Below are 113445 nucleotides of genomic sequence, written 5' to 3' on the forward strand. Positions count from 1 at the left end.
CGGCGCTGGCACGGGCGGCGCTGGCACGGGCGGCGCTGGCACGGGCGGCGCTGGCACGGGCGGCGCTGGCACGGGCGGCGCTGGCACGGGCGGCGCTGGCACGGGCGGCGTCGGCGGGGCGGGTAGCGGCGATGCTGGGAACGGCGCTGCGGATGGGGGGCCGGCGGTCGCGGGTGCCCTGGGCACCCGCACCCGGGAGGTGGGTGCTGCGGCTAATGCCAGCGCAGGCGCGGTGAGTACCGACGGGGCCGGTGGTGACGGCGCGGAGTATCGGGAGGCCGCTTCGGTCGTGCAGGTCGTGGCGCCGCGTCAGGCCTCGGACGACGACAACTCCCGGCAGGCGCGCGGCGTCCTCCAGGCGGCCCAGGACGAGGCCGCCGAGATCCTCGCCCGCGCCCGCCGCCGCGCCGAGCGGGAAGCAGAAGACCTCCTCGCCGACGCCCGACGCAGCGCCGAACGCGACGCCGCCGGCCTCAAAGCCGACGCAACCGCCCGCCGCGACGAGGCACAACGCCGCGAGGCCCGGGTCGCCGAACGCGAGGAACGTGCGAACCAGACCGAGGGTCGACTCGCCGAGCGCGAAACCGAACTCGCTGCCCTCGCCGACGAGCTCACCGAACGAAAGACAGCACTCAAGACAGCAGAAAAAGACCGCCGCGCCGAACTCGAACGCATCGCCGGACTCTCCGCCGAGGCTGCCAAGGCCGAACTCGTCAAAGAAGTCGAAACCCAGGCGAAGCGCGAGGCCGCGATCCTGGTCCGCGACATCGAAGCAGAGGCCCGCGCAAAGGGTGAAGAACGGGCCAAACGCATCGTCGTCGACGCGATCCAGCGCGTCTCCGGCGAGCAGACCGCCGAGAGCGTCGTCAGCGTCCTGCACCTGCCCGGCGACGACATGAAAGGCCGCATCATCGGCCGCGAAGGCCGCAACATCCGCGCGTTCGAAGCGGTCACCGGTGTCAACGTCATCATCGACGACACCCCCGAGGCAGTGCTGCTCTCCTGCTTCGACCCGGTCCGCCGCGAAGTGGGCCGCCTGACGCTCGAGAAACTCGTCCTCGACGGGCGAATCCACCCGCAACGCATCGAAGAGGTCTACGAGCGCAGCAGGGAACAGGTCGAGCAGCTCTGCGTGCGGGCCGGCGAGGAAGCCCTGGTCCAGGTCGGGATCGCCGACATGCACCCCGATCTGATCGCGACGCTCGGCCGCCTCCGCTACCGCACGAGCTACGGCCAGAACGTGCTCAAGCACCTCATCGAGACCGCCCACATCGCCAGCCACATGGCCGCCGAGCTGCGGCTGGACGTCGCGCTCGTCAAGCGCTCCGCGTTCCTGCACGACATCGGCAAGGCGCTGACCCACGAGGTCGAGGGCAGCCACGCGCTGATCGGTGCCGACCTCGCCCGCCGGCTCGGCGAGAGCGACGAGGTCGTGCACGCGATCGAAGCCCACCACGACGAGGTGGCGCCGCGCACGCTCGAGGCGGTGCTCACCCAGGCCTCCGACGCGTGCTCCGGCGGACGCCCCGGGGCGCGCCGCGAGAGCCTGGAGACCTACGTCAAGCGCCTCGAGCGCATCGAGGAGATCGCCGCCGGGATGCCGGGGGTCGAGAAGGTGTTCGCGATGCAGGCGGGGCGCGAGGTTCGCGTGATGGTCGCGCCGGACCAGGTCGACGACCTGACCGCCCAGATGCTGGCCCGTGACGTCGCCAAGCAGATCGAAGACGAGCTGACCTACCCGGGCCAGATCCGCATCACGGTCGTCCGTGAATCCCGGGCCACCGGAGTGGCCCGCTGAGCCCTGCACGCTTTGGCGGCCCATAGGCCACCAAAGCGTGCAAGCCCCAAATCAAGCCTCAGATCGCGGCCGCCCCGCCGCTCTGGCCCAGATCCTGCCGCGCGTCCATCGTCGGCGCGGCCGTCCGCGAGCCGCGCCGCGACAGGCGTCGCTCCAACCACGTCGCGAACCACGACAGCAACAGACACGTCGCGACGTAGATCGCCCCACCCACGATCACCAGCGGGATCAACGGGTACTCGAACTGCGGCGCGGTGGCCAGCTGCTTGAGCTGCTTGAGCAACTCGTCGTACGTCACCAGGAACCCGAGCGCGGTGTCCTTCAGCAGCACCACGAGCTGGCTGATGATCGCCGGCAGCATCGCCCGCACGGCCTGCGGCACGAGCACCGACGTCATGACCTGGGTCTTGCGCAGACCCAGCGCGTACCCGGCCTCCGACTGCCCGCGCGGCACCGAGGCGATACCCGCCCGGAACAGCTCGGCGAACACCGATCCGTTGTAGAGCGTCAGACCGAGCACGACGGCCCACAGCGGCGAGACACGCAGGCCCAGCGACGGCGTCCCGTAGTAGAACAGGAACATCAGCAGGACCAGCGGAACCGCGCGGAACACCTCGACGAACCAGAACGAGGGAACCCGCAGCCACGCGTGGTCCGAGACCCGGGCGGACGCGAGAGCCACGCCCAGGGCCAGCGCCAGCACCGCCGCGATTCCCGCCGCCTTCAGCGTGTTGAGGAAGCCCTCGAGGATCGTGATCTGCGGCTGCTTGTACTCGAAGATCTCCCACTTCGTCCCGGAGAACTGCCCGGTCTTGTTGAAGCGGTAGATCACGTACGCCAGCGCCCCGAGGATCACGACGGACCCGACGAGGCCGATCAGCAGGTTCCGGCGCCGAGCCCGCGGCCCCGGCACGTCGAACAGCACCGACGTGGTCGGGGTACGCGGCTTGCGTCGGGCAGGAGCAACAAGAGTCATCGCGCCACGCTCCAACGCCGCTCGAGATTGCGCTGCGCCGCGGAGAGCGGCAGCACCAGGATCAGGAAGCCGACGACGACCCACAGCAGGCCGCCCAACGCCGGATAGCCCAGCTCCGACAGGTTGGCCCGGATGGACCCGGCCTCGGCGACGCTGAACCCGGCGGCGATCGTCGTGTTCTTCAACAGTGCGATCAGGATCGACGCCAGCGGCGGCACCACCGCCCGGAACGCCTGCGGCAGGATCACGAACCGCAGCGTCTGGGCGAACGTCAGCCCCACTGCGCGGGCGGCCTCGGCCTGGCCGGCCGGCACGGTGTTGATACCGGAGCGCACCGCCTCGCACACGAACGCCGAGGTGTAGACCGACAACGCGATCACGGCGAACGTCGTGAACGAGAAGTTGATCTCCAGGTAGGGGAACCCGAACGCGACGAAGAAGAACACCAGCGTCAGCGGGGTGTTGCGCAGCAAATTCACGTAGCCGGTGCCGAACCAGCGCAGCGCGGGCACCGGCGAGACGCGGAACGCCCCGAGGACCGTGCCGACGATCAGGGCAAAGATTCCGGACAGGACGAACAGGAGCACGGTGTTCCGGAACGCGTTGCCGAACAGCGACCAGTTGTCGGTCAGCGTGGGCAGGAAGTCACTCATCGGTCTCCCGGTAACGAGCAGGGGGCCGCCCCTTCAGGGGCGGCCCCGCGAAAGGAAACTCAGTACCGCTCGAGCGCCGGCTGCTTGGCCGTCGAACCCGACTTACCGAGAGTGGCGTCGTAGATCTTCTGCCACTCGCCGTCCTTACCGGACGCCTCGATGATGTCGTTGATCTTGTCGCGCAGGGCCTTGTCGTCCTTGTTCAGGCCGACGCCGTACTTCTCCTCGGAGAACGGCTTGCCCACGACCTTCAGCTTCTCCGGCTGCTGCGCCGCGTAGCCGAGCAGGATCGCGTCGTCGGTGGTCACCGCGTCGGCCTGCTTGTTGAGCACGGCGTCGACGCACTGCGAGTACTTCTCGAACTCGACGGTCTTCGCGTCCTTGTGCTCGTCCTTGATCCGCTGGATCGAGGTCGAACCGGTGGCCGAGCAGACCGTCTTGCCCTTGAGGGTGTCCGGACCGGTGATCGTCGCGTCGTCCTTGCGCACGAGCAGGTCCTGGCCGGCGATGTAGTACGGGCCGGCGAAGGAGATCTGCGTCTTGCGCTTGTCGGTGATCGAGTATGTACCGACGTAGTAGTCGATGTCGCCGTTCACGATCGCCTGCTCGCGGTTCGCGGACGGGATCGCCTTGAACGTGACCTTGTCCGCGCCGTAGCCGAGCTTGGCGGCGATCAGCTTCGCCATCGAGATGTCGAAGCCGGAGTACTCGTTGGTCGTCGGGTCCTTGTAGCCGAGGTTCGGCTGGTCTTCCTTGACTCCGATGACCACGGAGCCGCGGGCCTTGATCGCGTCGAAGGTCTTGGAGCCGGACACCGCGACGGCACTTTCGACCGCCGAGGTGGGCTCGTCACTGCCGCTGTCGCCTTCTTTGCCGCACGCGCTGGTGCTCAGCGCGAGGGCACCGGCGATCGCCAGTACGGCGAGCTTCCGGAGCTTCATGTGATGTCCTCCAGGGGATCCGTCGGGTAGGCGGGTCAGTGCGTGAGGATTTTGGAGAGGAAGTCCTTCGCCCGGTCCGAAGTCGGGTTGGTGAAGAACGTGTCCGGTTCGGCCGCTTCGACGATCTGACCGTCGGCCATGAAGACGACGCGATCGGCAGCGCGGCGCGCGAAGCCCATCTCGTGCGTGACGACGACCATCGTCATGCCGTCGCGGGCCAGTGAGGTCATGACGTCGAGCACCTCGTTGACCATCTCGGGGTCGAGCGCGGAGGTGGGCTCGTCGAACAGCATCACCTTCGGCCGCATCGCGAGCGCGCGGGCGATCGCGACGCGCTGCTGCTGGCCACCGGAAAGCTGCGCGGGGTACTTGTCGGCCTGGCTGGCGATGCCGACCCGCTCCAGCAGCTCCATCGCGTGTGCGCGCGCGTCGGAACCGGACTCCTTGCGCACCTTGATCGGGCCGAGCGTGACGTTCTCGACGATCGTCTTGTGCGCGAACAGGTTGAACGACTGGAACACCATGCCGACGTCGGCGCGCAGCTTGGCCAGTTCCTTGCCCTCGGCGGGCAGTGGCGTGCCGTCGATACGGATTTCGCCGTCTTCGATCGGTTCGAGCCGGTTGATCGCGCGGCAGAGCGTCGACTTCCCGGAACCGGACGGCCCGACGACGACCACGACCTCGCCCCGACCGATGTTCAGGTTGATGTCCCGCAGTACGTGCAGGTCGCCGAAGTACTTGTTGACGCCCTCGACGGCTACCAGGGGAGTATCGGTGGTCGGTTGATCCGGCATCGGGCTCCTCAAGTCAGCGCATGGGGATCCTGCGTAGTGCCGAACCCTATTCGACCCAACAACCCGGTTTGAGTACCGAGCGATCACGGACGAGTAACGAGCAACGCCCAGGCCGTAGTCTGTGACGTGTTATGAGCGCCCCGACTGAAGAGGCAGCGCGCACCTACTCGGTGCGCACCTTCGGCTGCCAGATGAACGTCCACGACTCCGAGCGCCTCTCCGGCCTGCTGGAGTCGTCCGGATACCGCCCGGCCGAGCCCGGCACCGACCCCGACGTCGTCGTGCTGAACACCTGCGCCGTGCGGGAGAACGCCGACAACAAGCTCTACGGCAACCTGGGTCATCTGGCCTCGGTCAAACGCCAGAAAGAGGGCATGCAGATCGCCGTCGGCGGCTGCCTCGCCCAGAAGGACCGGGGCACGATCGTCGAGAAGGCCCCCTGGGTCGACGTCGTCTTCGGCACCCACAACATCGGTTCGCTGCCCGCTCTGCTCGAGCGCGCCCGGCACAACGCCGAGGCGCAGGTCGAGATCAAGGAGTCGCTGGAGACGTTCCCGTCGGCGCTGCCGGCGCGGCGCGACTCGGCGTACTCCGGATGGGTTTCGATCTCCGTGGGCTGCAACAACACGTGCACGTTCTGCATCGTGCCGTCGTTGCGCGGTAAGGAGACCGACCGTCCGCCTGCCGACATCCTGGCCGAGGTCCGTGCGTTGGTGGCCGAGGGCGTGCTGGAGGTGACGCTGCTCGGGCAGAACGTCAACGCGTACGGCGTCGAGCTCGGCGACCGCTCCGCGTTCGCGAACCTGCTCCGCGCCTGCGGCGAGATCGACGGGCTCGAGCGCGTCCGATTCACGTCCCCGCATCCGAAGGACTTCACCGACGACGTCATCGACGCGATGGCCACCACGTCGAACGTCTGCCACCAACTGCACATGCCACTGCAGAGCGGCTCCGACGCCGTGCTGAAGGCGATGCGCCGCTCCTACCGTTCGGAGCGGTACCTGGGCATCCTCGATCGGGTCCGCACCGCGATGCCCGACGCCGCGATCACCACCGACATCATCGTCGGCTTCCCGGGCGAGACCGAGGAGGACTTCCAGGCGACGCTCGACGTGGTGGCCGCCGCGCGGTTCTCCCAGGCGTTCACGTTCCAGTACTCCCAGCGCCCCGGTACGCCCGCCGCCACCATGCCGAACCAGCTGCCCAAGCAGGTCGTCCAGGAGCGGTACGAGCGGCTGATCGCGCTGCAGGAGCAGATCTCCTGGGACGAGAACAAGAAGCTCGTCGGACGCGAGGTGGAGCTGCTCGTCGCCACCGGTGAGGGCCGCAAGGACTCCGGCACCGGTCGGATGAGCGGGCGTGCCCGCGACGGCCGGCTGGTGCACTTCGCGGGCGACGCGAGCGTCATCCGCCCGGGCGACATCGTGACGACGACCGTCACGTATGCCGCTCCTCACCACGCAATCGCCGAAGGCCCGATCCACACCCACCGCCGCACCCGCGCCGGCGACAACGTCGAAGCGGGCCGCAAGCCGAAAACGAGCGGCGTCGGCCTGGGCATGCCGACGATCGGAGCCCCAGCATCCCCCCACAAAGACGCCCAGTCCGCCCCGGTCTGCGGATAACGCGATGCGCGTCCTGTTGATCGAAGACGACGACCGCGTCGCGGGAGCGCTCTCCGTCAACCTCACCCGGCAGCAGATGGACGTCGACCGGGTGGGGAGCGCGCAGCGGGCGCTGGAGCGGTTACGCACCGGCGCCCGGCACGACGTCGTCCTTCTCGATCTGGGGTTACCCGACCTGGACGGGCTCGCGCTCTGCAAGCGCATCCGGGAGCTGTGCGACGTCCCGGTCATCATGGTGACCGCCCGCACCGACATGTCGACGCGGCTGCACGGCCTGCACGTCGGCGCGGACGACTACGTCACCAAACCGTTCGACCCGCGGGAGCTCGTCGCCCGCATCCACGCGGTCACCCGCCGCGCCGCCAGGGCGACCCCGCCGGAGTTGTCGCTGGAGGAAGCCCCCGCCTCACCGGCGCCGACGACGGCGATCGCCGGCCCGGGTGGCGTCCGGCTGGACGTCGAACGGCGGGAAGTGACGGTGAACGGGGAACCGGTCGCGCTGACCCGCAAGGAATTCAACCTGCTCGCGATGCTGGCGCGGCAGCCCGGCATCGTCTTCACCCGCTCGCGGATCCTCGCCGAGGTCTGGGATTCGGCCTGGATCGGCAACCAGCGCACGCTCGAGGTGCACGTGGCGGCGGTCCGGGCGAAGCTCGGGGTCGCCGGGATCATCGAGACCGTGCGCGGGGTCGGCTACCGCTACCCGGCCGGCTGACCCATGCGGGCCCGTCTGTTCGCGCTCCTGTTGACGCTGATCGCGCTGGTCGTCGTCGCGTTGCTGACGCCGCTGGCGATGAACTACGCGACGAACGCGCAGCGTCAGGTCTACATCGACCGGCTGCAGGACACGAACCGGTTCGCGCTGCTGCTCCGCGACGGTACGGGCACGTCGGAGCTGTCCGCGCTGCGTGACGAGCTCGGGCGCTACCACGACGTCTACGGCATCCCGGCGGTCGTGCTGGACGGCCACCGCAACGTGATGCTCAGCTCGGGCCCGGTCGACACCGACGACCCGACGGTCAGCGACCGCATCGACACGGCCCTCTCCGGACGCAGCACCGAGGAGATGTCGATCTGGCCCTGGCAGGACCGTCCGCTGGTGGTGGCCGTGCCGTTCCTGGCGGGAGAAGGCGCCGGGGTCGCCGGGGTCGTGGTCACGGTGTCGCCGACCAGCGCGCTGCGCACCCGGGTCGGCACGGTCTGGATCGTGCTCGCCGCGCTCAGCCTCGGTGCGGTGGCGCTGTTCGTCGCTGTCGCCGACGCGATGGCCACGTGGGTGCTGCGGCCGGTGAGCAGCCTCGACGCCGCCGCGCACGCGATCACGTCGGGTGACCTCGCCTCGCGTGCCCCGGTGGGCACGGGGCCCCCGGAGTTACGCCGGTTGGCCCGCTCCTTCAACGAGATGGCGGCCACCGTCAGCGGCGCGCTCGACGCCCAGCGCGCGTTCGTCGCCGAGGCCTCCCACCAGATGCGCAACCCGCTGACCGCGCTGCTCCTGCGGGTGGGCAACCTCGCCGACGCGGTCGCCGACGAGCACGCGGGCGAACTGCCCGAACGCGCCCGCGCCGAGCACGACGAGGCCGTCCGCGAAGGGCAGCGGCTGCAGCGCGTCCTCGAGGAGCTGCTCGCGCTCGCGCGCGCCGAGCGTCACCTGGGTGCGGTGCGCCGCGTCGACGTCGGTCAGGTCCTCGACGAGCGACTCTCGGCCTGGCGGGTCCGGGCCGACCTGCGGGGCCAGATGCTGGTGCGGTCCGGCGTCGCGAGCGCGGAGGCGGTCGTCGACCCCGAGTCGCTCGGGCGCGTGCTCGACGAGCTGCTCGACAACGCCAGCCGCTACGCCGGGGACGACGGCGTGATCGTCGCCGCGCTGCGTGCCGGGGTGGGCTCGCCGGGCGTCGTCCGGCTGTCGATCTCCGACGACGGCGACGGCCTGCCGATCACCGAGCTCGACAAGGTCACCGGCCGGTTCTGGCGCAGCCCCAGCCACGCGAACGTCCCGGGGACCGGGCTGGGCCTGAGCATCGTCACGTCGCTGCTCCAGACGTTCGGCGGCCGCCTGGAGGTCAGTACCGGCCCGCAGGGCGGTCTGTCGGTCACCTGCGTGCTGCCCAATCCGCCGCTGCCCGTTCAGAAACAATCCACTGGCGACGCCACGGAGCCGGCCGAGGTGGGCGTCGCTCAGGGCTTGACCGAGCGGTAGTAGCGCATCGCCCCGGGGTGCAGAGGGATCGACGCGGTGCTGATCGCCGAGCGCACGTCGAGCACCCGGCCGCTCGGCACCGCCTCGGAGATCCGCTGCCGGTGCGTGAACAGCGACGACGTCATCCGGAAGACCAGGTCGTCGTCGAGGCGGAGGCTGGCGAGCAGGTAGCTGGGCACCGCCGCGGTGCGGGTGTCGCCGACCCCCGCGTACGTACCCGCCGGCACGGTCGCGAGCTGGTAGAACGAGCCGTACTGGCGGTGCAGCGTCTCGACGTACTGCTCGAGCGGCAGCAACCGGATCGGCAGCGCGCTGGCCAGCTCGGCGACGGCCTCGGTGGGCAGCCCGCCGACCCAGAAGAACGCGTCCAGCGTGCCGTTCGCGAGTTGCCGCGCCGATTCCTTGACGCTGTAGCTGCGGCGCAGGATGTCCTTCTCGTTGCCCATCCCGGCGGCGTCGAGCAGCCGCTGGGCGGTGATTTCGACCGACGAGCCCTCCGACCCCATCGACACCCGCTTGCCGCGCAGGTCCGAGAGCGCCTGCAGCGTCGAATCGCGTCGCACGACGACCTGGACGTACTCGTCGTAGACCCGGGCGATCGCGCGGATCCGCCCGGCCGGGGCACCGGCCTGCTGCTCGAGCGTCGGCACCTTGAACGCAGTGTCGGCCGAGATGAACGCGAGGTCGGCGCGGCCGGCCGCGAGCCGGCCCAGGTTGTCGACCGAACCGCTGCTGTTGTCGACGTGGACGGTCAGGTCGGGCAACTCGTCGTGGAAGACGTCCTCGAGAGCCTGACCGTAGGCCTCGTAGACGCCGTCGACGCCGCCGGTGCTGATCCGGATTCCGCCGGGCGGATAGTGGACCGGATCACACACCGGCTCGCGACAACCACGTAACGCGACCATGCCGACCGCAGCGATGGCCAGTGCCACCACGGTGACCAGCAGGACCCAGCGTCGTCGCCGGGTCAGGAGGGGCAGGACTTACCCCGCTTGCTCGGCGAGGTCGAGGAACTGGCGCTTGGACGCCAGCGCCTTCTCGGCCTCGGCGATCCGACGCTGGTCGCCCTGCGTCTTGGCGCGCTCGAGCTGCTTCTCGGCCTTGGCGACCTGCTCGCGCATCTGCGCGAGCAGCGGGTTGCTCTGGACGCTGCCGCGGCGCCACTCGACATCGGTGGCCACCTTGACCCGATCCTCGATCGCACGCAGGCGACGGTCGAGCTGTGCGACGGCCTCGCGCGGCACCCGGCCGATGTCTTCCCAGCGCGCCTGGACGTCACGCATCGCGGACTGAGCCGCTCGCAGGTCGCTGTCCGGGTCGATGCGCTCGGCCTCGGCGAGCAGCTCTTCCTTCTTGGTCTGGTTGGCCTTGAGCTCGGCGTCGCGCTCGGAGAACGTGGCCGAGCGGTGCGCGAAGAACGTGTCCTGGGCGGCGCGGAACCGCTTCCAGAGCTGGTCCTCGGCCTCGCGCGGGGCGCGGCCGGCGGCCTTCCAGTCGTTCATGAGCTGCTTGAGCCGGTTGGCGGTGGACTGCCAGTCGGTCGACTCGGCGAGCGACTCGGCTTCGGTGACCAGCTGCTCCTTGATGCCCTGGACCTGCTTGCGCTGCTGGTCGAGGCCCGCGAAGTGGCTGCCCCGGCGGCGGCTGAAGCCGTCGCGGGCCGCGGCGTAGCGTCGCCAGAGCTCGGTGTCGGTCTTGCGGTCGACGCCGCGGATCGTCTTCCACTCGGTGAGGATGTCGCGCAGGCGATCGCCGGCGACCTTCCACTGCGTGGAGTTGTTCGCGATGTCCTCTGCCTCGGCGACCAGCGTCTGCTTGCGCGTGGTGGCCTCCTCGCGGGCGCGGGCCTTGGCGACCTTCTGCTCGTCGGCCTTCGCGGACGACGCCTCGATCAGCGCGTCGAGGCGGGTGGCCAGGGCGTCGAGGTTGCCGATCACGTGCGCGTCGGCGAGGGATTCGCGCAGCCGGGCCGCGGAGGACTTGGTGTGTGCGGCGTCGCTCATGCCGCCCTGGAGGCGAGCCTCGAGGAGCTCGATCTCGGTGACCAGGTCGTCGTAGCGGCGCTGGAAGTGGTGGAGGCCTTCTTCGGCGGTGCCGGCCTGCCACGACCCGATCGCGCGCTCACCCGCGGCGGTGCGGACGTACACGTTCCCCTCGGCGTCGATCCGCCCGTACTCACTGGCCGAGGTTCCCCCACCCGCGCCAGCCGCCGCCGGACCAGGCACAGCCGCACCCGGCACCGCATCCGCCGGGCTGGGCACCGCAGCAGCCGGCACCGCGTCCGCCGGGGTCGGGGTTGCTGCTGCTGGCGCGGCGGGCGTCGGCGCGGCCGCGGCCGGCTCGGCCGGGAGCACGTCCGCCGGGGTCGGCGTCGCAGCAGCCGTCGAGGCCGACTCGGTCGAGGCCACGTCTGCCGGAGTCGGCGCCGTCGGAGTCGGCGAATCGACCGGGCTGACGGACGTCGGCGCGGGCGTTTGCGCAGCTAGGGCGGCCGGGCTGGGGACGGGCGGGGCCGGGGTGGGGGCTGTGGCGGCCGGAGTGATGGCTGCGGCGATCACGGCGGGCGTCACGGCGGGCGGAGCCGGGGTGCTCGAGGGTTCCGGCGTGTCGTCCACCGGCGTGTCTACGGAGGTGCCCGCAGGCGTCGTGGCCGCCGCGCTAACCTCCGCGGCCGCCTCGGCCGACGGCGTGTCGGCGGCCGAGACCTCGGCCTGCCGCACGTCCGCGGACTCCGTGGGTGACGACTCCGCAGGAGTTCCCGCGGGCGTGGCCGCGGTGCTGTCGCTGCCGGAAGTGTCCATGACCATCCTCGTTCCCGTTCCGGTGGCGGGTATATTCACCACCGCATCTGCTGCGCCACCCTGCGTGAGCCGGATGCGGCCGTCAGGTGGCCGCAGACCGGTTTTCGGGCTGCCTGACGAGCATTGTCACAGGTTCTGGCGAACTACTTCGCACCGATGCGGTGATCGGTGGTGCATCTGCTGCTAGATCATCGTTCAACCAGGTCACGAACAGCACATTTCACGTAGCTGTCGGATAGCTGGCTGACACGGCGCCGGAGCCCACCCTAGTGCCGGTTACCCTTCCGGGGTGCTGCTCGCCGCCACTGTCTGTCCCCATCCGCCGCTGCTCGTCCCGTCGCTGACCGGCGCCACCGGTCCTGCCGAGCTCCGGGAGACGTGCGTGGCCGCAGTCCGCGACCTGCTCGCCGCGGGGGAGTCGTCCGGTGACGATCTCGACGTCGTGGTGATCGGTACCGGCCCGACGCCGGGCAGCGCGGCGCCGGACGCGGTCGGCTCACTCGCGGGCTACGGAGCGGACGTGACAGTGGGGTTGACCCGGGTCGTGCCCGACACGGACCCCACCGGAACCCCGACGCTGCCCCTCTCGGTGACCGTCGGTACCTGGCTGCTGCGCGAAGCCGGCTGGACCGGGCCGGTGCGCGCGCGGGTCGTCACCGAGCACGCCACCCCGGCCGAGTGCGCCGACCTGGGCGCACGGCTGGCCGGTTTTCCAGCGCCCACCGTGCTGCTGGTGATGGGCGACGGCTCGGCGAGTCGGGACGAGAAAGCACCCGGCGCGCTCGACCCCCGCGCCGTCCCGTTCGACACCGCTGTCGCCGACGCGCTGTCGTCCGTCAACACGGCAGCGCTGGCCGCGCTCGACCCCGCGCTGGCCCGCGAACTGCTCGCGGCCGGCCGCGCGCCCTGGCAGATCCTCGCCGGTGCCGTGGAGGCCGACGGGCGCCCCTGGAAGGGCGAACTCCGCTCCGCCGAGGCGCCCTACGGCGTCGGCTACCTGATAGCCGCCTGGTCCCCGGCGTGACGAACCCGGCCGCTCCGGATGGCCGCACGGCCGCGGATGGCCCGGCCGCTCGGGAGCGCACGGGTGCGGCGGCTGCCACGGGCGCGGCGGCCGAGCCGGGGCCGCCGGTGATCGCGGTGGTCGGGCCTACGGCTACGGGGAAGTCCGGGCTGGGGGTGGCGCTGGCGCAGGAGCTCGGCGGTGAGGTGGTCAACGCCGACTCGATGCAGCTCTACCGAGGCATGGACATCGGCACGGCCAAGCTCACCCCCGCCGAGCAGGACGGCGTCGCGCACCACCTGCTCGACGTCTGGCCGGTGACCGAGACGGCGTCGGTCGCCGAATACCAGCGGCTCGCCCGTGCCGCGGTCGACGCGCTGCGCGACGCCGGCACGGTGCCCGTGCTCGTCGGCGGCTCGGGGCTCTACGTCGACGCGGTCCTCGACCGCATGGAGTTCCCGGGCACCGACCCCCACGTTCGTGCCGCACTCGAGGCCGAACTGGCCGAGGGCGGCCCGGCACCGCTGTACGCCCGGCTCACCGAGGCCGACCCCGCAGCCGCAGCCGCGATCCTGCCCAGCAACGGGCGCCGGATCGTCCGCGCGCTCGAAGTGATCACGCTGACCGGTTCGTTCGCCGCCGAACTGCCCAAAGAACCACAGCCCCACTACGACGCCGTGCGCATCGGCCTCGACCGCCCCCTGGAGCAACTCGACGCCCGGGTCGAGGAACGCGTCCGGGTGATGTGGGACGCCGGTTTCGTCGACGAGGTTCGGACGCTGGAATCTCTCGGACTCCGGGAAGGCCGGACGGCGTCCCGAGCGTTGGGATACGCACAGATCCTGCGGATGTTCGACGGCGAACTGGACGAGGTGGGTGCGATCACCGCTACGCAGGGTGCAACGAGGCGGTTCGTCCGCAGGCAGCGGTCGTGGTTCCGCCGGGACGACCGGGTCCGTTGGCTCGATCCGACCGACGGGACCCGGGCGCTGGAGGAGGCGTTGAAATTGATACCTCATGAGTCACACCGGCTCACCCCGGAATCACGCGACAGCACTCGTAGGATCTGAAGCTGTGAGTGATTCCGCGCCACCCCCCGGCACCCCAGTGAGCGGGCCGGTGCCGTTCGCCAAGGGCCACGGCACCGAGAACGATTTTGTCATCGTGCCCGACCCGGATGGCGTCCTGGAGATCCCGCCTCAGCTCGTGCGGGCCCTGTGTGACCGTCGCTCCGGCATCGGTGCCGACGGGTTGCTGCGTGTCGTGCGCTCCACCCGCATCCCGGAGGGCCTCGGGCTCGACGGTGAGTGGTTCATGGACTACCGCAACGGTGACGGATCCATCGCCGAGATGTGCGGCAACGGCATCCGGGTGTTTGCCCGGTATCTCGTCGAGGCGGGGCTGGCGAAGCCCGGGACGATGCGGATCTCGACCCGCGCGGGTACCAAACTGGTCGTCGTGCCGGACGGGCAGAGCGACATCACAGTCGACATGGGGCCGGCAGTGATCGGCTCGGAGGCCGTCGTGGAGGTCGGTGGCCGTTCGTTCGCCGGGATCTCGGTCTCGATGGGGAACCCGCACCTGGTGTGCGGCACGGTGCTGCCGGTCGCCGACCTCGACCTGACGTCGCCGCCGGAGTTCGACCCCGCGGCGTTCCCGACCGGCGTGAACGTCGAGATCGTGAACGTGCTGGCGGGGGATGCCCGGACGACGCCCGGCGTGCCGGCGCCGGACGGGTACGACCTGCGCGTGCGGATGCGGGTGTACGAGCGCGGCTCGGGGGAGACGCAGTCGTGCGGCACCGGTGCCTGCGCTGTCGGTGCGGTCGCACTGCGATCGGCGGGGAAGACGACCGGCCGGGTGGCCGTGGACGTGCCCGGCGGACGCGTGGCGGTCACCGTGACCACAGCGACGACGCTGCTCGAAGGGCCCGCCGTGCTGGTGGCCGGTGGTCAGCTGTCACCGGAGTGGCTCGCGAACGCCGCGGCCCGGCCCGCGGTGGCCCAGGCACCGTCCGAGCCCGAGGCTCCCCGCGCCCTCCTGGGCGAGGTCATCGACGCGACCCCCGACCCACCCCCACCCCCCGCCCACGCTGCCCCCAAGCACCCACCCCGTCCGGTCGCGGCCGAGGCTCCGCCGGTGGACGTCACGCCGGTGGACGCCGTGCGGGTGGACGCCGTGCGAGTCGACGTCGCGCCGGTGGTGGAGCCGATCGTCGAGTGGGTCCCCGAGGAGTCGGTGCAGGGCTGGGACCGCCCGCCCGCGGCCCACCGGCCGCAGCCGGTCGAGCAGGAGACCGCCGCGCGGGGGTGGGATCCCTCGTGGGAGCGGGTGCAGCACGGCCCGGCCCGGAGTGCGAAGGCCCCGGCGCGGTCCGTGGCGCCGTCGGGCCCGGTGCCCGGCGTCGAGCCGGTGTCACCGGCCGCCCCGGTCCGCCCCACCAGCCCGGCACCCCCGGTACGCCCGCTCGGGTCCCGGCGCCGCGGCGAGACCACCGGTTCCTGGGGAACCACCACACCGTCATCCGAAACGACCGGAGCCTGGAGCACCGTGCCGCAGACCGACACAACACAGGCCTGGAGGGGCGTCGATCCTGGCGTCGTCACCGGGGAACCAGTGGTCACGCCAGGACTCGGCGCACTGCTCAAGGCCGTGACCGCGCCGGTCGTCGAGGCGATCGCCGAGGAATCGGCCGACGAACAGCCCCCGGTCGGACCGCGCGCGTGAGCCTCGACACCGCGCAGCTGCGCGAACTGGCCGGCATCGCCGCCGAGGTCCTCGACGACGCCACCCCGTACTTCGTCAGCGAGATCGGCGCCAAGGAAGAGGTCGTCAAGGGCGTCGGCGACTGGGCCACCGCCGCCGACCTCGCCCTCGAACGTCAGATCACCGCCGCGCTCACCGAGCGAACCGGTCTGCCGATGCACGGCGAGGAGTTCGGCGGCCCCGACCTCCATACCGGCGTCACCTGGGTGCTCGACCCGATCGACGGCACCGCGAACTACAGCGCGCGCATCCCGCTCACCGGCATCGCGCTGGCGCTGGTCGAGGAGGGCCGCCCGGTACTCGGCCAGATCCGGCTCCCGCTGTTCGGCGAGTCCTACCAGGCGATCGACGGGGGGCCGCTCGAGCGCAACGGCGAGGCGATGCCCGAGCTGGCTCCCGGCCGGCTGGAAGACGTCACGATCGCGCTGGGCAACGTCGCACCGAAGGGAACGCACGGCGGGCCGACCCCGCGGTACCCGTTCCGCTTCCGGATGGCGCTGGCCAATGCTGTCGCGCACCAGGCGATGCGGGTGCGGATGTTCGGTTCGTCGGCGGTCGAACTCGCGTGGGCGTCCGCCGGAGCGGTCGGTGCTTCGCTGAACTTCGGCAACCACGCCTGGGACAACGCGGCCGGTGCATTGATGGTGCGGCAGGCCGGCGGGGAACTCCGCGACCTCGAGGGCGGCGAGTGGAGCCTGCGGAGCCGCTCGATCCTGGTCGGCCGACGGGGCGTCGTCGGCGAGCTCGCCGAGTTGATCGACGCGCTGGGGGATCCCGCCTCGTTCGCGTGAACCTCTTGCCCGGGTTGCGGGGGAGGTTCACCGTAGGGGCATGGAGATCTGGACGATCGAGGTTCTCGACGGCCGGTTCTCGGCGGACGTGTGGTCCGCGTCGCACCGCGAGCACCTGGTGGAGGCGGCGGTAACCCACGGAGCCAAGGACTGGCGCTGGGTGCGACGCGACTGGGGGCTGGTCCTCGAAGTCGAGTTCGACGACGTGGACGACTGGTTGCGGTTCCGGGCGACGCCCGCGGTGAAGGCCGCGCTGGACGCGGTGCCCGATCCCGTGAACGGGCTGTTCATCTACCTGGGGCCGGGCGGCAGCGCGGGCAAGCGCGCCCGCCGCCGCCCCAAACCCCGCCCCGCCGCCGGCGCCGCGGAGATCCCGGTGCCGACGCCACCGCTCATCCGCGCGACACCGACCCCCCACCTCCGCCCACCCGCGAACGCGCGGCTCATGGCGTCGGCATGACGCGGTAGCAGTGAAAGCGCCGCCAGGCGCGCCTTAGTCCTGACCTGGAGCCCGCTGAGGGCAGCGCTGACGCACGAGCGCGCCTGCGGGTCATGAGGAGGCGCGCTCGCGCGTCAGCGTTGTTCTCAGCGGGCCGCTTCCCGGCGGGCGGCTTCGGTTACTGCGGCGGCGACCGCGGGGGCGACCGACGGGTCGAAGACCGAGGGAACGATGACGCTCGGGTTGACCTTGTCGGCGCCGACCGTGTTCGCGATGGCCTCGGCGGCGGCCAGCGCCATCGGCAGCGTGAACTCACGCGCCTGAGCGTCGAGCAGGCCCCGGAACACACCGGGGAACGCGAGCACGTTGTTGATCTGGTTCGGCTCGTCGGAGCGACCGGTGGCCACGACCGCGGCGTGCTCGCGGGCTTCGCGGGGGTCGACCTCGGGGTCGGGGTTCGCCAGCGCGAAGACGATCGACTTGTCCGCCATCGTCGCGATGTCGTCACCGGTGAGCAGGTTCGGTGCGGAGACGCCGATGAACACGTCCGCGCCCCGGATCGCACCGGCCAGCGAACCGGAGTAGCCCTCGCGGTTCGTGTGCTCGGCCAGCCACTGCATGCTCGGGTTCAGCCCCTGCGACCCGACGTGCAGCGCACCGTCCCGGTCGCACGCGATGATGTCGCCGACGCCCTCGGCCAGCAGCAGTTTCATGATCGCGGTACCGGCCGCACCCGCCCCGGACACGACCACCCGCACGTTCTTCAGATCCTTGCCGACGACACGCAGCGCGTTGGTGAGCGCGGCGAGCACGACGATCGCGGTGCCGTGCTGGTCGTCGTGGAAGACCGGGATGTCGAGTTCTTCCTTGAGCCGCGCCTCGATCTCGAAGCAGCGCGGCGCCGCGATGTCCTCCAGGTTGATGCCGCCGTACACCGGTGCCAGCGCGCGAACGATCGACACGATCTCGTCGCTGTCGGTCGTGTCGAGGCAGACCGGCCACGCGTCGACACCGGCGAACCGCTTGAACAGCGCGGCCTTGCCCTCCATCACCGGCAGCGCGGCGGCCGGCCCGAGGTTGCCCAGTCCCAGCACCGCGGTGCCGTCGGTGACGACCGCGACCGTGTTCCGCTTGATCGTGAGGCGGCGGGCGTCCTCGGGGTTCTCCGCGATCGCCAGGCAGACGCGCGCCACCCCCGGGGTGTACGCGCGGGACAGCTCGTCACGGGTACGCAGGTTCACCTTCGGGGTGACCTCGATCTTGCCGCCGAGGTGCAGCAGGAACGTCCGGTCGGACACCTTGCGCACGTCGACGTCGTCCAGGGCGCGCAGCGCCGCGACGACGCTGTCCGCGTGCGGACCGTCGGAGGTGTCGCAGGTGAGGTCGACGACCACCCGGTCGGCGTCCGAGTCGACGACGTCCAGCGCCCGGACGACACCGCCGGCGGTGCCCACCGCGGTGGTGAGCGTTCCGACGCCGGTGGGGTCTGCGGGAGCGGCGATCCGGATGGTGATCGAGAAACCGGCACTGGGCATCGGCGTGGACACGGGTTTCCTCCGTCTGGCCGGCCCGTGCGGGGGCCGGGGATCGTCTGGTTCGGCGGGACTGGCGTCGGAATCCTTCCAGAACCCGCCTCGGCGGTGCGCTGAGGCATGGACGGCTCGGATTCGGGGAATCCGAGGGGGCCGGGTCTCGTTACCAACCGTAGACCCGGAGTTATAACGGGTGCCTTGGGCGCCGTGTTCGTGTCACCATGCGTTGCATCCGTCCCCCCACGAGAGGACCCCGCACTGACTACTGATGGAGTTGATCTGCCGATGAGCCCGACCCCCGATGCCGGACGTCGAGCCGGCTCACTCGGAGACAGCGCCATCCGGCTCCGCCCCGAGTTGTCCCCGGAGCTGCCGGACGACGGTGACCAGTTCGACCTCGAAGAGCGCAACGCACTGCGCCGGGTCGTCGGTCTCTCCACCGAGCTCGCCGACGTCACCGAGGTCGAGTACCGGCAGCTGCGCCTGGAGCGCGTCGTCCTGGTCGGTGTCTGGACCGAGGGCAGCGCGGAGGACGCCGAGAACTCCCTCGCCGAGCTGGCGGCGCTGGCCGAGACAGCCGGTTCCGAGGTCCTCGAGGGCCTGATGCAGCGGCGTGACCGGCCCGACCCGGCCACCTACATCGGTTCCGGCAAGGCGGCCGAACTCCGCGAGGTCGTGCTCTCGAGCGGCGCCGACACCGTCATCTGCGACGGTGAGCTCTCGCCCGCCCAGCTGAACGCGCTGGAGAAGGTCGTCAAGGTCAAGGTGATCGACCGGACGGCGCTGATCCTCGACATCTTCGCCCAGCACGCGCACACCCGTGAGGGTCGCGCGCAGGTCTCGCTGGCCCAGATGGAGTACATGCTTCCCCGCCTTCGTGGTTGGGGTGAGTCGATGTCCCGTCAGGCCGGTGGCGCCGGTGGTGGTGCCGGCGGCGGCGTGGGAACGCGTGGTCCCGGTGAAACGAAGATCGAGACCGACCGGCGGCGCATCCGCGAGCGGATGGCCAAGCTGCGGCGCGAGATCAAGGGCATGAAGCAGGCGCGGGACACGAAGCGGTCCCAGCGCCGGCGTCACGAGGTGCCGAGCGTCGCCATCGCGGGCTACACGAACGCGGGCAAGTCCAGCCTGCTCAACCGGCTCACGGGCGCCGGTGTCCTGGTGGAGAACGCCCTGTTCGCCACGCTCGACCCGACCACCCGGCGCGCCGAGGCGGCGGACGGACGCGAGTACACGCTGTCCGACACCGTGGGTTTCGTCCGGCACCTGCCGCACCAGCTCGTCGAGGCGTTCCGCTCGACGCTGGAGGAGGTCGCCGACGCGGACCTGCTGGTGCACGTCGTCGACGGTTCGCACCCGGATCCGATCGCCCAGGTCAACGCCGTGCGGGCCGTGCTCGCCGACGTCGACGCCGCGAAGGTTCCCGAGCTGATCGTCGTCAACAAGGCCGACGCCGCGTCGCCGGAGGCACTGCTGCAGCTGCGTCAGGCGTTGCCCGGTGCGCTGGTGGTCTCGGCGCACACCGGTCTCGGCATGGACGAGCTGCGGACGACGATCGAGGATCGGCTTCCGCGTCCGGCGCTGGAGCTGCACGTCCGGCTGCCGTACGACCAGGGCGGCCTGGTCTCGCGAGTGCACGCGGAGGGCGAGGTGCTCTCCAGCAAGCACACGGAGGACGGCACCGAGCTCCACGTCCGGGTGCACCCGGGGTTGGCGGCGGCACTTCAGCCCTATGCCGGTACCGCGCAGCACGCCTGACGGATTCCGGTTGAGTAACGACGATTCTCGCGATTTGTCGCTTACTGTGAGTGAGTGAACACCACAAACGGCGGGTCGATCAACTGGTCGGCCCGCCGTTCTGTCGTCCGAATAGTTGGTCGTTTTGCCTGAAAGGGCCAGCCCGTGAGGCGCCTCTCCGGGCGTCCTTCGTAACGCCACCGATAGGCCTTCGTTCGTCTGCAAGACTGGGGGCGTGACACGGTGTGGACGGATTCTGGCGGTGCTTCTGCTCGGGGTGGGCTTCAGCCTGCTTCCGGGCGGGTCGGCCGCGTGGGCCGCGCCGGAGAACGCCTGCACGGTCAACGACCCGAAGCTGTCCACGATCACCGGTCTCGTAGCGGTGGACGACGGCTATGCGGTGGTAACCGAAGGTGACGATTCGGGGTCGCCGGCTCAGATCTTCCAGCTCGACAAGGGCTGCGCAATTACCAACACTTTGACGTCGAGCAACGGCCGACGCGCTCCGGAGGACCTGGCGCGGACGTCGGACGGCTCGTTCTGGGTGGCTGACATCGGTGACAGCGACTCCGCGCCCGAGCGCGAGACGATCGCCGTCCACCTGTTCCCCACGTCGGGCGATCCGACGATCCAGCGGATGCGCTATCCCGACGGGGCGAAGAACGCCGAGGCGATGCTCGTCCAGAACGACAACGTGCCGGTGATCGTCACGAAGTCGACGACCGGCCAGGCCAAGGTCTACCAGGCCAGCCAGGGGCTGAGCGGGCCGTCGAAGTCCGCCGAGCAGGCCGTTCCGCTGACGCTGGTCGGCACGCTGACGCTGGGCGGCACCGAGCAGGTCACCGGTGGCGCGATGTCGCCCGACGGCAAGAAGGTCGCGCTCCGCACGTACAACTCGATCTACGAGTGGGACGTCGCCGGTGGTGACGTGGCCAAGACGTTGATCTCCGCGAAGTCGCGAAAGTCGGCGCTGACCGGCCAGCAGGGGGAGAAGACGGGCGAGGCGGTCGCGTACGCCGCCGACGGCAAGTCGTTCCTGACCGTCTCGAAGTCCGCGAACGCGGCGATCCAGCGCTTCGCGATCGGGGGCAAGTCGGCCGACACGGCGGCGGCCGACCCGGGTGGCGCCGACGCCGACTCCGGCGGCGGGTTCCTCTCGAGCATCAGCTTCTCGCAGATCACGACGCTGGTCGCCGTGGTCGGGGTGATCGGGTTGGCGTTGCTGGCGGTCGGCATCGTCGGGATCGTGCGGTTCCGGAAGCGGGCGGCGCTCGAGTCGATCAGCGGGCCGCCGCGGTCGGGTCCCCGGATGGGGATGGGGCCGCAGTTCGGTGGGCCGGATCCGGATGCGCCGGAATCGTCGTCGGAGACGATGAATCTGCCGCGCGTCACCGGTGCGGTGTACGGCGGGCGGCCCGAGCCGGCACGCGGAGGCGCGGCGGTTCCGCCGGCGCCACGGGGTGCGGCGCGGCCGGTGGGGCCCGGGAACCGGGTCGAGGCCGGGTTCCGCTCGGAGGGCCCGGCGTCCGGGGCCGCGTCGGTGTCCGGGGCCGCGTCGGTGTCGGGGGCGGCGTCGGTGTCGGGGGCGGCGTCGGTGTCGGGAGCCGCGTCGGTGTCCGGGCCCGCGTCGGGTGCGGCGCCGGTGTCGGGGCCGTCCGGGCGCGGCACGGTGTACGGAGCCGGCGGTGGATCGGGGCCCGGCCGCGGAAGTGGCTACGACGCCGAGTCGACCGGCGGCGGTCGCCGCTTCGACGGCGAGTCGACGGGCGGTGGCAGGCGTTTCGACGGCGAGTCCACGGGCGGCGGTCGGCGTTACGATGGCGAGTCGACCGGTGGCGGCAGGCGTTTCGACGGTGAGTCGACCGGTGGCGGTCGGCGTTTCGACGGTGAGTCGACCGGTAGTGGGCGGGTGCGGCGCCCGCAGGGGCCGCCGCCGGCGCGGCCGGCGCCCGGCGACCCGACGACGACCGGTGGTGGACGCGTACGGCGCGAGGCCCTGCCCCGCGATCCGGAGACGACCGGCAGCGGCCGGGTGAGTGGCGCGGCACGACCGGGCGGCAACCGCGGTGCGGCGCGGCCTGGTTCGGCACCGCCGCCCCCGGTGGACCGGTCCGCTCCGACCCGGGCCCGACGCGCGTCGCCACCCCCTCCTCCGGGCACGACGTACGGCGGCGGCGGGGGCGGCCGCAACCGTGACCGCGACTGGTCGGAGACCACCGGCGGCCGCGGCGGCCGGGACGGCGAGTGGTCCGAGACGAGCGGTGGCCGGCGCGGTGGCCGGGGCGACGGCGAGTGGTCCGAGACCAGCGGTGGCCGCGGCGGACGCGGCGACGGCGAGTGGGAGACGACCGGCAGCGGGCGGGCCCGCCCCCAGGGCGACCGCATGCGCCCGCCCCCGCCCCCCGGCGGCGATCGCGGCCGACCCCGGCGCGACGACGACGGTCGACCCCCGCCCCCGCCGGGAGCGGGACGACGCCCGCCGCTACCTCCGGACCGCGGCGCGGACTACTGAGTTCCGAACGTACGAAGGCCCGGCCCCCGCGAATCACATCGGGGCCGGGCCTTCGTACGTTCGCTGGCGAGCGCTCAGAGGCGGCGAAGCACCGTCACGACCCGACCGAGAATCGTGGCCTCGCCACCCGGGATCGGCTCATACGCGGCGTTGTGTGGCACCAGCCACACCTCACCGTCCCGCCGGCGCAGCCGCTTCACGGTGGCCTCGCCGTCGAGCATCGCGGCCACGATGTCACCGCTGTCGGCGTCGGGCTGCTGGCGCACGACCACCCAGTCACCGTCGCAGATCGCGGCCTCGACCATCGAGTCACCGACGACCTTCAGCAGGAAGAGGTTTCCGTCACCGACGATCTCGCGCGGCAGCGGGAACACGTCCTCCACGGCCTGCTCGGCGAGGATCGGGCCACCGGCGGCGATCCGGCCCAGGACGGGCACGTTCACCGGAGCCGGCCGACCGTCGATCTCGGCCGTCGGGTCCGAAGCCGCGCCGACCCCGCCGCCGATCTCGACGACCGTGTCGCGGCCGCTGCCTCCCGGCGTGCGGATGTCGACGGCGCGCGGCCGATTCGGGTCGCGCCGGAGCAGACCCTTCTCCTGCAGCGCCTGCAACTGGTACGCGACGCTGGACGGCGAGGTGAGACCGACCGCTTCACCGATCTCGCGGACGCTCGGCGGGTAACCACGCTTCTCGACCGAGTCGCGGATCACCTCGAGGATGCGGCGCTGGCGCGGACTCAGCGGCGTACCGGCGGTGGTGGTGCTGCGGCGCCCTCGGCGGCGAGGGGCGGCATCACCGGCGGGCTTGCCGCCGGCCGGTGTCGGAGTGGAGACGGCCTCGACCTGGCCGGCACCGGCGGTCGGCGCGGCGGTCACGCCACCGTCTCCATCCGTCGAGCTGCGGCCTTGTCGCGTCACGGTTACCTCCTCGTCTGACGGCACCGCCGCCGTCACCTCACCCGTTGACCGTAGACACTGTGGACGCGGATTTCAAACACACGTACGACATCGGCGCGTCGGAAGTGGGGCCGTGAGGGGGTGCGGGGGTGGTTCGTCGGCTGGTGTTGTCGGCTGGGCGCGCGGCCGAGGAGGTGTCGCGCAACCGGATCGAACATACGGTCGAACAATTGGCGTGGCAAGCCTGGTATCGAACTCCGGAACGTGGTAGAGATCGTACACGCGTTCGTTCGAACGCCCGTACGTGTACGGCTTTCCCCGGGGGTGCGTGTGGTCACGCTCAAGCTGGTGCCGACGCTGTCCGATGCTGACCAGCTCGATCCGTTCGAGCAGGCGATCCGAGCCGGTGCCGGTCGGTCGGCGCACGCGCTGGCCGCCAGCCGCGCGGCCCACCCCGCCGGCAAGGGCCGCGCCCGCCGTGCCGCCACCCTGCGCGCGGTACCGCCGACCGGGGCCGCGCGCCTGCCGCAGCAGCGAACGGCACGACCGGGCCCGGCTCGGTCCCGCGTGGTGCCGGCCGCCCCTCCGCGGGCGCGCGTGGAGGAAGAGCGGGGGCCGCTCGAAGACACTCGGCCGCGGGCCGAGGAGGAACGCTCCGGCGATCGCCGGCTCCCGCGGCGTGGCCCCGCCGCGGGGTCGGCGGCCGGAGCGGTACCGGCCGGACCGGTCGGCGCCCGCCCGGCCGGCACCGGATCGAAGCCGCTGCGGCTGACGAAGCGCGGGCGGGCGCTGATCCGCAGCGTGGTGCTGCTCGGCTTCGTGCTCGCGACCGTGTCGCTGACCGTCGCCACCCGCGCGGACGACGTCACGCCGGTGTCGTCGCGCAGCATGGTGGTCACCGAGCACGACACCCTCTGGACGATCGCCGAGGAGGTGGCGCCCGATCGGCCGCGCAGCGAGACGATGGACGAGATCCGCGACCTCAACGACATGACCGACGCCACTGTGCACGTCGGCCAGCGCCTGCTGGTTCCCGCGCCTCGGTAGGGTGGGTCCCCGGCGCGGACGGGCGCCGGAGCGGAGCGTGCACATGCGGGTGGCCCTGGTCTACGTCGGGCAGCCGGAGAGCGAGCTCCGCCCGGTCATGAGCCCACCGATCGGCCCGCAGCTGCTCGGCTCGCTCCTCCTCGAGCACGGCGCCGACGTCGAACTGTTCGACTCCCGCCTCCAGCCGGCCGACCGCCTGGTGTCCGCGCTGGACGACTTCGACCCCCGGCTGGTGGGGTTCAGCTACCTCTCCCCGAACGCCGACGAGGCGGTCGCGCTGGCCCGTGCGGTCCGCGGCCCCGGGCGCGTGCTGATCGCCGGGGGAGTGCACGCCAGCATCCACACCGACGCCACGGTGGCCACCGGCGCGTTCGACTGCGTGGTCCGGCGCGAAGGCGAGTCCGCGATCCTCGACCTCTACGACCGGGTCGTGGCCGGTGAGACGCTCCCTGCCATCGTGGAGGGCGCTCCCTGCGCCGACGTCGACGCGCTGCCGCCGTACGCCGACTTCGACTGCTACCGGGGCGTCTACGCGGAGTCCGACGCCTACCGGCCGGTCTACCTGCAGCTCGGGCGCGGCTGTCCGATGCAGTGCACGTTCTGCGAGCTGCCCAACCGGTCGGTGTTCGAGCCACCGCGGCGGCGGTTCCGCACCGTCGACACGGTGATGGCCGAGCTGCACGAGTACGTCCGGCGCTGGGGCGTGGACTTCGTGACGATCGCCGATCCGATCGCCACGCTCAACCTTCCGCTGCTGATGGGCGTCGTCCGCCGCATGGACGCCGAGCTGCCGGACGTCGGATTGATGTTCAACGGGCACGTGAACCGCTTCAGCCGGGCCCTCGCCGAATGTCTGGGCGAAGCCCAGGCCGGGCGCGACCGCGAGGGACAGCGGATCACCGTGTGGTTCGGGTTCGAGAGCGGCTCCCAGCGGCTGCTGGAGTTCATGCGCAAGCGCACGACGGTGGCCGACGGCGTGGCGGTGGCCGAGCTCTGCCGGGAGCACGACGTGCAGGTCGGTGCGAACCTGCTGCTCGGCGTCCCGACCGAGACCGACGAGGACTACGCGGCCCACCACGCGTTCATGGACACGATCAAGCCGACGTTTCCGAACCCCAACATCCTCAACCCGCTCCCGGGCACCGAGATGTACGACTACTGCGCCGCCCGGGGGCTCCTGCGCGACCCGGGCGACTACTCGATCTGGCGCGACACGGACATCGCCGCGCGGGGCGAGGGACCGGTGCTCGGCATCGACTACGAGCGGGTGCTGGCCACCTACCGGCAGTACCGCGGCGAGCCGGAGCCCGATCCCGAACCACGCTACCGGTCGTGGGCATCCGACGACTGAACCACAACAGGTTGTGGATAACTCCGCTTCCAGCGACACGCTGTGTCGCGAGTGACCCACCGGTTGTAGAAGTTGTCCGTGTTATGGGATGAACCCCGCGCGTCGGCTTGCGGTCGTGGGGCTGCAGGCCTACGGTTGCCACTAGATCTAGTGCTTACGAGCGTGTAACTCACCTACAGGTTGCGTCAGAGATTGGAGCACGCCGTGAAGTGCCCGTACTGCCGGCACCCGGACTCGCGGGTGGTTGATTCCCGCGAAGCCGAGGACGGGCAGGTCACTCGGCGGCGGCGCTCCTGCACGCGATGCTCCAAGCGATTCACCACGGTCGAGGAAGCAGTGCTGGCCGTCGTGAAGCGCAGCGGGGTCAGCGAGCCGTTCAGCCGCGCCAAGGTCGTCGCGGGCGTGCGCAAGGCCTGCCAGGGAAGGCCTGTCGACGCGGACGCGCTGGCGGTGCTGGCGCAGAAGGTCGAAGACGCCATTCGGTCGCGGGGCGCGGCCGAAGTGCCGTCGCACGAGGTCGGCCTCGCCATCCTCGGCCCGCTGCGGGAACTCGACGAGGTGGCCTACATCCGGTTCGCCAGCGTCTACCGCTCGTTCTCCTCGCTGGAGGACTTCGAGGCGGAGATCGCGACGCTCCGGGAGAGCCACTCGGTCGATATCCCTCGGCCGGTGGTCGATGTCACCGCGTCCCCGCCGGTACCGGCGGGCGACAGCGAGCTGGTCGACGCCAGTCCGTAGCAGTACTTGGCACGACACACGTGCGGTGGTTCGGCTCGGGGCGGATCCGAAACACCGAGTTTCTTCATGCAACAACGCGAGCGCGTCGAAGGCGTGCGCTTCGCCATGCCCGCGTGCGGGCTTCATAGATTGATCACGAGGGACAGGGGACGCCGATGACAGAGACAGTTGGCTCATCAACAAACGGAGCAGCGCCGGCTCCGCGCGGTCGCAAGGCCGCGTCCAAGCCGGTGGGCCTGACTGTCGAGCGGGTGTTCACCACGGCGGGCGTCCACCCGTACGACGAGGTGACCTGGGAGCGTCGCGACGTCGTCATGACGAACTGGCGCGACGGCAAGGTCAACTTCGAGCAGCGCGGCGTCGAATTCCCTGACTTCTGGTCGCTGAACTCGACGAACATCGTCACCACCCGGTACTTCCGGGGTGCGCTCGGCACGCCGCAGCGCGAGAACAGCCTCCGCCACCTGATCGACCGGGTCGTCCGCGTCTACCGCAAGGCCGGTGTGGACCACGGCTACTTCGCGACGCCGGAGGACGCCGAGATCTTCGAGCACGAGCTCGCCTGGATGCTGCTGCACCAGGTGTTCAGCTTCAACTCGCCGGTCTGGTTCAACGTCGGTACGTCGGCCCCGCAGCAGGTCAGCGCCTGCTTCATCCTCTCGGTCGACGACGAGATGGACTCGATCCTGAACTGGTACCGCGAGGAGGGCCTGATTTTCAAGGGCGGCTCCGGTGCCGGCCTGAACCTCTCCCGCATCCGCTCGTCCAAGGAGCTCCTGGCCAGCGGTGGCACCGCGTCCGGCCCGGTCAGCTTCATGCGTGGCGCCGACGCGAGCGCCGGGACGATCAAGTCCGGTGGCGCCACCCGCCGGGCCGCGAAGATGGTCGTTCTCGACGTCGACCACCCCGACATCGAGGAGTTCATCGACACCAAGGCGCGCGAGGAAGACAAGATCCGCGCGCTGCGCGACGCCGGGTTCGACATGGACCTCGGTGGCCGGGACATCAACAGCGTCCAGTACCAGAACGCCAACAACTCCGTCCGCGTCTCGGACGAGTTCATGAAGGCCGTCGAGGACAAGGGCGAGTTCCACCTGCGGGCCCGCCTGGACGGCTCGGTGATCGACACCGTCGACGCCCAGGGTCTGTTCCGCAAGATCGCCAAGGCCGCGTGGGAGTGCGCCGACCCGGGCATCCAGTACGACGACACGATCAACGACTGGCACACGACGCCGGAGTCGGGTCGCATCACCGCGTCGAACCCGTGCTCGGAGTACATGCACCTGGACAACTCGTCCTGCAACCTGGCGTCGCTGAACCTGATGCGGTTCCTGCGCGCCGACGGCACGTTCGACGGGCCGACGTTCGTCAAGGCCGTCGAGCTGGTCATCACCGCGATGGACATCTCGATCTGCTTCGCGGACTTCCCGACCGAGCCGATCGCCGACACCACGCGGAAGTTCCGCCAGCTGGGCATCGGCTACGCCAACATCGGCGCGCTGCTGATGGCCACCGCGCACGCCTACGACTCCGACGGCGGCCGCTCGCTGGCCGGCGCGATCACGTCGCTGATGACCGGTACCGCCTACCGTCGCTCGGCCGAGCTGGCCGGCATCGTCGGTGCGTACGAGGGCTACGCCCGCAACGAAGAGGGCCACAAGCGGGTCATGCGCAAGCACGCCGCGGCCAACGACGCGGTGCGCCCGGTCGGTGCGGACTCCGGCCGGATCCTCGAGCTGGCCACCGCCGAGTGGCAGAGCGGGCTGAAGATCGGCGAGAAGAACGGCTGGCGCAACGCGCAGGCCTCGGTGCTGGCCCCGACCGGCACCATCGGCCTGATGATGGACTGCGACACCACCGGCATCGAGCCCGACCTGGCCCTGGTCAAGTTCAAGAAGCTCGACGGCGGCGGCTCGATGCAGATCGTCAACCAGACGGTTCCGCAGGCGCTGCGCACGCTCGGCTACCAGGAAGAGCAGATCGAGGCGATCGTCGAGCACATCTCGCAGCACGGCCACGTCGTCGACGCTCCCGGCCTGCGCCGCGAGCACTACGAGGTGTTCGATTGCGCGATGGGCGAGCGCTCGATCCGCCCGATGGGCCACGTCCGGATGATGGCCGCGGTGCAGCCGTTCATCTCCGGTGCGATCTCCAAGACCGTCAACCTGCCGGAGTCGGCGACGATCGAGGACATCGAGAAGGTCTACGCCGAGGGCTGGCGTCTGGGCCTCAAGGCCCTCGCCGTCTACCGCGACAACTGCAAGGTCGGCCAGCCGCTGTCGGTCGGTGGCAAGAAGGCGGACGCGGCGCGTGCCGCCGCTGCCACCACCACTGCTCCGGAGCCGGTCATCGAGTACCGGCCGGTGCGCAAGCGCCTGCCCAAGACCCGTCCGAGCACGACGACGTCGTTCTCCGTGGCCGGCGCCGAGGGTTACCTGACCGCGTCGCGGTACCCCGACGACGGTGTCGGCGAGGTCTTCCTCAAGCTCGGCAAGCAGGGTTCGACGCTGGCCGGGATCATGGACGCGTTCTCGGTGGCCATCTCGGTGGCGCTGCAGTACGGCGTCCCGCTGGAGCAGTACGTCGAGAAATTCCGCAACATGCGGTTCGAGCCGGCCGGTATGACCGACGACCCGGACATCCGGATCGCCAGCTCGGTGATCGACTACATCTTCCGGCGGCTGGCGCTCGACCACCTGCCGAAGGAGACCCGCGCCGAGATGGGGATCCTGACGAACGCCGAGCGGGCCGCTGAGCTCGACGGGCCGGCGAGCGAAGACGTGGACATCGCCGGCATGGCGGTGTCGGCTCCGCGTGAGCACGACCCGGCGCCGAACCCGGCACCGGCTCCGGCGCCCGCGCAGCGGGACGTCACCACCGCGCACTCGTCCACCGAGCTGCTCGAGCTGGTGCAGGGGATGGCCGCGGACGCGCCGCTGTGCCTGACCTGCGGTACGAAGATGCGGCCGGCTGGTTCGTGCTTCGTGTGTGAGGGCTGCGGCAGCACGTCCGGCTGCAGCTGAGTGATCTGAACGCGGCTCCGGGGGTGTTTTCCGCCCCCGGAGCCGTTTTCTTGCTCCCAGTAGCAACACTGGGCACATGCCTCTGACGTACGTGTCACACCAAGTGCCCGCGCTGGCGGCGAAGCTGGCGCGGCCGGACTGGTTCGACGGCACCGCGCTGGCGTTGGGTTCGATGTCGCCGGACTGGCCGTTCGCGCTGGCCGGAACGCGGTGGGAGGTCAACGCGCACAACACGCGCGGTGTGCTGCTGCTGTGCGTGCCGGCGTCGGTCGTCGCTGCGGTGGCCGCTCGGCGCCTGGCGTTCGCGGCGTCGTACCTGCCGGAGTTCCCGGGGATGCCGTTGCGTCGGCTCGCGTTGCTGGACTCGCGTCGGCCGTCGCCGGTGGTGACCGTGCTGAGTGCGCTCGCTGGGGCGTGGAGTCACGTGGCCTGGGATTCGTTCACCCATGACGGGCGGTGGGGTGCGCGGCACGTGCCGTGGCTCGCCGGGCGGCACCACGTGGGTGGGCGGCCGGTGAGCGGGGCGGTGCTGGCTCAGCACACCAGCACGGTGGTGGGTGGCGTCGTCGGGCTCGTGTTGTTGTCGCGGGTGCTGCGAGAGGTACCCGACTGGGTCGACACCAAGCCACCGGGCTGGTCCCGCCAGCGTCCGGCTGCCGCCGCGACCGCGACCGCGGGTGCGGCTCGCGCGACCGCGGGTACGGTCCGCGCTGCGCCGACCACGGCCGAGCTGGCGCGTGCCGCGCGGGCGGCGGTGGAGCCGGGGGAGGGCGTGCCGCCCGGGCAGAAGCGGTTCTGGGCGTCGGTCGCCGCGGGCACCGCCGCCGGCGCCGTCTGGGGCTCCCGGGGTGGCTGGGACGGTCGCTTCAACCTCGCGGTCCTCGTCATCCGTACCAGTTTCGGAACGGCTGCCGGAGCGGTCGCCGGTGCGCTGGTCGCGCGCCGTAAGCTGCGCGGAGCAACCAGCGTTTGACCGTCGGGTGAGGACCTCGCGGCGTCACGGTGAGAGGTGCTCCATGAAGAAGATCTTGCTCGCGGCGTCCACGGTGGCGGTTCTGCTCACCGGCACCGGCTGCGGCGAGATCAGCGTGGTCAGCCCGACCGCGACGGGAACCGCCGACACCTCCGTCGTCGCCGATCCGGGCAGCGTCGCGGACCCGTCGGCCGCGTCGATCTCACAGGCCCGCAGCACGTTAGGGAAACTGCGGGTCACGACGATCCCCGGCAAGGACGCGAGCTACGAGCGCGACAAGTTCGGCGACGCGTGGAGCGACGCGGCGAAGGGCGTGAAGTTCGGCGGCAACGGCTGCGACACCCGCAACGACATCCTCCGCCGGGACGCCAAGCCCGGCACCGTGCGCACGAAATCGGGCACCACGGGCTGCAAGGTGACGGGCGGCACCTGGGTCTCCCCGTACAACGGCGGCACGTACAAGAGCACCAAGAAGATTCAGATCGACCACATCGTCCCGCTGGCACGCGCCTGGGCGTCCGGAGCGAAGAGGTGGTCGGCGGCGCGCCGGTTGGCGTTCGCGAACGACCCCGACAACCTCGTCGCCGTCGACGGATCCTCGAACCAGTCGAAGAGCGACAAGGGACCGTCGGCGTGGCGTCCGGCCAAGCAGTACCAGTGCGTCTACGCGGTGCGGTACGTCAAGTCGCTGTCGAAGTACGAGCTGCCGATCACGTCCACCGACAAGTCGGCGCTCAAGTCCATGCTGGACGGCTGTTAGCTCTCGGCCGCCAGCACGAACGGATACACGGCCTCGGCGCCGGCCCGACGCAGGGCCCGCGCCGCCACCGTGAGCGTCCAGCCGGTGTTGACCCGGTCGTCGACCAGCAGGACCGTGCGGCCCGCGACCGCTGACGCGTCGTCCAGCACGTACCGGTCGGCGACCGCCCGGAGACGCTGCGCGGAGTTCATCGCGCCTTCGCCGGTGCCGGCCGGACCCACGATGTCGAACCGCGTCAGCACGGGGATCTTCGCGTACCGCGACAGCCCGTTGGCGATGTGCGCGACGAGCGTCGGGTGGCTCAGGGAATCCAGGTACACGATCCCGTCGGGACGCGTCCCGAACCGCCATGCGTCGAAGACCTGCACCAGCGCATGCCGCAGCGGCACCGGCAGCTCGCCGTCGGGCGTCTCGGGTCGGAACAGTTCCCGCAGCTGGTTGCCCCAGCCGAGGTCGGTGAGCCGGGCGATCGAACGGCCCGGCTCGGCCTGCTCCTCCTTGGCGATCTTGCCCTTCAGCTCGACGCCCATCGACCCCATGCCAGTGGGCCACATGCGCCGCGTCTCCACCGGGACGCCCGGCCGCTGCAGCCGGTCGGTGGCCGCGGCGAGGCTCGCCTGATCGGTGGCCGCGGAGAGCTTCAGGCCGCCGCAGTTGTCGCACCGCCCGCACGGCTCGGCGTCCGCGTCGTCGAGTGCGCGCCGCAGGTACCGCATCCGGCATTCGTCGGTGGTGAGGTAGTCGAGCATCGCCTGCTGCTCGGTGCGGCGGGTGGCGCTCACCCGCGCGTACCGCTCGGCGTCGTAGCTCCAGTCCTGGCCCGTCGACGTCCAGCCGCCCTTCACCCGGCGGACGGCACCGTCGACGTCGAGGACCTTGAGCATCATCTCCAACCGCGTCCGGCGCAGCGGCACGAACGTCTCCAGTACCGCGGTGGACAGCGGACGGTCCTGCTCGGCGAGCACCCGCAGGGTTTCGCGCACCTCGTGCTCGGGCGGGAACGCCAGCGAGCCGAAGTAGTCCCAGACGTCACGGTCCTCCCGGCCGGGGAGCAGCACGACGGTGGCCCGATCGGTGGCGCGCCCGGCACGTCCGACCTGCTGGTAGTACGCGATCGGCGACGCCGGCGCACCGAGGTTCACGACCCAGCCCAGATCGCCCTTGTCGAAGCCCATGCCGAGCGCCGACGTCGCGACCAGCGCCTTGACCCGGTTGTGCAGGAGGTCGTCCTCGGCGGCAAGGCGTTCGGTCTGCTCGGTCTGGCCGGAGTAGGCGGCCACCGGGTAGCCGCGGTCCCGCAAGTAGTCGGCGACGTCCTGAGTGGCCGCCACCGTGAGGCAGTAGATGATGCCGGAACCCTCGAGCTCCTCGAGGTGATCGGCGAGCCACGCCAGCCGCGACGCCTGGTCGGGCAGCGCGACGACACCGAGGTGCAGCGACGACCGGTCGAGGGTGCCCCGGAGGACCAGCACGTCCTCGAGCGTGCGTTCCCCGGTGACCGACAGCTGCTCCGCGACGTCCCGGGTGACCCGCTCGTTCGCGGTGGCGGTGGTGGCCAGGACCGGGATGCCGGCGGGCAGATCGGCCAGCATCGTCCGGATCCGGCGGTAGTCGGGGCGGAAGTCGTGGCCCCAGTCGGAAATGCAGTGCGCCTCGTCGATGACCAGCAGACCGGCACCGGCGGCGAGCTGGGGGAGCACCTCGTCGCGGAACTCCGGATTGTTCAGCCGCTCCGGGGAGACCAGCAGGACGTCGACCTCGCCGTTCGCGATCGACGCGTAGATCTGCTTCCAGTCGTCCGCGTTCGTCGAATTGACCGTCGTCGCCTTCACGCCCGCCCTGGCCGCCGCGGCGATCTGGTTGCGCATCAGCGCGAGGAGCGGCGAGACGATCACCGTGGGGCCGGCGCCGTCGGCACGCAGCAGCGCGGTGGCGACGAAGTACACCGCCGACTTGCCCCACCCCGTCCGTTGGACGACCAGCGCACGCCGCCGATCGGCGACCAGGGCCTCGATCGCGGTCCACTGGTCGTCGCGCAGGGTGGCGTCGGGGCTGCCGACGAGGGCCTGGAGGTGCTGTTCGGCGCGGGCGCGGAGGTCGGACATCTATTCGGCCGAGACGCTGTTCGCCGGCCGGTCGTCCCGGATGTAGACGAGAAGGTCGCCGGTCTCGAGCTTGTTGGTCTCCGGCTCGGCCAGCGGCACCACCCGGCCACGCCGCACCACCGCGATCACGACGTCGTCGAACGTCCGCGGCGACTTGCCCACCTCGTCGCGCACCACCGACCGGCACGCGAACGCCATGCCGTGGCCCGGCGTCAGCAGGTCTTCGACCACGTCGATGACCGGCGGGTCGGTGGTCGCCAGGCCGAGCAACCGCCCCGCCGTCGCCGACGACACGACGACCTGGTGGGCGCCGCTCTGCCGCAGCAGCGGCGCGTTCTCGGCCTCCCTGGCCGTCGTGACGATGCGCACCTGGCCGTTCGTCAGCTGGCGCGCGGTCAGCGTCGTCAGGACCGCCGCGTCGTCCGCGTCGGGGGCGACGATGATCGCGGTGGCCCGGTCGACGTGTGCCTGCGCGAGTACCGCCGACCTGCCGGACGACCCCTCGACGACCGCGAGGCCCGCGTTGACGGCCTGCTGCGCGACCCGGTGGTCACGCTCGACGATGACGATCTTGTCCCGCGGGACACCGTTCTCCAGCAGCGCGTCGACCGCGCTCCGGCCCTTGGTGCCGTACCCGCACACTACGTAGTGGTCCTTCACGTGCTTCCTCCACCGCTCCCGCTGGAATTGTCCGCGGTACTGCTCGGTCAGCACCTCGAGAGTGGTACCGACCAGGATGATCAGGAACAGGACCCGCGCCGGAGTGATGAACAGCACGTTCACCAATCGCGCGGAGGGTGATGCGGGAGCGATGTCGCCGTAGCCGGTCGTCGAGAGCGTCACCACCGAGTAGTACGCCGCGTCGAGCAGGCTCAACGGGCTGCCGGTGTTGTCGTGGTAACCGTCGCGGTCGAGGTAGACCATGGCCACCGTGAGCAGCACCAACGACAAGGCCGCCAGCATTCGGAGCCCCAGCGCGCGCAGCGGCGAGGACCGGCGTTGGGGTAGCCAGACCGAGGCCCGCGGCAGTGCGGTCGGGGTGGGTCGCGTCACGATCTCCAGACGGTACTGGCAAGCGGCAACGGTGGCATCGCGGACTCGCTACCTGTGGATAAAGCAAAGGCCGCCCCTGGTGGGGGACGGCCTTTGAGTAGTGCGCCGACCCGCCGGGTCGCCTCTCGGCGGAAGGTCGCTCGCAGCGACTTAGTTGGGACCGGGGGCCTGGATCGGACCGGCGCACTGAACACCAGGGTACAAGGTCGCCCGGGATTCCAGTTGCCGTCGGATCGTCCAGAGGTGCCGCGTGTCGGCCCGGTCGTGCTTACGCTGGAAGACGATTGTTGAGTTCAGGAGGCCGCCTTCGTGTCCGAACCGCCCCGTCACCATCGCCCGATCGTCGCCGCCGACCTGGAGCGGCTCGTCGCCGGCTCGATCGCGAACGAGCCGTCCGCCCGGATGGAGCTGGCGCACGCCACCGCCGCGGCGCTGGTCTCGGTCGGTCGTGACACGGCGGACGACGACGAGCCCACGGACCGGCTGGTGCGCCTGGCCGACACCGTCGGGCTGGACACCCTGGCCGAGCTCTGGCGCGGTGCACCGCCGGACTCGCTGCCCGGCGCGCTCTGGGCGCTGTACCTGCTGCGTACGTGGTGCACGGAGAACGGGTCCGAGGTGGCGCGCCTCTACCGCACCGGGCGGTCGCTCGCGCCGGTCGACGAGGTCGTCGCGGGGGTCCGTGACGACGCGGACCCCAACGCGATCGCGACCGTGGCCGACGACGTGCTGAACGGGCTCTACCAGGGCGATCTGGGCGTCGCGCTCGAACGCGGCGCCGCGTTCTTCCGGGTGGTCGCCGCCGGGCGGGACTTCCTCGCGGCCGAGGGTCCGGAGGGCGACGCCGAACGGGACCGGGCGGGGCGCAACCGTGCCTGCGCCGACGGTCTCGGCCGCGCCGCCGACGCCTGGCGGGCCGGCGCGCTCCCGTAGCGAACCGGTCGGGCGCGTGCCGCTGTCCCCAGCGGCCGGGGTTGTCCCCAGGCGCCCGCGGAGGCCGTGGTGGGGCGCCGGCCCGGCCGCGAGGCTGCTCGTCCATGACGACGACACAGCCCACGGTGCGGTTGACCACCCCGCCGGAGATCGTCCGCGCGATCCCCTCGCTGCTCGGGTTCCACCCGCGGTCCAGCCTGGTCGTGCTCGGCCTCGCGGGCCGGCGTCTGCGCCTGCGGATGACCATGCGGGTCGATCTGCCCCCGCCCGGTCTGGAGGCCGTGGTCGCGGAGCAGGTCGCTGCCCGGCTGAGCGCCGAGGACGTGTGCGCCTGCGTCGTGGTGCTGTTCACCGCCGATTTCGACGTCAGTCAGGACGTCGAGCCCGCCCGTGCCCGTGGGCACCTCCCCGGAGCGGCAGCGGCGTACGCGGCCCAGAAGGCGCTACGCGGAGCCGGGCTCGAGGTGCGCGAACTGCTGCGTGCCGAGAGCGGGCGCTGGTGGTCCTACTCGTGCGACGGGCCGTGCTGTCCGCCCGACGGGTTGGGGGTGGAGGAGGGCCCCGCGACGCTGCTGGACGTGCTGCGGGTGGCGTCGGGGCGCCCGGTCTTCGCCGACCGGTCGCAGCTGGTGGCGTCGGTCGAGCGGGATCCGGACGAGCCCACCGAGGCGTTGCTGGTCGCGATCCGGGAACGGGAGTACGCGCTGGCGGGTGTGCCGCCCGGTCGGCGGGCGGCCCGCGACCTCACCGATCTGCACACGCTGCTGCGCCGCGGGTCCGAAGTGGCCCCCGCTGATTCGACGCCAGCCGATTCGACGCCAGCTGATTCGACGCCGGACGATTCGGCGCGGGCGTACAGCGATCGGACGATCGCGTTCGTCGCCGTGGCGCTCACCCACCTGGCCGTGCGGGACGCGTCGTTCGCCTGGACCAGCGGTCCGCTCGCGGACACCGCCGTCTCGCTCTGGGGTCAAATCGTGCGGCGGGTGCCCGCGCCGTACGCCGCCGGCCCGGCCACGTTGCTTGCGGTGAGCGCCTATCGTCGGGGCGACGGAGCCCTCGCCGACGCGTGCTTACGGCGGGCACTGGACGACGATCCCGACTACCGGATGGCCGGTCTCGTGCTCACCAGTCTGAAGAGCGGCTTCCGGCCGACGGACGTGGAGTCGGCGCTCGGCCTGGACGGTGCGGGTTCCGGGTCGGCACGTTCCGCCCCGAGCCCGGACGGCGGTGCGGATGCGCGATGATGGCCGCCGAACGAGCGCGGGGTCGTGCGCCCGCGCAGGTAGGAGCCGGAGGATTGTGCCAATGCGTCCCCGTAGTGCCGGGCGTCTCCGTAAGGCCGGGCGTCCCCGTGGTGCTGGGCGTCCCCGTGGTGCTGGGCGTCCCCGTACGACCGGGCAGCCCCGGACCGATCGGAGGCTCGTCCGGGTCGCCGGCCTCGTTCTGGCGCTCGGCGGGCTGCTGACGTCGGCGGCCTGCAGCGGCGACAAGGACGGGGGCGAGCCGTCGTCGGCCAAGTCCGAGGCGTCAGCTCCGAGCGTGTCCGAGCCCACTGCGGCCTCTCCCTCGGCGTCCCCCTCGCCGTCGGTTCCGCCGCCGAGTCTGCCGCCGGCGGCCGCAGCCGGAGGCCTGTGCGAGTCGGTGACGTTCACCGAGGTCCGCCAGGCGCTCGGGCTCACGTTCCAGATCGCGGCCGCGAGCGGGAAGTCCGGCTCGGCCCGCACGTGCGTGCTGACGCCGCTGGAGGCCGCGCTGCCCGACCTGACGTTCGTCGCCACGCCGCTGGGCGACGACGAGGTGAGCGCGGAGGACTACGGAAAGGACTTCGTGCCCGACAACACCAGCGAGCTCGAGGGCCTCGGCCGCGCCGCGTACCAGCAGCTGGTCGCCGCGACCGGCTCGGCGGGCCCGGTGGCGAAGATCGGCTGGCTCGGCGACGAGAACGTGTACACGCTCTCGCTGGCCACCGAGCAGGGCACCGGCAGCACCGAGGCGAAGGGGTATCTCCCGAAGCTCCAGGCGCTGGCTCCCAAGATCATCCCCAGCTGATGCGCGAGTGGCGTATGTGAGCTCCGGCGCTGGGTATGTCGGCGGTTCCAACGCCGTCGAACAGGGGCTTTCGCCATGCCGGACAACGAGCTACGCACGGACGACCTCGACGACACCGTCGAGGTCGACCCGGACAACCAGGCCGACGTCGCCGAGGAGTACGCGGAGAACGCCGGCATCGACCCGACCCCGCACGAGGTCGAGGAGTACGTGGCCCTCCAGGACTCCGAGCCCTCCTGAACACGACGAAGCCCCCGGCCACCGGCCGGGGGCTTCGCGACGAACGGAGCTCAGGAGGAAGAGACGAAAACCAGGTTGGCCAGGCTGCGGGGGATCTTCACGGTGGTGTCGCCGTGGGTCAGCGTCACATCGCGGTCGGACCGGTCGACCATGACCGAGACGCCGGGCTCGACGCCCGCCGAGTGCAGGTCGTGGATCAGGTTCGTGTCGCTCTGCAACTGCTCCGAGAGCCGCTCGATCACGACCTCGTCACCCGTCGGCGCCGACGCCAGCGTGACCTCGCCCGTGGGGGCGAGCGGGGTGTCGACGATGTTGGTGTCGAGCTCGGCGAGCCCGGGGATGCGGTTGCCGTACGGGGAGACGCGCGGGCGGCCGAGCAGCTGGTAGACCTTCTGCTCCACCTCGGCGCTCATGACGTGCTCCCACCGACAGGCTTCGGAGTGCGCAGCCTCGTACTCCAGCCCGATCACGTTGACGAGCAACAGCTCGGCCAACCGGTGCTTGCGCATCACGGACACGGCGCGGTGCCGGCCGAGATCGGTCAATTCCAGGTGCCGGTCGCCCTGCACCGTGAGGAGGCCGTCACGCTCCATCCGCGCGACAGTCTGGCTCACCGTCGGCCCGCTCTGGTGCAGGCGTTCAGCGATGCGCGCGCGCAGCGGCGTGATCCCTTCCTCCTCCAACTCGAGGATGGTGCGCAGGTACATCTCCGTGGTGTCGATCAGGTCACTCACGTCCGCCGCCTCGCTTCTTTCACCGCTGCCCAGGTACCGAGGAGCTCACCGGTACGGGCCGGCAAGGCATGGGCTTCACTATGCCGAAAGCATACCCTGCTCTGCCATTTTCTTGAACCATTCAAGATTTGGTGGAAGACGCCGGGTTGTGGACAGCCCGTCCGCCCGCACGCCGCGCGTGATGAGATGGGAAGCGTGACGTCGGACCACCAGATCAACGCGCAGACTCAGGCCGCTCCGGTCACCGTGCTGTGGGATCCGGCGGTGGCCTCCTACAACTTCGGAGACCATCCGCTCGACCCGGTGCGGGTGGAGCTGACGATCGCGCTCGCCCGCGATCTCGGCGTCCTCGACCGCCCGAACGTGTCGGTGATCGCCGCGCCCCCGGCCGATCGAGACACGCTGCGCCTGGTCCACCAGGACGCGTACCTCCACGCCGTCCAGGCCGCGCCGCACGACCCGTTCTTCCGCGGGTGGGGGCTGAACACGTCCGACAATCCGCTGTTCGAGGGCATGCACGAGGCGGCGGCGCTGATCACCGGCATGAGCGTGCGCGCGGCCGAGGCGGTGTGGCGGGGGGAGGCCCTGCACGCGATCAACGTGTCCGGCGGCCTGCACCACGCGATGCCCGATCGGGCGAGCGGCTTCTGCGTCTACAACGACCCGGCCATCGCGATCGCGCGGATGCTCGAGCTCGGCGCCGAGCGCGTGGCCTACGTCGACATCGACGTGCACCACGGCGACGGCGTGCAGGCGGTCTTCTGGAACGACCCGCGCGTGCTCACCGTGAGCCTGCACGAGTCGCCGGTGTCGCTGTTCCCGGGCACCGGCTTCCCCACCGAGGTCGGCGGGCCCGGCGCAGAAGGTGCCGCGGTGAACGTCGCGCTCCCGGCCGGCACCGGTGACGCGGGCTGGCTGCGGGCGTTCCACGCGGTCGTGCCGTCGGTCGTGCGCGCGTTCCGGCCGCAGGTGCTGGTGAGCCAGTGCGGGTGCGATTCGCACTACCGCGACCCGCTCGCGAACCTCATGCTCTCGGTCGAGGGGCAGCGCGCGGCACAGCTGGAGATGCGGCGGCTCGCGCACGAACTCACCGGCGGGCGCTGGGTGGTGTTCGGTGGCGGCGGCTACGGCCTGGTCGACGTCGTTCCGCGCACCTGGTCGCACCTGCTGGCGAGCGCCACGGGTGAGCCGATGAGCACGGCGCGGGCCACGCCCGACACGTGGCGGGGCTTCGCCTCGTCGAAGCGTCCGGCCGCGAAGGTCCCCACCGTGATGGGCGACGGCGCCGACGCGTCGTTCCAGCCATGGGATCCGGGGTCGCGCACCGACCCGGTCGACCGCGCGATCCTGGCCACCCGCCGGGCGGTGTTCCCCCTGCACGGTCTCGACCCCGACGACCCGCGCGACTGACGTGTCCGCCGACCCGCCCGACGGCGCGCCGCAGCCCGCTGAGCAGAGCACCGTGGCGCACGATGAGGCGGTGGACAAGCCCTATCCGGAGCACCGGCAGGCCGACGTCGTGCTGTCGGACGGCGGCACCGTGCACATCCGGCCGATCCGGCCGGAGGACGCCGACGGGATCGTGGCGCTGCACTCGCGGTTCTCCGACCGCACGCGCTACCTGCGCTACTTCTCGCCGTATCCGCGCATTCCGCCGCGTGACCTGAAGCGCTTCACCGAGGTCGACCACGCCGGCCGCGAGGCACTCGTCGCCGTGCTCGGCAGCGACCTCATCGCGGTCGGCCGCTACGAGCAACTGTCCGAACCCGACACCGCCGAGGTCGCGTTCGTCGTCGAGGACGCCCATCAGGGCCGAGGCATCGCCTCGGTGATGCTCGAGCACCTCGCCGAAGCCGCCCGCGAAGAGGGCATCACGCGGTTCGTCGCCGAGATCCTGCCGCAGAACGGCGCGATGATCCGCGTGTTCACCGACGCCGGCTACGACGTCGACCGCAGCTTCGCCGACGGGGTCGTCCACCTGACGTTCGACACTCGCGAGACGCCGCAGGTCCTCGAGGTGCTGCACGACCGCGAGCGCCGCACCGAGGCCCGCTCGATCCGCCGCCTGATGAACCCGTCGGCGGTCGCGGTGATCGGTGTGAGTCGCACGGACGGCGGAATGGGCCGCGCGGTCTTCGACAACATCCGCGAGGCAGGCTTCACCGGCCAGTTGCACCCGGTCAACCCGAGTGCGCCCGAGATCGACGGTGTCCCGTCGTTCGCGTCGGTCCGCGACATCCCCGGCCAGGTCGACCTCGCGGTCATCGCCGTGCCGGCCGCGAGCGTCCAGGCCGTCGTCGAGGACTGTGCCGCCAGGCAGGTCGCCGGCCTGGTCATCCTCACCAGTGGATTCGCCGAGACCGGCGAGGAAGGGGCCCGCGCGCAGGCCCGTCTCGTCGAGATGGCGCGGATCAACGGCATGCGGGTGATCGGCCCGAACTGCTTCGGGCTGGCCAACACCGATCCGGCGGTGTCGCTCAACGCCACGCTCGCCCCGCACGTCCCGGGCCGGGGCCGGGTCGGGTTCTTCACCCAGTCCGGGGCGCTCGGCATCGCGCTGCTCGCCGAGGTCGACCGCCGCGGCCTGGGCATCTCGACGTTCGCGTCGGCAGGCAACCGCGCCGACGTGTCCGGCAACGACCTGCTCCAGTACTGGCGCGACGACCCGGCGACCGACGTCGTCATGATGTACCTGGAGACCTTCGGGAACCCCCGCAAGTTCACCCGGGTGGCGCGCGGGCTGGCCCGGCGCAAGCCGGTCGTCGTGCTCAAGAGCCGTGGCGTGACGCCGGGGCTCACCGGCGGGCCGGGGGAGCGCGGGCTGCAGGCGCTGTACCGGGCGTCCGGCGTCATCCGGGCCGAGGCGCTGGGCGAGATGTTCAACATCGGCCAGCTGCTGGCGTACCAGCCGCTGCCCACCGGCCGCCGTACCGCGGTGATCGGGAACTCCGCGGTGCTGGTCGCGCTGGCCACGGACGCGTGCGAGGCGAACCGCCTCGAGGTTCCGCTCGACTGGCGCGTCGACGTCGGCCCGAACGTCACGCCCGACGAACTGCGCGACGCCCTGCGCTCCGCGGTCGCCGCGACCGGGATCGACGCGGTGCTCGTCGTGTTCGTGCCCGCGCTGGCAGTGCCCGAGTCGGCATACGCCGACGTCCTGCGTGAGGTCGGCGCCGATGCGCGGATCCCGGTGATCGCGTCGTTCCTCGCCGCCAACGGCATGCCCGAACGTCTGCGTCGGGTGGACCCCGAGCAAGCCGCGATCGCGCGGGGCTCAGTGCCGTCGTACGCGACGCCGGAGGCCGCGGCACGCACGCTCGGCAAGGTCGCGACGTACGCGGAGTGGCGCAGCACGCCGGCGGGTCTGCTGCCGTCGCTGGCCGACGTCGACCCCGGACGTGCCCGGACGATCGTCGGGCGCACGCTCGACAAGCACCCCGAGGGCGTCGACCTGGAGGACAACGAGGCGGCGGAGCTGCTCGCCGCGTACGGCGTCACGGTGTGGCCGAGCCACCGGGTGGTCGGGGCCGACGCGGTGGTGGCCGCCGCGTCCGAGCTCGGGTACCCGGTCGCGGTGAAGGCCGCCGACGAGACGCTGCGGCACCGTGCGGATCTCGGCACGGTCCGGCTCGACGTGGACTCGCCCCGGGACGCCCGGGCGGCGTACCACGGCATCGCGGCGGCGTCGGGAAACCCGAACCCCACGGTGCTGGTGCAGCGGATGGCGCGGGGCGGTGTGGTGTGTGTCGCCGAGGTCGTGCAGGACACGGCGTTCGGGCCGGTCGTCGGGTTCGGCCTGGGCGGTATCGCCACCGAGCTGATCGGCGACCGCGCGTGGCGGGCCGCACCGCTCACCGACCGGGACGCCGCCGACCTGCTCCGTGAGCCGCTCGCGTCGCCGATGCTGTTCGGCTACCGGGGTGCGCGGCCGGTGGACGCGGCGGCCTGCGAGGACCTGCTGCTGCGGGTCGGCGCACTCGCCGACGAACTGCCGGCCCTCCGCGCGCTGACGCTCAACCCGGTCCTCGCCTCGCCGGAGGGCATCACCGTCCTGCACGCCACCGTGCGCATCGAACGCCCCGCCGCCCCCCGCCTCGACGAGGGCGCCCGCCGCCTCCGCTGACGCGCCGAGCCGACTCGGCACGCGTCAGCACGAAAGCGGCCGGCCCCCGAGGGGACCGGCCGCCGATGGTGGGAAAGCGTCAGCTGACGTAGGCGCGCAGGGGCTCCGCCCGCAGGGGGTCGCGGAGCTTCGCCATCGTGCCCTTCTCGATCTGGCGGATGCGCTCACGCGAGAGGCCGAAGTCGCGGCCGATCTCGTCGAGCGTGCGCTGGCGGCCGTCGTCGAGGCCGAAGCGCAGGCGGATGACCTCGCGCTCGCGGTCGGACAGCGTCGCCAGGACCTTGTTGACCTCGGCCTTGAGCAGCCCGTACGAGACGTTGTCGACGGGGCTCATCGGGTCGGTGTCCGCGATGAAGTCGCCCAGCTGGCTCTCGCCGTCGTCGCCGACGGTCTGGTCCAGGCTGACCGGCTCGCGGTCGTAGCCGAGGAGCTCGACGACGCGGAACGGCTCGATGCCCAGCTCGGTGGCCAGTTCGGCCGGCGAAGGCTCGCGGCCCAGCTGGATCGAGAGGTCACGGCGGGCCCGCACCAGCCGGTTGATCTGCTCCACGAGGTGAACGGGGAGGCGGATCGTGCGGGACTGGTCGGCCATCGCCCGGGTGATCGCCTGGCGGATCCACCAGGTGGCGTAGGTCGAGAACTTGAAGCCCTTGGTGTAGTCGAACTTCTCGACCGCCCGGATGAGCCCCAGGTTGCCTTCCTGGATCAGGTCCAGCAGCGACATGCCCCGGCCGGTGTAGCGCTTGGCCACGCTGACCACGAGGCGGAGGTTCGCCTCCAGCAGGTGGTTCTTCGCGGCGACGCCGTCCCGGGCGACCTCGTCCAAATCGCGGCGGTAGTCGTCGTCGAGAGAGGCGTCAGCCAGCGCCTGGCCGGCGAAGAGACCCGCCTCGATGCGCTTCGCGAGGTCGACCTCCTCGACCGCGGTCAGCAGCTTGGTCTTGCCGATCCCGTTGAGGTAGGCCCGGACCAGGTCGGCAGAGACCCCACGTCCGGACTCGTCCCCGCGACCGCGCGGCTTCCGCGGGGTCTCGGGCTCGTCCTCGGTCCCGTCGATGCGGGATTGCGAGACAGCGTCGTCGCTACGGGGGACATCGGCGTTGTCGGCGTCGACATCACCAGGCACGAGGTACACGTCGAACGCTTCCTCGAACATGAGCGGAACGGACACCCGGCTCGCCTCCTTGTGCCGCGGGAGAGGTGGACGCCCCCGCGTACCGTCTGTCGTGGAAACCAGAGTCCCGCCCGCGCCGTGAAGGCGATGTAAGGCAGATGTGAGATCCGTGTGAGGTGGACGCTTCCGCAGGCCAGGGCAACTGCGATGACCTGCCGCTACATGTGTGAACGCCCCGCCACGCCCCGGGTCGACGATTACTGTCGGCTACCCGACACCGATTGCGGGAACTCACCTGAGCCACCGGACAGAGCGGTCCGTTCGGACGATTCCTCGTTCGCTTTCTACATTCCGTAGACTGGAGGTCGCGTCCGTCGCGGCGGAAGGAGAACCCCCCATGGCCCGGTTGGGCGAGCTCGAGCGTGCGGTGATGGAGGTCCTCTGGTCCGCCGACGCTCCCAGAACTGCCCGTGAAGTCGCTGACTCACTGGCGAACCGTGAGTTGGCGAAAACCACGGTGCTCACCGTGCTGTCCCGGCTCGAGTCCAAGGGCAGAGTGGAACGCTGCCGTGACCGGTGGGCCCACACCTACACGCCCACCGCCACCCGCGAGGACTACATCGCCGAGTTGATGGACGAGGCGCTCGGCGACGCCTCCGACCGCACCGCCGCGCTGGTCCGGTTCGCCGGTCGGGTGAGCCCGGAGGAGGCCGAAGCCCTCTCCGGGGCTCTCGATCAGGCGCTACGCCGGGCGGGCAAGGCCTCGGCCTAGGCCCGCGTCGTGCTCCCCACGGTTGCGGGTCTCGGCATCGTCGCCGTCCTGTTGATCGGTCCGGTCCCCGCTGTCCTCTCCCGCGCGGAGTGGGTGCAGCGGGAGCCGCGGGCCGTCCTGGTGCTGTGGCAGGCGCTCGGACTGGCCGGCGGTCTGGCCGCCGGTGGTTCCGTGCTGGCCGCCGCGCTGGCGCCGCTCGGGGATTCGCTTCCGGCGGCGTTCGCCGCCTACTGGCGGTCCGGCGGCCGACTCGACGTGTTCCACCTGTTCCTGCTCGGTGCGGCCGTCGGTCTGTTCGGTTGGTTGTTGACGATGACCGCGGTGTCGTCGTGGAAGGCCACGCGGGTCCGGTCGCGCCAGCGCGAGCTGGTCGACCTGGTGAGCACGCCGTGGCCCAACCGGCTGAGCCCGGCACGGGCCACCGGGGCCGGTGCGCGGTTGATCGAGCACCCGGCCGCGGCGGCCTACTGCCTGCCGGGGCCGAGCTCGCGGGTCGTGATCACCACCGGTGCACTTTCGCTGTTGGACGCTGACGAGCTGGATGCGGTGCTCGCGCACGAGCACGCGCACCTGGCCGAGCGGCACGACCTGTTGCTGCTGCCGTTCGCCGCGTGGTCGTCGGCGATGTTCGGGCTCGCGGGTACGCAGCGGGTGCGTACCGCTGTCGCGCAACTCGTCGAGATGCTCGCCGACGACAGGGCCTGCCTCGGGCGCGACCGGGCCGTGCTGGCTGCGGCGCTGGCGCGCGTGGGCGTGGCGTCCAGCGGCACGACGCCATCCGGGGCGCTCGGTTCGACGGACTACGCGGTGCTGCCGCGGGTGCAGCGGCTGCTGGAGCCCTCGGCGCCGTCGCTGCTGCTGCGGTCGGTGTCCTACGCGGCGGCGATCGTGACGATCACGGTGCCGTTCTGGGCATTCCTGGTGCCACTAGCAATTCACTGAGACCTCGGTGGTCGCGTGCTGCGGTGCGCCGTTGGGCGGGGTGAGCGTCGCGGTGACCGTCCAGACCGTGGTGCAGCGGGCGGCTCCCTGCAGGGTCGCGGTCAGATCCTGGCCGCTCCCCAGGTCGGCGTACTGCGTCTCCTGCTTGAGAACGTAGGAGCCCGACCACGTCAGCGTGGAGTCCAGCAGCGTGGCGTCGAAGCCGTCCGGGACGGCCACCGAGAGGGTCACGTCCGCGACGCGGGCGTCGGGGTCGGAGAACCCGACGGAACCCGGGCCGAGGATCGTCAGCGTGCCGAAGGCCGCGAACGGGTCCGGGGTCGTCGTGGGGGCCACGGAGCCCGCCACTGGCCGGATCGACGTCTCGGGGGACTTCTTCGGTGCCCGGGTCGTCGTGGGCGGTGCGGCAGGTGTGCTCGTGCGGGCGCGCAGCGACGGGACCGGGCGCGGAACGAGCCTTCCGCCGGCGGCGCGGGGGAGCGGGGTCGGGTCGGCGACGAGGCTCTCGGTCGTGCTCGCGGGGGAGCGGTGGACCGCCAGTGCGGCCACCCCGGCGATCCCGAGCACCACCACGGTCGCCGTGAGCACCGCAGTGGTCCCCATCGTCCCGATCCGACCGGCGCGAAGCCCCGAGCCATCAGACGGCCGAGCCTCGGCGTCGGCTAACCGGGCGTCGGCCGGTCGGCCGGCCGGGATCGGAGGGGCCGGGCGGGACGGGGCGCCGGGGGTGGCCGTCGTACCGTCGATCACCGACGCGGTCACCGCGCGCTTGCGGTCCTTGCCCGCGGCGAGCCCGGCGCGCAGCGCCAGCTCCATGCGGTCGAGCAGCCGGTCGCTCATCCCGGACGGCACCGCGGTCAGCGGCAGCAGCGCCGCGAGCGCGGCCAGCGGCCACCGCTCGTACGCCTTGACGCACTTCGCGCACGGCGGAGTGCCCCGCCGACCCGCGAGGTGCGCACGCACCTTCTTGCGGGCGGCGGCGTCGGGCTCCTTCGCCGAGTACCGCAGCGTGTCCCGCAGGTCGTCGCAGTCGTCCAGCGAACGGGCCGCGAGAACGTCCGCGACCACGTGCTCGCGGATCGCGTCGAGCCGTTTCGCGACCGCTCCCGGCTTGTCCGCGGACACCGCCATCGCGATCGACTCGTTCGTCAGCGCCATCCCGGCCGCGAGCGCGAACAGGATCCGGTCGGCCGGCGCCAGGTCACCGGCCGCCCGCCACGCCACCAGCCGCAGGTCCTTGGGGTCCGGCGCGGCCGGCGGCTGCTCGCCCTTGCGGCGTCCGCGGCGGACCCGGAGCTCCTGCTCCATCTCGGTGCAGGCCTCGTGGATCAACCGGATCATCGCCGGGCGCAGCGCGTGCGCCCCGGCGAGCCGGGTCCGGATCGCGACCTCGAACACCCGGGCGGTGGCCTCCTCGGCCGCGTCCGCGTCGCGGAGTGCGTTCAGGCAGGTGGAGTACGTCCAGCCATGACACTCCTCGAACAGATCGGCCAGCGCTTCTTCATCACCACGCTGCACCGCTGCAACAAGCGCCACGTCGTCCATGTATCGGCACGGTATTCGTAACGCGGTCGCAAAAGAAGGCAGGGGCCGCACGAGTGACCGAATCGGTGAGTCCGGACTTAACTAGGCTTCTGCACCGGCTTAACGCCTCTTAAGTCTCGAGAAGAATCGTCTGCGGACCGACGTTCACTGACGCAACGAGCATGTGTGTCCGAAATCGACCTGTCTCGACCGTTGCGCCCCGGTCGCGCAAGGCGGCGACGACCGCGTCCACGAGGGGCTCGGCCTGCTCGGCCGGCGCCGCGGCACTCCACGACGGTCGCCGCCCCTTGCGGGTGTCGCCGTACAGAGTGAACTGACTCACGACGAGCAGCGGGGCATCGACGTCGGACGCCGATTTCTCCCCGTCGAGGATCCGCAGGTCGTGCACTTTCCGGGCCAGGAGCGTCGCCTCGGAGGCGGTGTCGTGCCGGGACACCCCGACGAGCACCAGCAGGCCGGCGTCGATGGCGCCGACCACCTCTCCGTCCACGGTCACGGACGCCGACGACACCGTCTGCACCACCGCCCTCATGCCGGCAGCAGCATTCCGCGCTCGACGAGTCGCCCCACCAGCGGAATCGCCACCGTCGCCAGCGCCACCGGCTCGGCGTCGTACGCCACGGCCAGCACCGACAGCTGGTCGGCGAGCGTCACCGACCCGTCGCACCCACCGACCAGCGCCACGGTCACCGGATCGACCTCCTGCGCCCAGCGCCAGCCCGACTCCATCGCCAGCACCTGCCGGTCGACGTCCCAGCCGTCAGCGCCCAGCGACGCGGTCTGCCGCAACCGCAGCGCCGGCGACGCCACGAGCCGCGTCTTCAGCAGGTCCGCACCCCGCACGAACGAGACCCGGTCGAACCAGGCCTGCTCCTCCGGCCCGATCACCGTGTCGTGCTCCTGCATCGCCTCTTCCACCCGCACCACGGGCTGCGACGCCCCGGACGCGTGGACGCTGATCAGGCCGAAGCCCACCGCGTCCACCCGGTGCTCGGTGAACCACTCCAGCCACTCGTCGGTGCGGCGGGCGGTGTTCAGCTCACCGGCGTCACGCAACCACAGTGCCACGTACCCGGCCGGGTCGAGCGCCTCGCGCTGCACCGCGTGCGCGTCCAGCCCGGTGGCCTCGAGCCAGCCGCCGACCCGCTCCTCCCACGGCTCACCCTCGATGTGCAACCAGTTGGCCAGGAGCTGCCCGTATCCGCTCGGGTTCAGCAGCGACGGCAGGGCCGCGACCAGCTCCGAGCAGATCCCGTCCCCCTCCCGCCCGGAGTCCCGGTAGACCATCCGGTCGTGCCGGGCCGGCCCGACGACGAACGGCGGATTGCTCACCACGAGATCGAACGTCCGCCCCGCCACCGGTGACGCCATGTCCCCCGCCAGCGCTTCCCAGCTGAACCCATTAAGCAGGGCATTCGTCGCCGCGAAGCGCAGCGCGCGCTCGGAGAGATCCGTCACAGTGACGGCCTCGACGTGCCGCGACAAGTGCAATGCCTGGACTCCGCACCCGGTGCCCAGATCGAGAGCGGACCCGACCGGCGGGCGCACCGTCGACTGCGCCAGCGTCACCGAGGCGCCGCCGATCCCGAGGACGTGGTCGCTGCGGACCGGGCCCGGCCGGACGTCGGATCCGAGGTCCGAGAGCACCCACCAGTCGCCGTCGTCGTCGCCGTACGGCGACAGGTCGATCGCCGCGCGCACACCATCGTCTATCTTCTCGACCAACCCGGTAGAGATCGCCCCTGCCAGGCCGAACGACCCGAAAGCGAGATCAGCAGCTTTCTCGGACACGGTCGCGCCGGTCGGGAACAGCGCGATCAGCGTGCCGAGCGGGTCGTCCCCGCCCTGCTCGCGCAACGCGTGCCGCACCGCGAGGAACTCGCCGCGGCCGAGCGCTCCGCCGGCGGTCTCGCCCAAGCGGTCGGCCACGCCCGCCGGCGTGAAGTTCGCGTCGCCCAGAGCGCTTCGCAGCGACGAAATCTGGTCCGGAGAAAGCAGCGGATCGGTCACCGCGCCATCCTCTCCCGGAGAATTCGCGTTCGCGCCCCCGGGGGAGCAGAGGGCCCCGGACGTGGCAGGCTGGACCCATGGTGAGGCTGCGTCTGAGCCAGGACGTCGATGCCGACGCGTTCCTGGCTGACGACCCGTTGGCGCTGCTCGTCGGCATGCTGCTGGATCAGCAGTTCCCGATGGAGCGGGCGTTCGCGTCGCCCTACGAACTCGGTCGACGCATGGGTGTGACCCGGCTCGATCCGGCCGCGATCGCCGCGTTCGACCCGGAGGAATTCGCCGCGCTGTTCGCGACCCCGCCCGCCCTGCACCGCTACCCGCAGGCGATGGCCGCGCGCGTCCAGACGGTCGCCGCACACGTGCTGGACGCCTACGACGGCGAAACCGCGCGGCTGTGGCTCGACGCGGCGAGCGGCAAGGACCTTCTCCAGCGCGTCAAGGCGCTCCCCGGTTTCGGTGACCAGAAGGCGCGCATCTTCGTCGCGCTCCTCGGTAAGCAGCTCGACGTCCGTCCGGAAGGCTGGCGCGAAGCCGCCGGTGCCTACGGCGAGGACGGCTCGACGCGCTCGGTCGCCGACGTGACCGGCCCGGAGACCCTCCAGGCCGTCCGCGAGTTCAAGAAGGCCGCCAAGGCGAAGGCGAAGGAGGCCGTACGGTGATGCTCTGGCCGCTGTCCGGGCTGCGGGTACGCGCGGGTTCCGTCGAACTGCGCCCGCCGACGGACGAGGACCTGCCCGCTCTGGCCGCCCTGGTGCCGGTCGAGGCCGGCTATGACCCGACGCTGCCGATCAGCGGCGTGACCACACCCCAGGAGATGGCCGCGCAGGCGGTGCTCCGCCAGGTCTGGCGGTCGCGTGCGGAGATCGCACCGGCCTCCTGGCGCATCTGCCTCGCCGCGTACGTCGACGGTGTGCTGGTCGGCCAGCAGGACCTCAAGGCCGACGACTTCCCGCGCCGCCGCATCGTCGAGACGTCGTCCTGGCTGGGAGAGGAACACCGCAGGCAGGGCCACGGCAAGGCGATGCGTGCGCTCGCGCTGCACCTGGCGTTCGAAGGGCTCGGTGCGGTCTCGGTCGAGAGCGAGTCGGCCGAGGGCAACGACGCGGCGCTGGGCGTCACCCGCTCGCTCGGTTACAGCCCCTGCGGTGACACGTACGAGGTGCACGAGGGTGTCGTCACCCACATGCTCACCTCGCGCCTGTCGCGGGAGCGGTGGGCGCTGCACCGGCAGGGCTACGGCCTGGCGCCGGTCGAGGTCGAGGGGGTCGAGGGGTGCCGGCGGCTGCTCGGTCTGCCGCCCACCGATCCGGAGCCGGCCAACAACGGCAAGCGGTCCGCGAACGGCGTCGCCCGGCAGAAGCAGCCCACGGAGCAACCCGCACCCGCCTGACGTCCGTTCCGCGTGGCGGTGGCCGGTGCGCGGTGCAACGATGGAGTGGTGCGGTACCCGGCCCCAGGGCGACCGGGCGCCCCCGAGTGAAGCGGGTGGAGCGCGTGCAGAGGCGTTCTCGGGTCGAGTTGATCACCGAGGCCGAGCGGAGTCCCGCTGATCAGCTGCGCCACCGTCAGCGGCAGTACTTCGGGCTGATGATGATGCGCGTCGTGTGCCTGATCCTCGCGGCGGTCCTGGTCAGCGTGAAGGCGCCGTACGCGCTGGTCTGGGTCGGGGTGCTCACCGTCGGGATGGTGCTGTTCCCGTGGATCGCGGTGATGGTCGCCAACGACCGTCCGCCGCGGGAGGAGAGCCGGTTCACCAACCGGCTGCGCCGGGTTCCTGCCGCAGCGCGTTCCCTGGGTCGTACGTCTTCTCAGCCCGACGACGATCGAGCCCCGACCGAGCGACAGCCCGAGCGCCCCCAACTCAACGCCCGCGAGTTACCGCCCTCACCGGCCAAGGTAATCGACCAGGACTGACCGCCCCGGTCGCACCCGGGTCGCGCCAGCCGCGCATGCCAGGGTCGGGCTCGCGCGCGTCAGGGCCGCGCTACGCGTGGGCGGCGACCCCGACCGCGCTAGGCGCGCGTCAGGGGCGCGCGCCCGGCAAGCCGACTGCCAGCGTCCCGGCCCGCGCACCCGCCGCCAACGCGCCGGCTGGGCCGGCGCCGCCCAGCCAGGCGGCGAGTAGGCCGGCTGCGAAGGCGTCGCCGGCGCCGGTCGTGTCGACCACGCGTCGGGCGGGCTCCGCGGCCACCCACGCCGCGCCGCTCGTCCCGCGCCACCAGGCGCCGCCGGCGCCGTCCTTCACCACGGCGATGCTCGCCGCCTCGGCGAGCCGCGCTGCCGACGCCGACGGGTCGGCGAACCCGGTCAGCACCGCGGCCTCCGCGGTGTTGGCCAGCACCAGAGTCACGCCGGACACCCACTCCAGGAACCGCCAGGGCCCCACGGCCTCCAGCGGCGCCGCGGACGCAGCGTCCACGGAGATCGTCAACCCGCGTTGCTTCGCGGTGTCGAGCGCGGCCAACCCGGCCTTCCGCGACCCGGAGTCCAACAGCGCGTACCCGCTCAGGTGCAGGTGCCGCACGTCGTCGCGCCCCACGGCCGCAGCGACGTCCGTCGGGTCGAGCCGGTCCGCGGCGGCCCGGTCCGGGAACATCGTCCGCTCCCCGTCGCCGTCGACCAGCACCGCGATCGACGCGGTCGGCAACTCGGTGTCGACAGCGACCGCCGGCTCCACCCCGGCCTCGACCAGCTCCGCGACCCGTTCCCGTCCGGGCGCGTCGTCGCCGACCCGGGCGACGAGCGTCACCGGCACCCCGACGCGCGCGAGCCACACCGCGGTGTTCGCCGCCGCACCGCCCCCGCTGTACCGGATGCGCGCCGGCCGGTCCGAGCCCACCGCCGGCGGACCGTCCGTGCTGATCACGATGTCCGTGGCCAGATCGCCCACGACAACGACGCGCCCGCGCTCCGGCTCGGGCGCGCCGGCGGGGTCGCCGGAGGGATCGGTGGTCATGGCGTCAGCAGACCGTGGTCACGCGAGGGCCGTCCGCGTTCCGGTGAACGCGACGGCGATCTGGCCGGCCAGCTCCGCGTTCCGCAGGATGATGCGGGTGTTGACGACGAGGCTCTGCCCCTCGGTCGCCGAGTGGAAGTGCGCCAGCAGGTACGGCGTCACGTCCTTGCCGGTGACGCCTTCCCGCTCGAGCCCGGCGAGGCCCTCGGTGAGCACCCGGTCGTGCAGCGCCGGGTCGAGCTGCTCGTCGGTCGGCAGCGGGTTCGCGACGACGACAGCGCCCTCGCCGAGCTTCAGCTCCCGCGCGGCCCGCAGCGTCTCGGCGATCTCGGCCGGGTCGTCGGCGCGCCAGCCCACCGGGTGCCCGGAGTCGGAGAGGTAGAAGCCGGGGAACCGGTCGGTGCGGTAGCCCAGCACCGTGACGCCCGAGGACTCGAGCCGCTCGAGCGTCGCCGGCACGTCGAGGATCGACTTCACGCCCGCGCACACCACCGCGATCGGCGTCCGGGCCAGCGTGCCCAGGTCGGCCGACTCGTCGAACGTGGTCGACGCGTCCCGGTGCACACCGCCGAGCCCGCCGGTCGCGAAGACCGGGATGCCGACCGCTGCCGCCACGGCGGCGGTGCTCGCCACGGTGGTGGCTCCGTCCAGCCGCTTCGCGGCCAGGACCGGCAGGTCGCGGACGCTGGCCTTGGCGACGCCGTCGGTCAGCGCCAGGTGGCGCAGCTGCGGCTCGTCCAGACCGACGACGATCTCGCCGCCGATGACGCCGACGGTGGCGGGGACCGCGCCGGTGGCTCGGACCGTGCGCTCGATCTCGGCGGCGACCTCGAGGTTGCGTGGACGGGGCAGCCCGTGGGAGATGATCGTGCTCTCCAGCGCGACCACCGGGGCGCCCGTGCCCAGCGCTTCCGCGACCTCAGCGCCGACTCGGATCCGGTATCGCCCTAGTGGCGGTTCGATGTCCACGCGAACACCGTACTTCCTGGTGATTACGCGGCTGCCGCGCGGTTGTCCGAGCAGCGATGCGGCAAACTGGAAGGGACACATCGATCGCAGGGAGGAAGCATCGTGGGATTCGCCGAGACGCTGGAGCGCCCGGAGACCCGAGAGCGCACGACAGACGACGCCCCCGAGGTCTTCCACTACGTGAAGAAGAACAAGATCGCGGAGAGCGCGGTCATGGGGACGATGGTTCAGGCGCTCTGCGGTGAGGTCTTCCCGGTGACGAAGTCGCCGAAGCCGAACTCGCCGGTGTGCCCGGCCTGCAAGGAGATCTACGAGTCGCTGCCCAAGGGCGAGTGACCCACCGCAGCCCCGGCCGGCGCTGACTGCGCCGGCCCGGCCGCCCCCTCGGCGCGGTCCGGTTCGTCGTCGGTGCCGGGCTCGTCGGGCGGTAGGTCGGTGGGGTCGGGCTTGCGCCGGCCGTGGAGCGCGGCCGCGATCCGGCGCCAGAGGTAGGCCACTCGGTGCAGGTGGCGGGGGCGGGGGCCCGCCGGGTGGAGCTGCTCGAGCGTGCCGTTGAGTTCGGCACCGAGCAGCACGGCGAACGCCAGCACGTAGAAGTACAGCAGCGCGACGATTGGCGCCGCGAGCGTCGAGAACAGCAGCATGTCGCCGGCGAGGCGGCCGATGTAGAGCCGCAGCACCCAGGAAAGCCCGACGAACAACACCAGGGCCAGTGCGGCGCCGGGCATCGCCCGCCGCCACCGCAGCCGCAGCGGCGTCGCGTAGTGGTAGAACGCCGACAGTGCGAGGAACACGATCGCCACCGTGAGCGGCCAGTACACCACCCGGATCACGGCCTCGGCCGCCGAGTGCCACCCGTCGGGCAGTCGGTTCACCACGAAGTCCGGCCCGAGGATCGCCAGCGGAACCGCTACCACCGCGGTGGCCAGCGTGAAGATGTAGAGCCAGAGCGCCATCAGGCGGCTGGCCACCGCTCCCCGCAGATCCCGCTGTCCGTACGCGATCGACACCGTGTTCACGAACGTCGCCGTCGACGACGACCCGGCCCACAGCGACAGCACGAGTGCCAGCGTCGCCACGTCACCGCGCCCGTGGCGCAGCAACTCGCCGACGATCGGCGTCACGACGTCGTTCTGCACCGCGGGGCTCACCAGCCGCGCCGTGAGCCGCAACGCGTGCGCCTCGGTGCGGTCGACCAGGTCGGTGCCGGTCCAGCGCCCGGCGTACCCGAGCACACCGAGGATCGCGAGGAACAGCGGCGGCACCGACAGCAACTGCCAGAACGCCGCCTCCGCCGAGAGCCCGAGGATCCGGTCCTGCCACGCCTTGGCCAGCATCGACCGGATCAGACGCAACGCGGTCAGTACATGACGGAGAGTGTTCAGCACCGGCCGGAACGCGGGCCCCAGCGCGCGTCGCGCGACTCTCGAAACCGTCGCACGCATCCGCGCGACGCGCCCGGCAGGAAGTGTGAGCATGTCAACCGATCAAACTACGGGGTCGGGTCGCTGGAATCGCGTCCGGACCGGGTGTCGTCGCAGCATGTCGCAGCAACGCCGAATCCGATGGGCCGGACGGGTGATCTTTCTCCGCCGACGGGGCGGGAGCCGCTTTCCATCATCCCGCACGAACGCCGGGTAAGGTCGGTGAAGCCCTCGCGCAGCGGATGCCGCTCGGGGGCGCACTGGTGTTCGGTTACCTGTCGTGGAGGTTGTGGCTTGACCGCGAACCCAGTGGCTGCGTCCGCCGGTACCGTCGGCGGAGCCGCTCCGCCGCTTCGCGTCTGGCAGCGCAAGGCCCTCGTCGAATATCTCCGCAAGTCCCCGCAGGACTTCCTCGCGGTCGCGACCCCCGGCGCCGGTAAGACGACGTTCGCGCTGCGTATCGCTGCCGAACTGCTCGCCGACCGCACGGTCAGCCAGGTCACCGTCGTCGCTCCCACCGAGCACCTCAAGACGCAGTGGGCGCAGGCCGCGGCCAAGGTCGGCATCCAGCTCGACCCGACGTACACCTCGCAGGGCATCACGTCGTCGGACTTCCACGGCATCGTCGTCACGTACGCGCAGGTCGGCCTGTACCCCGACCTGCACCGCCGGCGCTGCACGACCCGTCCGACGCTCGTCATCCTCGACGAGATCCACCACGCGGGCGACTCCCGCACGTGGGGCGACGGTGTCCGCACGGCGTTCGAGCCGGCGACCCGTCGGCTCGCGCTGACCGGAACTCCGTTCCGATCCGACGCGAACCCGATCCCGTTCGTCGAGTACGAGAAGGACCGCAACGGTCTGACCCGTTCGCGGTCGGATTCCAGCTACGGCTATGCCGACGCTCTGCGCGACCAGGTCGTGCGCCCGGTGCTCTTCCTGGCCTACTCCGGTGAGGCGAAGTGGCGCACCAGCGCGGGCGAGGAGCTCTCCGCCCGCCTGGGGGAGCCGCTGACGGCCGAACAGACCGGGCAGGCCTGGCGCACCGCGCTCGACCCCAAGGGCGACTGGATGCCGCAGGTGCTGCGCGCCGCTGACGCGCGGTTGAGCGTCATCCGGCAGCACGGCATGCCCGACGCCGGTGGGCTGGTCATCGCGACCGACCACGCGGCCGCCAAGGCCTACGCCGAGATCCTGCGCCGGGTCACCGGCAAGGCGCCGGTCGTCGTGCTCTCCGACGACGGCACGGCCAGCGCCAAGATCGCCGCGTTCGCGCAGTCCGAGGACCGCTGGATGGTCGCGGTGCGGATGGTGTCCGAGGGGGTCGACATCCCGCGGCTCGCGGTCGGCGTCTACGCGACGAGCGCGAGCACACCGCTGTACTTCGCCCAGGCCATCGGGCGTTTCGTGCGAGCCCGGCGCACGGGTGAGACCGCGACGGTGTTCCTGCCGAGCGTTCCGGTGCTGCTGGGGCTGGCCGGTGAGATGGAGGTCCAGCGCGATCACGTGCTCGACCGGCCGCACCGGGAGAAGTTGCTCGACGACGACCTCGTCGCGGCCGCGAACAAGCAGGAGGACGAGGACACCGACGACAAGCCGAAGTTCACGGCGCTGTCGTCGGAGGCGCACCTCGACCAGGTGATCTACGACGGGGCCTCGTTCGGTACCGGAGCGGCGCCCGGTACGGCCGAGGAGGAGGAGTACCTGGGGTTGCCCGGTCTGCTCACCGGTGACCAGATCGCGACGCTGCTGTCGAAGCGTCAGGCCGACCAGGTCGCCGCGCAGAAGAAGGCCGCCGCCGAGCGGAAAGCCGCGGGTGGGCCCGACGTTCCGGAGCCGGAGGCCGTCCCGTCGTCGACGTTCGTGCGCCGGCAGACGCTGCGGAAGCAGCTCAACACGCTGGTGGCCGCGCAGCACCACCGCACCAACCGTCCCCACGGCCAGATCCACGCCGAACTCCGCCGCCTCTGCGGCGGCCCCCCGAGCGCCCAGGCAACGATCGAGCAGCTGGAAGAGCGAATCGCAACCATCCAGACCTGGTGAGCGGCCCGCCGAGAACGGCGCTGCCAGGCGAGCGCGAGCCCTTGAGTATCAGTTATACGAGGCGGTCTCGCGCTCGACTGGCAGCGCCGCCCTCGGCGGGCTCCAGGTCAGAACACGACGAAGCCCCGGTGCCTTCGGCACCGGGGCTTCGTCGTTGGATCTCAGTCTTCTGTTTTCAAAATCTGGACGGCGACCTTTTCGAGGTCCGGGGCGTACTTGGCTCCGTGATGTCCGCAGAAGACGAGGTCTCCGCCGCCGGGCAGAACTGCCCGGACCTTGGCAGCCGCACCGCACCGGTCGCAACGCTCGCCAGCTGACGGCGCCTCGGTCGGCGGCGGGGTCAGGGTCGGGGTCATTGGCCTCCTCCTCTGCTCTCACCGTGCTGTTCGTTGTGCTTACCGCTCACACATCGTCCAACACATCTGTGTGCTGAGACGTTCCCGGGCGACCGCCATGTTCCATGTCACACAGCGAGTAACCGGGTGTCTCGGGGCCTCCGCGCATGATGTGCGGTGGTCCCACCACCAGAGTGCCACGCGAATTCGAGTTCCGGAGATCGGATCTCGGACAGACATCCGGGGCCGCGAAAACACTTCCAGTGCATCCGGGACATACTGCCCAGATCAACGCCTCCGGCGACGTTCTGACATGCTGCAGTCATCAACTTGGAACACGCCCGGAGGGTCGAAATCGCCTCTCCACGGGCTGATTCGGGGCCTCGAACGACACCGCCCACCCCGGACGCGCCTCTGTCGAATCGGCAGCCGACGATCGGCTCCTGACTGACGTCGTCACTGAAGGTAGTTTTTTGAACGCCGTGCGACAGAAGTCGGCCCCGGAGCCGCTACCGGTACTCCGGGGCCGAACCGACTGACGTCTCAGTCGAGGTAGTCGCGCAGAACCTGCGAACGCGACGGGTGACGCAGCTTCGACATCGTCTTGGACTCGATCTGACGGATCCGCTCGCGGGTCACGCCGTAGACCTGGCCGATCTCGTCCAACGTCCGCGGCTGGCCGTCGGCCAGACCGAAGCGGAGCCGGACGACGCCGGCCTCGCGCTCGGAGAGCGTCTGGAGCACCGACTGGAGCTGGTCCTGCAGCAGCGTGAAGCTGACCGCGTCGACCGCGACCACGGCCTCGGAGTCCTCGATGAAGTCACCGAGCTGGCTGTCGCCCTCGTCGCCGATCGTCTGGTCGAGCGAGATCGGCTCCCGAGCGTACTGCTGGATCTCCAGCACCTTCTCGGGGGTGATGTCCATTTCCTTCGCGAGCTCTTCGGGGGTGGGCTCGCGGCCCAGGTCCTGGAGCAGCTCACGCTGTATGCGGCCGAGCTTGTTGATGACCTCGACCATGTGCACCGGGATGCGGATCGTGCGGGCCTGATCGGCCATCGCACGGGTGATCGCCTGCCGGATCCACCAGGTGGCGTACGTGGAGAACTTGTAGCCCTTGGTGTAGTCGAACTTCTCGACCGCACGGATGAGGCCGAGGTTGCCTTCCTGGATCAGGTCGAGGAAGGCCATGCCGCGGCCGGTGTAGCGCTTGGCCAGCGAGACCACGAGGCGGAGGTTGGCCTCCAGCAGGTGGTTCTTGGCGCGCTCGCCGTCCCGGATGATCCAGAGCAGGTCGCGGCGGAGCTGCGTCGGCATCTTCTCGCCGCGGTCCTCGCCCTGGCGCATGCGCTCGGCGGCGTAGAGACCGGCCTCGATCCGCTTGGCGAGGTCGACCTCCTCCTCCGCGTTGAGCAGCGCGACCTTACCGATCTGCTTGAGGTAGGCCCGGACCGAATCGGCCGACGCGGTGAGCTCGGCGTCCTTGCGCGCCTGCTTCAGCGCCTCGGACTCCTCCTCTTCCTCGTCGAACGCGAATTCTTCCTCTTCGCCGTCCGCGAGCACGACCGGCTCGTCGACGGCCAGGCCGCCCTCCTTGGCCGGACCGGCGGTCGGAGCGCCCTCAGCGGGCTTGCCGGCGGCGGGCGCGGCGGCCTTCTTGGCCGGGACGCGCTTCGAGGGGCCGGGCTTCGGAGCGGCGGGGGTGGCCGGAGCTTCCGCGGGTGCGGCGGCAGCGGCTGGGCCGGCGGCGGGCCGCGTCGTCTTGGCGGTCGTCGCCTTCGACGCGGGCGTGGTGGCCGAGCGGGCCGCGGCGACGCGCCGACGGGCCGGACGCGGGTCGGCGGACCCGTTCACGACCACTGTGACGCCCGCCATGGACAGGCCCTGCAAGATCTTCTTTCCTTGAGCGGGTGACACCCCCGCACCACCGAGGATCCGCCCCACCTCGTCGGAGGTGAGGGAGGCGGTATCACCCGCCCGCGCTGTCAGCGTGTCGACGAGGGAACGGACGATGTCGGCCCGCGGAGGGGTGCGGTCGGCGTCTGTCACGAAGTGACCTTCCACGTGTCGGTGCGGCGGGCACACCTCACCGGTCAGGGGACTGACCGGGGGGCTGATCTACCAGGAGCTTTGTGTCCTCCGGGCTGTCTTCCCCGGTGGCATGGCAACGAATTGTACCGCCGGGTCGGGGGAGACGGCTCCCACCATCGATCCATCCGTTGTGTCTGGTTGGTGGGGGCCGACCGGCCCAGCGGGGCTCGACGCCGTGCTGGACTGTAGTTCGCGTCTCGGGTTCTGGCCACGACCGCCACGACCCAACATGCACGTGACCTGTTACTTGCCCTGAACAGAACGATTCAGCACTGAGCCTTCAGCCAGGGAGCACAACCGAAATGGCAGTAGTGGAACCCACCGAACTCCTGAGTCTCGCGGTCGAGTTGGTCCGCAAGGCCGCAGCCGGGATCGCGGAGCAGCGCGCCGCGGCGGTGACCTCGATCGAGACCAAATCGTCGCCGACCGATCCGGTCACGGCGGCGGACCGGGCCGCCGAGCAGCTCGTGGTGGAAGGACTGGCGGCGGCGCGCCCCGGCGACCTGGTGCTCGGCGAGGAGGGCGGCTTCCGGCCGGTCGGCTCCGAGGCGGCACCCGACGCGGTGCGGTGGCTCCTGGACCCGATCGACGGCACCGTCAACTTCGTCTACGGGATCCCGGCGTACTCGGTGTCGCTGGCGGCCGAGGTCGCCGGTGTTGTTGTCGCCGGTGTCGTGCGCAACGTCGTCACGGGGGAGGAGTGGACCGCCGTGCGCGGCGAGGGCGCCTGGCGCGACGGGGTGCGGTTGCGGGGGTCGTCGGAGACGACGCTGGGCGGCGCGTTGGTCGGAACCGGGTTCGGGTACGCCCCGGAGCGTCGGCGGGAGCAGGCCGAGGTGCTGCTGCGGATCCTGCCGCAGATCCGCGACATCCGGCGGATCGGGTCGGCGGCGCTCGACCTGTGCGCGGCCGCCGAGGGACGCGTCGACGCGTACTTCGAGCGTGGCCTCAACCTGTGGGACCGGGCCGCGGGCGGCCTGATCGCCGAAGAGGCAGGGCTACTGGTGACCGGCCTGCGCGGCGAAGGCCCCGGAGAGGCGATGACGCTCGCGGCGCCACCGGCCCTCCACACCCTCCTCGACGAACTACTGAGCCCGCTGCACGCCTAGCACCCGGCCGGGGTCGACGGCTGCGGGGGATCCAGGGTCTTGAGCTCGGCGGGAACGTCCTTCTCGGGTGTGAGGTCCTTGAAGTCGATGCCGATGACGACGTCGACGCTGCCGTCCTCGCGGCCGTCGTCGACGATGACGCTGCCGCGGACGGTGGCCTGGAGGAGCTGTGCGGCACCGGCGCCGGCCGGCCCGTAGCGGATCTGAGCGGTCTGGGTGACCGGCTCGCCCTGCGGGTCGTTGCCGGTGGCGACGATCTCGAACTTGCGCTTCTTCAGCGCGTTCGCGACCTTGCTCGCCAGGCCTGCCTCGTCGGTGCCGTTGTAGACCCGCACCTTCACGGCCGAGGGCTCCGGGATGTCGGTCTGGACGGTGTTGCAGCCGATCGCCGTGGTTCCGGTCTGGTCGTCGGTGACGATCGCCCACACCACGGTGATCACCGCTACCAGCGCCAATACCCCGATTACCGTCAGCGCCCTGACTCGCGCCAGGCTCACCGCCCCACCACCCCGTGCGTCATGGGGCCAAACTTTAGCGTCCCGGGTCATCCTCGGTGACGCCCCGGCAATGCGCCGGTCACCAGGCACGTATCGGGCGCCTCCGGGGCAGGCCCCCGGGTCAGGCGCCGCCGGCCAGGGGGTGGAGCCGGCGCCCTGCCGGGGACCCGGCCCGCCACCGGGCCCGCTGCGCGGCGCGCAGGCGGCTCACGTAGCGCTCGGCCAGCCAGTCGGGGACGTCGGGGTCGCAGCCCGGCGTGTCGATCAGGGCGCCTCCGCCGGGGATGGGGACGAGGGTGGCGCCCGTATTTCGCCGGGGTGTGGTGCCGGAGAGGGCATCCGTCAACGTGCTCTTGCCGCATCCCGGCGGTCCGAACACGGCTGTCACGGAACCCGCCACCAACGTGCGTAGACGGTGCAATCCGAGGTACCCCGGGTCGGTGCTCAGACCGAGAACCGGCGTCCCCGGACAGCTTTCGGCCAGCACCGCCAGATCGGCCAGTACCGATCGCACCGCCGCACCGTCGCCGGCCCGATCGATCTGACTGAGCACCAGCACCGGCCGCGCCGAACCCGCCGTGGCCAGTGCGAGCAACCGTTCGGTGCGTTCCGGCGTCAGTTCCGCCGAGTACGCCTGCACCACCAGCACCTGATCGACGTTCGCGGCCAGCACCTCGCCGCGGACGTCGTCCGGGCCGCAGCCGCGCCGGACGACAGTCTCGCGGGGGAGGACCATGACCAGTTCCGTACCGGACAGCACGACCCAGTCACCGGCGACCGGGGCGACGCCGGGTACCGCGAAAGCGCGCACCGGCCCGGTCGGCGTCAGGCACCCACAGTCCGCGCCGTCGGTGTCCGTCACCCGTGCGGGGGTCAGGTGCCCGCCGGACGGGGGCCACCGCGGATCCGTCCACCGGCCCTGCGGTGTCCCGCCTGGTGAGCGCCCCGCGAGAGGGTCCCCGCAGGCGTCGGACTCTTGGGTAAGGTCGCCATCCGCGACCCGGGGATCCGGCGTCGTGGGGCATCTGCCAGTTGCCGTCGCCATCCGGTACCGTGCGTCCCATTCGTCCGACCACCCGAGGCGGCGCAGGCGGGCACGGCTGCGCCGGCTGCCGAGGGTGGGCACCGGACCGGCGGCCTGTTCCTGGTCCGGCGGGCCCGGTGCAGGAAAGACGGGCATCGGTGTCACCTCGATCACATCGGGAACACATCCGGTGGGCTGTGCGTATTAGGGGCGCTGGAAACGGTAAGGTTCCGCGCTCGCCGGGTCGAACGGGTTTCTTTCCTGGCCGGGGAGCCTGGCCGTTGACGGCGTGACCCGGCTGTCATCCGAACGAAAGAAGAGGACCACCACGATGGCCACCGACTACGACGCGCCACGTCGAACCGAGGAATCGGAGATCGGCGAGGACAGCCTCGAGGAGCTGAAGGCACGCCGGACGGATTCCCAGTCCGGCAGTGTGGACGTTGACGAAGCAGAAGTTGCCGAGGGATTCGAGCTGCCAGGTGCTGACCTGTCCGGCGAGGAGCTCACGGTCAAGGTACTGCCGATGCAGAACGACGAGTTCCGCTGTTCGCAGTGCTTCCTCGTCCACCACCGCAGCCAGCTGGCCGAAGAGAAGAACGGCCAGTACGTCTGCACCGAATGTGCGGCCTGACCCCCCGGTCGGGACCGCGTAATCGGGGGACGTCCTTTCGACGTCCCGGAAGCACAGAACGGTCGGGGGTCCGGGGGGTACGACCCCGACCGTTCGGGGTAGATCAGGAGCGCGGTGCCAGTGGCGCGGATGGCCGACAATGGTCTCCAGCCGCGCCGGCACCCGCTCCACGAGCCCCGAGGGACTGCCGCCATGACACTTCCGGAGAAGTCGTCCGACTCCACCGCACCCGCTGACCCGGAGTCGTCGTCCGTCGAAACCGATGCGGACACGACCGGGTCCGCGAAGATTCCCGCCGAAGCTTCCGGCGCGCTCGCCAAGCTGACCGATTCGGACCTGTCCACGAGGGACCGACGCCGCCTGCTCGGCCGTGCGGTCTCCGGATTCGGACGCGGCGCCGGTCGCGCGATGCGCGGGCCCCGCGCCGCCGCCGGCTGGGCCGCCGATCTGCTGATCGCCGCCGCCCCGCACCTGACGGTCCGCGATCTCGAGACGCTGCAGCGCCACTACGAGGGCAAGTCCGGCGACGAGCTGGCCGACGCCGTGATCCGCAACGCCGCCCGCACCACCGCGAGCCTGGGCGCCGCCGGTGGCGGGATCGCCGCCGTCGAGTGGACCGCGCCGCCGTCCCTGCTCTCGGCCCCGATCCTGCTGGCCGTCGAGACCGCCGCGGTCGTCGCCGTCGAGGTGAAACTGCTGGCCGAGCTGCACGAGGTCTACGGCACGCCGGTGCGCGGCTCGGCGAGCGAGCGCGCGAGCGCCCTGCTCACCGCCTGGGCCCGCCGGCGTGGCGTCACGCTGCTGCAGGGCGGGCGCGGCTTCACCACTGTGCTCGGCGCCGGGATGCGCAAGGAGTTGCGCGATCGGCTGCTGCGCCGGATGGGGCGCAACCTGACGACGCTCGGCCCGCTGTTCACGGGCGCGGCGATCGGTGCCGAACTCAACCGCAGGGCCACCCGCAAACTCGGCGACGAGGTCCGCGCCGACCTCCGCAAGGGCTACAAACTGCCGCCGGCGGACGACCGCCCCGCGCTGTACTAGCTCGCTCGCCGCTAGTCGGACTCAGCGGGCGCCGGCAGCGGCAGGTCGAGCGCCGCCAGCAGTTCCTGCGGGCGCCGGGACGAGAACACCCAGTACGGCGTCGGGTCGTCCGGGTCGTCCAGATAGACCCGCACCATGCCCCGCACCCACGGGCGGTGGACGACGAACGCGACCGGATCGAGCTCGGGACCCAACGCGTCCCGGCGCTCCTCGCCGTCCAGCGCCTCGGCGGCGAGCAGGAAGCGACGCGGGATGTGGGCGTCGTCGACGTGCACTTCGTCGTCGGTGACGACCACCGTGATACGGCTGACCGCAGCCACCGCGAGCAACGCCAGCGGGATCAGGACGACGTACGGCAACCAGGAGCGCAGGCCGTCGTGACCGAGGTGGATCTCGGCGGCCAGCAGCGCTGCGACCGCTGCCGCGGCCACCCAGCCCCACCACGGCACGATCCACCGCTCGCGATACGTGTCGGTGGTCGTCGTCGCCGTACTCATGCTGGGTATCGTGCCACCGACCCGCACGACTGCCGAAAAGGAAGCAACTTGCATGCCTGACGTCGAGGTTCTCGTCCAGCTGCTCGATCCGGAGCTACCTCCTCCGGTCTACGCCAAGGCGGGGGACGCCGGAGCCGACCTGGTCGCGGCGGAGGACGTCCGGCTCGGCCCCGGTGAGCGGGCGTTGGTCGGAACGGGTGTGGCGATTGCGCTTCCCGAGGGGTACGCCGGGTTCGTCCACCCGCGGTCCGGCCTGGCGGCGCGGTTCGGCGTTTCGATCGTCAACGCACCCGGTACCGTCGACAGCGGATACCGAGGTGAGATCAAGGTCAACCTGATCAACCTCGATTCGACCGAGACCGTGACACTCGCGCGAGGCGACCGGATCGCCCAGCTCGTGGTGCAGCGCGTCGAGCGAGCCGAGTTCCGGGTGGCGAGCGTGCTGCCGGAGTCGGATCGTGGGACGGGCGGCCACGGCTCGACCGGCGGTCATCGCGGCTTGGTCACCGCACGAGAGGAGTAACAGGGTGTTTCGACGTCGGCGTGGCCGGCACGCGGCGGCCGGCCGGGAGGAAGACCTGGAGGCCACCGGCGCTGAGTCGCTTGAGGGGGACTTCGGTGTCGGCCCCTGGGATGCCGAAGCGGCGCCCGAGGACGACGTCCAGCGGGTCGATCTGGGGGCGCTGCGCGTCCCGACGCTCGCGGACGTGGAGTTGCGGGTGGAGGCCGACCAGAACGGTCAGGTGGCCTCGGTCGTCCTGACCGACGGCACCAGCGCGGTGGAACTGGCCGCGTTCGCCGCTCCGCGTACCGAAGGCATCTGGGACGAGGTGCGCGAGGAACTCCAGGCGAACATCCGCGGTGACGGGGGGGTCGTCGAGCAGGAGGTCGGCGAGTTCGGTCCCGAGCTGCGGGCGAACGTGAAGGTGCCGGACGGCAGCAAGCAGGCGCTGCGGTTCGTGGGGATCGACGGGCCGCGGTGGTTCCTGCGGGCGACGTTCACCGGTGCGGCTGCCGGGGACGTCAACGCCGGGCCGCAGCTGTCGGAGTCGGTGCGGCAGACGGTCGTGGTGCGGGGGTCCGATCCGATGCCGGTGCGGGATCCGCTGCCGTTGCGGTTGCCCCGCGAGGTGGTCGAACAGGCCGCCGACCAGGACTGAGCAGTCTTCCGACGAAGGGGCCCGGCCGAAGCCGGGCCCCTTCGTCGTGTGCCGCTACCTGCTCCAACGCGCTCAGAGCGCGTCAGCACCCGAACGTCGGCCGGTGGGTACGATCCGCTGGCTCCGACGAACGAAGGAGGGGAGCGTGGCGCGGGGGACTCTGCGGATCTACCTCGGGGCGGCGCCCGGGGTCGGGAAGACGTTCACGATGCTCGAGGAGGGACGGCGGCGCGCGGAGCGTGGAGCCGACGTCGTCATCGGGGTCGTCGAGACGCACGGCCGCGTCGAAACCGCCGCCCAGATCCGCGACCTGGAGATCGTCCCGCGCACCCACCTCACCTACCGCGACACCGACTTCGAGGAGATGGACCTCGCCGCCGTGCTCGCCCGGCGCCCCGAGGTGGCGCTGGTCGACGAGCTGGCCCACACCAACGTCCCCGGCAGTCCGCACGCCAAGCGCTGGCAGGACGTCGAGGCGCTGCTCGACGCCGGCATCGAGGTCATCTCCACCGTCAACGTCCAGCACCTGGAGTCGGTGAACGACGTCGTCGCCACGATCACCGGCGTCCCGCAGCGCGAAACGGTCCCCGACGCCGTCGTCCGCGCCGCGGACCAGGTCGAACTCATCGACATGGCGCCCGAGGCGCTGCGCCGCCGGATGGCCCACGGCAACATTTATCCAGCCGACACGATCGACGCCGCACTCGGCAACTACTTCCGCGTCGGGAACCTCACCGCGCTGCGCGAACTGGCGCTGCTGTGGACCGCGGACAACGTCGACGAGGCGCTGCGCCGCTACCGCGACGAGCACGACATCACCGGCGTCTGGGAGGCACGCGAACGCGTGGTCGTCGCCGTGACCGGCGGCCCCGAGGGCGACACGCTGATCCGGCGCGCGGCCCGGATCGCCGCCCGCAGCCGGAGCGGCGACCTGCTCGCCGTCCACATCTCGCGCAGCGACGGCCTGACCGCCGCCGACCCGGCGCGCCTGGAGAAGCAGCGGGAGCTGGTCGAGTCGCTCGGCGGGACGTTCCACGCGGTGGTCGGCGACGACGTCCCGGCCGCGCTGCTCGACTTCGCGCGCGGGGCCGACGCCACCCAGCTGGTGCTCGGCACCAGCCGGCGGCCGCGCTGGCAGCGCGCGTTGTCGGAGGGCATCGGCTCGCGGGTGACGGCGAAGTCCGGGCCGATCGACGTGCACATGGTGACGCACTCCGAGGCCAGGGGATGGCGACGCCTGCCGGAGCTCACCGGTGGCCTCACGACCCGGCGCCGGGTCCTCGGCTTCGCACTGGCGCTCGTCGGGCTTCCGCTGCTGACGCTGGTGCTGAAGCTCGTCGAAGGGCACCTGGATCTGTCCAGCGAGCTGCTGCTGTATCTGGGGTTCGTGGTCGCGGTGGCGCTGGTCGGCGGCGGCTACCCCGCGGTGTTCGCGGCGGCGGCCGGCACGCTGCTGATGAACTGGTTCTTCACCCCGCCGGTGCGCACGTTCACGATCGCCGAGTTCGACAACATCGTCGCGCTGGGGGTGTTCGTGCTGGTGGCGCTGTCGGTGGCTGCGGTGGTGGACCTGTCGGCCCGGCGTCGGCGGGAGGCGTCGCGGGCCCAGGCCGAGGCCGAGATGCTCTCCGCGCTCAGCCGAGGCGTCCTCGCGGGTGGGCGCGCGCTGCCCGCCCTGCTGGAGCAGGTCCGGGACGCGTTCGGGCAGGACTCGGTAGCGCTGCGGGAACGGGTCGACGGGCGCTGGGAGGTGGTCGACACGATCGGTGACCCGGCCGGCCCGGGTGGGGCCGAGATACCGGTCACCGAATCGCTGCAGCTGGTGCTGCGGGGTCGCCGGCTGGCGGCGTCGGACCGCAGAGTTCTGACGGCTTTCGCCGCTCAGGCCGCGGTCGCGCTCCGACAGACGCGGCTGACCGCCCGGGCGGCGGAAGCCGCCGAACTCGCCGAGGGAAACCGGATGCGCACCGCGCTGCTCGCGGCGGTCAGCCACGACCTGCGGACGCCGCTGGCGTCGATCAAAGCGGCGATCTCCGCGCTCCGGATGACGACGGTGGCGCTCGAGCCCGACGACGTGGACGAGCTGCACGCGACGATCGACGAGTCGGCGGACCAGCTGGCGGCGTTGATCGACAACCTGCTCGACATGAGCCGACTGCAGACCGGTGCGGTGAACCCGCTGCGCCGCAGCGTCGGACTCGACGAGGTGGTGCCGCGGGCAGTGGCCGACGGCGCCGGTGTCGGGGGCCCGACGATCACCGTGGACGTGCCGGAGACGCTGCCCGCGGTGCTGGCCGACCCCGGCCTGCTGGAGCGGGCGCTGGCGAACCTGGTGAGCAACGCGGTGCGGCACGGTGCCGGGGCCCCGGTGGTGGTGCGGGGCAGCGCGCTGGGGAACCGCGTCGAACTGCGGATCGTCGACACCGGGCCGGGCGTCGCGGTGGAGGACCGCGACCGGATTTTCGCGCCGTTCCAGCGGCTGGGGGATCGGCCGGCGGGCAACGGTGTCGGGCTCGGGCTGGCGGTGGCGCGCGGGTTCGTCGAGGCGGTGGGCGGCACGCTGGAGCCGGAGGACACTCCCGGCGGAGGGTTGACGATGGTGGTTTCGCTGGAGGTGGCCCGGTGACGCGGGTATTGGTCGTCGACGACGAGCCGCAACTGCTGCGCGCGCTGCGGATCACGCTGAAAGCGCGGGGATACGAGGTCGAGGTCGCGTCCGACGGGAAGGGCGCGCTGGAGGCGGCCGCGCACAAGCGTCCGGAGCTGATCGTGCTCGACCTGGGGCTGCCCGACCTGGACGGGATCGAGGTCATCGAGGGTCTGCGGCCGTGGTTCACGGGGCCGATCGTCGTGCTGTCGGCGCGGCAGGACAGCGACGACAAGGTGCTGGCGCTCGACGCCGGCGCCGACGACTACGTGACGAAGCCGTTCGGCATGGACGAGCTGCTCGCCCGGCTGCGGGCGGCGCTGCGCCGGGCCGTGCCGGCGCCGGACTCGGTCGTCGTGACCACCGACGCGTTCACGGTGGATCTGGCGGCCAAGAAGGTCACCGTCGGAGACTCCGACGTGCGGCTCACGCCCACGGAGTGGGGGATGCTCGAGGTGCTGGTGCGCAACCCGGGGCGGCTCGTGCCGCGCAAGCAGCTGCTCCGGGAGGTGTGGGGGCCGGCGTACGGGGACGAGAGCAATTATCTGCGCGTCTACATCGCGCAGCTGCGCCGCAAGCTCGAACCCGACCCGTCCCACCCCCGCCACCTCCTCACCGAACCGGGCATGGGCTACCGCTTCGAGCCCTGATCCCGGAAGCCTCGGGTGAGCAAGTAGACGCCGAGGGCGAACTCCCAGGTGGCGATGGGAAGGGCCGCTGCCGCGGCGACGGGGGACAGGCGGTCCCAGGCGTCGAAGAGGACGCCGACCACCGAGGCGACCAACAGGGGCGCACCGATGAGGCCCAGAATCGGAAGAACCCGGGGGACGAGCCGAGACTGGTACAGCAGGGTCCCGAGCAGCACGGCGTTGACCGCCGGAACAAGGCTCTGGCTGACCAGGAACGCTGAGTCGTAGAACGCGACCAGCGTCCGACCGGTGACCTCCGTGCCGGCTCCGGTTCGTTTCAGGTGGACGGCCGTCAGCACACTCGCCACGCCGACGACGATGACGGTGGCCTCGACGACGCGGGCGGCCACGAAGCCGAGCGCGCGGCCTTCGCCCACCGTCCTGAGCACCGGGTACAAGGCGACCGCTGTGCCGACGCAGGCGAGTGCCACGACGAGCTCGAGGACGCAGCCGACGACCACCGCGGTGCCCGACCCGGGAGTGGTGACGAAGCCCGTGTCGCGCGTCGGATCGTAGAGGGTGATGGTGGGAACGGAGACGAACGTGAGTACGTAGAAAACACCGGCGATCATCGCGGTCCGTCGCATGCGTCCAGGGTGGCGGAGAACGAGTGACGCGGGTGACACAGTTCGCCATTGTGGCGGTGAAATCGGTGCGTACCCTGATTCACGACGGCGCGGTACCGGGTATGTCCGACAGACGCAAACGCGTTGTACGGCATAGCCGCGCCGACTCGTCGTAGAGGTGCCCACAATGACTGACACGCTGCCGCGGACCCACGAAGATTCGGGTCTGAAACGCCTGTTCCGTCGATTCACCGCTTCCGACCGTGAGCTCGATGCCGAGGCCCTCGAAGAGGCCAGCGTGCGTTCCGGAGCGCAGAAGGCCTGTGACTGCCCCCGCGGCCGCATCGCCACCGTCGCCGGTCGGCTGACGTCGGTTCGCTACACCCCTCGCACCAACCAGCCGACGCTGGAGGCCGAGCTGTTCGACGGCACCGGCTCGGTCACGCTGGTGTTCCTCGGCCGGCGTCGGATCGCCGGGATCGAGCCCGGTCGCTCACTCTCCGTAGAGGGACGTCTCGCCCTGCGGGATGGTCGTAAGGTGATCTTCAACCCCTTCTACACGCTGGAGCCGATCACACCGTGACCGACCACCGCGCCCGTCCGCCCGGCGAGCAGCGCCCCTACTTCGACGCCGACGAGCGCAAGGTCGAGGACGAGCAGCTCACCGAAGCGATCTTCGGTGACAAGGACCCCAACGGTCGGGTCGCGGACATCATCGCGGACGAGGCCGCCCAGCTGGTGGCGGACGTGCCGCCGGGCGATCCCGGTGCGCGGCGTCGCGTCGTCATCACCCCGCCGGAGGCGCCGGCGGACGAGGCAGTCGACGACGGCGAGAAGGACGACGAGCAGATCTCGATCGCCGACCAGGTGCGCGAGCAGCTCGGCGGCATCCGGGGGCTGGTCGAGAGCTCACTGCCGGTGCTGGTCTTCATCCTCGCCAACATGGCGACGTCGCTGAAGCCGGCGCTGTGGGCGGCGGTCGGGTCGGCGGCGCTGATCGCGGCGTACCGGCTGATCCGCAAGGACTCCGTGCGGCACGCGCTGAACGGGTTGTTCGCGGTCGGGATCGCGGCGTTCATCGCGGCACGCACCGGCCAGGCAGAGGACTTCTACCTGCTCAACATCGCCCGCAACAGCGGCGGTGCGCTGGTGTGCGCCGGGTCCGTGCTCTTCCGGCGCCCGGTGATCGGCTACGCGTGGCGGTTCATCTCCCAGATCCCGCCGGGCTGGCGCGAGAGCAAGCCGTTGCTGCGGGCGTTCTCGCTGATCAGCCTCGTCTGGGCGCTGATGTTCGCGATCCGCGCCGCCGTGCAGATCTACCTCTGGTCGCAGCACAACGCCGACGCGCTCGGCTGGGCGTCGCTGGCGATGGGCTGGCCGATGTTCGGCGCGTGCCTTCTCTTCACGGTCTGGTACGGCCGGAAGGCCATTGCTTCAGTCGGAGGTACCGTCGCCGCTGACCACTGAGTGCACGCGGTCCTCGGCGTCGGGCGGGCAGAGGAACATCAGCTCGTCGCCGGACTCCAGCGGGTCGTCGGGCGTCGGCACCAGTACCCGCGCTCCGCGCAGGATCGCGACCAGCGCCGCGTCCGACGGCAGCGGCACCTCGCGCAGCGGACGCCCGACGTAGGGCGCGTCCGGGGCCAGCGTGATCTCGACGAGGTTCGCCTGGCCCTGGCGGAACGTCATCAGCCGCACCAGGTCGCCGACCGTCACGGCCTCCTCGACCAGCGCCGCCATCAGCCGCGGCTTGCTGACCGAGACGTCGACGCCCCACTGGTCGGTGAACAGCCACTCGTTCTCGGCCCGGTTGACGCGCGCCACGACCCGCGCCACCGCGAACTCGGTCTTGGCCAGCAGCGACACGACCAGGTTCACCTTGTCGTCACCGGTGGCGGCGACGACGACGTCACACCCGGCGAGCCCGGCGTCGTCGAGCGACGCGAGCTCGCACGCGTCGGCGAGCACCCACTCGGCCTCCGGCACCAGGTGGCTGCGCATCTGGCGGGGGTCACGGTCGATCAGCAGTACCTGGTGACCGTTGTCGACGAGCTCGTTGGCCACCGACCGTCCGACGTTGCCCGCACCCGCGATCGCGACGCGCATCAGTAGCTCCTCTCCCCGGCGGGGGCCTTGCCGGCGATCTCGCCGACCTTGTCGACCTGACCTTCGGGGACGAGCAGGAAGATCCGGTCGCCCTCCTGGATGACCGTGGACTTGCTGCACAGGTGCCCGACGCCGAACCGCGTCAGGTACGCCGCCCGGTAGCCGGTGGCCTCCTCCAGCTCGGAGATCTTGTGCGTGAGCCAGGCGGGGTGCAGCGGGGGTTCGATCATCACGACCGACCCGGACGGATCCCGCCAGACCTCGACCGCGCTCTCCGGCATGAGGGCGCGCATCACCTGGTCGGACGTCCAGCGGACGGTGGCGACCGTCGGGATGCCGAGGCGCTCGTACACCGCTGCGCGGCGGGGGTCGTAGATCCGGGCGACGACACGCTGCACGCCGAACGTCTCACGGGCCAGGCGCGCGGAGATGATGTTGGAGTTGTCGCCGCTGCTCACCGCCGCGAATGCGTCGGCCCGCTCGATGCCGGCCTCCTCGAGCGTGCGCCGTTCGAAGCCGACACCGGTAACCGTGGAGCCCACGAAGTTCGGGCCGAGCCGGCGGAACGCGTCGGGGTTCTGGTCGATGACGGCCACGGTGTGTCCGCGCTTCTCCAGGCTCTGCGCGAGCGTGGATCCCACGCGTCCGCACCCCATGATGACGATGTGCACGTGCGCAGTCTTCCACGGCCGACCTAGTTGCTGCCCCGTCCGGTAGCAGCTTCGGGACAGACGTACGCTATCGCCGTGCCGTCCCCGACGTCCGTGTTCAAGCGCCTCGTCATCGGACGGGCGCTCCGGAGCGACAAACTCGCCGAGACCCTCCTGCCGAAGCGCGTCGCGCTGCCGGTCTTCGCTTCCGACGCGCTCTCGTCGGTCGCCTACGCTCCCGCCGAGATCCTTGCGACGCTGAGCGCGGCGGGCCTGGCCACGTACCACCTGTCGCCGTGGATCGGCCTCGCGGTCGTCGTCGTGCTGCTCACCGTCGTCGCGTCGTACCGGCAGAACGTGCACGCGTACCCGTCGGGCGGCGGCGATTACGAGGTGGTGAACACGAACCTCGGGCCCGGCTTCGGCCTGGTCGTCGCGAGCGCGCTGCTCGTCGACTACGTGCTGACCGTGGCGGTGTCGGTCGCCTCCGGCGTGCAGAACCTGGCGTCCGCGGTACCGGCCCTGGACAACCACCAGATGCTCGTGGCGGTGCTGCTGGTCGCGCTGCTGACCTCGCTGAACCTGCGCGGTGTGCGGGAGTCCGGCGTGGCGTTCGCGATCCCGACCTACGGGTTCATGATCGCGATCTTCGGCATGGTGCTCTGGGGCCTGTTCCGGATCTTCGTCTCCGGTGACGAGGTGCGGGCCGAGAGCGCCGGGTTCGAGTTCCACGGCGAGGAGACGCTCGCCGGGATCGGGCTGGTGTTCCTGCTGGCCCGGGCGTTCTCGTCCGGCTGCGCGGCGCTCACCGGCGTCGAGGCGATCAGCAACGGCGTCCCGGCGTTCCGCAAGCCGAAGAGCAAGAACGCGGCGACGACGCTGCTGATGCTCGGTCTGATCTCGGTCGCGATGATGCTCTGCATGATCTGGCTGGCCCGGCTGACCGGCCTCCAGTACGTGGAGAATCCGGCCACCCAGCTCGCGGGCGCGCCCGACGGGTACGTGCAGAAGACCGTGGTGGCTCAGCTCGGCGAGACGATCTTCGCCGGTTTCAGCCCGGGTTTCTACTTTGTGACGATCATGACCGCACTGATCCTGGTGCTGGCCGCGAACACCGCGTTCAACGGCTTCCCGGTGCTGGCGTCGATCCTCGCGCAGGACCGGTACCTGCCGCGGCAGCTGCACACCCGCGGCGACCGGCTGGCGTTCAGCAACGGCATCGTCTTCCTCGCGGTCGCCGCCGGCATCCTGCTGGTCGCGTTCGACGCGGATCCGAGCGCGCTGATCCACCTCTACATCGTCGGGGTGTTCGTGTCGTTCACGCTCAGCCAGATCGGCATGGTGCGGCACTGGAACCGGCTGCTGCGGGTGGAGCGGGACCCGGCCGTGCGGCGAGGGATGCGCCGGTCGCAGGCGATCAACGGGTTCGGTCTGGTGATGACCGGCACCGTGCTGATCATCGTGCTCGCGACGAAGTTCCTGCAGGGGGCGTGGATCGCGATCGCCGCGATGGCGTTCATCTACCTGCTGATGCTGGGGATCCGGAAGCATTACAACCGGGTGGCCGAGGAACTGCGGCCGACCGACGAGAAGCCGATCCTGCCGTCGCGTAACCACGCCGTCGTGCTCGTGTCGACGCTCCACCAGCCGACGTTGCGGGCGCTGGCGTACGCGAAGGCGACCCGCCCGGACTCGCTGACCGCGGTGACGGTGAACGTGGACGATCAGTCCACGCGCGCGCTGCAGGAGGAGTGGGACCGGCGGGGCATCACGTTGCCGCTGACCGTGGTGGAATCACCGTTCCGGGAGATCACCAGGCCGATCCTCGACTTCGTTCACTCGCTGCGCCGGGAGTCCCCGCGTGACGTGGTGACCGTGTTCATCCCGGAGTACGTCGTCGGGCACTGGTGGGAACACCTGCTGCACAACCAGAGCGCGTTGCGGCTCAAGGGCCGCCTGCTGTTCGAGCCCGGAGTGATGGTGACGAGTGTGCCGTGGCAGTTGTCGTCGACGGAGGGTCGTGACCCCGATCGAGCCGACCGGGTGAACGGGCCGGGGTCGGTGCGTCGGGGCCTGGACCGTACGGGGTCGTCATGAGCTGGGTGGGTCAGTCGTTCGAGCTGGACGTCGACGCGTTCGCGCACGGCGGGCACTGCGTCGGGCGGCACGAGGGACGGGTGGTGTTCGTTCGGCACACGCTGCCGGGGGAGCGGGTCGTCGCGCAGGTCACCGAGGACCGCGGTGGGTCGTTCTGCCGGGCCGACGCGGTGTCGGTGGTGCGGGCGGCCGATTCGCGGGTGGAGCCGCCGTGTCCGTACGCACACCCGGGTGGGTGCGGGGGGTGCGATCTGCAGCACGTGGCTCCGGAAGCGCAGCGTTCCTTGAAGGCCGACGTCGTGCGGGAGCAGTTGGTACGGCTCGGTGGCCTCTCGTCGGTCGACGAGATCTTCTCCGGTGTGGAGGAGTTGCCCGGTGGATCACTCGGGTGGCGGACGCGGGTGCAGTTCGCGGTGGACGCAGCGGGGCGGGCGGGGCTGCATCCGCACCGATCGCGCGAGGTGTTGCCGATCGCGAACTGCCCGATCGCGGATCCACGGATCTCGTCGCTCGGGGTCACCGACCTGCCGTGGCCGGGGTTGGCGGCGGTGGAGGCCGTGGTGTCGTCCGGGGGTGACGACGCGGTCGTCGTGGACGTCCCGTCCCCGTCCGGCCGGTCGACCGGTGGGCGCTCGGACGGTGGCCGTTCCGGGGGTGGGCGGCCGGACGGCCGGCGGCGTCGGGGTGGAGGGCGGCCGGTGCCGCGGCGGCCGGTTGTCGTCGAGCTTCCCGAGGAGCTGCCGGAGTCCGTCGCGGTGCTGGCGGCGTCGTCGCCGATCCGGAACACCGGGCGCCCGCCCGCGGAGGCGGTGCGCGGGCACCGGCGGGTACGCGAGATCGCGGCCGACCGCCGCTGGTACGTACGTGCCGACGGGTTCTGGCAGGTGCACCCCGCGGCCCCGGACGCGCTGGCCGCGGCGGTGCTCGAGGCGCTGGCGCCGAGCGCCGGCGAGTCGGTGCTGGACCTCTACGCCGGTGCGGGCCTGTTCGCCGGGGTGCTCGGCGAGCGGGTCGGCGACACCGGCCGGGTCGTGGCGGTCGAGGCGGATCGCGGCGCCTGCGACGACGCCCGTCGGAACCTGCGCGACCTGGAGCACGTCGAGGTCGTCGCCGCCCGGGTCGACCGGGCGCTGGACGGTGGCCTCCCCGGCGAGGTCGACCTGGTGGTGCTGGACCCGCCCCGCTCCGGGGCGGGTGCCGCGGTGGTGGGTGAGATCGTGGCGCGCAGTCCCCGCGCCGTGGCGTACGTGGCCTGTGACCCCGCGGCGTTCGCCCGGGACGTGGCGACGTTCGCGGAGCACGGGTACGCCCTGACGCGGGTCCGCGCGTTCGACGCGTTCCCCATGACCCACCACGTGGAGTGCGTCGGGACGCTGAGCCCTGCACGGGTTGGAGGGCCATAGCCCTCCAACCCGTGCGCGCCTCAGTGGGCGGCGGGGGAGGGCTCGCGGAGGACTAGCGCTACCGCGCCCAAGGCTTCCGCGCGTCCCCCGAGGGTGCCCTGGACCACGTCCACCGCCTCTACCGCGCTGGGTACCGCGCTCCGCCCGAGCGCGTGGCGCAGGGGGTCCAGCAGCACGCGCCCGGTGGCCGCCAGCTCACCACCGACCACGACCCGGTCCGGGTTGATCAGGTTCACCAGGCCGCCCAGCGCGATGCCGATCGCCGAGCCCGCGTCGGCCACGATCCGGCGGCACGGCGCGTCACCCTCGGCGACCAGCCGCACGACGTCGGCCAACGACCGCACCTCGGGCCGACCGCGGCCCAGCACCGACACCAGCGCCGCCCCACCGGCGACGAGTTCGAGGCATCCGCGGTTGCCGCACCGGCAGACGTCACCGGCGGCGTCGAGGCTCAGGTGGCCGATCTCCCCGGCGGTGCCGGAGATGCCGCGGAACAGTCGCCCGTCGATCACCAGGCCACCGCCGATGCCGGTGCCGAGCTTCAGGTAGACCAGGGCCTCGCTGCCGCGTCCAGCGCCCCACGTGTGTTCTGAGAGCGCTCCCAAATTGGCGTCGTTTTCGACGTGGACGGGGAGCTGAAGACGCCTCCCGAGCTCGAGCGACGGCGCCAACCCCGCCCACGCAGGCAGGATGTTCGATGCTCCGAGCAGCCCGGTGCCGCTCACGACCGGCGCCGGCAACCCGAGGCCGACCCCGATGACGTCGGACAGCCGGTGGCCGGATTCCTCCACCGCGCTGACGACGAGCGACGCGGCCAGATCGAGCGTGAGTTCGGCGGTGGGTTCGCCGTCGGGCGCGAGCCGCTCGCCCCGCTCGGCGATGACGGTGTGGGCGAGATCGGCGACCGCGACGTTCACGTGCCGGCGCCCGATGTCCACGCCGGCCACGACACCGGCTCCGGGCGCCAGTTGGACGACTGCGGCGGGGCGCCCACCGGCGGGACCGGCGGGTGCGGTGCCGCCGGGCTCGACGACCAGGCCGATATCCGCAAGATCACTCAGGGTAGTCGATACGGTGGCTCTGGAAAGGCCGGTCGCCGATGCCAGATCGGCTCGAGTACTCGGCCCCATCGCCCTCAGGGCATCCGCCAGCCGGCGTTGATTTCCGCCCAGCGCGGTGACACCTGACACCTGGTCAGTCATGGACGAATATTCGGGCGTGTCGCGGGTTCTGTCAACGCGACGCAAAACTGCGGCTCTGAATGCCTCTTCGACTGCATACTTCGTCGCTTTCGTCTGCTTTATCGATACAGTGAAGTGTCGTGTCCATGACGAAACCAAACCGTTATGGGTGTTCCTTGACGGAACCCGGTCAGAGGCAGAGTGTTCAGAACATCGGCCGAAAGTGCCGGTTCCATGACTTTGAGGTGTACTCATCGGGAGGTTTGGTGTTCACTCTGCGTCGCGGCGTCGCTGTTGCCGCTGCCGTGCTGCTGGCGCTCAGCGCGGCAGCCTGTGAGAGCTCGGACGAAGGTTCCGACTCTGGCAGCAGCAGCGACAGTGCCAAGATTGCCCTCCTGCTCCCGGAGTCCCAGACGACCCGGTACGAGCAGTTCGACAAGCCGCTGTTCGAGGCGAAGGTCAAGTCCCTCTGCTCCGGCTGCACGGTCGTGTACAACAACGCGAATCAGCAGACCGACACGCAGCAGCAGCAGGCCGAGGCCGCGCTGAACGACGGCGCCAAGGTCCTCGTCCTCGACCCGGTCGACGGTGCGGCGGCGTCCAGCATCGTCAACACCGCGAAGGCCAAGAAGGTCCCGGTCATCTCGTACGACCGGCTCATCACCGGCGCGGACGTCGACTACTACATCTCGTTCGACAACGAGAAGGTCGGCGCCCTGCAGGCCACCTCGCTGGTCGACAAGCTCAAGGCCGACGGCAAGACGAGCGGCAACGTCGTCATGATCAACGGCTCGCCGACCGACAACAACGCCAAGCTGTTCAACAAGGGCGCGAAGTCGGTCCTGAGCACCTCGGGCTTCAAGCTCGAGCCGACCACCGACTACTTCACGCCGGAGTGGAAGCCCGAGAACGCGCAGACGTTCATGGACGGCCAGATCTCCAAGCTGGGCAAGACCGGCTTCGTCGGGGTCTACGCTGCGAACGACGGCACCGCCGGTGGCGCCATCGCCGCCATGAAGGCCGCGGGCGTCACCCCGCTCCCGCCGGTCACCGGTCAGGACGCCGAGCTCGCCGCCATCCAGCGGATCATCAACGGCGACCAGTACATGACCGTCTACAAGGCGATCAAGCCGGAGGCCGAGAAAGCCGCCGAGATGGCCGTCGCCCTGGCGCAGGGCAAGGACGTCTCCGGTGCCGACTCCAAGGTGAACAACGGCACCAAGGACGTCCCGTCGGTGCTGCTGGCCCCGGTCGCGGTCACCAAGGAGAACATCAAGACGACGGTCGTCGCCGACAACTTCTACACGGTGGCGCAGATCTGCACCGCCGACTACGCCGCCGCCTGCAAGGCAGCCGGCCTGCAGTAAGGCACTCCTGATCGTGCGGGCGGCGGTGCACCGACACGGTGCGCCGCCGCCCCCACGAGTCCATCTCAACCCCTCGTAACGAAGAGGACGCATGACAGCCACCCAGCCGGTGCTCTCGATGACGGGCATCAACAAGCGGTTCGGTGCCGTCCAGGCGCTCACCGACGTCTCTTTCTCGGTCGCCGCCGGAGAGGTGGTCGCGCTGGTCGGCGACAACGGCGCCGGCAAATCCACCCTCGTCAAGGTGATGTCGGGCGCGGGCCCGTCCGACAGCGGCGAGATCCTCTTCGAGGGTCGCCCGGTCTCCATCCCCTCCCCGTCCGCGTCCCAGAACCTCGGCATCGCCACGGTCTTCCAGGACCTCGCGCTCTGCGACAACCTGGACGTCGTCGGCAACCTGTTCCTCGGCTCGGAGATCACGCTCGGCGGCGTCGCGCTCGACGAGGCCGAAATGGAGAAGCGCAGCTGGGAACTGCTGCGCACGCTCGCGGCGAAGATCCCCAGCGTCCGGATCCCGGTCGCGTCCCTCTCCGGTGGCCAGCGGCAGACCGTCGCGATCTCGCGCTCGCTGCTCGGCAACCCGAAGGTCGTCATCCTCGACGAGCCGACCGCCGCGCTCGGCGTCGCCCAGACCGCCCAGGTGCTCAACCTGGTCGAGCGGCTGCGCGACCGCGGCCTCGCCGTCATCTTGATCAGCCACAACATGGCCGATGTCCAGGCGGTCGCCGACCGCGTGGTGGTGCTGCGCCTCGGCCGCAACTCCGGCGAGTTCGACGCCCGCAGGGTCAGCACGACCGAACTGGTGGCCGCGATCACCGGCGCCAGCGACAACGTGGTGGCCGAACGCGCCGCCCGCGAGCACCGCACCGCCGGTGGCCAGGAAGGAACGAACGCGTGAGCACTCCCACGGAGCCGGTCGACAAGCCGGCGGAAGGTGCCGTGGCGGCGGACCTGCTCGACCCCCGGTTGATCCAGGCGCGCGGCCCGATGGGCTACGTCGGCGCCCTGGCGCAGCGGCTGAAGAGCGGCGACATCGGCTCGCTGCCGATCATCGTCGGCCTGGTCGTGATCGTCATCGTCTTCCAGAGCTTGAACAACACGTTCCTCAACGCGTTCAACCTGGTCAACCTGTGCCTGCAGATCGCCTCGCTGACGATCATCGCGCTGGGCATCACGCTGGTGCTCCTGCTCGGTGAGATCGACCTGTCGATCGGCTCGGTCAGCGGTGTCGCCGCCGCGATCGTCGCGGTGATGAACGCGACGCACGGCGTCAACCCGTGGTTGTCGGTGCTGTCGGCGGTGGTCGCCGGGTCGGTGATCGGTCTGGTGCACGGCATCGTGTTCACCAAGATCGGCGTGCCGTCGTTCGTCATCACGCTGGCCGGTCTGCTCGGCTGGCTCGGTCTGCAGCTGCAGATCCTCGGCGAGCAGGGCACCGTCAACCTGCCGCCGACCGGGTCGCTGATCGACATCGGCCAGCAGAAGTTCCTGCCGACCTGGCTGTCCCTCGTGCTCGGGATCGCGCTGATCGCGCTGTACGTGGTCACGGCGCTGACCGGCTCGGCCCGCCGCCGTCGGGCCGGCCTCTCCGGCCAGCCGATCTGGGTCACCGCCGTCGTCGCGATCTTCCTCGCCGTCGTCGTCATCGCGATCGTCGTGAAGCTCGACGTCGACCGCGGTCTGCCGTGGATCTTCCTGTTCGCGGTCCTGCTCGTGCTGATCTTCGACTGGGTCATCCGCCGGACGAAGTACGGCCGGGCGATCCTTGCGGTCGGTGGCAACATCGAGGCCGCGCGACGGGCCGGTATCAAGGTCGACGCGGTCCGGATCTCGGTGTTCGTGCTCTGCTCGACGCTGGCCGCGACCGGCGGTGTGATCGCCGCCATGCGCCTGGGCTTCGCGAACCAGCAGTCCGGTGCCGGTGACGTCCTCGTCAACTCGATCGCCGCGGCGGTGATCGGTGGTACGTCGCTGTTCGGTGGCCGTACCCGTCGCTACGCCCCGTTGCTGGGAGCGGTCGTGATCGGTTCGATCGCGAACGGTCTGGCGCTGCTGTCGCTGACCAGTTCGGTGAAGTACATCATCACCGGTGCGGTGCTCCTGGGCGCCGTCGTCATCGACGCTGCCTCCTCGCGGGGCAGGAAGTCCTCCGGTCGATAGAACGCTGAACGAAGGGGCCCCGGCGAACAGGCCGGGGCCCCTTCGTTTTGTGAAGTTTCTGTGCGCCTTTCCGGCCTCGAGGTGCGGGCGAGCAGGGCGTGGCTAGACTCGAAATCCTCGCCGGCTCCCCAAGCAGGCCCCCACATCCCGCGAGCGCGAGGAGTTGCCGCCACCGTGACCGACCAGGCCGAGCTTCTGGGAACCATCTCGTCACCCGAGCAGCTGCGGGCCCTGCCCGCGGAGGTGCTGCCCGCTCTCGCGACCGAGATCCGTGACTTCCTCGTGGCCAAGGTGTCGCGCACCGGTGGCCACCTCGGCCCCAACCTGGGCGCGGTCGAGCTGACGATGGCGCTGCACCGGGTGTTCGACTCGCCCAGCGACAAGATCCTGTTCGACACCGGTCACCAGGCCTACGTGCACAAGCTGCTCACCGGCCGGCAGGACTTCGAGAAGCTCCGCCAGCGCGGCGGGCTCTCCGGCTACCCGAGCCGGGCCGAGTCGCCGCACGACCTGGTCGAGAACTCGCACGCCTCCACCGCGCTCTCCTACGCCGACGGCCTGGCCAAGGCGTTCGCGCTGCGCGGGGAGAAGCGCGCGGTGGTCGCGGTCGTCGGTGACGGCGCGCTCACCGGCGGTATGTGCTGGGAGGCGATCAACAACATCGCCGCCGGCAAGGACCGGCAGGTCGTCATCGTCGTCAACGACAACGGCCGGTCGTACGCGCCGACGATCGGCGGGCTCGCCAACCACCTCGCGACGCTGCGCCTCAACCCGGGCTACGAGCGGGTGCTCGACCTGGTCCGCGACTCGCTCTCGCGCACCCCGCTGGTCGGTGCGCCGCTCTACGACGCCCTGCACGGCGTCAAGCGGGGCTTGAAGGACGCGATCAGCCCGCAGGGGATGTTCGAGGACCTCGGCCTCAAGTACGTCGGGCCGGTCGACGGCCACGACCTGGAGGCGCTGGAGTCGGCGCTGCGCCGGGCGAAGTCGTTCGGCGGTCCGGTGATCGTGCACACGGTCACCCGCAAGGGCTTCGGGTACGCGCCGGCCGAGGCCGACGAGGCCGACAACTTCCACGGCCCCGGCGCGTTCGACCCGGCCACCGGCAAGCTGCTCGCGGCGCCGGCGCTGAAGTGGACGAAAGTCTTCGCCGAGGAGCTGGTCGCGGTCGCCGACGAGCGGCCCGACGTGGTCGGCATCACCGCGGCGATGGCGATCCCCACCGGTATCGACAAGCTGGCCTCCGCGTATCCGGAGCGCGCATTCGACGTCGGTATCGCCGAGCAGCACGCGGTGACGTCCGCCGCGGGCCTGGCGATGGGCGGCATGCACCCGGTCGTCGCGGTCTACGCCACGTTCCTCAACCGCGCGTTCGACCAGACGCTGCTCGACGTCGCGATGCACGGCCTGCCGGTGACCTTCGTGCTGGACCGGGCCGGGATCACCGGGCCGGACGGGCCGAGCCACTACGGCATCTGGGACCTGTCGATCCTGGGTGTCGTGCCCGGCATCCGGGTCGCGGCCCCGCGTGACGCGGCGACGCTGCGCGAGGAGTTCCGCGAGGCGGTCGGGGTCTCCGACGGGCCGACCGTCGTGCGGTTCCCGACCGGCGCGGTGCCGGTCGACCTTCCGGCGGTCTCCCGCGTGGGCGGTGTCGACGTCCTGGTGGACGCCGGCAAGAAGCCCGACGTCCTGCTGGTGTCGGTCGGTGCGTTCGCGCACACGGCGGTCGAGGTCGCCGCGCGGGCCGCCGAGCACGGCATTCGCGTCACCGTGGTCGACCCGCGGTGGGTGCGGCCGGTTCCCGCCGCGCTCGTGGACCTCGCGAAGGACGCGGCTCTGGTGGTGTCGCTGGAGGACGGCGTCCGCGCCGGCGGTATCGGGACGGCGCTGGTGCAGGCGCTCTCCGACGCCGACGTGTCGGTGCCGGTGCGTGACCTGGGCGTGCCCGCCGAGTGGCACCCGCACGGCTCGCGCTCGGAGATCCTCGCCGACCTGGGCCTCACCGCCCAGGACGTCGCCCGCCGAATCACCGAGTGGGTGGCGTCCTCGGCGGAGCAACCCACCGAGGACTCTTTCACCAGCTGACTCCCGATTCAGTCGACGACGAGAGTGGCGCAGCGGACGCCCGGTGCTTTGGCCAGGCGTCCGTCGCCGGTGACCAGCGGGCAGCCGAGGCGTTCGGCGGCAGCCACGTATGCGGCGTCGTAGGCGCTGACGTTCGCGCGGAGCTCCCAGATCCGCTCGACGAGGTCGATGGTGGGAATTTCCTCGACAGCGATTTCGCCGAGCGCGCCCAGTACGTCGGCGGCACGCTGCGGACTCAGGGAACCAGTGCGCGCTTTCTTGCGGAGGACGGACAACACCTCGACGAACAGGTGGCTCGGGGCGGCCCAGCCCGAGTCGGACGACAGTAGGTTCCGGGCGCGATCGCCCACCGCTCCGTCGTCCATCAAAGCGTCCGCGAGCGCCGACGCGTCGATGACGATCATCGTCCGCCGTGCTCCTCGGCGACCATCGCCGCAGTGTCTCCGGGAAGCACCGAGCTGCCGTCGACCCGATCGCGGAACCGCTGCAGCACTGCTGTGTTCGCGGATCGACGAGCCTGGGCGCGAACCAGGTCGAGCAGGAATGCCTGAAGGGATTGACCACGGGCGCTCGCCTGCTCGACGAGCGCGTCCCGGACTTCCTCCGGCACGTTGCGAATCTGGAGCGCAAGAGTCATGCATGCATTTTACATGCTGACTTCAGGAGGTGACCGCTCGACGGAGCGCTAGGTCGGCGAAGGCGGCTGGGGGGCGGTCCCAGGGCCAGCTGTCGGCCCACTCGCGGCGGCCCACCTTGTGATTGCGGGCGTTCTCGAGCACCTGGCGGGCGCCGGGCGGCAGTGAGGTGCCGTGGCGGTAGGCCAGCGCCACGGCGGCCGTCAGCGACACGGTGACGTGTGCCGCGCCCAGCAGCTCCACGAGCCGCGAGTCGACCTCGACGTTCCCGCCGTTGGTGCTGCGGGCGAGGTGCCCGAGACTCAGGTTCGCCGACGACCGGGCGAGCGCGTGCGCGTCGTCGGCCGGGACCGCCAGCAGGGACGGCACGATGCCGGGCGTCTCGGGGAACCAGACCAGGAGCTCCGCGGCGCCCGCGGCGACCGCCGGATCGGGGTCCGACAGCCAGTTGAGGTACCGGTAGCCGTGGCGGGCACCGGCCTCGTACGCCGCCTGCGCCCAGTACGCGGCCACCGCGTCGGTGGCGGCCAGCTGCTCCTCGTCGGGGCGGGTCTCCTCGTCGTAGAGCCAGGTGAGGACCGTGCGCTCGGTCTCCGACGTGACGCCCCGCGCGGCGGAGAACGCGTCGGCGGGGGAGAACGGCAGTTCCCCGTCCTCGCGGTCGCCGACCGACAGCGCGCGCAGCAGACCGATCAGCACCGCGCGGTCGGGCGTGTCCCGCGCTTCCACGAGCCCGACGACGAACTGCACCACGTACCGGGTCGCCTGCCATCGGGTCCCGTGGTGGTAGACGGTGCCGAGCAGCGCCGCGCAGGCGTTCTGCCGGACGTCCGGGTCGCTCGACCGCAGCGACCGCAGGTGCCCTGGAACGTCCGTGGCGGCACCGTAGGCGTGGTGCAGCCGGTTCCACGGGACCGCATCGAGGCCCGCGAGTGGTGTCGGGGTCGATGGGGGCGGTGGTGGGGGAGTCGACAGCATGCGCACCCGCGATCGATACCACACCGGGCTGACACCGGTTCGCGCACGGTCGGCGACAAGGGGTGTCCAACGTGGACGTTTCCGGCATTCCGCGAGGGGCTGCCGAGGATCGTGATCCAGGGGTTATCAATTGCCCCCACCGCTGGCGCAACTTATCGTCAACGGTGGAGACGCCAGCGGCGAACCGGCATCGCCGGCCTCGTACCGCGCGTCGGCGCTCCACTTCAGGTGCTCACCACACCCAGCAGGGGCTAGTCCCCAATCCCGGCACAGGCCTGCGGCCCGGCCTCCTCGCGAGGTCCGGCGCGACGGTCCTGCGGGCTCGCCCCCGTGGCGGACGCCCCCACCGCCGCGGCGGAGGCCGCAGGTCTGTGTCACCGACCGACGTAAGGAGGCGACGATGGCGACAGTCACCGTGATGGAGTACGAGCGAGTGGTCACGTACCGGGACGGCGTGGCCGGGCCCGTGCTGGGACCGGGGCGGCACCGCTACTCGTCGCGTCGCACGAAGCTGTTCCCGGTGGACCTGCGGCCGCGGCTGCTGACGGTCCCCGGCCAGGAGCTGCTCACCACCGACGGGCTCACCGTGAAGGTGAGCGCCACGGTCCGGTGGCGGGTCGCCGACCCCTCGACGTTCCACGCCGCGGCGGCCGACGCCCAGGAGATGCTCTACGCGGCCGTCCAGACCGCGCTGCGCGACCGGGTGACCGGATTGGCCCTCGGGGACGCCCTGCGCGACCGAGCGGCCCTGGGGGACGGCCTGACGGCGACGGTGGCCGCTGCCGCCGAGCAGCTCGGCGTCACCGTCGACGCGGTGGACGTGAAGGACCTCATGCTCGGCGCGGAGCTGCGCCGCGCGTACGCGGAGACCGCGCTGGCCACCGAGCGGGCCCGGGCCGAGCTCGAGCGCGCCCGCGGCGAGGCGGCGGCGTTGCGCGCGCGGGCCAACACCGCCCGGCTGCTCGAGGAGCACCCGGCGCTGCTGCACCTGCGCACGCTGCAGGCCGCGAGCGAGCCCGGCGCGACCGTCGTCCTCAAGCCGCCGGCTTGAAGTTTGAACCTGGAGCCCGCCCAGGGCGTCGTTCTGGGCGGGCCGCCCACCGCGACGTGACTTAGCGGCTTACCGTCGTTGGCGTACGGGACGACGGTGAGGGGCACGGACGTGCGGGTGCTGGTGATCGAGGACGAGCGCAATCTGGCCGACGCGGTGGCCCGTGGGCTGCGTCGCGAGGGGATGGCCGTCGACACCGCGTACAACGGCACCGACGGCCAGGAGATGGCCACCGTCACCCGCTACGACGTCGTCGTGCTCGACCGCGACCTGCCGGGCGTCCACGGCGACGTGATCTGCACGGAGCTCGCGGCCTCCGGGTCGCTCACCCGGGTGTTGATGCTCACCGCCAGCGGCACGGTCGCCGACCGCGTCGAGGGCCTCGGTATCGGCGCCGACGACTACCTCGCGAAGCCGTTCGCGTTCGAGGAGCTCGTCGCCCGGGTGCGCGCCCTGGGGCGTCGCGCCACACCCCCGGCGCCGCCGGTGCTGACCGTCGGCGACGTCGAGCTCGACCCGGCCCGCAGAGTGGTCAGCCGGGCCGGCCGCCCGGTCGACCTGACCCGCAAGGAGTTCGGGGTCCTCGAGGTGCTGCTCTCCGCCCGGGGCGCTGTCATCTCCAGCGAGGAGCTGCTCGAACGCGTCTGGGACGCCAATGCCGACCCGTTCACCACGACCGTGCGGGTGACGATGATGACGCTGCGCAAGAAGCTGGGTGACCCGCCGCTGATCGAGACCGTGGTCGGTGCCGGCTATCGGGTGACACCGAGATGACCGTCTACGGCGGCCAGGCACCGAGCAAACCCGGGAGGCTGCGGCCGACGCTCCGGCTGCGCCTCACGCTCCTCAACGGCGTCCTGTTGTTCGGCGCCGGGCTGCTGCTGCTCGTCCTCGCCTGGCTCCTGGTCCGCGACCAGCTGATGTCCACCGATCGGCTCGCGCCGGGCTCCAGCGTCACGCTGGTGGACGCGGACGGCAGCACGCACACCGAGAGTGCCACCGCGTGGCAGGCGAGCATGGCGTCCACCACGACGACCGAGCTGATGGTGAAGGGCTTCCTGGCGTTGCTGGTGATCGTCATCGCCGGTGTCGTCGGCGGCCACCTGCTCACCGGCCGGGCCCTGCGTCCGCTGCACCAGGTCACCGGCACCGCCCGGCGCCTGTCCACCGAGACGCTCGACCACCGGCTGCACCACACCGGCCCGGACGACGAGGTCAAGGAGCTGGCCGACACGTTCGACGGCATGCTCGACCGGTTGTCGGCCGCGTTCGGCAGCCAGAAACGGTTCGTCGCCAACGCCAGCCACGAGCTGCGGACGCCACTCGCGGTCATGCGCACCGAGATCGACGTGACGATGGCCGACCCCGACGCGACCGTCGACGACCTGCGTCGGATGGGCACCGTCGTGCGGGACGCGTCGAGCCGGGCCAACGAGCTGATCGAGGCACTGCTGCTGTTGGCCCGCACGGAGGCCCAGGCCGGTCGGCTGGCCAAGCAGATCCCGGTCGACCTGGCGCGCGGTGTCCCGTCGACGCTGGCCGCGGTCGCCGCCGAGTCCGAGCGGCTCTCACTGCAGGTCAGCACGGACTTCGCGCCGGCCGTCGTGATCGGCGACCCCAGCCTCCTGGAGCGCCTGGCGGGCAACCTGGTCGAGAACGCCGTGCGTTACAACGTCACCCACGGTGTTCTGAACGTGCGGACGGGCAGCGACGGACGGCAGGCGTGGTTGGTGGTGGCCAACGACGGGCCCGAACTGGACCAGCGCGAGGTTCCCGGGCTGTTCGAGCCGTTCCGGCGCGGCGGCGTGGAACGTACCGGGACACGCGGGGCCGGCCTCGGTCTCTCGATCGTGCGCGCGGTGGCCGGTGCGCACGGCGGAACCGTGCAGGCAGTGGCTCGCCCCGGCGGAGGCCTGGAGGTCACGGTGCTGATCCCGGCGGCGGATCCGGCGGTCGCCGCGTCGCTGACGGCACCGGCCCGGGAGGCCGCTCCGGCACGGGTGCGCGGGGTGGCGCGGCCCCAACCACACTGAACTCATCCCATCGGGTGGTGAAAACCCGAAAACGGCTGCATCGTCCAGGAAAAACGGGGTGGATGGTAACCATGGCTCTCCTCCGCCGCCGTGGCAGTTATCCTGTGCCTGTGGTGCTGCGGCCCCAGCGCGGCACTCCGGAGAACCGGGCCTGTGTGTACGACCCCCGCGAGAGCGAGAGGAACCTCCACCCGCAATGACCATCGCCGTGTCGACCGTGCTCGTCCTGACGAGCTTGGCGCTGATTCTGCTGATCCTGCTCCACCGTGGTAAGGGTGGAGGCTTGTCCAGCATGTTCGGCGGCGGGGTTTCCTCGAACCTCTCCGGCTCCTCGATCGCGGAGAAGAACCTTGACCGGATCACCATCGCTACCGGCGTGATCTGGCTCGCGTGCATCATCACGCTCGGGTTGCTGCTGAAGACGACCGCCGGCGCCTGAGTCGGCCTGTCACAGCGATCGACCCACCCCACCCCCTCTGGGAAGGAACGGAGCGCTGTAACCGTGGCTGGTGGAAATGCCATCCGAGGTACCCGCGTCGGCGCGGGGCCGATGGGTGAGGCGGAGCGCGGGGAATCAGCGCCCCGTCGTCACATCCCCTTTTACTGCGCGAACGGGCACATGACCCGCGTGTCGTTCGCTCAGGAGGCGGCGGAGCCGGAGCACTGGGACTGTCCGCGTTGCGGGCTGCCTGCCGGTAAGAACCGGGAGGCCCCTCCCGCCGCACCCCGCAACGAGCCGTACAAGACGCACCTGGCGTACGTGCGGGAGCGGCGCAGCGACGCGGACGGTGAGGCGATCCTCGAGGAGGCCCTCGCGAAGGTCCGCGCTCGCCGCGGCGAGTAGTTCTTCCCGAGTGAGCCCCCGCCCGATGGGCGGGGGCTCACTCGTTCACGAGCGGCGGAGCCGGAGCTCCTTCGGCACGTTCACGGCTGCGGCTTCGTCCAGGAGCCAGAGCGTGCGGACGCCACCGCGTGCGCCTGCCGCGGGAATCTGCACGCGGCCCGCACCGGCCAGCGCCAGGCCGACCGCCTCGGCCTTGCCCTCGCCCGCGGCGAGCAACCACACCTCGTCCGCCGACGTGATCGTGCCGAACGTCAGCGACACGCGGGTCGGCGGCGGCTTCGGGCAGTTGCGCACCGCGCACACCAGCCCTTCGTCGTACGCCGCCGGCGACTCCGGGAAGATCGACGCGACGTGACCCTCCGGTCCGACGCCGAGCATCAGCACGTCGAACCGGGGAAGGTCGGCCCCGGGACGCGCGGCCTTGGAGAGCTCGTCCGCGTACTGCTCGGCCGCACCCTCGGGGCTGTTCCCGGCCGCCGCCGGCATCCGGTGCACCCGTGACGGGTTCACCGGCACGTGGTCGAGCAGCGCCTCGTTCGCCTGCACCTCGTTGCGCTCCGGGTCGCCGGGCGCCACGTACCGCTCGTCACCCCACCAGATGTCGAGCGCGTCCCAGTCGATCGCGTCGCGCGCCGGGCTCGCGTTCAGCGCCTTCAGGGTGCCGATGCCGACGCCACCTCCGGTGAGGACGATCGACGCGCTGCCCCTGGCGTTCTGCGCGTCGACGATCCGCACCATCAGGCGTGCCGCGGCCGCGGCCGCGAGCACCTCGGCGTCCTGGTGGACGACGACGGAGAGTTCTCCGACCGTCATGAGTTCGCCGGGGCAGCGGTGGGCATGGGGTCCTTCCAGACGTGCGAGCGGAACGGCGTGCGGTGGTTGAGCCCGGTCAGCCCGGTGGCCGCGCCGAGCGCCTCACCGTAGGGCTGGTCCGGGTCGAGCCGCTTGATCTCCTCGGCCAACTGCTCACCGAGCGAACGGCGGGCGAGCGGCTGGATGCGGTCGGGCACCCCGGTGCGGCGCAGGACCGCGTGGTTGCTGTCCTGACGCGTCACCTGGATGCGCGTCCCGTCGTCGATTTCGATCGTCACCTCGCCGATCCCGCGCTTCGCGGTCTCCTGCAGGTCGACCGGCAGGCCCAGCCGGGCCTTCAGCCAGCCGACGAGCAGCGTCGCGGTGACGTTCTTCGGCGCGGAGACCACCGTGACCGACTTCGGGCGGCCGGTGACCGTGTCGAACGCGCCGGCGAGCAGCGTCCGCCACGGCGTGGTGCGCGACCAGCCCAGGTCGGTGTCGCCGGGCGCGTAGTCCTCGGCCCGGTGGTGCAGCGTGCCCATCGGGTCGGCCGACTCGCGGGAATCGGTGACCCGACGGTCGGCGAAGACCCCGAGCGGGTCGTACGCGATCTTCTCCGGCGGCTCGCCGTGCCACCACGTCACGACCGGGACGTCGGGCGCGAGCAGCGGCAGCGTCACCGACTCCGCGTGCAGCGCGAGTCGGCCGTACATGCGCATCACGACGGCCTCGCCGGGGCCGAGTCGCCCGCCCACCGAGATCTCGGCGTCCAGCCGGGGCATCGGGGCCTCGATCTGACGCCGGACGACGATCAGCAGGCGGCACGGGTGCGCCGCGGCCGCCACGGTGGCCGCCTCCTCGGCGGCCGACACGTGCTTCTCGTTCGCCACGACGACGAGCGTCAGGGCGACGCCGCTCGCGACGAACCCCGCTGCCCGGCGCGACTCGGAAAGGGCCTTCACCACGTCGGTGCCGGTGGTGTCCCAGAGTGTCGTCACGGTCGCCTCCAGTTCCGGCCTTCGCGCTCCAGCATCTCGTCCGCGGCCCGCGGTCCCCACTCGCCGGCGCGGTACTTGAAGGGCTGCTTGCCCTCCCAGAACTCCTCCAGCGCGTCGATCACGACCCAGCTGGCCTCGACCTCGTCGGCGTTCGGGAACAGCGTCGAGTCGCCGACCAGGACGTCGAGGATCAGCCGCTCGTAGGCCTCCGGAGAGGACTCGGTGAACGCCTCGCCGTACAGGAAGTCCATCGCGACGTCGCGGACCTCCATCGCCGAGCCGGGCACCTTCGAGCCGAACTTCAGCGTCATGCCCTCGTCCGGCTGGACCTTGATGACCAGCTGGTTGCGGCCGAGCGCCTCGGTGTCGGTGTTCGCGAACGGCAGGTGCGGCGCCTTCTTGAACAGCACAGCGATCTCGGTGACCCGGCGCGGCAGCCGCTTGCCGGCCCGGACGTAGAACGGCACGCCCGCCCAGCGCCGGGTGTGGATGCCGAGCTTGATCGCCGCGTAGGTCTCGGTCGTGGATGTCTCCGGGATGTCCTTCTCCTGGAGGTACCCGGGGACGCGCAGACCGGCCAGCCAGCCCTGCTCGTACTGGCCGCGAATCGCGTCGTGCTCCATGTCGGCCGGCGGCTTCGTCGCGTGCAGCACCTTGAGCTTCTCGGTGCGGATCGCATCCGCGGTGAAGCTCACCGGCTCCTCCATCGCGGCGAGCGCGAGCAGCTGGAGCAGGTGGTTCTGGATGACGTCACGAGCCGTGCCGGTCTTGTCGTAGAACCCGGCGCGGGTGCCGATGCCGACGTCCTCGGCCATCGTGATCTGCACCGAGTCGACGTAGTGGGCGTTCCAGATCGGCTCGAACAGCTGGTTGGCGAAGCGCAGCGCCAGCAGGTTCTGGACCGTCTCCTTGCCCAGGTAGTGGTCGATCCGGAACACGTTCTCCGGGGAGAAGACGTTGTCGACCAGGCGGTTGAGCTCTTTGGACGATTCGACGTCGTGACCGAACGGCTTCTCCACGACGACGCGACGCCAGCCGCCGTCGGTCGTGGTGTCGGCCATCTTGGTGCGCTCGATCTGGTTGAGAACCATCGGGAACAGCGTCGGCGGGATCGACAGGTAGAACGCGGCGTTGCCGAGGATGCCGTGCTCGTCGTGGAGTTCCTTGAGCGTGGCGTGCAGGTGGTCGAACGCGTCGTCGTCGTCGAACGAGCCGGCGACGAACTTGATGTTCTCGCTCAAGCGCTCCCAGGCGTCTTCGCGCCACTGCGTCCGCGCGCCGTTCTTCGCCCACTCGCGCGCGACCTCTTCGAACTCGCCGTCGCCCCAGTCGCGCCGGGCGAACCCGAGGACGACGAAGCCGGGCGGCAGCAGGTCGCGGTTGGCGAGGTCGTAGATCGCCGGGATGAGCTTCTTGCGCGACAGGTCACCGGTGACGCCGAAGATCACCAGTGCGCAGGGCTCGGGAACGCGGGGGAGGCGCCGGTCGGCCGGGTCGCGCAGCGGGTTCGCCGCGCGTCCGCCGGGTGTGGCCGTGAGCTGGCCCGGCGGGATCGACGGGGTGCTCGGGCCGGTGGCCGACGAGCCCTCGGCGGGGGTGCCGGGCGGCGGTGCCCCGGCGTCAGTGGTCTCGGGTGTCGTAGCGGACGCCTCGGGAGCGTCCGCGGCCGGTTGGGTCATCACACCGCCTCGAGAAGCTGGGCCTGGCCGGCGGCGGCGCCGCCGGTGACACGCACCGCCCCGGTGCGCGAATGCGCACCGGGGCAGGTCGGCCCACCACCGGCGGTGGGCCGTCTGAAACTAGGCATCGACCTTGGTGAGCTGCTTCTTGACCGACTCCAGCAGCTCGGTCCAGGACTGCTCGAACTTGCTGACGCCCTCGGACTCGAGGAGGTTGACGACCTCGTCGTAGTCGATGCCGATACCGGCCAGCGCGTCGAGCGTGGCCTGCGCCTCGGCGTAGTAGGGCGTGATCGTGTCGCCGCGGACCACGCCGTGGTCGTCGACGGCCTTGAGCGTGGCCTCCGGCATCGTGTTCACGGTGCCCGGGGCGACCAGCTCGACGACGTACTGGGTGTCGTCGTACGCCGGGTCCTTCACACCGGTGGAGGCCCACAGCGGACGCTGCGGCTTCGCGCCGGCGTCGGCGAGCGCCTTCCAGCGGTCGGTGGAGAAGACCTGCTCGTAGTCGCGGTAGGCCAGGCGCGCGTTCGCGATCGCGGCCTTGCCGCGCAGGGCCTTGGCCTCGTCCGAGCCGAGCTTGTCGAGGCGCTTGTCGATCTCGCTGTCGACGCGCGACACGAAGAACGAGGCGACCGAGGCGAGCTTGGTCAGGTCGTGGCCGTTCTCCTTGGCCTTCTCGACACCGGCGACGAACGCCTCCATGACCTCGCCGTAGCGCTCGAGGCTGAAGATCAGCGTGACGTTGACGCTGATGCCCTCCGCGAGCGCGGCGGTGATGGCCGGCAGACCCGCCTTCGTGGCCGGGATCTTGATCAGCACGTTCGGCCGGTCGACGAGCCACCAGAGGGCCTTGGCCTCGGCGATCGTCGCGGTGGTGTCGTTGGCCAGGCGCGGGTCGACCTCGAGCGAGACCCGGCCGTCGACGCCGTCGGTGGCGTCGTAGACCGGCCGCAGCAGGTCCGCGCCGTCACGGATGTCGGTGGCGGTGACCATGCGGATGGCCTCGTCGACCGAGACCTTCCGGGCCTTGAGGTCGGTCAGCGTCTCCTCGTAGGTGTCGATGTCCTCGAGCGCCTTGGCGAAGATCGTCGGGTTGCTCGTGACACCGACGACGTGCTTCTCCTTGATGAGCTGAGCGAGGTTTCCGCTGTTCAGCCGCTGGCGGGAGATGTCGTCGAGCCACACCGCCACGCCGGCGGCGGACAGGTCTGCGAGTGCGTCGGACATGTTGACGTCCTTCCTTCAGTTACCGGTCGGGCTGCCGGTGATGGCGCCGACCCTGGTGAGGCTGGCGTGCGCGGCAGCGACGACGCGGTCGGGGGTGAAACCGAACTGCTCGTACAGCACGGTGTAGGGCGCGCTGGCCCCGAAGTGCTCGATCGAGACCGACTCACCGCAGTCGCCGATGAGACCGCGCCACGACATCGCGATGCCGGCCTCGACGCTGACCCGGGCCTTGACGCCCCGCGGCACCACGGACTCGCGGTAGGACTCGTCCTGCTCCTCGAACCACTCGAGGCACGGCACGGACACCAGCCGCGTCGGGGTGCCCTCGGCCTCCAGGCGCTTGCGGGCCTCGTCCGCGATCGACACCTCGGAACCGGTGGCCAGCAGGATCACGTGCGGGGTGCCACCGCTGGCCTCGGCCAGCACGTAGGCGCCCTTCGTGGCGTTCTCGACCGGCGCGTACTCGCCGCCCTCGCGGTCGAACGTCGGCAGGTTCTGCCGGGACAGCGCCAGCGCGGTCGGCCGGTCGGTGTGCTCCAGCGCCTGCTTCCACGCGACGACGGTCTCGTTGGCGTCCGCCGGGCGGACGACGTCGAGGCCGGGGATCGCGCGCAGCGCGGTGAGGTGCTCGACCGGCTGGTGCGTCGGGCCGTCCTCGCCGAGGCCGATCGAGTCGTGCGTCCACACGTAGATCGTCGGCAGCTTCATCAGCGCCGCGAGCCGGACCGCCGGTCGCATGTAGTCGCTGAAGACCAGGAACGTGCCGCCGTAGGGGCGGGTGCCGCCGTGCAGCGCGATGCCGTTGAGGATCGAGCCCATCGCGTGCTCGCGGATACCGAAGTGGAGCACGCGCCCGAACGGGCCACCGCTGAACATCTTGGTCTGCCGGTCGGGCGGCAGGAACGACGGCTCGCCCTTCGGGGTGGTGAGGTTGGACTCGGCCAGGTCGGCCGAACCGCCCCACAGCTCCGGCAGCGACGGCGCGATCGCGGTGAGCACGTCACCGGACGCCTTACGGGTGGCGACGCCCTTGGCGTCGGCCGGGAACGACGGGAGCTTGTCGGCCCAGCCCTCCGGAAGGCTCCGGGTGGCCATCCGGTCGAAGAGCGCCTTGCGCTCCGGGTTGGCCTCGGCCCACTTCGCGAACTCGGCGTCCCAGGCTTCGTGGTTCGCGCGGCCCCGGGCCACGACCTCGCGGGCGCGCTCGAGCGCCGCCTCGGGCACGTCGAACGACTTCGCGGGGTCGAAGCCGAGGATCTCCTTGGTGGCGGCGACCTCCTCCTCGCCCAGCGCGGCGCCGTGCGCCTTGCCGGTGCCCTGCAGCTTCGGCGCCGGCCAGCCGATGATCGTGCGCAGCTGGATGAACGACGGGCGGCTGGTCTCGGCCTTCGCCGCCTGGAGTGCGTTCCAGAGCGCCTCGACGTCCTCGTGGTACTTGTCGCCGGCGGCCCAGTCGACGGTCTGGACGTGCCAGCCGTAGGCCTCGTAGCGCTTGGCGACGTCCTCGGTGAAGGCGATGTTCGTGTCGTCTTCGATCGAGATCCGGTTGTCGTCCCAGACCAGCGTCAGGTTGCCCAGCTGCTGGGTGCCGGCGATCGACGACGCCTCGCCGCTGATGCCCTCTTCCAGGTCACCGTCGGACGCGATCGCCCAGATGTTGTGGTCGAACGGGCTCTGACCGGCCGGGGCGTCCGGATCGAACAGACCGCGCTCGCGGCGGGCGGCCATCGCCATGCCGACCGCGTTGCCCACACCCTGGCCCAGCGGACCGGTGGTGGTCTCGACGCCCGGCGTGTGGCCGTGCTCCGGGTGACCCGGGGTCTGGCTGCCCCACTGGCGCAGCGACTTCAGGTCGTCCAGCGTCAGCGGGTAACCCGACAGGAAGAGCTGGATGTACAGCGTCAGGCTCGAGTGCCCGGCGCTGAGCACGAAACGGTCCCGACCGGTCCAGTTGGGGTCCGTCGGGTCGTGCTTGAGCACCTTGTTGAACAACAGGTAGGCCAGCGGGGCCAGGCTCATCGCGGTGCCCGGGTGACCGTTGCCCGACTTCTGGACGGCGTCGGCGGCGAGAAGTCGAACGGTGTCGACCGCCTTGCCGTCCTGATCGTTCCAGTCCAGTACTGCGTCGTTCTCCGAGCTGCTCACAGGCTTGTCCCTCGTCCGATGTCCTTCTTCAGGACGGAATGGCGTTCCGGCCGGGGGAGTTCCGCGACCGGCTCCTCTGAAAACCCTACCCACCCGCTGCGTAACGACGCGTCTCTGGTTGGTGTCGTGTGAATGAAGGAGCCGAACTCGGCGCGTCCCACCCACCCACAGCGTGTAGACGATTCGTGGCGGTCTACCATGACCCAGGCGCGACAGTGCCCGGCCCGTTGCCCGGTTTCTCGGTGGCCCGCGGCTGGAACGATCGGAAGGTGGACGGTCTGCTGTGACCCCCCGCATCCTGGAGTCGGCGGCACGACCGAGCGCTTGCGCGAGGTCCGGCCAGCAGAGCCGTGGAACGGTCAGGACGGCGAAGCCGGCATGACCGTTCAGCTCGAGCGGCCTACGCGTCTTCGCGGCTTCGCCGTTGTCAAGGCCTACGTGGCGCTCACGAAGCCTCGCATCATCGAGACGCTGCTCGTCTCCACCGTGCCGACCATGCTGCTCGCGGCCCACGGCATGCCGTCGCTCTGGCTCATCGTCGCCACCGTCCTCGGTGGCACGCTCGCCGCCGGCAGTGCGAACGCGCTCAACTGCTACATCGACCGCGACATCGACGAGAAGATGTCGCGGACGAAGCGTCGCCCGCTGGCGCAGCACACCGTCGAGCCGCGCAACGCGCTGATCTTCGGTGTCCTGCTCGGCGTCTTCGCTGTCGGCTTCCTCTGGTGGCAGACCAACGCGCTCGCGGCCGGGCTCGCGCTCGCCGCGATCCTGTTCTACGTCCTCGTCTACACCGCGGTGCTCAAGCGACGCACCAGCCAGAACATCGTCTGGGGCGGTGCGGCCGGCTGCATGCCGGTGCTGATCGGGTGGGCCGCTGTCACGAACTCGCTGGGCTGGGCCCCGCTGGTCCTGTTCGGCGTCATCTTCTTCTGGACGCCGCCGCACTACTGGCCGCTGGCGATGAAGTTCCGCGCCGACTACGCGAAGGCCGGCGTGCCGATGCTGCCGGTGGTGGCCGCGCCCAAGGTCGTGACCGGACAGATCCTCGCGTATTCCTGGGCGATGGTGGCGTGCTCGCTGCTGCTGTGGCCGCTGGCCACCGGGTGGATCTACGGCGTCACCGCGCTGGTGGTGGGTGCGGTGTTCCTGGTCGAGGCTCACCGGCTCAACTCGCAGGTGCGACGTGAACTCAAGGTCAAGCCGATGCGGCTGTTCCACCTTTCGATCACGTACCTCACCGTCTTGTTCGTCGCCGTCGCCGTGGACGCTCTGCTGTCGTAACGTGCGTTCTTGCTCTACCGGTCGGTAACATGCGTCCATGGCCGAGACGGTGGAAGAGACCACAGTTCCCCAGCCCAAGATCGGGCCGATCGTGAAGCGCCTGAAGACTTTTGCGAGCGCGCACGGCGGCGCGACCGCGGTAGTGGAGTACCTCGGGCAGAAGGGCGCACGCATCGTTCTGGTCGGGGATGACGGACGGTGGGGCGACCAGGTGGTCGCCGGGGGCGTCGAGGCAGCTCGGACGGCGTGCGCCGAGGCCGAGATTCCCGTGCGGGACGAGTGGGAACGCGAGCTCGTCACCGCGGTGAAGACCGACCACTACGAGTGGGACTACATGGGTGGCCGCAAGACGCCACGGGGCGGCGGTTCCCGCTAGGAGGCCGGCATGTCCCGTTGGGGCGTCGGCGACATCCCGTCGCAGGCCGGCCGCGTCGCCGTGGTGACAGGTGCGAACGCCGGCATCGGCTTCCGTACCGCGGAGGCGCTGGTCCGCTCCGGGGCTTCCGTCGTGCTGGCGTGTCGCGACCTGCGCAAGGGCGCCGACGCGGTCGCCCGCCTCGGCGCGGGCGAGGTCCGGGAACTGGACCTGGCCGACCTCGACTCGGTACGGGCGTTCGCCGCCGGGCTGACCGGTCCGATCGATCTGCTGATCAACAACGCCGGAATCATGCACGTCCCGAGCAGGCACACCACCGCCCAGGGCTTCGAGCTGCAGTTCGGCACCAACCACCTGGGGCACTTCGCGCTCACCGGGCTGCTGTTGCCGCAGGTGACAGGGCGCGTGGTGACGGTCAGCAGCATGCTGCACAAGCAGGGCCGGGTTCGGCAGCTGGACGACCCGCAGAGCGAGCGGGCGTACTCCTCGACCGGCGCGTACAGCCTCTCCAAGCTGTCGAACGCGTGGTTCACGCTCGAGCTCGACCGTCGGCTCCGCGCGGCGGGGTCCTCCGTGCTGAGCGTCGGGGCGCATCCCGGCTTCACCGACACGAACCTGGTGACCACCGGTCCCGGTGCCGACGGGGCCAACCTGTGGACGTGGGCGTCCGCTGCGGTGACCCGGGTGGTCGGCCAGCGCGACGGTCTAGCGGTCCCGTTTCGGCGTGCCCTGGCGCGCGGGAAGGGGGCCGGTCGCGAGGCGGACACCGCCGAGCGTCAGGATGCCGGTGATCACGAGGATCAGGCCGGTACCCAGGCCGGCGACGATGTTGCTGTTGGCGTCGGTGGTCGCGGCGACCACGCCGGCCACCACCGCGACTCCGGCGATCAGATAGCCGGACACCTCCAGCAACCGCTCACCGAACGCCCGTCCGAGCGGCACGAAGTGCACACCGACGACCAGCGCGATCCAGGCCGCGACGAAGTCCGGCGCGAGCTGTCCGAGCAGCGTCGCCCCGACGAAGATCAGGGCGAATTCGATCGCGACGACGATGTTGTAGCGGTGCCGGACCGCCGGATCGGCCATCGGCGAGGAGCCGGACGGGCTTCGCACGGCGAGGAAGACGCCGACGACCAGCACCGCCGCACTGATCACCACGCCGACGAACAGCAGCCGGACCAGCCACTCCGGTGCCTCGGCGGTCGCCCAGCCGAACCACATCAGGCCGAAGAAACCCTCGATCGTCGCCGCGATCCCGCGCCCGCGGCCACCCTGCTCCGGTCGTAAGCTCACGTCGCGAGCGTAGGGCGTTCGCGTACCGTGAACAGCACGCGGATCGCGAACACCCAGAGCACGGCCGCGCCGAGCACGTGCAGGGCGACGAGCAGCACCGGCAGGTGCGTGAAGTACTGCACGTATCCGATCAGACCCTGCGCCAGCTCGACGACGAGCAGCGTGAGCACCGCGTTGCGCACCACCGGCACCGAGCGGAACGCGAACACGCCGCCGACCGTCAGCCCGATCAGCAGGAACACCGCGTCCGCGTGCAACTGGCTGACCAGCGCCGGGTCGAACCCGGTCCGCGGTGCGGCGCCGTCCCCGGAGTGCGGGCCGCTACCGGTGACCACCGTGCCGATGACGATCGTCGCCCCGGCCGCGAGCACGATCGCCCGCGCGAGCCACCGCAGCGGCACCGGGACCCGCCAGTCCCGCGGCCTGTCGCCCTCGCCGGTGCGGTGCCAGAACACGTATCCGGCGTAGATCAGCGCCATCGAGACCAGGAAGTGCGCGGACACCGTCCACGGGTTCAGCCCGGTGAGCACCGTGATGCCGCCGACGACGGCCTGCGCGACGATGCCGCCGAACTGCGCCAGCGAGAGCCAGACCAGCGAGCGCCGTCGCTTGTACTGCAGCCAGACGACGATGATCGCCGCGCCGACGATCGCCGAGAGGACGAACGTCAGCAGGCGGTTGCCGAACTCGATGTAGCCGTGGATGCCGTACTCGGGGGTGTTCGTGTAGCTGTCGTCGGTGCACTTGGGCCACGTCGGGCACCCCAGGCCCGACCCGGACAGCCGCACCGCGACGCCGGTGAGGACGACCACCGCGTTGCCGACGATCGTCGCGAACGCGAGCCACCGGACGAGCTTCGGCGCGTCCCGGAGCCGGCTGAACCGGCCGGGCTCGCGGGGTGGGGCCGTCGTCGTCAGGCCGGCGGTCGCGGTGCTCATGGCGCGCATTCTATGGGCTGTAGACGATCTCCCCGGGCACGGGTTGGACAGCGTCGGCGGGTAGCCTCCACGGCGTGCCCGAATCGTCCCCCCAGTACGTCCTGACGCTCTCCTGCGCCGATCGCCCCGGCATCGTCCACGCCGTGGCGGGCCAGCTCGCCGGCGCCGGTTGCAACATCCAGGAGAGCCAGCAGTACGGCGACCCGTTCACCGGCCGCTTCTTCATGAGGGTGCACATCAGCGGGCCGGTCGGCGCCACCGCAGCGGGACTGCGCGAGGAGTTCGCGGCGACCGCGGCCGAGTTCGGCATGGAGTGGGCGGTGCACGACCTGGCCGTGCGGCCGCGGGTGCTGATTCTCGTCAGCAAGCAGGGGCACTGCCTCAACGACCTGCTGTTCCGCCGCGAGACCGGCGCGCTGAAGATCGACGTACCGGCGATCGTCTCCAACCACCCGGACTTCGCCGCACTCGCCCGCTGGCACAACGTCCCGTTCCACCACCTGCCGGTGACGCCGGACACCAAGCCGCAGCAGGAGGACAAGCTGCGCGCGCTGGTCGACGAGCAGCGCATCGACCTGGTCGTGCTCGCCCGCTACATGCAGGTGCTGTCCGACGACCTGTGCCGTGACCTGGCCGGACGGGCGATCAACATCCACCACTCGTTCCTGCCGAGCTTCAAGGGTGCCCGCCCGTACCACCAGGCGCACGCACGTGGCGTCAAGCTGATCGGCGCGACCGCGCACTACGTCACCGGCGCGCTCGACGAAGGGCCGATCATCGAGCAGGAGGTCGCCCGCGTCGACCACACCGACAGCCCCGACGAGATGGTCGCGGTGGGCCGGGACGTGGAGTGTCTCGCCCTGTCCCGGGCGGTGCGGTGGCACGTGGAGCACCGCGTGCTCCTGAACGGCGACCGCACAGTCGTCTTCGACTGACCGGTCCCGTTCCAGCGGCCCAGGGCGCGCCCTGTCGGGACCGCTTCCGAGCGGCCCCTTTGCCGGGGCCCGGGGCGCGGCTAAACGGGGCCGCTCCAGCCGGCGCGGTGGGCGGGGATCCACGAAGCGGCGAAGCGCGCGGCGTCGTCCAGGTCGAAGAGGCGGGCGTCGGCGGAGCCGACCAGCCCCACCGCCACCGCGCCCGTGGCTTCGAACGCCTCGCCCAGCACCGCGAAATCGCGCTCGTCGGCGACGACGTCCACGTACCGCACCCAGCGCCGCTGCCCATCGGAATCCAACGCCGCACACGACAGACGCTCCCGCGGCGCACCGACCGAACGCGCCTCACCCAGGTGGAACGCGGTGCAGGCGTCGTACCCGGCGCCGAGCAGCAACACCCGCGCGCCGGCCGCGGCCAGCGCCGACAGCGGCGACCGGTCCCCGAACCGGCAATCCAGGTCGTGCCGACGCAACAGCCCGGACGCCGCCGGCCCCAGCCCGGCGAACGACGTCTGCGGATGCCCGCTGCGGATCGCCCCCGGCCACGAGCGCAGCGCTTCGGGCAGCGCCCCCATGCCGTCGGACGGCGTCCGGGCCGGATCGAACGCGGGCATCCCGTCGCGGATCGAGTCCCACCACTCGGCCGGCACCGCGGGCGCCTGCCACTCGGCAGGGTCGGAGTTGCTGCCGGTCTGGGTCGGCACGACCAGCGTCCCGGTCGGCCCCACCGCGTCCTGCAGCGCGAGGATCACCGCCTGCTCGCGCCCGGCCACCCACCCCAGCGCCGAGAGCGAGGTGTGCACCAGCAGAACGTCCCCCGGTTGCACGCCGAGGGCGCCCAGATCGGCCGCGAGCGTCCGCCGCGTCCGCGGTTCGGGGGTGCGACCGACCACCGCGGCCTCCCGCTCGACCGGCCCGGGCCGGTGCGTCGGGTCCGGCGAGGCGGCAGGAGATGTTGCGTAATTCAGCGGGACGATCACGGGGGTCATCGTGCCGTCCCGGCGAACGGTGCACGCGAGTGCCACGCGGGAATGCTCACAGAACACGGCAATATCGGGCGTCCCGAAGTCAGGTTAGGCTACCCTGCGTGATCCTGTTCACTGCTACCTCCGCGTAACCCGCGCTGGCCGGTCCGTCGGATATCCGCAACAATGATGTTGTGAAAAACGTCGAGCCTGCCTCAACGGCGGCGCCCCCCATGGGTGCCGACGTGCGCACGCGCGACCGGATCACGCGTCTGTTGCTCGAAGAGGGCGGCGCCACCGCCACTCATCTGAGCGAACGGCTCGGCCTGACGCCGGCCGCGGTCCGCCGCCACCTCGACGCGCTGCTGGCCGAGGGCGCCGTCGAGAGCCGGGAAAAGCCCGGTCGCGGCCCGCGCGGCCGCGGACGCCCGGCCAAGGAGTTCATCCTCACCGACGCCGGTCGGCAGACGTTCCCGCACATGTACGACGATCTGGCCGCCGAGGTGCTCCGGTTCCTGGCCCGTCTCCACGGGCAGGACGCGGTGGCGACGTTCGCCGCCGAGCGCGTCCGGGTACTCGAGGAGCGTTGCCGGTCGGCGATGGCCGACGCGGGCGACGATCCGCTCCGGCGTGCCGAGGCCCTGGCCGGGGCGCTCTCCGCGGAGGGCTACGCTGCCAGCGCATCGGCCCTGGCCGGGGGCGGCCAGCTGTGCCAGCACCACTGCCCGGTGGCCCAGGTCGCCGCCGAGTTCCCGCAGCTCTGCGAGGCCGAGACCGCAGTGATCTCCCGATTGCTCGGTAGCCACGTGCAGCGGCTCGCGACGATCGCGCACGGAGACGGCGTCTGTACGACGCACATACCGGTGCGCAAAGCAGTTTGAACCACCTGACCCACACCCGTCCCGGGAGGACGTCCTCATGACCGCCATCACGCCCGAGAACCGCTCGGAGGCCGGCGCGCCCGTCGCGACCGTGCCCCTCACGCAGGACGAGCAGATCGCGGCGCTGGGCAACTATGCGTTCGGCTGGTCCGACTCCGACGTCGCCGGCGCCGCCGCGCAGCGCGGGATCAACGAAGCCGTCGTCCGGGACATCTCGGCGAAGAAGAGCGAACCCGAGTGGATGCTCCGCCGCCGCCTGCGCGGGCTGGCGCTGTTCGGCAAGAAGCCGATGCCCGACTGGGGCGCCGACCTCGGCGGTATCAACTTCGACAACATCAAGTACTTCGTCCGCTCGACGGAGAAGCAGGCGCAGAGCTGGGAAGAGCTTCCCGAGGACATCAAGAACACCTACGACAAGCTGGGCATCCCGGAGGCGGAGAAGCAGCGGCTGGTCTCCGGTGTCGCGGCCCAGTACGAGTCCGAGGTCGTCTACCACAAGATCCGTGAGGACCTCGAGGAGCAGGGCGTGGTGTTCATGGACACCGACACCGCACTGCGCGAACACGAGGACATCTTCAAGGAGTACTTCGGCTCGGTGATCCCGGTCGGCGACAACAAGTTCGCCGCGCTGAACACCGCGACCTGGTCCGGTGGCTCGTTCATCTACGTGCCGAAGGGCGTGCACGTCGAGATCCCCCTGCAGGCCTACTTCCGGATCAACACCGAGAACATGGGCCAGTTCGAGCGGACGCTGATCATCGTCGACGAGGGTGCGTACGTGCACTACGTCGAGGGCTGCACCGCGCCGATCTACTCGTCGGACTCGCTGCACTCCGCGGTCGTCGAGATCATCGTCAAGAAGAACGCCCGCTGCCGGTACACGACGATCCAGAACTGGTCGAACAACGTGTACAACCTGGTCACCAAGCGCGCGGTGTGCCACGAGGGCGCCACCATGGAGTGGATCGACGGCAACATCGGTTCCAAGGTGACGATGAAGTACCCGGCGGTCTTCATGACCGGCGAGCACGCCAAGGGCGAGGTGCTCTCGATCGCGTTCGCGGGCGAGGGCCAGCACCAGGACGCCGGCGCGAAGATGGTGCACGCGGCGCCGAACACGTCGTCGACGATCGTCAGCAAGTCGGTGGCCCGCGGCGGTGGCCGCACCTCGTACCGCGGTCTGGTGCAGGTGCTCGACGGTGCCGTCGGTTCGAAGTCGACGGTGAAGTGCGACGCGCTGCTCGTCGACACGATCTCCCGCTCCGACACCTACCCCTACGTCGACGTCCGCGAGGACGACGTGGCGATGGGGCACGAGGCCACGGTCTCCAAGATCAGCGACGACCAGCTGTTCTACCTGATGAGCCGTGGGCTCACCGAGGACGAGGCGATGGCGATGATCGTCCGCGGCTTCGTCGAGCCGATCGCCCGCGAACTCCCGATGGAGTACGCGCTCGAGCTGAACCGCCTGATCGAACTGCAGATGGAAGGCGCAGTCGGTTAGTCCCCGTTCGAACAGCGATAAGAGGTAAACGCAAGTGTCTAGCGATGCTCCTGTGCTCGCCGGAGCGCACAGCCACGGTGGCCCGGCCGACGGCAAGCCGCCGGCCAGCAAGGCCGAGGCGCTGCGCTCCTACGACGTGGCCGACTTCCCCCGGCTCACCGGCCGCGAGGAAGAGTGGCGGTTCACCCCGCTCGACCGGCTCCGTGGCCTGCACGACAGCAGCGCCGAACCCGCCACCGACGCGCTCGACGAGCGCGTCGGCACGGCGGACGGCGTCCGCATCGAGCACGTGGGAACGGACGACCCGCGGGTCGGGAGCGCGCTGACGCCGTTCGACCGTCCCTCGGCGGAGGCGTACGGCAAGGCGGGCACCGCCACCGTCGTCACGGTGACCGGCGTCGTCGACGAGTACGTGGTCATCGACCTCACCGGCCGGGACGCGAGCAAGGCCAGCTACCGCCAGCTGGTGCTCGACATCAAGCCGAACGCCGAGGTGAAGATCCTGCTCGACCAGGCCGGCAACGTCGCGCTGGCCGACAACGTCGAGATCCTGGTCGGCGACAACGCGGGCGTCACGCTCGTGACCCGCACCGACTGGTCGGCCGACTCGGTGCAGCTGCAGCACCAGCGCGCCAAGCTCGGCCGCGACGCCCGGCTGACCCACATCGCGGTCACGCTCGGCGGCGACCTGGTCCGGCAGTACACGTCGGTCGAGTTCACCGGCCGCGGGGGCGAGGTCGACGCGTACGGCATCTACTTCGCCGACGCCGGTCAGCACCTCGAGCACCGGCTGTTCGTCGACCACTCGGTGCCGGACTGCCGCTCGAACGTCGTCTACCGCGGAGCGCTGCAGGGCGCGGACGCCCACACGGTCTGGGTCGGCGACGTGCTGATCCAGGACGAGGCCACCGGCACCGACACGTACGAGATCAACCGCAACCTCGTGCTCACCGACGGCGCCCGCGCCGACTCCGTGCCGAACCTGGAGATCGAGACCGGTGAGATCATCGGCGCCGGTCACGCCAGCGCCACCGGCCGTTTCGACGACGAGCAGCTGTTCTACCTGCAGTCCCGGGGTATCCCGGCCGACGAGGCCCGGCGCCTGGTCGTCCGCGGGTTCTTCGCCGAGATCACGCAGAAGATCGGCAACGCGGAGCTGGTCGAGGCCATCACCACCACGATCGACGCCCGGCTGGCCAAGGCGGGAGCATGAGTTTCGTACGGGTCTGCGCGGTCGCTGACGTCGAGGACGAGGGCGCTCTCGCCGTCGAGGTCGACGGCCAGCCCGTTGCGGTCGTGCGCTCCGCCGGCGAGTTCTTCGCGATCCGCGACGAGTGCTCGCACGCGATCGTCCCGCTCTCCGAGGGCGACGTGGAGGACTGCGCGATCGAGTGCTGGCTGCACGGATCCCGCTTCGATCTGCGGTCGGGCAAACCGACCGGCCTGCCGGCCACCAAACCGGTGCCCGTCTACCCGGTGCGGGTCGACGGCGACGACGTTCTCGTATCTCTGAACACGAACCAGGAGTCCCCCCAGTGAGCACGCTCGAGATCCGCGACCTGCACGTCAGCGTCCTGACCGGCGAAGGTGCGAAGCCGATCCTGCGCGGGGTCGACCTCACCGTGAAGTCGGGGGAGACGCACGCGATCATGGGGCCGAACGGCTCCGGCAAGTCCACGCTGGCCTACTCGATCGCCGGCCACCCGAAGTACACCGTCGACAGCGGTTCGGTGCTGCTCGACGGCGAGGACGTCCTCGCGATGAGCGTCGACGAGCGGGCCCGCGCCGGCCTGTTCCTCGCGATGCAGTACCCGGTCGAGGTCCCGGGCGTCTCGGTGTCGAACTTCCTGCGCACCGCGGCCACCGCGGTCCGCGGCGAGGCGCCGAAGCTCCGCCTGTGGGTCAAGGAAGTCAAGGGCGCAATGGAGCAGCTGGGCGTCGACCAGTCGTTCGCCGAGCGCAACGTCAACGAGGGCTTCTCCGGCGGTGAGAAGAAGCGGCACGAGATCCTCCAGCTCGAGCTGCTCAAGCCGAAGGTCGCGATCCTCGACGAGACCGACTCCGGCCTCGACATCGACGCGCTCCGCGTCGTCTCGGAAGGCGTGAACCGGGCGAAGGCGTCCGGCGAGCTGGGCACCCTGCTGATCACGCACTACACGCGGATCCTGCGGTACATCAAGCCCGACTTCGTGCACGTGTTCGTCGGCGGACGCATCGTCGAAGAGGGCGGCTCGGAGCTCGCCGACGAGCTGGAGGCGTCGGGGTACGAGCGCTTCATCGCCGCGGGGGCTGCCTCGTGAGTGGTTACGACGTCGAGCTGATCCGGAAGGACTTCCCGATCCTCTCGCGTCGCCTGCACACCGAGGGGGGCAGCGAGGGCGTCCCGGTCATCTACCTGGACTCGGCGAACACGTCTCAAAAGCCACAAGCCGTCATCGACGCCATGAGCGACCATCTCGCTCGCCACAACGCCAACGTCGCCCGGGCCGTGCACACGCTCGGTTCGGAGGCGACGCTGGCGTACGAGGCGGCGCGGGACGCGGTGGCCGGTCTGATCCATGCGCCGAGCCGCAACGAGGTCATCTTCACGAAGAACTCGTCGGAGGCGCTCAACCTCGTCGCGTACTCGCTGGGTAACACGGCCGGGCGTCCCGACGGCTCGGAGTTCCCGCTGGTGGGCCCCGGCGACGAGATCGTGATCTCCGAGATGGAGCACCACTCGAACATCGTCCCGTGGCAGCTGCTCTGTCAGCGCACCGGCGCGACGCTGCGGTGGTTCAAGATCACCGACGACGGCCGGCTGGACCTGTCCGACCTCGAGACGCTGATCAACGAGCGGACGCGATTCGTCTCCTACGTCCACCAGTCGAACATCCTCGGCACCCAGAACCCGGTCGAGCCGATCGTGGCGCGGGCCCGCCAGGTGGGCGCGCTGGTCATGCTCGACGCGTCGCAGTCGGTGCCGCACATGCCGGTGAACGTCGCCGACCTGGGCGTCGACTTCATCGCGTTCACCGGGCACAAGATGGTCGGGCCCACCGGGATCGGTGTGCTCTGGGGCCGCGCCGACCTGCTGAACTCGATGCCGCCGTTCCTCGGTGGTGGCGAGATGATCGAGACCGTCTCGATGGAGGGCTCGACGTTCGCCGAGATCCCGCACCGGTTCGAGGCCGGGACGCCCATGATCGCCGAGGCGGTCGGGCTCGGGGCGGCCGTGCGCTACCTCACCGACCTGGGCCTGGAGAACATCCAGGAGCACGAGCACCGGCTGGTGGAGTACGCGCTGCCGCGCTTGAAGTCCGTTCCCGGGCTCACCATCGTGGGGCCGGACACCGCGGAGGCCCGCGGCGGGACGATCTCGTTCTCGCTGGGGGAGATCCACCCGCACGACATCGGCCAGTACCTCGACGAGCTGGGTATCGCGGTTCGTGTGGGGCACCACTGCGCCCGCCCGACCTGTGTTCGGTTCGGGGTTCCGGCTACGACCCGGGTGTCTTTCTACCTGTACACGACCGAAGCGGAAATTGATGCGCTCGTCGATGGGTTGAATCAGGTCGTGAGGTTCTTCGGGTGATGGGGTTTCTCGGATGAGTGGTCTCTTCGGCGATTCGATGTACCAGGAGATCATCCTGGACCACTACAAGCACCCGCACGGGAAGGGTCTGCGCGACCCGTTCGAGGCGCAGGTGCACCACGTCAACCCGACGTGCGGTGACGAGGTGACGCTGCGGGTGCACGTCGTATCCGGCGACGTCGCGGACGTTTCCTATGACGGGGCCGGCTGCTCGATCAGCCAGGCGTCGGCGTCGGTGCTGCACGAGTTGCTCGTGGGCCAGTCGGTGACCGAGGCGTTCAACACCGTCGACACGTTCGTCGAGCTGCTGCAGTCGCGTGGTCAGATCGAGCCGGACGAGGAAGTGCTGGAGGACGCGATCGCGTTCGCCGGTGTCGCGAAGTACCCAGCGCGGGTGAAGTGCGCTTTGCTGGCGTGGATGGCGTTCAAGGACGCGACGGCGCAGGCCGTCGCTACAGAAGGGGCCCAAGCATGACTGAGCCGGTAGCCGGCGGCGGTGCCGCCCTGGACGTCGCCAAGATCGACGACGTCGAAGAGGCCATGCGGGACGTGGTCGACCCGGAGCTCGGGATCAACGTGGTCGACCTCGGGCTCGTCTACGGGATCCACGTGGACGACGCGAACATCGCGACGATCGACATGACGCTGACCTCGGCGGCGTGTCCGCTGACCGACGTGATCGAGGACCAGACGCGGGCCGCGCTGGTCAGTGGGGGCCTGGTCGAAGACTTCCGGGTCAACTGGGTCTGGATGCCGCCGTGGGGTCCCGACAAGATCACCGACGACGGCCGCGAACAGCTCCGCGCGCTCGGCTTCAACGTCTGACCCGAACTCCCCGGAATCCCCGCCACCCCTGAGGTGGCGGGGATTTCGCGTCTCACCGCGCCCCGTCCCCACCAACCACAGCGTCGCCGGGCGGCGCGGCATCCGCGGGTGTGGCGGCTGCGGCGACGCGGAGGCGGCGGCGGGCTAGTACCAGGAGCGCGGCGGCGGGGGCCAGGGCAACGCTGCCGGCGACCAGGGCGGCGCGGAGGGACCACCAGGTGCCTATCGCGCCGAGGGCGGGGCCGCCGATCACCTGGCCGGTGGCGTCGAACATGTCCCGGGTGGACAGCACCGTCGCACGGACGCCGGGATCCGTGCGCTCGACCAGCCACGCGCTCAGCACGGGTGCGAAGGCGGTGCGGGCGGCGGCCAGTGCGAGCGCGGCACCGATCGCGATCCACACGTTCGTGACCAGCCCGAACACGATCGTGGTCACGAGCAGCGCGGTGACGATCACCAGCAGCGTCCGCATCGTCTCCGCCGCACGGGCGGCGATCACCTGCGTGACCACCAGTCCGAGCAGGGTCGCCGCTACTCCGAGCACGCTGAACCACACCGTGGCGTCCGGCCCGGGCAGCCGGAAGTTCTCCAGCAGGTGCGCTCCCCAGAGCCGATCGATCGCTTCACTCCACCCACCGACGAGCGCCACCACCGCGAACACCACCAAGAACGCCGGCCGCACCCGAATGAGTCCCCAAGCCGCCCGCACCGTCTCCACCGCCCCGGCCTCCCCCTCCACCCCGCCGCCCGCGCCGCCCGTGCCGGCGGTCTTGGGCGCGCGGCGCGTGCGGGTTCGCTCTGGCATGACGAACGCGAGCGTCGACGCGGTCGCGAGCAGGAACGCTCCTCCGATGAGAAGCGGCAGGTTCGTACGCCAACCAGCCACCCACCCACTCGCCGCGGTCCCCAGCACGGTGCCGATCAGGCCCGCCTGCGACCCGCGCACATACACGCGCGTCAGGGAAGACGAACCCACCTCACCCGCAACCCACGCCTCGAGCGCCCCGCTCACCAGCGCATACCCCAACGCCCCGACGACCTGCGCGACCACGATGCCGACGAAGCTCGGCAACAACCCCTCCACCACGAGCCCGGCGCCGAGCACCCCAACCCCGACCACCACGCACGCCCGACTACTCCTGAGATCCGCGAGCACGCCGGTCGGCAGCTGGAACACGAAATAAGCGGCCTCGAGCACCGTCCCCACCAGCACCAGCTGCAACGGGTTCAACCCAGCCGTGTCCACCCGATACACAACGATCGTCGTGTACACGAGCCCGGTCATCGCCGCCAACGTGAACGAGATGCCCAGGTAAACCCGAAAGGCCACAAAGCCAGGAGACACCGCCCGGCAACCGATTATCGAGCGGCGAGATCGACCGGGGCTGTCCGGCGGGCCACCCGGCGCTCCCGCAACCACGCCCCGAGCGCGACCAGCCCGAGCCCCACCCCGTAGATCACCGCGTTCACCACGAGATACGGCCACGGCGTCGCGCCGTCAGCCTCGAACGCGGCCGTCGACCCCCGCACCCACTCCAGCGTCAACGAAGTGCTCTGGAACGTGAACACGAACGAATGCAGCGCGATGTACGCGACGAATGCGGCCATCCGCGATCGAAGGACGTATCCGAGGGGCAACGGCGCGACGAGCATCAGTATGAGTTCCATGCACCGAGCGTCGCCGCTGACGAACCCCCGCACATCGCGGCTACCCCCGGTCCTGACCTGCGGATCGAACCTGCGTGCTGGCACTGATGCCCCAGCCGGGGCAGACCGTGCACGATGACCGCATGGTGGCTCGGTTCCCGGTGCGCCGGGCAACCCTGCCGCCCGTGCTGCTCTTCCTCGCCGGCGCGGCGGGCCAACTGACGTATTCACTGCAGGGCCACGGCGATCCGGTACCGGTCACCGCCGTCGCGCTGGCCGTCCTGGCGGTGCCGGTCGTACTCGGCACCCTGCTCGGCGTCCGCGTGCCGGACAACCCGGTCGGACCCGCACTGTCCTGGGTCGGCGCCGCACCCGCCGCTACGTTCGCGGTCGAGAACTGGGGTGAGTCGTCCTGGCCCGCGGCGAGCATCGTCGGGGTGGTCTCGCCCGGCGTCTGGGTCTGGAACCTCGCCGGTTTCGTCGCCCTCTGCCTGGTGTTTCCCAGCGGGTTGCTGCCGGGCTGGCGACGGGTCGCCTGGCTCACCGGCGCCGCCGGACTCGTCGTCACGATCGCGGGATCGTTCGCCGCGGACCCGCGCCCGGTGCCGGCTCTCGTCACCGCCACCGTGCTCGGTTTCGGCAGCTGCCTGGCCGCGCTCGGTGCGGCCGTGACCTCGCTCGTCCTGCGGTACCGCCGCGGCGACGACGTCACCCACAGGCAGTTGCGCTGGCTCGTGCTCGGCGCCGGAACCGTCCCGGTGCTGCTGGCCGCGGGCTGGGTGGCGCAGTCGTTCGGCGCCTCGCCCGGGGTCGCCTACGCCGGCTTCCTGCTCGCGATGCTGCTCGCCGTCCCCGCCGCGGTCGGCGTCGCGGTGCTCGCCTACGACTTGTTCGACGTCGATCGGCTGCTCGGTGAATCGCTGTCCTGGCTGCTCACGACCGTGGTGTCGGCTGCGGTGTTCGCCGGGGTCGTCGCGGCGGCCGGAGCGCTCGGCACCGACAGCGGGCTGGGCGGCACCGGCGCCGCGTTCGTCACCGCGCTGGCACTGCAGCCGCTGCACCGCCGGTTGTCCGAGACCGTCGGCCGCCTCGTCGACCGCGACCGGTACGTGCTGACCGCCCGTCTGCGCACGTTCGTCGGGCAGGTCCGCGACGGCACCGCGCTCCCGGAGCAGACCGAGAACGTCCTCCGCGACGTGCTCAACGACCCCGGCCTGCGGCTCCTCCTCCACGCTCCCGGAGCCGACCGGACCCCACTCCCGGAGCACGCGATCCCGCTGCGGTCGGGAGACGCCGACGTCGGCGCCCTGGCGCTCGGCACGGTCTCCGCCCGGCGGTTGCGCCGCGCCCGTCAGGCCGCTGTCGAGGCGCGCCTCCCCATCGAGGTCTCCCGCCTTCAACTGCATCTTCGCGACGCTGTACGCGAGGTCAGTGCGAGCCGCGAACGGTTGCTCCGCGCCGGCGCGGAAGAGCGGCGCAAGCTCGAACGGGACCTGCACGACGGTGCGCAGCAGCGCATCGTCGCCGTCGGAATGCGGTTGCGTTCGTTGCAGCGGACGTTGACCGGCGAACCGGTGCGGGAGCTGGACGCGGCGGTGGAGTCGCTGGAAGCGACGATCGCAGAGCTGCGGCGGCTGGCGCAGGGGTTGCGCCCGAGCCTGCTCGGCGACGGGCTGGCGGTCGCGCTGCGGGCGCTGGTGGCCGACAGCCCGGTGCGCGTGGAGCTCGCCGTGGACGACGTGCGGTCGTCGGACACCGTCGCGACGACCGTGTACTACCTGGTCGCGGAGGCCTACGCCAACGCGCTGAAGCACGCGGACGCCGACCGGGTGCGGATCGCCGTGACCTCGGTCGCTGACGTCCTCCGGGTCGAGGTGTCCGACGACGGGATCGGGGGCGCCGCGACCGACCTGCCGTCGGTGCGTGACCGGGTCGCGGCGGTCGGGGGAGAGCTCGAGGTGCACAGTCCGCCGGGCGAAGGCACCACCGTCACCGTGGAGATCGACTGTGCGCGTACTGGTCGCTGACGATTCGGTGCTGTTCCGGGAGGGCCTGGTGCGGCTGCTCGCCGAGGCGGGGCACGACGTCGTCGCGCAGGTGGGGGATGCCGACGCACTGGTCGCCGGGGTGGAGACGCACGAGCCGGAACTCGCGGTGATCGACGTCAGGATGCCGCCGACGATGACCGACGACGGCGCGCGGGCCGCGCGGGAGCTCCGGGAGCGTCGTCCGGTGCTGCCGATGATGCTGCTGTCGCAGCACGTGGAGACGCGGCACTCGGTGGCACTGGTGGCGAGTGGTGGGTTCGGGTACCTGCTGAAGGACCGGGTTCTTCGGGTCGACGACTTCCTCGAGGCGGTCCGGCGGGTGGCCGATGGGGGATCGGCGCTCGATCCGGAGGTGGTGGGGGCGTTGCTGGCGCGGCGTCCGGTGCCGTTGCGGTCGCTCACGGTGCGGGAGAACGAGGTGTTGGCGCTGGTCGCGGAGGGGCATTCGAATGCGGCGATCGCCGGGCGACTACATCTGGCCGAGCGGACGGTCGAGTCGCACATGCGCAGCATCTTCGGCAAACTCGCGATCCCCGACACGGGGGAGCACCACCGCCGTGTGCTGGCCGTGCTGGCCTACCTGAGCAGTCGCCGCGGCACGCCGTAGGGTGCGGGCATGGCGAGTCGACCGGCTGCGGGGGGAGGGCGCTGGGTGGACGTCCCACCCGAGCGTCTCGAACGCTGGCTAGCCGGCTTCACCGAGCGCCACGGCCTCGACCGCGTCGAGCCCGGCGGCTCCGACGCCGCCGCCCCGAGCGGCGCCGATTCCGCCGGGTCGGGAGACCACGATTTCGCCGCCCCGAGCGGCCCGGAAGCCGGCCGCGTGGAGGGGGGCCGCGCGAATGCGGGCGGCGTGCAGGCGGGGCGCGCTTCGGTCGTCACTGTGTACGGCGTGGACGGGGCTGTTGCGGAGTGTCACCCGCCGTTTCCGCCGCTCGCGATCGGGCAGCGGGACCCGGTGGAGGTGCTCCTCGCGCACGCGGAACGGGATCGGCGGGTGGGGGTGCTGCTCGTTCGGCTCGGGGGATACGCGGCGGGCATCTTCGAGGGTACGAAGCTCGTGGCGTCCAAGGTCGACACCCGGCAGGTGCACGGCCGCAACAAGGCCGGCGGCTGGTCGCAGCAACGGTTCGCACGCCGGCGCGAGGGCCAGGCGCGCCAGCTCACCGAGGCGGCCGCGGCCGTCGCGGAACGCGTGCTGCTCCCTGAGCTCGACACGCTCGACGCGATCGTTCTCGGCGGCGACAAGGCCGCGGTGGACGCCGCCCTCACCAACCTCGCCCCGCTGCGAGAGCGAGCCGTCGAGCGCTTCCTCACCGTCCCCGACCCCCGCCGAACAATCCTCGAAGCCACCCCGCAAACCTTCCGAGCCGTGGTCATTCGGGTGGCACCGTGAACAGATCACCGGGTTGACAGTCCAGTACCTCGCACAGCGCGATCAGCGTGCTGAACCGGACCGCCCGCGCGCGCCCGTTCTTCGGGATCGAAAGGTTCGCCAACGTGATCCCGACCTTGCCCGCCAGCTCCGTGAGCGTCATCCCGCGTTCGGCGAGCAACCGATCGATGTGGACCTTGACCCGGTGCTGCTCGTCAGGCGGCATCAAATCACCTCGGCGAGCTCGGCCTGCAGCGCACGCCCGCGCTTGAGTACCTCGGCGATGGCCAGGAACCCGAGGCTGGAGAACGCCCACAGGAACGAGTAGGTCGCGCTGCCGGTGAGCTCATCGGAAACGCTCGAAGCCAGCTCGGTCACGGCCACGAACTCCAGCACGAACGCCACCGCGCTCCCCACCAGCAGCAACCAGCCGGTCACCGCGAGCCGCCGGACGTTCGACGTCGAGAACGGATCACCCCGCCGGGCGGTGCGAACCGGGTCGGGCTCTCCACGGCCACCAGCAGCGACACCCCGCACACCGCGAGCGCCACGATCAACAAGATCTCGAACTCCGCGAGGTGGCCTCGTCGTCGTCTCATGACCGTCTCCCTTATCGAAAATCAATAGCATCGATATTCGATAAGGTCGCAGGTGATGTAAGCGTCAGATCCAGCCCGAGCGTCGGGCGGCGGCGACCGCCTCGTGGCGGTTGTGGGCGCCGAGCTTGCCGGTCGCCGACGAGAGGTGGTTGCGCACGGTGCCCGGGGAGAGCGAGATCCGCACCGCGATCTCCTCGACCGTCGCGCCGTCCGCGGCGAGTTCCAGGACGTCGGCCTCGCGGGGTGTCAGCGGGCTCGCGCCGGCTGCGATCGCGTCCGCGGCGAGCTCCGGATCGACGTACCGGCCGCCACCGGCGACCGTGCGGATCGCGGCGGCGAGCACCGAGCCGGACGACGTCTTCGGCAGGAAGCCGCGCACGCCGATCTCCAGTGCGCGCTTGAGGTAACCGGGGCGGCCGTGGCTGGTCAGCACCATCGTCGCGCAGCCCGGGACGTCGGCGTGGATCTGTGCGGCCGCGGCGAGCCCGTCGGCACCGGGCATCTGCAGGTCGAGCACCGCCACGTCGGGCAGCTCCTTGCGTGCCATCGCGATCGCCTCGGTGCCGGACGCGGCCTGCGCCACGATCAGCAGGTCGTCCTGCAGGTCCAGCAGCCCGGCGATCGCACTACGCACCAGGTTCTCGTCGTCGGCCAACAACACCCGGATCATGCCGACACCTCCCGCTCACCCTCGGCCACCGAGCCGCCGGCGCCCGCGCCCGAGCCGTCGGCTCCCGCGCCGCTGCCCGCCCGCCCGATCGGGAGCTCGGCGGTGAGGACGAACGAGCCTTCGCGCTGTTCGAAGGAGAGCGAACCCCCGAGCGGGCGGAGGCGCTCGGCGAGCCCGACCAGCCCCGAGCCCTGCCCGAGCGGCCCCGAAGCGCCGTCGTTCTCCATCCGCACCCGCACCGTGCCCCCTTCTTCCCGCACCTCGATCCGGCACAGCGTGGCCGTCGAGTGCCGCACCACGTTCGTCACGCCTTCCCGCACCACCCACGCCGTCGCGGTCCGGACGTCGTCCGGCAACACCCCGACCTCGGCGCTGACCTTGCTCGTCACCCCTGCCGACCGGAGCAGCGCCGCCGACCCCTCGAGCTCGGTCC

108 protein-coding genes and 2 pseudogenes (1 of these 110 only partly in view) are annotated in these 113445 nt (G+C 71.1%); 66 read left to right on the plus strand and 44 right to left on the minus strand.

Annotated features, from left to right (window positions below; genetic code table 11):
* Together ACGFY5_RS18930 and rny are read left to right on the plus strand one after the other, a co-directional pair.
* A pseudogene (locus ACGFY5_RS18930) lies at window positions 1-236 on the plus strand (hypothetical protein); the annotation flags it as partial.
* Window positions 200-1798: a ribonuclease Y gene (gene rny, locus ACGFY5_RS18935; RefSeq protein ID WP_392721402.1), complete on the plus strand. Its 1599-nt coding sequence runs from the start codon at window positions 200-202 to the stop codon at window positions 1796-1798. The pseudogene ACGFY5_RS18930 and the gene rny, both read left to right, overlap by 37 nt.
* Window positions 1799-1856: 58 nt before the next feature.
* Here the strand turns inward: rny and ACGFY5_RS18940 are convergent, their stop codons facing one another.
* From ACGFY5_RS18940 to ACGFY5_RS18955, 4 genes are all read right to left on the minus strand, one after another.
* The gene (locus ACGFY5_RS18940; RefSeq protein WP_392721403.1) at window positions 1857-2774 is read right to left on the minus strand and encodes an amino acid ABC transporter permease; all 918 of its coding nucleotides are present in this window, start codon (window positions 2772-2774) and stop codon (window positions 1857-1859) included.
* Window positions 2771-3415 (minus strand): amino acid ABC transporter permease, encoded by a 645-nt coding sequence (locus ACGFY5_RS18945; protein ID WP_392722533.1) that lies wholly within the window; start codon window positions 3413-3415, stop codon window positions 2771-2773. Before ACGFY5_RS18945 ends, ACGFY5_RS18940 begins: the two co-directional genes overlap by 4 nt.
* Before the next feature lie 71 nt (window positions 3416-3486).
* A complete protein-coding gene (locus ACGFY5_RS18950; protein ID WP_392721404.1) occupies window positions 3487-4368 on the minus strand; it encodes a glutamate ABC transporter substrate-binding protein in 882 nt (293 codons plus the stop codon).
* Between the two features lie 35 nt (window positions 4369-4403).
* Window positions 4404-5162, minus strand: a complete 759-nt coding sequence (locus ACGFY5_RS18955) for an amino acid ABC transporter ATP-binding protein (protein ID WP_392721405.1) — start codon at window positions 5160-5162, stop codon at window positions 4404-4406.
* Window positions 5163-5293: 131 nt separating this feature from the next.
* On the opposite strand from ACGFY5_RS18955, the gene miaB reads away from it, so the two are divergent.
* Genes miaB through ACGFY5_RS18970 form a run of 3 tightly spaced genes read left to right on the plus strand, consistent with a single transcriptional unit; the run spans window position 5294 to window position 8987 of the window.
* Complete coding sequence (miaB, locus tag ACGFY5_RS18960) at window positions 5294-6787, plus strand: tRNA (N6-isopentenyl adenosine(37)-C2)-methylthiotransferase MiaB (RefSeq protein ID WP_392721406.1); 1494 nt, start codon at window positions 5294-5296, stop codon at window positions 6785-6787.
* A 4-nt stretch (window positions 6788-6791) separates the two neighbouring features.
* Window positions 6792-7502 carry a response regulator transcription factor gene (locus ACGFY5_RS18965; protein ID WP_392721407.1) on the plus strand — a complete coding sequence of 237 codons (711 nt, stop codon included), beginning with the start codon at window positions 6792-6794 and terminating at the stop codon, window positions 7500-7502.
* A 3-nt stretch (window positions 7503-7505) separates the two neighbouring features.
* Window positions 7506-8987 carry an ATP-binding protein gene (locus ACGFY5_RS18970; RefSeq protein ID WP_392721408.1) on the plus strand — a complete coding sequence of 494 codons (1482 nt, stop codon included), beginning with the start codon at window positions 7506-7508 and terminating at the stop codon, window positions 8985-8987.
* On the opposite strand, the gene ACGFY5_RS18975 is transcribed toward ACGFY5_RS18970, so the two are convergent.
* Both ACGFY5_RS18975 and ACGFY5_RS18980 read right to left on the minus strand, forming a co-directional pair.
* Window positions 8966-9922, minus strand: coding sequence for a TAXI family TRAP transporter solute-binding subunit (locus ACGFY5_RS18975; RefSeq protein WP_392721409.1), 957 nt, complete (start codon window positions 9920-9922; stop codon window positions 8966-8968). The two genes, ACGFY5_RS18970 and ACGFY5_RS18975, sit on opposite strands and share 22 nt — an antisense overlap.
* Before the next feature lie 48 nt (window positions 9923-9970).
* Window positions 9971-11212 carry a DUF349 domain-containing protein gene (locus tag ACGFY5_RS18980; protein WP_392722535.1) on the minus strand — a complete coding sequence of 414 codons (1242 nt, stop codon included), beginning with the start codon at window positions 11210-11212 and terminating at the stop codon, window positions 9971-9973.
* Window positions 11213-12077: 865 nt separating this feature from the next.
* Between ACGFY5_RS18980 and ACGFY5_RS18985 the strand changes: the two genes are divergently transcribed.
* From ACGFY5_RS18985 to ACGFY5_RS19005, 5 genes and pseudogenes are all read left to right on the plus strand, one after another.
* The gene (locus ACGFY5_RS18985; protein WP_392721410.1) at window positions 12078-12812 is read left to right on the plus strand and encodes a hypothetical protein; all 735 of its coding nucleotides are present in this window, start codon (window positions 12078-12080) and stop codon (window positions 12810-12812) included.
* Window positions 12809-13861, plus strand: coding sequence for a tRNA (adenosine(37)-N6)-dimethylallyltransferase MiaA (gene miaA, locus ACGFY5_RS18990; protein ID WP_392721411.1), 1053 nt, complete (start codon window positions 12809-12811; stop codon window positions 13859-13861). Before ACGFY5_RS18985 ends, miaA begins: the two co-directional genes overlap by 4 nt.
* A gap of 49 nt (window positions 13862-13910) precedes the next feature.
* Window positions 13911-14768, plus strand: a pseudogene (dapF, locus tag ACGFY5_RS18995) (diaminopimelate epimerase); the annotation flags it as partial.
* Between the two features lie 746 nt (window positions 14769-15514).
* Window positions 15515-16348 (plus strand): inositol monophosphatase family protein, encoded by an 834-nt coding sequence (locus ACGFY5_RS19000; protein WP_392721412.1) that lies wholly within the window; start codon window positions 15515-15517, stop codon window positions 16346-16348.
* Between the two features lie 40 nt (window positions 16349-16388).
* A complete protein-coding gene (locus tag ACGFY5_RS19005) occupies window positions 16389-16808 on the plus strand; it encodes a hypothetical protein (RefSeq protein WP_392721413.1) in 420 nt (139 codons plus the stop codon).
* A 125-nt stretch (window positions 16809-16933) separates the two neighbouring features.
* Here the strand turns inward: ACGFY5_RS19005 and ACGFY5_RS19010 are convergent, their stop codons facing one another.
* Complete coding sequence (locus tag ACGFY5_RS19010; protein WP_392722536.1) at window positions 16934-18322, minus strand: NAD-dependent malic enzyme; 1389 nt, start codon at window positions 18320-18322, stop codon at window positions 16934-16936.
* A gap of 282 nt (window positions 18323-18604) precedes the next feature.
* Here ACGFY5_RS19010 and hflX point away from each other — a divergent pair, with 282 nt between their 5' ends.
* Window positions 18605-20077, plus strand: coding sequence for a GTPase HflX (hflX, locus tag ACGFY5_RS19015; RefSeq protein ID WP_392721414.1), 1473 nt, complete (start codon window positions 18605-18607; stop codon window positions 20075-20077).
* A 241-nt stretch (window positions 20078-20318) separates the two neighbouring features.
* Entirely contained in the window at window positions 20319-22568 is a 2250-nt protein-coding gene (locus tag ACGFY5_RS19020; protein WP_392721415.1) for a hypothetical protein, read from the plus strand.
* A gap of 74 nt (window positions 22569-22642) precedes the next feature.
* Here the strand turns inward: ACGFY5_RS19020 and lexA are convergent, their stop codons facing one another.
* Window positions 22643-23443 (minus strand): transcriptional repressor LexA, encoded by an 801-nt coding sequence (gene lexA, locus ACGFY5_RS19025; RefSeq protein ID WP_392721416.1) that lies wholly within the window; start codon window positions 23441-23443, stop codon window positions 22643-22645.
* A gap of 351 nt (window positions 23444-23794) precedes the next feature.
* Between lexA and ACGFY5_RS19030 the strand changes: the two genes are divergently transcribed.
* The 6 genes from ACGFY5_RS19030 to ACGFY5_RS19055 all read left to right on the plus strand — a co-directional run bounded on the left by ACGFY5_RS19030 (window position 23795) and on the right by ACGFY5_RS19055 (window position 31356).
* Window positions 23795-24511, plus strand: a complete 717-nt coding sequence (locus ACGFY5_RS19030; protein WP_392721417.1) for a LysM peptidoglycan-binding domain-containing protein — start codon at window positions 23795-23797, stop codon at window positions 24509-24511.
* Window positions 24512-24554: 43 nt separating this feature from the next.
* Window positions 24555-25862, plus strand: a complete 1308-nt coding sequence (locus tag ACGFY5_RS19035; protein ID WP_392721418.1) for a B12-binding domain-containing radical SAM protein — start codon at window positions 24555-24557, stop codon at window positions 25860-25862.
* A 204-nt stretch (window positions 25863-26066) separates the two neighbouring features.
* Window positions 26067-26600 carry a transcriptional regulator NrdR gene (gene nrdR / locus ACGFY5_RS19040; RefSeq protein ID WP_392721420.1) on the plus strand — a complete coding sequence of 178 codons (534 nt, stop codon included), beginning with the start codon at window positions 26067-26069 and terminating at the stop codon, window positions 26598-26600.
* 155 nt (window positions 26601-26755) lie between these two features.
* Window positions 26756-29623, plus strand: a complete 2868-nt coding sequence (locus ACGFY5_RS19045; RefSeq protein WP_392721422.1) for a vitamin B12-dependent ribonucleotide reductase — start codon at window positions 26756-26758, stop codon at window positions 29621-29623.
* Between the two features lie 76 nt (window positions 29624-29699).
* Window positions 29700-30596, plus strand: a complete 897-nt coding sequence (locus ACGFY5_RS19050; protein ID WP_392721424.1) for a DUF4184 family protein — start codon at window positions 29700-29702, stop codon at window positions 30594-30596.
* A gap of 43 nt (window positions 30597-30639) precedes the next feature.
* Window positions 30640-31356 carry an HNH endonuclease family protein gene (locus ACGFY5_RS19055; protein ID WP_392721426.1) on the plus strand — a complete coding sequence of 239 codons (717 nt, stop codon included), beginning with the start codon at window positions 30640-30642 and terminating at the stop codon, window positions 31354-31356.
* On the opposite strand, the gene ACGFY5_RS19060 is transcribed toward ACGFY5_RS19055, so the two are convergent.
* A complete protein-coding gene (locus ACGFY5_RS19060; protein WP_392721428.1) occupies window positions 31353-33461 on the minus strand; it encodes a RecQ family ATP-dependent DNA helicase in 2109 nt (702 codons plus the stop codon). The two genes, ACGFY5_RS19055 and ACGFY5_RS19060, sit on opposite strands and share 4 nt — an antisense overlap.
* Window positions 33462-34424, minus strand: coding sequence for a potassium channel family protein (locus tag ACGFY5_RS19065; RefSeq protein WP_392722538.1), 963 nt, complete (start codon window positions 34422-34424; stop codon window positions 33462-33464).
* A gap of 399 nt (window positions 34425-34823) precedes the next feature.
* Between ACGFY5_RS19065 and ACGFY5_RS19070 the strand changes: the two genes are divergently transcribed.
* From ACGFY5_RS19070 to ACGFY5_RS19085, 4 genes are all read left to right on the plus strand, one after another.
* On the plus strand, window positions 34824-35447 hold the full coding sequence (locus tag ACGFY5_RS19070; RefSeq protein WP_392721429.1) for a hypothetical protein: 624 nt from the start codon (window positions 34824-34826) through the stop codon (window positions 35445-35447).
* A 104-nt stretch (window positions 35448-35551) separates the two neighbouring features.
* A complete protein-coding gene (locus ACGFY5_RS19075; protein WP_392721430.1) occupies window positions 35552-36694 on the plus strand; it encodes a DUF4192 domain-containing protein in 1143 nt (380 codons plus the stop codon).
* Window positions 36695-36755: 61 nt separating this feature from the next.
* Window positions 36756-37499, plus strand: a complete 744-nt coding sequence (locus ACGFY5_RS19080) for a hypothetical protein (RefSeq protein ID WP_392721432.1) — start codon at window positions 36756-36758, stop codon at window positions 37497-37499.
* Between the two features lie 75 nt (window positions 37500-37574).
* On the plus strand, window positions 37575-37739 hold the full coding sequence (locus ACGFY5_RS19085) for a hypothetical protein (protein ID WP_392721434.1): 165 nt from the start codon (window positions 37575-37577) through the stop codon (window positions 37737-37739).
* A gap of 50 nt (window positions 37740-37789) precedes the next feature.
* On the opposite strand, the gene ACGFY5_RS19090 is transcribed toward ACGFY5_RS19085, so the two are convergent.
* Complete coding sequence (locus ACGFY5_RS19090; protein WP_392722539.1) at window positions 37790-38446, minus strand: iron dependent repressor, metal binding and dimerization domain protein; 657 nt, start codon at window positions 38444-38446, stop codon at window positions 37790-37792.
* Between the two features lie 222 nt (window positions 38447-38668).
* On the opposite strand from ACGFY5_RS19090, the gene ACGFY5_RS19095 reads away from it, so the two are divergent.
* Window positions 38669-39883 (plus strand): acetoin utilization protein AcuC, encoded by a 1215-nt coding sequence (locus ACGFY5_RS19095; RefSeq protein ID WP_392721435.1) that lies wholly within the window; start codon window positions 38669-38671, stop codon window positions 39881-39883.
* Window positions 39884-39935: 52 nt separating this feature from the next.
* The gene (locus ACGFY5_RS19100; RefSeq protein WP_392721436.1) at window positions 39936-42596 is read left to right on the plus strand and encodes a GNAT family N-acetyltransferase; all 2661 of its coding nucleotides are present in this window, start codon (window positions 39936-39938) and stop codon (window positions 42594-42596) included.
* Between the two features lie 79 nt (window positions 42597-42675).
* Here ACGFY5_RS19100 and sigB read toward each other — a convergent pair whose 3' ends face one another.
* Window positions 42676-43767, minus strand: a complete 1092-nt coding sequence (gene sigB, locus ACGFY5_RS19105) for an RNA polymerase sigma factor SigB (protein WP_392721437.1) — start codon at window positions 43765-43767, stop codon at window positions 42676-42678.
* A gap of 340 nt (window positions 43768-44107) precedes the next feature.
* On the opposite strand from sigB, the gene ACGFY5_RS19110 reads away from it, so the two are divergent.
* Both ACGFY5_RS19110 and ACGFY5_RS19115 read left to right on the plus strand, forming a co-directional pair.
* Window positions 44108-44482 carry a BlaI/MecI/CopY family transcriptional regulator gene (locus tag ACGFY5_RS19110; RefSeq protein WP_392721440.1) on the plus strand — a complete coding sequence of 125 codons (375 nt, stop codon included), beginning with the start codon at window positions 44108-44110 and terminating at the stop codon, window positions 44480-44482.
* A 9-nt stretch (window positions 44483-44491) separates the two neighbouring features.
* On the plus strand, window positions 44492-45424 hold the full coding sequence (locus tag ACGFY5_RS19115; protein ID WP_392721441.1) for a M56 family metallopeptidase: 933 nt from the start codon (window positions 44492-44494) through the stop codon (window positions 45422-45424).
* On the opposite strand, the gene ACGFY5_RS19120 is transcribed toward ACGFY5_RS19115, so the two are convergent.
* The 3 genes from ACGFY5_RS19120 to ACGFY5_RS19130 form a co-directional block, all read right to left on the minus strand.
* Window positions 45410-46969: a hypothetical protein gene (locus ACGFY5_RS19120; RefSeq protein ID WP_392721444.1), complete on the minus strand. Its 1560-nt coding sequence runs from the start codon at window positions 46967-46969 to the stop codon at window positions 45410-45412. The two genes, ACGFY5_RS19115 and ACGFY5_RS19120, sit on opposite strands and share 15 nt — an antisense overlap.
* A gap of 109 nt (window positions 46970-47078) precedes the next feature.
* The gene (dtd, locus tag ACGFY5_RS19125; protein ID WP_392721446.1) at window positions 47079-47501 is read right to left on the minus strand and encodes a D-aminoacyl-tRNA deacylase; all 423 of its coding nucleotides are present in this window, start codon (window positions 47499-47501) and stop codon (window positions 47079-47081) included.
* Window positions 47498-48979: a methyltransferase gene (locus tag ACGFY5_RS19130; protein ID WP_392721448.1), complete on the minus strand. Its 1482-nt coding sequence runs from the start codon at window positions 48977-48979 to the stop codon at window positions 47498-47500. The genes dtd and ACGFY5_RS19130 overlap by 4 nt, the downstream gene beginning before the upstream one ends.
* Before the next feature lie 77 nt (window positions 48980-49056).
* Between ACGFY5_RS19130 and ACGFY5_RS19135 the strand changes: the two genes are divergently transcribed.
* The 3 genes from ACGFY5_RS19135 to ACGFY5_RS19145 all read left to right on the plus strand — a co-directional run bounded on the left by ACGFY5_RS19135 (window position 49057) and on the right by ACGFY5_RS19145 (window position 50893).
* Window positions 49057-49638, plus strand: a complete 582-nt coding sequence (locus ACGFY5_RS19135; RefSeq protein ID WP_392721450.1) for an HhH-GPD-type base excision DNA repair protein — start codon at window positions 49057-49059, stop codon at window positions 49636-49638.
* Window positions 49638-50369, plus strand: coding sequence for a GNAT family N-acetyltransferase (locus ACGFY5_RS19140; protein WP_392722541.1), 732 nt, complete (start codon window positions 49638-49640; stop codon window positions 50367-50369). The genes ACGFY5_RS19135 and ACGFY5_RS19140 overlap by 1 nt, the downstream gene beginning before the upstream one ends.
* A 104-nt stretch (window positions 50370-50473) precedes the next feature.
* A complete protein-coding gene (locus ACGFY5_RS19145) occupies window positions 50474-50893 on the plus strand; it encodes a DUF3099 domain-containing protein (protein WP_392721452.1) in 420 nt (139 codons plus the stop codon).
* 109 nt (window positions 50894-51002) lie between these two features.
* Here ACGFY5_RS19145 and ACGFY5_RS19150 read toward each other — a convergent pair whose 3' ends face one another.
* Both ACGFY5_RS19150 and ACGFY5_RS19155 read right to left on the minus strand, forming a co-directional pair.
* Complete coding sequence (locus ACGFY5_RS19150) at window positions 51003-51935, minus strand: carbohydrate kinase family protein (RefSeq protein WP_392721453.1); 933 nt, start codon at window positions 51933-51935, stop codon at window positions 51003-51005.
* An 18-nt stretch (window positions 51936-51953) separates the two neighbouring features.
* Complete coding sequence (locus tag ACGFY5_RS19155) at window positions 51954-52928, minus strand: pseudouridine-5'-phosphate glycosidase (RefSeq protein WP_392722544.1); 975 nt, start codon at window positions 52926-52928, stop codon at window positions 51954-51956.
* 78 nt (window positions 52929-53006) lie between these two features.
* On the opposite strand from ACGFY5_RS19155, the gene ACGFY5_RS19160 reads away from it, so the two are divergent.
* Complete coding sequence (locus ACGFY5_RS19160) at window positions 53007-53240, plus strand: DUF3039 domain-containing protein (protein ID WP_392721454.1); 234 nt, start codon at window positions 53007-53009, stop codon at window positions 53238-53240.
* Here the strand turns inward: ACGFY5_RS19160 and ACGFY5_RS19165 are convergent.
* Entirely contained in the window at window positions 53213-54382 is a 1170-nt protein-coding gene (locus ACGFY5_RS19165; RefSeq protein ID WP_392721456.1) for a YihY/virulence factor BrkB family protein, read from the minus strand. The genes ACGFY5_RS19160 and ACGFY5_RS19165 overlap by 28 nt on opposite strands.
* A gap of 240 nt (window positions 54383-54622) precedes the next feature.
* Here ACGFY5_RS19165 and ACGFY5_RS19170 point away from each other — a divergent pair, with 240 nt between their 5' ends.
* Window positions 54623-56371 carry a DEAD/DEAH box helicase gene (locus tag ACGFY5_RS19170; RefSeq protein ID WP_392721457.1) on the plus strand — a complete coding sequence of 583 codons (1749 nt, stop codon included), beginning with the start codon at window positions 54623-54625 and terminating at the stop codon, window positions 56369-56371.
* A 161-nt stretch (window positions 56372-56532) separates the two neighbouring features.
* Here ACGFY5_RS19170 and ACGFY5_RS19175 read toward each other — a convergent pair whose 3' ends face one another.
* Both ACGFY5_RS19175 and ACGFY5_RS19180 read right to left on the minus strand, forming a co-directional pair.
* Window positions 56533-56727: a hypothetical protein gene (locus tag ACGFY5_RS19175; protein WP_035856870.1), complete on the minus strand. Its 195-nt coding sequence runs from the start codon at window positions 56725-56727 to the stop codon at window positions 56533-56535.
* 522 nt (window positions 56728-57249) lie between these two features.
* Entirely contained in the window at window positions 57250-58752 is a 1503-nt protein-coding gene (locus tag ACGFY5_RS19180; RefSeq protein ID WP_392721460.1) for an RNA polymerase sigma factor, read from the minus strand.
* Between the two features lie 344 nt (window positions 58753-59096).
* Between ACGFY5_RS19180 and ACGFY5_RS19185 the strand changes: the two genes are divergently transcribed.
* Entirely contained in the window at window positions 59097-59903 is an 807-nt protein-coding gene (locus ACGFY5_RS19185) for an inositol monophosphatase family protein (protein ID WP_392721462.1), read from the plus strand.
* Here ACGFY5_RS19185 and ACGFY5_RS19190 read toward each other — a convergent pair.
* Together ACGFY5_RS19190 and rsgA are read right to left on the minus strand one after the other, a co-directional pair.
* Window positions 59900-60400: a LytR C-terminal domain-containing protein gene (locus ACGFY5_RS19190; RefSeq protein WP_392721463.1), complete on the minus strand. Its 501-nt coding sequence runs from the start codon at window positions 60398-60400 to the stop codon at window positions 59900-59902. The genes ACGFY5_RS19185 and ACGFY5_RS19190 overlap by 4 nt on opposite strands.
* 121 nt (window positions 60401-60521) lie before the next feature.
* Entirely contained in the window at window positions 60522-61262 is a 741-nt protein-coding gene (gene rsgA / locus ACGFY5_RS19195; RefSeq protein ID WP_392721466.1) for a GTPase RsgA, read from the minus strand.
* 493 nt (window positions 61263-61755) lie between these two features.
* Here rsgA and ACGFY5_RS19200 point away from each other — a divergent pair, with 493 nt between their 5' ends.
* Window positions 61756-62058: a DUF4193 domain-containing protein gene (locus tag ACGFY5_RS19200; RefSeq protein WP_035856868.1), complete on the plus strand. Its 303-nt coding sequence runs from the start codon at window positions 61756-61758 to the stop codon at window positions 62056-62058.
* Window positions 62059-62250: 192 nt separating this feature from the next.
* The gene (locus tag ACGFY5_RS19205) at window positions 62251-63099 is read left to right on the plus strand and encodes a hypothetical protein (RefSeq protein ID WP_392721470.1); all 849 of its coding nucleotides are present in this window, start codon (window positions 62251-62253) and stop codon (window positions 63097-63099) included.
* Between the two features lie 11 nt (window positions 63100-63110).
* Here the strand turns inward: ACGFY5_RS19205 and ACGFY5_RS19210 are convergent, their stop codons facing one another.
* On the minus strand, window positions 63111-63596 hold the full coding sequence (locus ACGFY5_RS19210) for a DUF3093 domain-containing protein (RefSeq protein ID WP_392721472.1): 486 nt from the start codon (window positions 63594-63596) through the stop codon (window positions 63111-63113).
* 52 nt (window positions 63597-63648) lie between these two features.
* Here ACGFY5_RS19210 and dut point away from each other — a divergent pair, with 52 nt between their 5' ends.
* From dut to ACGFY5_RS19230, 4 genes are all read left to right on the plus strand, one after another.
* Window positions 63649-64119 (plus strand): dUTP diphosphatase, encoded by a 471-nt coding sequence (gene dut, locus ACGFY5_RS19215; RefSeq protein WP_392721473.1) that lies wholly within the window; start codon window positions 63649-63651, stop codon window positions 64117-64119.
* A gap of 4 nt (window positions 64120-64123) precedes the next feature.
* Window positions 64124-64756, plus strand: coding sequence for a DUF3710 domain-containing protein (locus ACGFY5_RS19220; RefSeq protein WP_392721474.1), 633 nt, complete (start codon window positions 64124-64126; stop codon window positions 64754-64756).
* A 145-nt stretch (window positions 64757-64901) separates the two neighbouring features.
* On the plus strand, window positions 64902-67382 hold the full coding sequence (locus ACGFY5_RS19225; protein ID WP_392721476.1) for a DUF4118 domain-containing protein: 2481 nt from the start codon (window positions 64902-64904) through the stop codon (window positions 67380-67382).
* Complete coding sequence (locus ACGFY5_RS19230) at window positions 67379-68053, plus strand: response regulator (protein ID WP_392721477.1); 675 nt, start codon at window positions 67379-67381, stop codon at window positions 68051-68053. Before ACGFY5_RS19225 ends, ACGFY5_RS19230 begins: the two co-directional genes overlap by 4 nt.
* Here ACGFY5_RS19230 and ACGFY5_RS19235 read toward each other — a convergent pair.
* Window positions 68035-68679 carry a DUF4386 domain-containing protein gene (locus ACGFY5_RS19235; RefSeq protein WP_392721478.1) on the minus strand — a complete coding sequence of 215 codons (645 nt, stop codon included), beginning with the start codon at window positions 68677-68679 and terminating at the stop codon, window positions 68035-68037. The two genes, ACGFY5_RS19230 and ACGFY5_RS19235, sit on opposite strands and share 19 nt — an antisense overlap.
* Window positions 68680-68845: 166 nt before the next feature.
* On the opposite strand from ACGFY5_RS19235, the gene ACGFY5_RS19240 reads away from it, so the two are divergent.
* Both ACGFY5_RS19240 and ACGFY5_RS19245 read left to right on the plus strand, forming a co-directional pair.
* The gene (locus ACGFY5_RS19240) at window positions 68846-69241 is read left to right on the plus strand and encodes an OB-fold nucleic acid binding domain-containing protein (protein WP_392721480.1); all 396 of its coding nucleotides are present in this window, start codon (window positions 68846-68848) and stop codon (window positions 69239-69241) included.
* The gene (locus ACGFY5_RS19245; protein ID WP_392721481.1) at window positions 69238-70125 is read left to right on the plus strand and encodes a DUF3159 domain-containing protein; all 888 of its coding nucleotides are present in this window, start codon (window positions 69238-69240) and stop codon (window positions 70123-70125) included. Before ACGFY5_RS19240 ends, ACGFY5_RS19245 begins: the two co-directional genes overlap by 4 nt.
* Here ACGFY5_RS19245 and ACGFY5_RS19250 read toward each other — a convergent pair.
* Together ACGFY5_RS19250 and ACGFY5_RS19255 are read right to left on the minus strand one after the other, a co-directional pair.
* The gene (locus ACGFY5_RS19250) at window positions 70093-70764 is read right to left on the minus strand and encodes a potassium channel family protein (protein ID WP_392721483.1); all 672 of its coding nucleotides are present in this window, start codon (window positions 70762-70764) and stop codon (window positions 70093-70095) included. The genes ACGFY5_RS19245 and ACGFY5_RS19250 overlap by 33 nt on opposite strands.
* The gene (locus ACGFY5_RS19255; RefSeq protein ID WP_392721485.1) at window positions 70764-71435 is read right to left on the minus strand and encodes a potassium channel family protein; all 672 of its coding nucleotides are present in this window, start codon (window positions 71433-71435) and stop codon (window positions 70764-70766) included. The genes ACGFY5_RS19250 and ACGFY5_RS19255 overlap by 1 nt, the downstream gene beginning before the upstream one ends.
* A gap of 75 nt (window positions 71436-71510) precedes the next feature.
* On the opposite strand from ACGFY5_RS19255, the gene ACGFY5_RS19260 reads away from it, so the two are divergent.
* Both ACGFY5_RS19260 and ACGFY5_RS19265 read left to right on the plus strand, forming a co-directional pair.
* Complete coding sequence (locus ACGFY5_RS19260; RefSeq protein ID WP_392721487.1) at window positions 71511-73511, plus strand: APC family permease; 2001 nt, start codon at window positions 71511-71513, stop codon at window positions 73509-73511.
* Window positions 73508-74914 carry a class I SAM-dependent RNA methyltransferase gene (locus tag ACGFY5_RS19265; protein ID WP_392721490.1) on the plus strand — a complete coding sequence of 469 codons (1407 nt, stop codon included), beginning with the start codon at window positions 73508-73510 and terminating at the stop codon, window positions 74912-74914. Before ACGFY5_RS19260 ends, ACGFY5_RS19265 begins: the two co-directional genes overlap by 4 nt.
* A gap of 20 nt (window positions 74915-74934) precedes the next feature.
* On the opposite strand, the gene ACGFY5_RS19270 is transcribed toward ACGFY5_RS19265, so the two are convergent.
* The gene (locus ACGFY5_RS19270; protein WP_392721491.1) at window positions 74935-76116 is read right to left on the minus strand and encodes an ROK family protein; all 1182 of its coding nucleotides are present in this window, start codon (window positions 76114-76116) and stop codon (window positions 74935-74937) included.
* Window positions 76117-76361: 245 nt separating this feature from the next.
* On the opposite strand from ACGFY5_RS19270, the gene ACGFY5_RS19275 reads away from it, so the two are divergent.
* The 4 genes from ACGFY5_RS19275 (at window position 76362) to dxs (ending at window position 81710) form a co-directional block, all read left to right on the plus strand.
* Window positions 76362-77462 (plus strand): sugar ABC transporter substrate-binding protein, encoded by a 1101-nt coding sequence (locus tag ACGFY5_RS19275; RefSeq protein ID WP_392721493.1) that lies wholly within the window; start codon window positions 76362-76364, stop codon window positions 77460-77462.
* Window positions 77463-77553: 91 nt separating this feature from the next.
* A complete protein-coding gene (locus ACGFY5_RS19280) occupies window positions 77554-78360 on the plus strand; it encodes an ATP-binding cassette domain-containing protein (protein WP_392721494.1) in 807 nt (268 codons plus the stop codon).
* Window positions 78357-79622 (plus strand): sugar ABC transporter permease, encoded by a 1266-nt coding sequence (locus tag ACGFY5_RS19285; protein WP_392721497.1) that lies wholly within the window; start codon window positions 78357-78359, stop codon window positions 79620-79622. Before ACGFY5_RS19280 ends, ACGFY5_RS19285 begins: the two co-directional genes overlap by 4 nt.
* 195 nt (window positions 79623-79817) lie before the next feature.
* Window positions 79818-81710 carry a 1-deoxy-D-xylulose-5-phosphate synthase gene (gene dxs / locus ACGFY5_RS19290; protein WP_392722546.1) on the plus strand — a complete coding sequence of 631 codons (1893 nt, stop codon included), beginning with the start codon at window positions 79818-79820 and terminating at the stop codon, window positions 81708-81710.
* Window positions 81711-81718: 8 nt separating this feature from the next.
* On the opposite strand, the gene ACGFY5_RS19295 is transcribed toward dxs, so the two are convergent.
* The 3 genes from ACGFY5_RS19295 to ACGFY5_RS19305 are packed head-to-tail and all read right to left on the minus strand — an operon-like array spanning window position 81719 to window position 83329.
* On the minus strand, window positions 81719-82114 hold the full coding sequence (locus tag ACGFY5_RS19295; RefSeq protein WP_392721499.1) for a type II toxin-antitoxin system VapC family toxin: 396 nt from the start codon (window positions 82112-82114) through the stop codon (window positions 81719-81721).
* Window positions 82111-82347: a hypothetical protein gene (locus ACGFY5_RS19300; RefSeq protein ID WP_392721501.1), complete on the minus strand. Its 237-nt coding sequence runs from the start codon at window positions 82345-82347 to the stop codon at window positions 82111-82113. Before ACGFY5_RS19300 ends, ACGFY5_RS19295 begins: the two co-directional genes overlap by 4 nt.
* A gap of 22 nt (window positions 82348-82369) precedes the next feature.
* Window positions 82370-83329, minus strand: coding sequence for a hypothetical protein (locus tag ACGFY5_RS19305; RefSeq protein WP_392721502.1), 960 nt, complete (start codon window positions 83327-83329; stop codon window positions 82370-82372).
* A gap of 394 nt (window positions 83330-83723) precedes the next feature.
* On the opposite strand from ACGFY5_RS19305, the gene ACGFY5_RS19310 reads away from it, so the two are divergent.
* The 5 genes from ACGFY5_RS19310 (at window position 83724) to ACGFY5_RS19330 (ending at window position 87251) form a co-directional block, all read left to right on the plus strand.
* Window positions 83724-84374 carry a slipin family protein gene (locus ACGFY5_RS19310; protein ID WP_392721503.1) on the plus strand — a complete coding sequence of 217 codons (651 nt, stop codon included), beginning with the start codon at window positions 83724-83726 and terminating at the stop codon, window positions 84372-84374.
* Between the two features lie 111 nt (window positions 84375-84485).
* Window positions 84486-85148: a response regulator transcription factor gene (locus ACGFY5_RS19315; protein WP_392722549.1), complete on the plus strand. Its 663-nt coding sequence runs from the start codon at window positions 84486-84488 to the stop codon at window positions 85146-85148.
* The gene (locus ACGFY5_RS19320; protein ID WP_392721505.1) at window positions 85145-86407 is read left to right on the plus strand and encodes an ATP-binding protein; all 1263 of its coding nucleotides are present in this window, start codon (window positions 85145-85147) and stop codon (window positions 86405-86407) included. The genes ACGFY5_RS19315 and ACGFY5_RS19320 overlap by 4 nt, the downstream gene beginning before the upstream one ends.
* A gap of 196 nt (window positions 86408-86603) precedes the next feature.
* A complete protein-coding gene (secG, locus tag ACGFY5_RS19325) occupies window positions 86604-86846 on the plus strand; it encodes a preprotein translocase subunit SecG (protein WP_392721508.1) in 243 nt (80 codons plus the stop codon).
* Window positions 86847-86909: 63 nt separating this feature from the next.
* On the plus strand, window positions 86910-87251 hold the full coding sequence (locus tag ACGFY5_RS19330) for an RNA polymerase-binding protein RbpA (RefSeq protein WP_392721510.1): 342 nt from the start codon (window positions 86910-86912) through the stop codon (window positions 87249-87251).
* Window positions 87252-87296: 45 nt separating this feature from the next.
* On the opposite strand, the gene pgl is transcribed toward ACGFY5_RS19330, so the two are convergent.
* The 5 genes from pgl to tkt all read right to left on the minus strand — a co-directional run bounded on the left by pgl (window position 87297) and on the right by tkt (window position 94098).
* Window positions 87297-88064 (minus strand): 6-phosphogluconolactonase, encoded by a 768-nt coding sequence (pgl, locus tag ACGFY5_RS19335; RefSeq protein ID WP_392721512.1) that lies wholly within the window; start codon window positions 88062-88064, stop codon window positions 87297-87299.
* Window positions 88061-89044, minus strand: coding sequence for a glucose-6-phosphate dehydrogenase assembly protein OpcA (locus ACGFY5_RS19340; protein ID WP_392721513.1), 984 nt, complete (start codon window positions 89042-89044; stop codon window positions 88061-88063). Before ACGFY5_RS19340 ends, pgl begins: the two co-directional genes overlap by 4 nt.
* A complete protein-coding gene (zwf, locus tag ACGFY5_RS19345; RefSeq protein WP_392721514.1) occupies window positions 89041-90723 on the minus strand; it encodes a glucose-6-phosphate dehydrogenase in 1683 nt (560 codons plus the stop codon). Before zwf ends, ACGFY5_RS19340 begins: the two co-directional genes overlap by 4 nt.
* Before the next feature lie 120 nt (window positions 90724-90843).
* Window positions 90844-91953: a transaldolase gene (gene tal / locus ACGFY5_RS19350; RefSeq protein ID WP_392721515.1), complete on the minus strand. Its 1110-nt coding sequence runs from the start codon at window positions 91951-91953 to the stop codon at window positions 90844-90846.
* Window positions 91954-91968: 15 nt separating this feature from the next.
* On the minus strand, window positions 91969-94098 hold the full coding sequence (tkt, locus tag ACGFY5_RS19355; protein WP_392721516.1) for a transketolase: 2130 nt from the start codon (window positions 94096-94098) through the stop codon (window positions 91969-91971).
* A 378-nt stretch (window positions 94099-94476) separates the two neighbouring features.
* On the opposite strand from tkt, the gene ACGFY5_RS19360 reads away from it, so the two are divergent.
* From ACGFY5_RS19360 to ACGFY5_RS19370, 3 genes are read left to right on the plus strand one after another with little or no spacing between them, the layout of a single operon-like run.
* On the plus strand, window positions 94477-95382 hold the full coding sequence (locus ACGFY5_RS19360) for a heme o synthase (RefSeq protein WP_392721518.1): 906 nt from the start codon (window positions 94477-94479) through the stop codon (window positions 95380-95382).
* A 37-nt stretch (window positions 95383-95419) separates the two neighbouring features.
* Window positions 95420-95758: a hypothetical protein gene (locus ACGFY5_RS19365; protein WP_392721520.1), complete on the plus strand. Its 339-nt coding sequence runs from the start codon at window positions 95420-95422 to the stop codon at window positions 95756-95758.
* A 9-nt stretch (window positions 95759-95767) separates the two neighbouring features.
* Window positions 95768-97045: an SDR family NAD(P)-dependent oxidoreductase gene (locus ACGFY5_RS19370; RefSeq protein WP_392721523.1), complete on the plus strand. Its 1278-nt coding sequence runs from the start codon at window positions 95768-95770 to the stop codon at window positions 97043-97045.
* A 2-nt stretch (window positions 97046-97047) separates the two neighbouring features.
* On the opposite strand, the gene ACGFY5_RS19375 is transcribed toward ACGFY5_RS19370, so the two are convergent.
* Window positions 97048-97989, minus strand: a complete 942-nt coding sequence (locus tag ACGFY5_RS19375) for a heme A synthase (RefSeq protein WP_392721525.1) — start codon at window positions 97987-97989, stop codon at window positions 97048-97050.
* A 74-nt stretch (window positions 97990-98063) separates the two neighbouring features.
* Here ACGFY5_RS19375 and purU point away from each other — a divergent pair, with 74 nt between their 5' ends.
* The gene (purU, locus tag ACGFY5_RS19380; RefSeq protein WP_392721526.1) at window positions 98064-98924 is read left to right on the plus strand and encodes a formyltetrahydrofolate deformylase; all 861 of its coding nucleotides are present in this window, start codon (window positions 98064-98066) and stop codon (window positions 98922-98924) included.
* An 80-nt stretch (window positions 98925-99004) separates the two neighbouring features.
* Here purU and ACGFY5_RS19385 read toward each other — a convergent pair whose 3' ends face one another.
* Window positions 99005-99949, minus strand: a complete 945-nt coding sequence (locus ACGFY5_RS19385) for an aminoglycoside N(3)-acetyltransferase (protein ID WP_392721528.1) — start codon at window positions 99947-99949, stop codon at window positions 99005-99007.
* A gap of 173 nt (window positions 99950-100122) precedes the next feature.
* Here ACGFY5_RS19385 and ACGFY5_RS19390 point away from each other — a divergent pair, with 173 nt between their 5' ends.
* From ACGFY5_RS19390 to ACGFY5_RS19425, 8 genes are read left to right on the plus strand one after another with little or no spacing between them, the layout of a single operon-like run.
* Window positions 100123-100770, plus strand: a complete 648-nt coding sequence (locus ACGFY5_RS19390; RefSeq protein WP_392721529.1) for a helix-turn-helix transcriptional regulator — start codon at window positions 100123-100125, stop codon at window positions 100768-100770.
* A 37-nt stretch (window positions 100771-100807) separates the two neighbouring features.
* Window positions 100808-102274: a Fe-S cluster assembly protein SufB gene (sufB, locus tag ACGFY5_RS19395; protein WP_392721530.1), complete on the plus strand. Its 1467-nt coding sequence runs from the start codon at window positions 100808-100810 to the stop codon at window positions 102272-102274.
* 52 nt (window positions 102275-102326) lie between these two features.
* Entirely contained in the window at window positions 102327-103487 is a 1161-nt protein-coding gene (gene sufD, locus ACGFY5_RS19400) for a Fe-S cluster assembly protein SufD (RefSeq protein WP_392722551.1), read from the plus strand.
* Entirely contained in the window at window positions 103484-103813 is a 330-nt protein-coding gene (locus ACGFY5_RS19405) for a non-heme iron oxygenase ferredoxin subunit (protein WP_392721532.1), read from the plus strand. The genes sufD and ACGFY5_RS19405 overlap by 4 nt, the downstream gene beginning before the upstream one ends.
* Entirely contained in the window at window positions 103810-104574 is a 765-nt protein-coding gene (gene sufC, locus ACGFY5_RS19410) for a Fe-S cluster assembly ATPase SufC (RefSeq protein WP_392721534.1), read from the plus strand. Before ACGFY5_RS19405 ends, sufC begins: the two co-directional genes overlap by 4 nt.
* On the plus strand, window positions 104571-105848 hold the full coding sequence (locus tag ACGFY5_RS19415) for a cysteine desulfurase (RefSeq protein ID WP_392721536.1): 1278 nt from the start codon (window positions 104571-104573) through the stop codon (window positions 105846-105848). The genes sufC and ACGFY5_RS19415 overlap by 4 nt, the downstream gene beginning before the upstream one ends.
* A gap of 13 nt (window positions 105849-105861) precedes the next feature.
* A complete protein-coding gene (sufU, locus tag ACGFY5_RS19420) occupies window positions 105862-106323 on the plus strand; it encodes a Fe-S cluster assembly sulfur transfer protein SufU (protein WP_392721538.1) in 462 nt (153 codons plus the stop codon).
* A complete protein-coding gene (locus ACGFY5_RS19425; RefSeq protein ID WP_392721540.1) occupies window positions 106320-106673 on the plus strand; it encodes a metal-sulfur cluster assembly factor in 354 nt (117 codons plus the stop codon). The genes sufU and ACGFY5_RS19425 overlap by 4 nt, the downstream gene beginning before the upstream one ends.
* A gap of 52 nt (window positions 106674-106725) precedes the next feature.
* Here the strand turns inward: ACGFY5_RS19425 and ACGFY5_RS19430 are convergent, their stop codons facing one another.
* Together ACGFY5_RS19430 and ACGFY5_RS19435 are read right to left on the minus strand one after the other, a co-directional pair.
* A complete protein-coding gene (locus ACGFY5_RS19430; RefSeq protein WP_392721542.1) occupies window positions 106726-108003 on the minus strand; it encodes an MFS transporter in 1278 nt (425 codons plus the stop codon).
* 29 nt (window positions 108004-108032) lie between these two features.
* Complete coding sequence (locus ACGFY5_RS19435) at window positions 108033-108341, minus strand: hypothetical protein (RefSeq protein ID WP_392721543.1); 309 nt, start codon at window positions 108339-108341, stop codon at window positions 108033-108035.
* Between the two features lie 122 nt (window positions 108342-108463).
* Here ACGFY5_RS19435 and ACGFY5_RS19440 point away from each other — a divergent pair, with 122 nt between their 5' ends.
* From ACGFY5_RS19440 to ACGFY5_RS19450, 3 genes are read left to right on the plus strand one after another with little or no spacing between them, the layout of a single operon-like run.
* Window positions 108464-110347 (plus strand): sensor histidine kinase, encoded by a 1884-nt coding sequence (locus ACGFY5_RS19440; RefSeq protein WP_392721545.1) that lies wholly within the window; start codon window positions 108464-108466, stop codon window positions 110345-110347.
* Window positions 110328-110975: a response regulator transcription factor gene (locus ACGFY5_RS19445; protein WP_392721547.1), complete on the plus strand. Its 648-nt coding sequence runs from the start codon at window positions 110328-110330 to the stop codon at window positions 110973-110975. The genes ACGFY5_RS19440 and ACGFY5_RS19445 overlap by 20 nt, the downstream gene beginning before the upstream one ends.
* Window positions 110976-110984: 9 nt before the next feature.
* Complete coding sequence (locus tag ACGFY5_RS19450; RefSeq protein WP_392721548.1) at window positions 110985-111764, plus strand: acVLRF1 family peptidyl-tRNA hydrolase; 780 nt, start codon at window positions 110985-110987, stop codon at window positions 111762-111764.
* Here ACGFY5_RS19450 and ACGFY5_RS19455 read toward each other — a convergent pair.
* From ACGFY5_RS19455 to ACGFY5_RS19475, 5 genes are all read right to left on the minus strand, one after another.
* Window positions 111745-111969 (minus strand): helix-turn-helix domain-containing protein, encoded by a 225-nt coding sequence (locus tag ACGFY5_RS19455; RefSeq protein WP_392721550.1) that lies wholly within the window; start codon window positions 111967-111969, stop codon window positions 111745-111747. The genes ACGFY5_RS19450 and ACGFY5_RS19455 overlap by 20 nt on opposite strands.
* Window positions 111969-112181 (minus strand): hypothetical protein, encoded by a 213-nt coding sequence (locus ACGFY5_RS19460; protein WP_392721551.1) that lies wholly within the window; start codon window positions 112179-112181, stop codon window positions 111969-111971. Before ACGFY5_RS19460 ends, ACGFY5_RS19455 begins: the two co-directional genes overlap by 1 nt.
* Window positions 112178-112342 (minus strand): hypothetical protein, encoded by a 165-nt coding sequence (locus tag ACGFY5_RS19465; RefSeq protein WP_392721553.1) that lies wholly within the window; start codon window positions 112340-112342, stop codon window positions 112178-112180. The genes ACGFY5_RS19460 and ACGFY5_RS19465 overlap by 4 nt, the downstream gene beginning before the upstream one ends.
* Window positions 112343-112406: 64 nt before the next feature.
* Window positions 112407-113012: a response regulator gene (locus ACGFY5_RS19470; protein ID WP_392721554.1), complete on the minus strand. Its 606-nt coding sequence runs from the start codon at window positions 113010-113012 to the stop codon at window positions 112407-112409.
* Window positions 113009-113445, minus strand: the final stretch of a protein-coding gene (locus ACGFY5_RS19475) for a sensor histidine kinase (protein WP_392721557.1). Its footprint extends 799 nt past the window's final position; 437 of the gene's 1236 nt are visible here — the last part of the coding sequence; its start codon lies beyond the right edge, outside the window; its stop codon occupies window positions 113009-113011. Before ACGFY5_RS19475 ends, ACGFY5_RS19470 begins: the two co-directional genes overlap by 4 nt.

Origin of the sequence: Cryptosporangium sp. NPDC048952, from assembly GCF_043197895.1 — a bacterium.
Taxonomy (GTDB): Bacteria; Actinomycetota; Actinomycetes; order Mycobacteriales; family Cryptosporangiaceae; genus Cryptosporangium.

Bases quoted from the DNA above. Each gene is read 5' to 3' on its own strand.
- ACGFY5_RS19035 (WP_392721418.1), top strand. From the start codon at position 24,555: ATGCGGGTGGCCCTGGTCTACGTCGGGCAGCCGGAGAGCGAGCTCCGC.
- ACGFY5_RS19065 (WP_392722538.1), bottom strand. From the start codon at position 34,424: ATGCTGGCGGCCTTGTCGTTGGTGCTGCTCACGGTGGCCATGGTCTAC.
- ACGFY5_RS18965 (WP_392721407.1), top strand. From the start codon at position 6,792: ATGCGCGTCCTGTTGATCGAAGACGACGACCGCGTCGCGGGAGCGCTC.
- ACGFY5_RS19280 (WP_392721494.1), top strand. From the start codon at position 77,554: ATGACAGCCACCCAGCCGGTGCTCTCGATGACGGGCATCAACAAGCGG.
- ACGFY5_RS19200 (WP_035856868.1), top strand. From the start codon at position 61,756: ATGGCCACCGACTACGACGCGCCACGTCGAACCGAGGAATCGGAGATC.
- ACGFY5_RS19205 (WP_392721470.1), top strand. From the start codon at position 62,251: ATGACACTTCCGGAGAAGTCGTCCGACTCCACCGCACCCGCTGACCCG.
- ACGFY5_RS19390 (WP_392721529.1), top strand. From the start codon at position 100,123: ATGGGTGCCGACGTGCGCACGCGCGACCGGATCACGCGTCTGTTGCTC.
- ACGFY5_RS19075 (WP_392721430.1), top strand. From the start codon at position 35,552: ATGACGACGACACAGCCCACGGTGCGGTTGACCACCCCGCCGGAGATC.
- ACGFY5_RS19405 (WP_392721532.1), top strand. From the start codon at position 103,484: ATGAGTTTCGTACGGGTCTGCGCGGTCGCTGACGTCGAGGACGAGGGC.
- ACGFY5_RS19235 (WP_392721478.1), bottom strand. From the start codon at position 68,679: ATGCGACGGACCGCGATGATCGCCGGTGTTTTCTACGTACTCACGTTC.
- ACGFY5_RS19085 (WP_392721434.1), top strand. From the start codon at position 37,575: ATGCCGGACAACGAGCTACGCACGGACGACCTCGACGACACCGTCGAG.
- sufB (WP_392721530.1), top strand. From the start codon at position 100,808: ATGACCGCCATCACGCCCGAGAACCGCTCGGAGGCCGGCGCGCCCGTC.
- ACGFY5_RS19300 (WP_392721501.1), bottom strand. From the start codon at position 82,347: ATGACTCTTGCGCTCCAGATTCGCAACGTGCCGGAGGAAGTCCGGGAC.
- ACGFY5_RS19005 (WP_392721413.1), top strand. From the start codon at position 16,389: ATGGAGATCTGGACGATCGAGGTTCTCGACGGCCGGTTCTCGGCGGAC.
- ACGFY5_RS18955 (WP_392721405.1), bottom strand. From the start codon at position 5,162: ATGCCGGATCAACCGACCACCGATACTCCCCTGGTAGCCGTCGAGGGC.
- dtd (WP_392721446.1), bottom strand. From the start codon at position 47,501: ATGAGGGCGGTGGTGCAGACGGTGTCGTCGGCGTCCGTGACCGTGGAC.
- ACGFY5_RS19360 (WP_392721518.1), top strand. From the start codon at position 94,477: ATGACCGTTCAGCTCGAGCGGCCTACGCGTCTTCGCGGCTTCGCCGTT.
- sufU (WP_392721538.1), top strand. From the start codon at position 105,862: ATGAGTGGTCTCTTCGGCGATTCGATGTACCAGGAGATCATCCTGGAC.
- ACGFY5_RS19310 (WP_392721503.1), top strand. From the start codon at position 83,724: ATGGCGACAGTCACCGTGATGGAGTACGAGCGAGTGGTCACGTACCGG.
- ACGFY5_RS19185 (WP_392721462.1), top strand. From the start codon at position 59,097: ATGGCAGTAGTGGAACCCACCGAACTCCTGAGTCTCGCGGTCGAGTTG.
- ACGFY5_RS19250 (WP_392721483.1), bottom strand. From the start codon at position 70,764: ATGCGCGTCGCGATCGCGGGTGCGGGCAACGTCGGACGGTCGGTGGCC.
- ACGFY5_RS19450 (WP_392721548.1), top strand. From the start codon at position 110,985: ATGGCGAGTCGACCGGCTGCGGGGGGAGGGCGCTGGGTGGACGTCCCA.
- tal (WP_392721515.1), bottom strand. From the start codon at position 91,953: ATGTCCGACGCACTCGCAGACCTGTCCGCCGCCGGCGTGGCGGTGTGG.
- ACGFY5_RS19270 (WP_392721491.1), bottom strand. From the start codon at position 76,116: ATGACTGACCAGGTGTCAGGTGTCACCGCGCTGGGCGGAAATCAACGC.
- zwf (WP_392721514.1), bottom strand. From the start codon at position 90,723: ATGACCCAACCGGCCGCGGACGCTCCCGAGGCGTCCGCTACGACACCC.
- ACGFY5_RS19045 (WP_392721422.1), top strand. From the start codon at position 26,756: ATGACAGAGACAGTTGGCTCATCAACAAACGGAGCAGCGCCGGCTCCG.
- ACGFY5_RS19320 (WP_392721505.1), top strand. From the start codon at position 85,145: ATGACCGTCTACGGCGGCCAGGCACCGAGCAAACCCGGGAGGCTGCGG.
- ACGFY5_RS19370 (WP_392721523.1), top strand. From the start codon at position 95,768: ATGTCCCGTTGGGGCGTCGGCGACATCCCGTCGCAGGCCGGCCGCGTC.
- ACGFY5_RS19090 (WP_392722539.1), bottom strand. From the start codon at position 38,446: ATGTACCTGCGCACCATCCTCGAGTTGGAGGAGGAAGGGATCACGCCG.
- ACGFY5_RS19150 (WP_392721453.1), bottom strand. From the start codon at position 51,935: ATGACCACCGATCCCTCCGGCGACCCCGCCGGCGCGCCCGAGCCGGAG.
- ACGFY5_RS18940 (WP_392721403.1), bottom strand. From the start codon at position 2,774: ATGACTCTTGTTGCTCCTGCCCGACGCAAGCCGCGTACCCCGACCACG.
- ACGFY5_RS19435 (WP_392721543.1), bottom strand. From the start codon at position 108,341: ATGGAACTCATACTGATGCTCGTCGCGCCGTTGCCCCTCGGATACGTC.
- ACGFY5_RS19240 (WP_392721480.1), top strand. From the start codon at position 68,846: ATGACTGACACGCTGCCGCGGACCCACGAAGATTCGGGTCTGAAACGC.
- ACGFY5_RS19425 (WP_392721540.1), top strand. From the start codon at position 106,320: ATGACTGAGCCGGTAGCCGGCGGCGGTGCCGCCCTGGACGTCGCCAAG.
- hflX (WP_392721414.1), top strand. From the start codon at position 18,605: ATGAGCCCGACCCCCGATGCCGGACGTCGAGCCGGCTCACTCGGAGAC.
- ACGFY5_RS19210 (WP_392721472.1), bottom strand. From the start codon at position 63,596: ATGAGTACGGCGACGACGACCACCGACACGTATCGCGAGCGGTGGATC.
- ACGFY5_RS19010 (WP_392722536.1), bottom strand. From the start codon at position 18,322: ATGCCCAGTGCCGGTTTCTCGATCACCATCCGGATCGCCGCTCCCGCA.
- ACGFY5_RS19265 (WP_392721490.1), top strand. From the start codon at position 73,508: ATGAGCTGGGTGGGTCAGTCGTTCGAGCTGGACGTCGACGCGTTCGCG.
- ACGFY5_RS19470 (WP_392721554.1), bottom strand. From the start codon at position 113,012: ATGATCCGGGTGTTGTTGGCCGACGACGAGAACCTGGTGCGTAGTGCG.
- ACGFY5_RS19140 (WP_392722541.1), top strand. From the start codon at position 49,638: ATGCTCTGGCCGCTGTCCGGGCTGCGGGTACGCGCGGGTTCCGTCGAA.
- ACGFY5_RS19120 (WP_392721444.1), bottom strand. From the start codon at position 46,969: ATGGACGACGTGGCGCTTGTTGCAGCGGTGCAGCGTGGTGATGAAGAA.
- ACGFY5_RS19110 (WP_392721440.1), top strand. From the start codon at position 44,108: ATGGCCCGGTTGGGCGAGCTCGAGCGTGCGGTGATGGAGGTCCTCTGG.
- ACGFY5_RS19375 (WP_392721525.1), bottom strand. From the start codon at position 97,989: ATGAGCACCGCGACCGCCGGCCTGACGACGACGGCCCCACCCCGCGAG.
- secG (WP_392721508.1), top strand. From the start codon at position 86,604: ATGACCATCGCCGTGTCGACCGTGCTCGTCCTGACGAGCTTGGCGCTG.
- ACGFY5_RS19295 (WP_392721499.1), bottom strand. From the start codon at position 82,114: ATGATCGTCATCGACGCGTCGGCGCTCGCGGACGCTTTGATGGACGAC.
- dut (WP_392721473.1), top strand. From the start codon at position 63,649: ATGCCTGACGTCGAGGTTCTCGTCCAGCTGCTCGATCCGGAGCTACCT.
- ACGFY5_RS19165 (WP_392721456.1), bottom strand. From the start codon at position 54,382: ATGCTCACACTTCCTGCCGGGCGCGTCGCGCGGATGCGTGCGACGGTT.
- pgl (WP_392721512.1), bottom strand. From the start codon at position 88,064: ATGACGGTCGGAGAACTCTCCGTCGTCGTCCACCAGGACGCCGAGGTG.
- ACGFY5_RS19365 (WP_392721520.1), top strand. From the start codon at position 95,420: ATGGCCGAGACGGTGGAAGAGACCACAGTTCCCCAGCCCAAGATCGGG.
- ACGFY5_RS19175 (WP_035856870.1), bottom strand. From the start codon at position 56,727: ATGACCCCGACCCTGACCCCGCCGCCGACCGAGGCGCCGTCAGCTGGC.
- ACGFY5_RS19440 (WP_392721545.1), top strand. From the start codon at position 108,464: ATGGTGGCTCGGTTCCCGGTGCGCCGGGCAACCCTGCCGCCCGTGCTG.
- ACGFY5_RS19055 (WP_392721426.1), top strand. From the start codon at position 30,640: ATGAAGAAGATCTTGCTCGCGGCGTCCACGGTGGCGGTTCTGCTCACC.
- ACGFY5_RS19465 (WP_392721553.1), bottom strand. From the start codon at position 112,342: ATGAGACGACGACGAGGCCACCTCGCGGAGTTCGAGATCTTGTTGATC.
- ACGFY5_RS18970 (WP_392721408.1), top strand. From the start codon at position 7,506: ATGCGGGCCCGTCTGTTCGCGCTCCTGTTGACGCTGATCGCGCTGGTC.
- ACGFY5_RS19080 (WP_392721432.1), top strand. From the start codon at position 36,756: ATGCGTCCCCGTAGTGCCGGGCGTCTCCGTAAGGCCGGGCGTCCCCGT.
- ACGFY5_RS19050 (WP_392721424.1), top strand. From the start codon at position 29,700: ATGCCTCTGACGTACGTGTCACACCAAGTGCCCGCGCTGGCGGCGAAG.
- ACGFY5_RS19060 (WP_392721428.1), bottom strand. From the start codon at position 33,461: ATGTCCGACCTCCGCGCCCGCGCCGAACAGCACCTCCAGGCCCTCGTC.
- ACGFY5_RS19135 (WP_392721450.1), top strand. From the start codon at position 49,057: ATGGTGAGGCTGCGTCTGAGCCAGGACGTCGATGCCGACGCGTTCCTG.
- ACGFY5_RS18950 (WP_392721404.1), bottom strand. From the start codon at position 4,368: ATGAAGCTCCGGAAGCTCGCCGTACTGGCGATCGCCGGTGCCCTCGCG.
- ACGFY5_RS19455 (WP_392721550.1), bottom strand. From the start codon at position 111,969: ATGCCGCCTGACGAGCAGCACCGGGTCAAGGTCCACATCGATCGGTTG.
- miaB (WP_392721406.1), top strand. From the start codon at position 5,294: ATGAGCGCCCCGACTGAAGAGGCAGCGCGCACCTACTCGGTGCGCACC.